93 protein-coding genes, 3 pseudogenes and 1 riboswitch (1 of these 97 running past the window's edge) are annotated in these 115,343 nt (G+C 72.1%); of the genes and pseudogenes, 60 read left to right on the top strand and 36 right to left on the bottom strand.

All coding sequences use genetic code 11. From position 1 onward, the window contains the following. From carB to ACFZDI_RS32110, 9 genes are all read left to right on the top strand, one after another. On the top strand, positions 1-407 hold the end of the coding sequence (carB, locus tag ACFZDI_RS32150) for a carbamoyl-phosphate synthase large subunit (protein ID WP_234845094.1). The gene continues 2,902 nt to the left of window position 1, outside the view; 407 of the gene's 3,309 nt are visible here — the last part of the coding sequence; the start codon falls outside the window, past its left edge; it ends in the stop codon at positions 405-407. A gap of 70 nt (positions 408-477) precedes the next feature. Beyond that, positions 478-1,584 carry a quinone-dependent dihydroorotate dehydrogenase gene (locus ACFZDI_RS32145; protein ID WP_234845095.1) on the top strand — a complete coding sequence of 369 codons (1,107 nt, stop codon included), beginning with the start codon at positions 478-480 and terminating at the stop codon, positions 1,582-1,584. Continuing rightward, positions 1,581-2,426, top strand: coding sequence for an orotidine-5'-phosphate decarboxylase (gene pyrF / locus ACFZDI_RS32140; protein WP_391255416.1), 846 nt, complete (start codon positions 1,581-1,583; stop codon positions 2,424-2,426). Before ACFZDI_RS32145 ends, pyrF begins: the two co-directional genes overlap by 4 nt. Before the next feature lie 277 nt (positions 2,427-2,703). Further along, positions 2,704-3,027, top strand: a complete 324-nt coding sequence (locus tag ACFZDI_RS32135) for an integration host factor (RefSeq protein WP_003977346.1) — start codon at positions 2,704-2,706, stop codon at positions 3,025-3,027. A 58-nt stretch (positions 3,028-3,085) separates the two neighbouring features. After that, positions 3,086-3,679 (top strand): guanylate kinase, encoded by a 594-nt coding sequence (gmk, locus tag ACFZDI_RS32130; RefSeq protein WP_051814725.1) that lies wholly within the window; start codon positions 3,086-3,088, stop codon positions 3,677-3,679. 68 nt (positions 3,680-3,747) lie between these two features. Further along, a complete protein-coding gene (rpoZ, locus tag ACFZDI_RS32125) occupies positions 3,748-4,020 on the top strand; it encodes a DNA-directed RNA polymerase subunit omega (protein ID WP_003988945.1) in 273 nt (90 codons plus the stop codon). A gap of 114 nt (positions 4,021-4,134) precedes the next feature. Further along, positions 4,135-5,337: a bifunctional phosphopantothenoylcysteine decarboxylase/phosphopantothenate--cysteine ligase CoaBC gene (coaBC, locus tag ACFZDI_RS32120; RefSeq protein ID WP_234845097.1), complete on the top strand. Its 1,203-nt coding sequence runs from the start codon at positions 4,135-4,137 to the stop codon at positions 5,335-5,337. 236 nt (positions 5,338-5,573) lie between these two features. Continuing rightward, entirely contained in the window at positions 5,574-6,782 is a 1,209-nt protein-coding gene (gene metK, locus ACFZDI_RS32115; protein ID WP_234845098.1) for a methionine adenosyltransferase, read from the top strand. 361 nt (positions 6,783-7,143) lie between these two features. Then, a complete protein-coding gene (locus tag ACFZDI_RS32110; protein ID WP_391255410.1) occupies positions 7,144-9,315 on the top strand; it encodes a primosomal protein N' in 2,172 nt (723 codons plus the stop codon). Between the two features lie 221 nt (positions 9,316-9,536). Here ACFZDI_RS32110 and ACFZDI_RS32105 read toward each other — a convergent pair whose 3' ends face one another. Continuing rightward, positions 9,537-10,082, bottom strand: coding sequence for a hypothetical protein (locus ACFZDI_RS32105; RefSeq protein ID WP_391255408.1), 546 nt, complete (start codon positions 10,080-10,082; stop codon positions 9,537-9,539). Between the two features lie 324 nt (positions 10,083-10,406). Between ACFZDI_RS32105 and fmt the strand changes: the two genes are divergently transcribed. Together fmt and ACFZDI_RS32095 are read left to right on the top strand one after the other, a co-directional pair. After that, on the top strand, positions 10,407-11,339 hold the full coding sequence (fmt, locus tag ACFZDI_RS32100) for a methionyl-tRNA formyltransferase (RefSeq protein ID WP_234845101.1): 933 nt from the start codon (positions 10,407-10,409) through the stop codon (positions 11,337-11,339). Between the two features lie 387 nt (positions 11,340-11,726). Beyond that, positions 11,727-13,145, top strand: a complete 1,419-nt coding sequence (locus tag ACFZDI_RS32095; RefSeq protein WP_234845102.1) for an RsmB/NOP family class I SAM-dependent RNA methyltransferase — start codon at positions 11,727-11,729, stop codon at positions 13,143-13,145. Here the strand turns inward: ACFZDI_RS32095 and ACFZDI_RS32090 are convergent. Next, a complete protein-coding gene (locus ACFZDI_RS32090) occupies positions 13,126-15,267 on the bottom strand; it encodes an MMPL family transporter (RefSeq protein ID WP_391255404.1) in 2,142 nt (713 codons plus the stop codon). The genes ACFZDI_RS32095 and ACFZDI_RS32090 overlap by 20 nt on opposite strands. Before the next feature lie 131 nt (positions 15,268-15,398). Between ACFZDI_RS32090 and rpe the strand changes: the two genes are divergently transcribed. The 7 genes from rpe to ACFZDI_RS32055 all read left to right on the top strand — a co-directional run bounded on the left by rpe (position 15,399) and on the right by ACFZDI_RS32055 (position 22,857). Then, on the top strand, positions 15,399-16,085 hold the full coding sequence (gene rpe, locus ACFZDI_RS32085) for a ribulose-phosphate 3-epimerase (protein WP_361119396.1): 687 nt from the start codon (positions 15,399-15,401) through the stop codon (positions 16,083-16,085). 78 nt (positions 16,086-16,163) lie between these two features. After that, positions 16,164-17,207, top strand: coding sequence for a sugar-binding transcriptional regulator (locus ACFZDI_RS32080; RefSeq protein WP_234845105.1), 1,044 nt, complete (start codon positions 16,164-16,166; stop codon positions 17,205-17,207). Positions 17,208-17,231: 24 nt separating this feature from the next. Beyond that, positions 17,232-17,585 carry a barstar family protein gene (locus ACFZDI_RS32075; protein WP_234845143.1) on the top strand — a complete coding sequence of 118 codons (354 nt, stop codon included), beginning with the start codon at positions 17,232-17,234 and terminating at the stop codon, positions 17,583-17,585. Between the two features lie 108 nt (positions 17,586-17,693). Beyond that, the gene (locus ACFZDI_RS32070; protein WP_234845106.1) at positions 17,694-19,136 is read left to right on the top strand and encodes a GuaB1 family IMP dehydrogenase-related protein; all 1,443 of its coding nucleotides are present in this window, start codon (positions 17,694-17,696) and stop codon (positions 19,134-19,136) included. 455 nt (positions 19,137-19,591) lie between these two features. Then, on the top strand, positions 19,592-21,061 hold the full coding sequence (locus tag ACFZDI_RS32065) for an amino acid transporter (RefSeq protein ID WP_391255398.1): 1,470 nt from the start codon (positions 19,592-19,594) through the stop codon (positions 21,059-21,061). A 10-nt stretch (positions 21,062-21,071) separates the two neighbouring features. Beyond that, a complete protein-coding gene (locus ACFZDI_RS32060) occupies positions 21,072-21,524 on the top strand; it encodes an Lrp/AsnC family transcriptional regulator (protein ID WP_053668336.1) in 453 nt (150 codons plus the stop codon). A 136-nt stretch (positions 21,525-21,660) separates the two neighbouring features. Further along, complete coding sequence (locus tag ACFZDI_RS32055; RefSeq protein ID WP_391255397.1) at positions 21,661-22,857, top strand: MFS transporter; 1,197 nt, start codon at positions 21,661-21,663, stop codon at positions 22,855-22,857. On the opposite strand, the gene ACFZDI_RS32050 is transcribed toward ACFZDI_RS32055, so the two are convergent. Beyond that, positions 22,826-23,410, bottom strand: coding sequence for a Repetin (locus ACFZDI_RS32050; protein ID WP_234845109.1), 585 nt, complete (start codon positions 23,408-23,410; stop codon positions 22,826-22,828). The genes ACFZDI_RS32055 and ACFZDI_RS32050 overlap by 32 nt on opposite strands. A gap of 318 nt (positions 23,411-23,728) precedes the next feature. On the opposite strand from ACFZDI_RS32050, the gene ACFZDI_RS32045 reads away from it, so the two are divergent. Continuing rightward, a complete protein-coding gene (locus ACFZDI_RS32045) occupies positions 23,729-24,517 on the top strand; it encodes a carbon-nitrogen hydrolase family protein (RefSeq protein ID WP_234845110.1) in 789 nt (262 codons plus the stop codon). Positions 24,518-24,563: 46 nt separating this feature from the next. After that, positions 24,564-26,261, top strand: a complete 1,698-nt coding sequence (locus tag ACFZDI_RS32040) for an NAD(P)/FAD-dependent oxidoreductase (RefSeq protein WP_234845111.1) — start codon at positions 24,564-24,566, stop codon at positions 26,259-26,261. On the opposite strand, the gene ACFZDI_RS32035 is transcribed toward ACFZDI_RS32040, so the two are convergent. Beyond that, positions 26,258-26,974: a DUF5995 family protein gene (locus ACFZDI_RS32035; protein WP_391255393.1), complete on the bottom strand. Its 717-nt coding sequence runs from the start codon at positions 26,972-26,974 to the stop codon at positions 26,258-26,260. The genes ACFZDI_RS32040 and ACFZDI_RS32035 overlap by 4 nt on opposite strands. A gap of 175 nt (positions 26,975-27,149) precedes the next feature. Here ACFZDI_RS32035 and ACFZDI_RS32030 point away from each other — a divergent pair, with 175 nt between their 5' ends. After that, the gene (locus ACFZDI_RS32030; RefSeq protein WP_391255938.1) at positions 27,150-28,295 is read left to right on the top strand and encodes a glycoside hydrolase family 6 protein; all 1,146 of its coding nucleotides are present in this window, start codon (positions 27,150-27,152) and stop codon (positions 28,293-28,295) included. On the opposite strand, the pseudogene ACFZDI_RS32025 reads toward ACFZDI_RS32030, so the two are convergent. Together ACFZDI_RS32025 and ACFZDI_RS32020 are read right to left on the bottom strand one after the other, a co-directional pair. Next, a pseudogene (locus ACFZDI_RS32025) lies at positions 28,259-29,654 on the bottom strand (uracil-xanthine permease family protein). The gene ACFZDI_RS32030 and the pseudogene ACFZDI_RS32025 sit on opposite strands and share 37 nt — an antisense overlap. 86 nt (positions 29,655-29,740) lie before the next feature. Continuing rightward, positions 29,741-30,946: an MFS transporter gene (locus ACFZDI_RS32020; RefSeq protein WP_391255390.1), complete on the bottom strand. Its 1,206-nt coding sequence runs from the start codon at positions 30,944-30,946 to the stop codon at positions 29,741-29,743. A gap of 134 nt (positions 30,947-31,080) precedes the next feature. On the opposite strand from ACFZDI_RS32020, the gene ACFZDI_RS32015 reads away from it, so the two are divergent. The 10 genes from ACFZDI_RS32015 (at position 31,081) to ACFZDI_RS31970 (ending at position 40,218) form a co-directional block, all read left to right on the top strand. Then, positions 31,081-32,310 (top strand): ROK family protein, encoded by a 1,230-nt coding sequence (locus ACFZDI_RS32015; protein ID WP_391255387.1) that lies wholly within the window; start codon positions 31,081-31,083, stop codon positions 32,308-32,310. A 267-nt stretch (positions 32,311-32,577) separates the two neighbouring features. Further along, a riboswitch (FMN riboswitch) is annotated at positions 32,578-32,708 on the top strand. A 144-nt stretch (positions 32,709-32,852) separates the two neighbouring features. Continuing rightward, the gene (locus tag ACFZDI_RS32010) at positions 32,853-33,461 is read left to right on the top strand and encodes a riboflavin synthase (protein WP_391255385.1); all 609 of its coding nucleotides are present in this window, start codon (positions 32,853-32,855) and stop codon (positions 33,459-33,461) included. Beyond that, complete coding sequence (locus ACFZDI_RS32005) at positions 33,458-34,099, top strand: nicotinamide mononucleotide transporter family protein (RefSeq protein WP_234845117.1); 642 nt, start codon at positions 33,458-33,460, stop codon at positions 34,097-34,099. The genes ACFZDI_RS32010 and ACFZDI_RS32005 overlap by 4 nt, the downstream gene beginning before the upstream one ends. Next, complete coding sequence (locus ACFZDI_RS32000) at positions 34,096-35,385, top strand: bifunctional 3,4-dihydroxy-2-butanone-4-phosphate synthase/GTP cyclohydrolase II (RefSeq protein WP_234845118.1); 1,290 nt, start codon at positions 34,096-34,098, stop codon at positions 35,383-35,385. The genes ACFZDI_RS32005 and ACFZDI_RS32000 overlap by 4 nt, the downstream gene beginning before the upstream one ends. Positions 35,386-35,405: 20 nt before the next feature. Continuing rightward, entirely contained in the window at positions 35,406-35,891 is a 486-nt protein-coding gene (gene ribH, locus ACFZDI_RS31995; RefSeq protein ID WP_185009030.1) for a 6,7-dimethyl-8-ribityllumazine synthase, read from the top strand. Between the two features lie 34 nt (positions 35,892-35,925). Beyond that, positions 35,926-36,198 (top strand): phosphoribosyl-ATP diphosphatase, encoded by a 273-nt coding sequence (locus tag ACFZDI_RS31990; RefSeq protein ID WP_019983911.1) that lies wholly within the window; start codon positions 35,926-35,928, stop codon positions 36,196-36,198. Between the two features lie 51 nt (positions 36,199-36,249). Continuing rightward, positions 36,250-37,098, top strand: a complete 849-nt coding sequence (gene hisG / locus ACFZDI_RS31985; RefSeq protein WP_234845119.1) for an ATP phosphoribosyltransferase — start codon at positions 36,250-36,252, stop codon at positions 37,096-37,098. A 14-nt stretch (positions 37,099-37,112) separates the two neighbouring features. Further along, a complete protein-coding gene (locus tag ACFZDI_RS31980; protein ID WP_391255381.1) occupies positions 37,113-37,565 on the top strand; it encodes a PH domain-containing protein in 453 nt (150 codons plus the stop codon). Between the two features lie 245 nt (positions 37,566-37,810). Further along, the gene (locus ACFZDI_RS31975; RefSeq protein WP_234845121.1) at positions 37,811-39,145 is read left to right on the top strand and encodes a hemolysin family protein; all 1,335 of its coding nucleotides are present in this window, start codon (positions 37,811-37,813) and stop codon (positions 39,143-39,145) included. Beyond that, entirely contained in the window at positions 39,142-40,218 is a 1,077-nt protein-coding gene (locus ACFZDI_RS31970) for a CNNM domain-containing protein (protein WP_391255378.1), read from the top strand. The genes ACFZDI_RS31975 and ACFZDI_RS31970 overlap by 4 nt, the downstream gene beginning before the upstream one ends. A gap of 112 nt (positions 40,219-40,330) precedes the next feature. On the opposite strand, the gene ACFZDI_RS31965 is transcribed toward ACFZDI_RS31970, so the two are convergent. Both ACFZDI_RS31965 and ACFZDI_RS31960 read right to left on the bottom strand, forming a co-directional pair. Continuing rightward, positions 40,331-42,190, bottom strand: coding sequence for an AAA family ATPase (locus ACFZDI_RS31965; protein ID WP_234845123.1), 1,860 nt, complete (start codon positions 42,188-42,190; stop codon positions 40,331-40,333). A gap of 429 nt (positions 42,191-42,619) precedes the next feature. Further along, a complete protein-coding gene (locus ACFZDI_RS31960; RefSeq protein WP_391255373.1) occupies positions 42,620-43,276 on the bottom strand; it encodes a uridine kinase in 657 nt (218 codons plus the stop codon). Positions 43,277-43,498: 222 nt separating this feature from the next. On the opposite strand from ACFZDI_RS31960, the gene ACFZDI_RS31955 reads away from it, so the two are divergent. The 3 genes from ACFZDI_RS31955 to ACFZDI_RS31945 all read left to right on the top strand — a co-directional run bounded on the left by ACFZDI_RS31955 (position 43,499) and on the right by ACFZDI_RS31945 (position 45,840). Beyond that, entirely contained in the window at positions 43,499-44,878 is a 1,380-nt protein-coding gene (locus ACFZDI_RS31955; protein WP_391255370.1) for a C39 family peptidase, read from the top strand. 89 nt (positions 44,879-44,967) lie between these two features. Next, the gene (locus tag ACFZDI_RS31950) at positions 44,968-45,108 is read left to right on the top strand and encodes an SCO1431 family membrane protein (RefSeq protein ID WP_234845126.1); all 141 of its coding nucleotides are present in this window, start codon (positions 44,968-44,970) and stop codon (positions 45,106-45,108) included. A gap of 75 nt (positions 45,109-45,183) precedes the next feature. Next, positions 45,184-45,840, top strand: a complete 657-nt coding sequence (locus ACFZDI_RS31945) for a TetR/AcrR family transcriptional regulator (protein WP_234845127.1) — start codon at positions 45,184-45,186, stop codon at positions 45,838-45,840. A gap of 48 nt (positions 45,841-45,888) precedes the next feature. Here the strand turns inward: ACFZDI_RS31945 and ACFZDI_RS31940 are convergent, their stop codons facing one another. Then, positions 45,889-47,154, bottom strand: a complete 1,266-nt coding sequence (locus ACFZDI_RS31940) for a glycosyl hydrolase family 18 protein (RefSeq protein ID WP_391255366.1) — start codon at positions 47,152-47,154, stop codon at positions 45,889-45,891. Positions 47,155-47,486: 332 nt separating this feature from the next. Here ACFZDI_RS31940 and ACFZDI_RS31935 point away from each other — a divergent pair, with 332 nt between their 5' ends. Then, positions 47,487-48,659, top strand: coding sequence for an acyl-CoA dehydrogenase (locus tag ACFZDI_RS31935; protein ID WP_234845129.1), 1,173 nt, complete (start codon positions 47,487-47,489; stop codon positions 48,657-48,659). 464 nt (positions 48,660-49,123) lie between these two features. Here ACFZDI_RS31935 and ACFZDI_RS31930 read toward each other — a convergent pair whose 3' ends face one another. Further along, on the bottom strand, positions 49,124-49,555 hold the full coding sequence (locus tag ACFZDI_RS31930) for a hypothetical protein (RefSeq protein ID WP_234845130.1): 432 nt from the start codon (positions 49,553-49,555) through the stop codon (positions 49,124-49,126). A 268-nt stretch (positions 49,556-49,823) separates the two neighbouring features. On the opposite strand from ACFZDI_RS31930, the gene ACFZDI_RS31925 reads away from it, so the two are divergent. The 4 genes from ACFZDI_RS31925 to fxsA all read left to right on the top strand — a co-directional run bounded on the left by ACFZDI_RS31925 (position 49,824) and on the right by fxsA (position 53,969). Further along, on the top strand, positions 49,824-50,264 hold the full coding sequence (locus ACFZDI_RS31925) for an Lrp/AsnC family transcriptional regulator (protein ID WP_234845131.1): 441 nt from the start codon (positions 49,824-49,826) through the stop codon (positions 50,262-50,264). Between the two features lie 93 nt (positions 50,265-50,357). Then, positions 50,358-51,959 (top strand): amidohydrolase family protein, encoded by a 1,602-nt coding sequence (locus ACFZDI_RS31920; protein ID WP_391255360.1) that lies wholly within the window; start codon positions 50,358-50,360, stop codon positions 51,957-51,959. 536 nt (positions 51,960-52,495) lie between these two features. Next, positions 52,496-53,305: a polyprenol monophosphomannose synthase gene (locus ACFZDI_RS31915; RefSeq protein ID WP_234845133.1), complete on the top strand. Its 810-nt coding sequence runs from the start codon at positions 52,496-52,498 to the stop codon at positions 53,303-53,305. Between the two features lie 88 nt (positions 53,306-53,393). Next, a complete protein-coding gene (gene fxsA / locus ACFZDI_RS31910; protein WP_391255356.1) occupies positions 53,394-53,969 on the top strand; it encodes an FxsA family membrane protein in 576 nt (191 codons plus the stop codon). Positions 53,970-54,082: 113 nt separating this feature from the next. Here fxsA and ACFZDI_RS31905 read toward each other — a convergent pair whose 3' ends face one another. The 4 genes from ACFZDI_RS31905 to ACFZDI_RS31890 form a co-directional block, all read right to left on the bottom strand. Continuing rightward, the gene (locus ACFZDI_RS31905; RefSeq protein ID WP_030247095.1) at positions 54,083-54,457 is read right to left on the bottom strand and encodes an RNA polymerase-binding protein RbpA; all 375 of its coding nucleotides are present in this window, start codon (positions 54,455-54,457) and stop codon (positions 54,083-54,085) included. Between the two features lie 280 nt (positions 54,458-54,737). Then, complete coding sequence (locus tag ACFZDI_RS31900) at positions 54,738-56,084, bottom strand: MFS transporter (protein WP_391255353.1); 1,347 nt, start codon at positions 56,082-56,084, stop codon at positions 54,738-54,740. Between the two features lie 102 nt (positions 56,085-56,186). Then, positions 56,187-56,954: a glycerophosphodiester phosphodiesterase gene (locus ACFZDI_RS31895; RefSeq protein ID WP_234845136.1), complete on the bottom strand. Its 768-nt coding sequence runs from the start codon at positions 56,952-56,954 to the stop codon at positions 56,187-56,189. After that, entirely contained in the window at positions 56,951-57,604 is a 654-nt protein-coding gene (locus tag ACFZDI_RS31890) for a YitT family protein (RefSeq protein WP_234845137.1), read from the bottom strand. The genes ACFZDI_RS31895 and ACFZDI_RS31890 overlap by 4 nt, the downstream gene beginning before the upstream one ends. Positions 57,605-57,705: 101 nt before the next feature. On the opposite strand from ACFZDI_RS31890, the gene ACFZDI_RS31885 reads away from it, so the two are divergent. Further along, a complete protein-coding gene (locus ACFZDI_RS31885) occupies positions 57,706-59,205 on the top strand; it encodes a PLP-dependent aminotransferase family protein (RefSeq protein ID WP_234845138.1) in 1,500 nt (499 codons plus the stop codon). Between the two features lie 61 nt (positions 59,206-59,266). Here the strand turns inward: ACFZDI_RS31885 and ACFZDI_RS31880 are convergent, their stop codons facing one another. Both ACFZDI_RS31880 and ACFZDI_RS31875 read right to left on the bottom strand, forming a co-directional pair. After that, complete coding sequence (locus tag ACFZDI_RS31880; RefSeq protein WP_391255347.1) at positions 59,267-61,186, bottom strand: hypothetical protein; 1,920 nt, start codon at positions 61,184-61,186, stop codon at positions 59,267-59,269. Positions 61,187-61,238: 52 nt separating this feature from the next. Continuing rightward, positions 61,239-61,433 carry a hypothetical protein gene (locus ACFZDI_RS31875; RefSeq protein WP_234845140.1) on the bottom strand — a complete coding sequence of 65 codons (195 nt, stop codon included), beginning with the start codon at positions 61,431-61,433 and terminating at the stop codon, positions 61,239-61,241. 299 nt (positions 61,434-61,732) lie between these two features. Here ACFZDI_RS31875 and ACFZDI_RS31870 point away from each other — a divergent pair, with 299 nt between their 5' ends. The 5 genes and pseudogenes from ACFZDI_RS31870 to ACFZDI_RS31850 all read left to right on the top strand — a co-directional run bounded on the left by ACFZDI_RS31870 (position 61,733) and on the right by ACFZDI_RS31850 (position 67,245). Further along, positions 61,733-62,125 (top strand): ankyrin repeat domain-containing protein, encoded by a 393-nt coding sequence (locus ACFZDI_RS31870; RefSeq protein ID WP_234845141.1) that lies wholly within the window; start codon positions 61,733-61,735, stop codon positions 62,123-62,125. Between the two features lie 300 nt (positions 62,126-62,425). After that, the gene (locus ACFZDI_RS31865) at positions 62,426-63,844 is read left to right on the top strand and encodes a HEAT repeat domain-containing protein (RefSeq protein WP_391255342.1); all 1,419 of its coding nucleotides are present in this window, start codon (positions 62,426-62,428) and stop codon (positions 63,842-63,844) included. Positions 63,845-64,029: 185 nt separating this feature from the next. Then, positions 64,030-65,156: pseudogene (locus ACFZDI_RS31860) on the top strand (glycosyltransferase family 4 protein). Continuing rightward, positions 65,153-66,343, top strand: coding sequence for a glycosyltransferase (locus ACFZDI_RS31855; RefSeq protein WP_391255338.1), 1,191 nt, complete (start codon positions 65,153-65,155; stop codon positions 66,341-66,343). The pseudogene ACFZDI_RS31860 and the gene ACFZDI_RS31855 overlap by 4 nt, the downstream one beginning before the upstream one ends. Next, on the top strand, positions 66,340-67,245 hold the full coding sequence (locus ACFZDI_RS31850; RefSeq protein ID WP_391255335.1) for a GDSL-type esterase/lipase family protein: 906 nt from the start codon (positions 66,340-66,342) through the stop codon (positions 67,243-67,245). Before ACFZDI_RS31855 ends, ACFZDI_RS31850 begins: the two co-directional genes overlap by 4 nt. A gap of 77 nt (positions 67,246-67,322) precedes the next feature. Here ACFZDI_RS31850 and ACFZDI_RS31845 read toward each other — a convergent pair. The 5 genes and pseudogenes from ACFZDI_RS31845 to ACFZDI_RS31825 form a co-directional block, all read right to left on the bottom strand. Next, positions 67,323-68,189 (bottom strand): annotated as a pseudogene (locus tag ACFZDI_RS31845) (biotin-dependent carboxyltransferase family protein); the annotation flags it as partial. Further along, a complete protein-coding gene (locus ACFZDI_RS31840) occupies positions 68,186-68,803 on the bottom strand; it encodes a carboxyltransferase domain-containing protein (protein ID WP_391255333.1) in 618 nt (205 codons plus the stop codon). The pseudogene ACFZDI_RS31845 and the gene ACFZDI_RS31840, both read right to left, overlap by 4 nt. After that, complete coding sequence (locus tag ACFZDI_RS31835; protein WP_391255330.1) at positions 68,800-69,558, bottom strand: 5-oxoprolinase subunit PxpA; 759 nt, start codon at positions 69,556-69,558, stop codon at positions 68,800-68,802. Before ACFZDI_RS31835 ends, ACFZDI_RS31840 begins: the two co-directional genes overlap by 4 nt. 15 nt (positions 69,559-69,573) lie before the next feature. After that, positions 69,574-70,407 (bottom strand): putative hydro-lyase, encoded by an 834-nt coding sequence (locus ACFZDI_RS31830; RefSeq protein ID WP_234848067.1) that lies wholly within the window; start codon positions 70,405-70,407, stop codon positions 69,574-69,576. After that, positions 70,404-71,705 carry an MFS transporter gene (locus ACFZDI_RS31825; RefSeq protein ID WP_391255326.1) on the bottom strand — a complete coding sequence of 434 codons (1,302 nt, stop codon included), beginning with the start codon at positions 71,703-71,705 and terminating at the stop codon, positions 70,404-70,406. The genes ACFZDI_RS31830 and ACFZDI_RS31825 overlap by 4 nt, the downstream gene beginning before the upstream one ends. 183 nt (positions 71,706-71,888) lie before the next feature. Here ACFZDI_RS31825 and ACFZDI_RS31820 point away from each other — a divergent pair, with 183 nt between their 5' ends. From ACFZDI_RS31820 to ACFZDI_RS31805, 4 genes are all read left to right on the top strand, one after another. After that, positions 71,889-72,584, top strand: coding sequence for a GntR family transcriptional regulator (locus tag ACFZDI_RS31820; protein WP_234848069.1), 696 nt, complete (start codon positions 71,889-71,891; stop codon positions 72,582-72,584). Positions 72,585-72,653: 69 nt separating this feature from the next. After that, on the top strand, positions 72,654-74,180 hold the full coding sequence (locus ACFZDI_RS31815) for a hypothetical protein (protein ID WP_234848070.1): 1,527 nt from the start codon (positions 72,654-72,656) through the stop codon (positions 74,178-74,180). A gap of 109 nt (positions 74,181-74,289) precedes the next feature. Next, positions 74,290-75,171, top strand: a complete 882-nt coding sequence (locus ACFZDI_RS31810; protein ID WP_391255321.1) for a hypothetical protein — start codon at positions 74,290-74,292, stop codon at positions 75,169-75,171. A gap of 44 nt (positions 75,172-75,215) precedes the next feature. Then, complete coding sequence (locus tag ACFZDI_RS31805) at positions 75,216-79,856, top strand: hypothetical protein (protein WP_391255318.1); 4,641 nt, start codon at positions 75,216-75,218, stop codon at positions 79,854-79,856. A gap of 51 nt (positions 79,857-79,907) precedes the next feature. Here the strand turns inward: ACFZDI_RS31805 and ACFZDI_RS31800 are convergent, their stop codons facing one another. From ACFZDI_RS31800 to ACFZDI_RS31770, 7 genes are all read right to left on the bottom strand, one after another. Continuing rightward, complete coding sequence (locus ACFZDI_RS31800) at positions 79,908-81,458, bottom strand: GMC family oxidoreductase N-terminal domain-containing protein (protein WP_391255316.1); 1,551 nt, start codon at positions 81,456-81,458, stop codon at positions 79,908-79,910. A 17-nt stretch (positions 81,459-81,475) separates the two neighbouring features. Further along, complete coding sequence (locus ACFZDI_RS31795; RefSeq protein WP_234848074.1) at positions 81,476-83,038, bottom strand: APC family permease; 1,563 nt, start codon at positions 83,036-83,038, stop codon at positions 81,476-81,478. 38 nt (positions 83,039-83,076) lie between these two features. Beyond that, entirely contained in the window at positions 83,077-84,543 is a 1,467-nt protein-coding gene (locus ACFZDI_RS31790; protein WP_391255312.1) for an aldehyde dehydrogenase family protein, read from the bottom strand. Beyond that, complete coding sequence (locus ACFZDI_RS31785; RefSeq protein ID WP_234848076.1) at positions 84,524-85,666, bottom strand: aromatic ring-hydroxylating dioxygenase subunit alpha; 1,143 nt, start codon at positions 85,664-85,666, stop codon at positions 84,524-84,526. The genes ACFZDI_RS31790 and ACFZDI_RS31785 overlap by 20 nt, the downstream gene beginning before the upstream one ends. 34 nt (positions 85,667-85,700) lie before the next feature. Next, complete coding sequence (locus ACFZDI_RS31780) at positions 85,701-88,151, bottom strand: FAD-dependent oxidoreductase (RefSeq protein WP_391255308.1); 2,451 nt, start codon at positions 88,149-88,151, stop codon at positions 85,701-85,703. 107 nt (positions 88,152-88,258) lie between these two features. Continuing rightward, positions 88,259-89,344, bottom strand: coding sequence for an S-(hydroxymethyl)mycothiol dehydrogenase (locus tag ACFZDI_RS31775; RefSeq protein ID WP_391255307.1), 1,086 nt, complete (start codon positions 89,342-89,344; stop codon positions 88,259-88,261). A gap of 224 nt (positions 89,345-89,568) precedes the next feature. Continuing rightward, the gene (locus ACFZDI_RS31770; RefSeq protein WP_234848079.1) at positions 89,569-90,399 is read right to left on the bottom strand and encodes an IclR family transcriptional regulator; all 831 of its coding nucleotides are present in this window, start codon (positions 90,397-90,399) and stop codon (positions 89,569-89,571) included. Between the two features lie 315 nt (positions 90,400-90,714). Here ACFZDI_RS31770 and ACFZDI_RS31765 point away from each other — a divergent pair, with 315 nt between their 5' ends. Together ACFZDI_RS31765 and ACFZDI_RS31760 are read left to right on the top strand one after the other, a co-directional pair. After that, positions 90,715-91,038, top strand: a complete 324-nt coding sequence (locus ACFZDI_RS31765) for a bifunctional 3-phenylpropionate/cinnamic acid dioxygenase ferredoxin subunit (RefSeq protein WP_234848080.1) — start codon at positions 90,715-90,717, stop codon at positions 91,036-91,038. 85 nt (positions 91,039-91,123) lie between these two features. Continuing rightward, positions 91,124-92,311, top strand: a complete 1,188-nt coding sequence (locus ACFZDI_RS31760; RefSeq protein ID WP_391255302.1) for an FAD-dependent oxidoreductase — start codon at positions 91,124-91,126, stop codon at positions 92,309-92,311. A 40-nt stretch (positions 92,312-92,351) separates the two neighbouring features. Here ACFZDI_RS31760 and ACFZDI_RS31755 read toward each other — a convergent pair whose 3' ends face one another. Beyond that, complete coding sequence (locus ACFZDI_RS31755; RefSeq protein WP_391255935.1) at positions 92,352-92,915, bottom strand: hypothetical protein; 564 nt, start codon at positions 92,913-92,915, stop codon at positions 92,352-92,354. Positions 92,916-93,334: 419 nt separating this feature from the next. Between ACFZDI_RS31755 and ACFZDI_RS31750 the strand changes: the two genes are divergently transcribed. The 5 genes from ACFZDI_RS31750 to ACFZDI_RS31730 are packed head-to-tail and all read left to right on the top strand — an operon-like array spanning position 93,335 to position 101,548. Next, on the top strand, positions 93,335-96,406 hold the full coding sequence (locus ACFZDI_RS31750) for a nitrate- and nitrite sensing domain-containing protein (RefSeq protein ID WP_391255299.1): 3,072 nt from the start codon (positions 93,335-93,337) through the stop codon (positions 96,404-96,406). Continuing rightward, on the top strand, positions 96,403-96,837 hold the full coding sequence (locus ACFZDI_RS31745; RefSeq protein ID WP_234848084.1) for a roadblock/LC7 domain-containing protein: 435 nt from the start codon (positions 96,403-96,405) through the stop codon (positions 96,835-96,837). Before ACFZDI_RS31750 ends, ACFZDI_RS31745 begins: the two co-directional genes overlap by 4 nt. Before the next feature lie 9 nt (positions 96,838-96,846). Beyond that, positions 96,847-97,242 carry a DUF742 domain-containing protein gene (locus tag ACFZDI_RS31740; RefSeq protein WP_104778870.1) on the top strand — a complete coding sequence of 132 codons (396 nt, stop codon included), beginning with the start codon at positions 96,847-96,849 and terminating at the stop codon, positions 97,240-97,242. A 24-nt stretch (positions 97,243-97,266) separates the two neighbouring features. Next, complete coding sequence (locus ACFZDI_RS31735) at positions 97,267-100,962, top strand: hydantoinase B/oxoprolinase family protein (protein ID WP_391255295.1); 3,696 nt, start codon at positions 97,267-97,269, stop codon at positions 100,960-100,962. Beyond that, positions 100,943-101,548, top strand: a complete 606-nt coding sequence (locus ACFZDI_RS31730) for an ATP/GTP-binding protein (protein WP_234848086.1) — start codon at positions 100,943-100,945, stop codon at positions 101,546-101,548. Before ACFZDI_RS31735 ends, ACFZDI_RS31730 begins: the two co-directional genes overlap by 20 nt. A gap of 84 nt (positions 101,549-101,632) precedes the next feature. Here the strand turns inward: ACFZDI_RS31730 and glpK are convergent, their stop codons facing one another. From glpK to ACFZDI_RS31710, 4 genes are all read right to left on the bottom strand, one after another. Further along, positions 101,633-103,153, bottom strand: a complete 1,521-nt coding sequence (gene glpK / locus ACFZDI_RS31725; RefSeq protein ID WP_234848087.1) for a glycerol kinase GlpK — start codon at positions 103,151-103,153, stop codon at positions 101,633-101,635. A 19-nt stretch (positions 103,154-103,172) separates the two neighbouring features. Next, positions 103,173-103,967 carry an MIP/aquaporin family protein gene (locus ACFZDI_RS31720; RefSeq protein ID WP_234848088.1) on the bottom strand — a complete coding sequence of 265 codons (795 nt, stop codon included), beginning with the start codon at positions 103,965-103,967 and terminating at the stop codon, positions 103,173-103,175. Between the two features lie 826 nt (positions 103,968-104,793). Then, positions 104,794-104,994: a hypothetical protein gene (locus ACFZDI_RS31715; protein WP_234848091.1), complete on the bottom strand. Its 201-nt coding sequence runs from the start codon at positions 104,992-104,994 to the stop codon at positions 104,794-104,796. Between the two features lie 394 nt (positions 104,995-105,388). Continuing rightward, complete coding sequence (locus tag ACFZDI_RS31710; protein WP_391255289.1) at positions 105,389-105,520, bottom strand: hypothetical protein; 132 nt, start codon at positions 105,518-105,520, stop codon at positions 105,389-105,391. 118 nt (positions 105,521-105,638) lie between these two features. On the opposite strand from ACFZDI_RS31710, the gene ACFZDI_RS31705 reads away from it, so the two are divergent. Continuing rightward, the gene (locus tag ACFZDI_RS31705) at positions 105,639-106,448 is read left to right on the top strand and encodes a M15 family metallopeptidase (protein ID WP_391255287.1); all 810 of its coding nucleotides are present in this window, start codon (positions 105,639-105,641) and stop codon (positions 106,446-106,448) included. 47 nt (positions 106,449-106,495) lie between these two features. Next, a complete protein-coding gene (locus tag ACFZDI_RS31700; RefSeq protein WP_361119503.1) occupies positions 106,496-107,032 on the top strand; it encodes an NUDIX domain-containing protein in 537 nt (178 codons plus the stop codon). 48 nt (positions 107,033-107,080) lie between these two features. Here the strand turns inward: ACFZDI_RS31700 and ACFZDI_RS31695 are convergent, their stop codons facing one another. Beyond that, positions 107,081-109,447, bottom strand: a complete 2,367-nt coding sequence (locus tag ACFZDI_RS31695) for a TIM-barrel domain-containing protein (RefSeq protein WP_391255285.1) — start codon at positions 109,445-109,447, stop codon at positions 107,081-107,083. Positions 109,448-109,658: 211 nt separating this feature from the next. Between ACFZDI_RS31695 and ACFZDI_RS31690 the strand changes: the two genes are divergently transcribed. Together ACFZDI_RS31690 and ACFZDI_RS31685 are read left to right on the top strand one after the other, a co-directional pair. Continuing rightward, entirely contained in the window at positions 109,659-111,626 is a 1,968-nt protein-coding gene (locus tag ACFZDI_RS31690; RefSeq protein ID WP_391255282.1) for an acetoacetate--CoA ligase, read from the top strand. A 153-nt stretch (positions 111,627-111,779) separates the two neighbouring features. Further along, positions 111,780-112,670, top strand: coding sequence for a hypothetical protein (locus ACFZDI_RS31685; RefSeq protein ID WP_391255280.1), 891 nt, complete (start codon positions 111,780-111,782; stop codon positions 112,668-112,670). A gap of 67 nt (positions 112,671-112,737) precedes the next feature. Here the strand turns inward: ACFZDI_RS31685 and ptsP are convergent, their stop codons facing one another. Then, positions 112,738-114,408, bottom strand: coding sequence for a phosphoenolpyruvate--protein phosphotransferase (gene ptsP, locus ACFZDI_RS31680; RefSeq protein WP_234850736.1), 1,671 nt, complete (start codon positions 114,406-114,408; stop codon positions 112,738-112,740). Between the two features lie 80 nt (positions 114,409-114,488). Further along, on the bottom strand, positions 114,489-114,938 hold the full coding sequence (locus ACFZDI_RS31675) for a PTS glucose transporter subunit IIA (protein WP_234850737.1): 450 nt from the start codon (positions 114,936-114,938) through the stop codon (positions 114,489-114,491). Positions 114,939-115,343 lie beyond the last annotated feature (405 nt).

The raw sequence follows: 115,343 nt of genomic DNA, 5'->3' as shown, positions 1-115,343 counted from the left end.
CCAACCGCGACAAGCGCTCGATGATCTTCCCGGCCCGCGAGCTCGTCGCGCACGGCTTCGAGCTGCTCGCCACGTCCGGCACGGCGGAGGTCCTCAAGCGCAACGGCATCAACGCCACCATCGTGCGCAAGCAGTCCGAGGGCACCGGCCCCAACGGCGAGAAGACCATCGTCCAGCTCATCCACGACGGCGAGGTCGACCTCATCGTCAACACCCCGTACGGCACGGGCGGCCGCCTCGACGGCTACGACATCCGTACGGCGGCCGTGGCACGCTCCGTGCCCTGCCTGACGACGGTCCAGGCCCTCGCGGCGGCGGTCCAGGGCATCGACGCCCTCAACCGCGGCGAGGTGAGCGTCCGATCGCTCCAGGAACACGCCGAGCACCTGACCGCGGCCCGCGACTAGCAGCCCCGAGGGGGACACCGGAAACGGTGTCCCCCTCTTCGTGAGGACGCCACGTCCTCGTGAGGACACCATGTACAAGATCTTCTTCCGTCTCGTCTTCAAGCGGCTGGACCCGGAGCAGGCCCACCACATGGCCTTCCGCTGGATCCGCCTGGCCGCCCGCGTGCCCGTGCTGCGCACGTTCCTCGCGGCCGCCCTCGCGCCCCGCTGCAAGGAGCTGCGCACCGAGGCCCTCGGGCTGCGGATGCACGGCCCCTTCGGGCTCGCGGCCGGCTTCGACAAGAACGCCGTCGGCATCGACGGCATGGCCATGCTCGGTTTCGACCATGTCGAGATCGGCACGGTGACCGGTGAGCCCCAGCCCGGCAATCCCAAGCAGCGGCTGTTCCGCCTGGTCGCGGACCGTGCCCTGATCAACCGCATGGGCTTCAACAACGACGGCTCGCTGCGCGTCGCCGCCCGCCTGGCCTCCCGTACGCCGGTCTTCAAGCCGGTCGTCGGCGTCAACATCGGCAAGACCAAGGTCGTCCCCGAGGAGGAGGCCGTCGCGGACTACGTGAAGTCCGCCGAGCGGCTCGCCCCCTACGCCGACTACCTGGTCGTGAACGTCTCCTCGCCGAACACGCCCGGCCTGCGCAACCTCCAGGCCACCGAGGCCCTGCGCCCGCTGCTGAGCGCCGTCCGCGAGGCCGCCGACCGCACGGTCCCCACCCGCCGCGTCCCGCTCCTGGTGAAGATCGCGCCGGACCTCGCCGACGAGGACGTCGACGCCGTCGCCGACCTCGCCGTGGAACTCGGCCTGGACGGCATCATCGCCACCAACACCACCATCGCGCGCGAGGGCCTCGGCCTGAAGTCGGACGCCTCCCTGGTCAAGGAGACCGGCGGCCTGTCCGGAGCGCCCCTGAAGGAGCGGTCCCTGGAGGTCCTGCGCCGCCTCTACGCGCGCGTGGGCGACCGGATCACCCTGGTGGGCGTCGGCGGCATCGAGAACGCCGAGGACGCCTGGCAGCGCATCCTGGCCGGTGCCACGCTGGTCCAGGGCTACAGCGCCTTCATCTACGAGGGGCCCTTCTGGGGCCGCGCGATCCACAAGGGGCTCGCCGCTCGCCTGGCCACCAGCCCCTACGCCACGCTCGCCGACGCGGTGGGCGCCGACGTGAGGAAGACGGCATGAGTGGTCTCGAACCCTTCGGCGTGCGCCTGCGCCGGGCCATGGACGAGCGCGGCCCGCTGTGCGTCGGCATCGACCCGCACGCCTCCCTGCTCGCCGAGTGGGGCCTGAACGACGACGTGGCCGGCCTGGAGCGGTTCAGCCGCACGGTCGTCGAGGCCGTCGCCGACCGGGTCGCCGTGCTCAAGCCGCAGAGCGCGTTCTTCGAGCGCTTCGGTTCGCGCGGCGTCGCCGTCCTGGAGAAGTCGGTCGAGGAGGCCCGGGCGGCCGGCGCGCTGATCGTGATGGACGCCAAGCGCGGCGACATCGGCTCCACCATGGCCGCGTACGCCCAGGCCTTCCTGCACAAGGACGCGCCGCTGTTCTGCGACGCCCTGACGGTCTCCCCGTACCTCGGCTACGGATCGCTCAGCCCGGCCGTCGCGCTGGCCCGGGAGAGCGGCGCCGGACTGTTCGTGCTGGCACTGACCTCGAACCCGGAGGGCGGCGAGGTCCAGCACGCGGTGCGGGCCGACGGCCGGAACGTCGGAGCGACGATGCTGGCGCACCTCGCCGCCGAGAACGCGGGGCAGGAGCCGCTGGGGTCCTTCGGCGCGGTCGTGGGCGCCACCCTCGGTGATCTGTCGACGTACGACCTGGACATCAACGGCCCCCTCCTGGCGCCCGGCATCGGCGCCCAGGGCGCCACGCCGGCCGATCTCCCGGGGGTCTTCGGTGCGGCGGTGCGCAACGTCGTGCCGAACGTCAGCCGCGGGGTGCTACGCCACGGTCCCGACGCGGTCGCTCTGCGTGACGCCGCGGAGCGCTTCGCGGAGGAGATCCGCGCAGCCGTGACGTCCTCGTGAGGCGGTCCAGACCTTCCGGTGAGACCTCCGATGAGTGGTCCGGGGCCGGCTTGAGTCTGAATACATCCTCAAATCCGGGGCAGTATGTCCTAAATGTCCGTTCAGATGAAGGCTGACCAGGACTTTTCCGCTGTTCTCAATGACTCCGGCGGACTTGCCCGCTAGTCTCCGACGAGAGAACGGGCAAGCGTGTGTTGCTCGTGGCTCCCCAGGTGTGGGGCGACTAGGTTCCTCACCGGTCCGTATCCGACAGTTCGACATCCGAGGTGACGTAGGCGTGGCTCTTCCGCCCCTTACCCCTGAACAGCGCGCAGCCGCGCTCGAAAAGGCCGCCGCGGCTCGCCGGGAGCGGGCCGAGGTCAAGAATCGACTCAAGCACTCCGGCGCCTCCCTTCACGAGGTCATCAAGCAGGGCCAGGAGAACGACGTCATCGGCAAGATGAAGGTCTCCGCCCTCCTCGAGTCGCTGCCGGGCGTGGGCAAGGTCCGCGCCAAGCAGATCATGGAACGACTCGGCATCTCCGAGAGCCGCCGCGTGCGTGGCCTCGGTTCCAACCAGATCGCCTCCCTGGAGCGCGAGTTCGGCAGCACCGGCTCCTGAACCGGGCAGTCCGGCCAAGCGCGTCCCAGGCACTCCGCGATTGCTGGATAATCGCTGCATGGCTGCAACACCCCGGGGGACGTCCCCCGTACCCCCGGACGTACGTCCGCGGCTGACCGTGCTCTCCGGCCCCTCCGGGGTCGGCAAGAGCACGGTCGTCGCTCATATGCGCAAGGAACACCCCGAGGTCTGGCTCTCCGTGTCGGCCACGACCCGCAAGCCCCGCCCCGGCGAGCAGCACGGAGTCCACTACTTCTTCGTCTCCGACGACGAGATGGACAAGCTGATCGCCAACGGGGAACTGCTGGAGTGGGCCGAGTTCGCCGGCAACCGCTACGGCACGCCGCGCGCGGCCGTGCAGGAGCGTCTGGAGAACGGCGAGCCCGTCCTCCTCGAGATCGACCTGCAGGGCGCCCGACTGGTCCGCGAGTCGATGCCCGAGGCCCAGCTGGTGTTCCTGGCTCCCCCCTCCTGGGAGGAGCTCGTGCGCAGACTCACGGGGCGGGGCACCGAACCGCCCGAGGTGATCGAGCGCCGGCTCGACGCGGCGAAGATCGAACTCGCGGCGGAGCCGGAGTTCGACACCACCCTGGTCAACACCTCCGTCGAGGACGTGGCGCGCGAGCTGCTAGCCTTGATGGACGTCGTGTGACCATCGCTGATCGTCACGGTCGGCCGATCACCCCGACAGAATCTTTCCCATCCATCGGAAGGTAGAGCGTGTCCTCTTCCATCTCCGCGCCCGAGGGCATCATCAACCCGCCGATCGACGAGCTCCTCGAGGCCACCGACTCGAAGTACAGCCTCGTGATCTACGCGGCCAAGCGTGCCCGCCAGATCAACGCGTACTACTCGCAGCTCGGTGAGGGTCTCCTCGAGTACGTCGGTCCTCTCGTCGACACCCACGTCCACGAGAAGCCGCTCTCGATCGCCCTCCGCGAGATCAACGCGGGGCTCCTGACGTCCGAGGCCGTCGAGGGCCCGGCGCAGTAAGCAGGGTTTACAGCTTCACGCTGACTTGTCCACAGGCCCGGCAGGCCGACTGCCGGGCCTGTGGTGTGTCATGGAGTCGTACGGTGTGCCGGTTGCCGAGGTCCGGGGAGAGACGTGGACAAGCCGAAGGTCGTTCTGGGGGTCAGCGGTGGCATCGCCGCGTACAAGGCCTGTGAGCTGCTGCGGCGGCTGACGGAGTCGGGCCACGACGTGCGCGTGGTGCCCACCGCCTCCGCGCTGCACTTCGTCGGCGCCGCCACTTGGTCCGCGCTCTCCGGCCACCCGGTCTCCACCGAGGTCTGGGACGACGTGCACGAGGTCCCGCACGTGCGCATCGGCCAGCACGCCGACCTGGTCGTCGTCGCCCCCGCCACCGCCGACATGCTCGCCAAGGCGGCCCACGGCCTCGCCGACGACCTCCTCACCAACACGCTGCTCACCGCCCGATGTCCGGTGGTCTTCGCGCCCGCCATGCACACGGAGATGTGGGAGCACCCGGCCACCCAGGAGAACGTGGCGACGCTGCGCCGCCGCGGCGCCCTCGTTATCGAGCCGGCCGTGGGCCGCCTCACGGGCGTCGACACCGGCAAGGGCCGGCTGCCCGACCCGGGCGAGATCTTCGAGGTCTGCCGCCGCGTGCTGGCCAGGGGCGTCACCGAGCCCGACCTCACGGGCCGGCACGTCGTCGTCAGCGCCGGTGGCACCCGCGAGCCCCTGGACCCCGTCCGGTTCCTCGGCAACCGCTCCTCCGGCAAGCAGGGCTACGCCCTCGCCCGCACCGCCGCCGCCCGCGGCGCCCGCGTCACGCTGATCGCGGCCAACAGCACCCTGCCCGCCCCGGCCGGCGTCGACGTCGTCCCGGTCGGCACCGCCGTGCAACTGCGCGAGGCCGTGCTGCGCGCCGCCCCCGACGCCGACGCCGTGGTGATGGCGGCCGCGGTGGCGGACTTCCGCCCCGCGGCGTACGCGGCCGGGAAGATCAAGAAGAAGGACGGGCAGGAGCCGGAGCCGATCACCCTGGTGCGCAATCCGGACGTCCTCGCGGAGATATCCGCGGACCGGGCCCGCGCCGGACAGGTGATCGTCGGCTTCGCCGCCGAGACGGACGACGTCCTCGCCAACGGCCGCGCCAAGCTCAAGCGCAAGGGCTGCGACCTGCTGGTCGTGAACGAGGTGGGCGAGCGCAAGACCTTCGGCTCCGAGGAGAACGAGGCGGTCGTGCTCGGCGCCGACGGCAGCGAGACCGCCGTGGCGCACGGGCCCAAGGAAGCCCTGGCCGAGACCGTCTGGGACCTGGTGGCCGAGCGCCTGCGCTGAGGCCCGAGCGCCCCCGGCCCGCTCGAAAACGGGTCGACCCGGGCGTGGCGCCTCTGGCCAACGTCGCTCGCCATTGGGCAGAATGCCCGTGCCGCAGGTCACAGCACTCCCGAGTGGCGAGACAGGGGGACCGTGGCCGAAGCGTGACCCGTAAACTGTTCCACGGACGGCGCCGGGTGCAGCCCCCGCCGTCCGCCAATGATCAGCCAGCAGCCGCTGCAACCTCAGGGAGCGTTGTGTCCCGTCGCCTTTTCACCTCGGAGTCCGTGACCGAGGGTCACCCCGACAAGATCGCTGACCAGATCAGCGACACCATTCTCGACGCGCTCCTGCGCGAGGACCCGTCCTCGCGGGTCGCCGTCGAGACCCTGATCACGACCGGCCTGGTGCACGTGGCCGGCGAGGTCACGACCAAGACGTACGCGGACATCGCGACGCTGGTCCGGAACAAGATCCTCGAGATCGGCTACGACTCCTCCAAGAAGGGCTTCGACGGCGCGTCCTGCGGCGTGTCCGTGTCCATCGGCGCGCAGTCCCCGGACATCGCCCAGGGCGTGGACACGGCCTACGAGAAGCGCGTCGAGGGCGACGAGGACGAGCTCGACAAGCAGGGCGCCGGCGACCAGGGGCTGATGTTCGGCTACGCGACGGACGAGACGCCCACGCTGATGCCGCTGCCGATCTTCCTGGCCCACCGCCTGTCGAAGCGGCTGTCCGACGTGCGCAAGAACGGCACCATCCCCTACCTGCGCCCGGACGGCAAGACCCAGGTCACCATCGAGTACGACGGTGACAAGGCGGTCCGTCTGGACACCGTCGTGGTCTCCTCGCAGCACGCCTCCGACATCGACCTGGACTCGCTGCTGGCTCCGGACATCAAGGAGTTCGTGGTCGAGCCCGAGCTGAAGGCCCTCCTCGACGACGGCATCAAGCTCGACACGGAGAACTACCGGCTCCTGGTCAACCCCACCGGCCGCTTCGAGATCGGCGGCCCGATGGGTGACGCCGGCCTGACCGGCCGCAAGATCATCATCGACACCTACGGCGGCATGGCCCGCCACGGCGGCGGTGCGTTCTCCGGCAAGGACCCGTCCAAGGTCGACCGCTCCGCGGCGTACGCGATGCGCTGGGTCGCGAAGAACGTGGTCGCCGCGGGTCTCGCCACCCGCTGCGAGGTCCAGGTCGCGTACGCGATCGGCAAGGCCGAGCCGGTGGGTCTGTTCGTCGAGACCTTCGGCACCGCCAAGGTCGACACGGACCGGATCGAGAAGGCGATCGACGAGGTCTTCGACCTCCGCCCGGCCGCCATCATCCGCGACCTCGACCTGCTCCGCCCGATCTACTCCCAGACCGCGGCGTACGGCCACTTCGGCCGCGAGCTCCCCGACTTCACCTGGGAGCGCACGGACCGCGTGGACGCGCTGCGCAAGGCGGCGGGGGTGTAGTTCCCGGTTCCACGGCGTCGTGACGAGGCCCGGCCCCCTTCGGGGAGCCGGGCCTCGTCGTGCCGCCCGGGGTCCCGTTTCCTCCGCACCTGTCGTCTTCCTCCACACCTGTCGTCTCCTCTGAGCGGGCAAAACGGTTCGCGGGCAGCGACGGGCGGTCCCTACGCTGAGCGCGTGCCGGGGCGCCCGGTGCGAAGGCGACGGATACTTCTGGCTCACAGGAGCCTCGCGGGTTCGAATCCCGCCGCCGGCCGGGCCGTGCCCGGCGGCGTGGCCGAGTGGTCCAAGGCGGGTGAACGCCGTCGCCACCGGGGAACTCGGGCGCTGCCGGTTGTCAGTGGCGTTTGGTAAGAATGCAAGCGTGAGCAGCGAGAACGAACAGGCGGGGCGGGGTGCACAGGGTGCTCCGCCCGAGCAGCTCGCGCTCATCCGGGACAGTGTGCGCAAGGCCGCCACGCCCCGGGCCAAGCCGCGGACCTGGCGCGGGGCCGCGCTCGCCAAGGAGCTGCCCGTCGCGCGGGTCCTCGTCGACAAGGGCGTGCTCCACCTAGACCGGTACTTCGACTACGCCGTGCCCGAGGAGCTGGACGCGGACGCCCAGCCGGGGGTGCGGGTGCGGGTCCGGTTCGGGGCCGGGCGGCATCGCGTGCGTGAAGGGCGGCGCGAGGGCGGCGGGCTGATCGACGGGTACCTCGTCGAGCGGCTGCCCGAGTCCGACTACTCCGGGCCGCTGGCCGCCCTGGCCCAGGTCGTGTCGCCCGAGCGGGTGCTCAGCGGGGAACTGCTGGGGCTGGCCCGGGCGGTCGCCGACCGGTACGCCGGCAGTCTCGCCGACGTCCTGCAGCTCGCCGTCCCGCCGCGCAACGCCCGCGCCGAGCAGCGGTCCTCACCCGACCCGCTGCCCCCGCCCCCGGCGCCCCACGCGGGCTCCTGGCAGCGGTACGAGCGGGGTACGGCCTTCCTGGAGTCCCTGGCCGCCGGCGAGGCGCCCCGGGCCGTGTGGAACGCGTTGCCCGGGCCGCAGTGGAGCGAGGAGCTGGCGCGGGCCGTCGCCGCGACGCTGGCCTCCGGGCGCGGGGCGCTCGCCGTCCTGCCCGACGGGCGGGCGGTCGCCCGGGTCGACGCCGCTCTGACCTCCTTGCTGGGGGAGGGGCGGCACGCGGTGCTCACCGCCGACGCCGGCCCCGAGAAGCGGTACGCGCAGTGGCTCGCGGTGCGGCGCGGATCCGTGCGGGCCGTGATCGGGACCAGAGCCGCCATGTTCGCGCCGGTCCAGGACCTCGGTCTGGTCGCCCTCTGGGACGACGGCGACGACAGCCACAGCGAACAGCACGCCCCGCACCCGCACGCCCGCGAGGTGCTCCTGCTGCGCGCCGCCCAGGACAAGTGCGGCTTCCTGCTGGGGAGCTGGGGCTGCACGGTGGAGGCCGCGCAGCTCGTCGAGAGCGGCTGGGCGCGGCCGCTCGTCGCCGGGCGGGAGCAGGTGCGCCAAGCGGCCCCGCTCGTACGGACCGTCGGGGACCAGGACCTCGCCCGGGACGAGGCCGCCCGGGCCGCCCGGCTGCCGACCCTCGCCTGGCAGGCCGTCAGGGACGGTCTGCGGACCGGCCCGGTGCTGGTGCAGGTGCCCCGCAGGGGATACGTGCCGCGCATGGCCTGTGCCGACTGCCGGGCACCCGCGCGCTGCCGGCACTGCTCCGGGCCGCTGGAGGCGCCGGACGGCGGTGCCCTGAACTGCGGGTGGTGCGGGCGCGAGGAGAGCCGCTGGCACTGCCCGGCCTGCGGGTCCTTCCGGCTGCGCGCCTCGGTCGTCGGGGCCCGGCGGACCGCCGAGGAACTGGGCCGGGCCTTCCCCGCCGTCCCCGTGCGCACCTCGGGGCGCGAGCACGTGCTCGACACGGTGCCGGAGGCGCCCGCGCTGGTGGTGAGCACGCCGGGGGCCGAACCGGTCGCCGAGGGCGGGTACGCGGCGGCGCTGCTGCTGGACGGGTGGGCCATGCTCGGGCGGCCCGACCTGCGGGCCGGGGAGGACGCGCTGCGGCGGTGGATCGCGGCCGCGTCCCTCGTGCGGCCCCAGTCGGCCGGGGGCACCGTGGTGGTCGTGGCCGAGCCGACGCTGCGGCCCGTGCAGGCGCTCGTCCGCTGGGATCCCGTCGGGCACGCGGTGCGCGAACTCGCCGAGCGGGCCGAACTGGGCTTTCCGCCGGTGTCGCGGATGGCGGCCGTGTCGGGGCCGCCGGAGGCGCTGGCTGACTTCCTCCGGGCGGCCGAACTGCCGCCCGAGGCGGAGGTGTTGGGGCCGGTGCCGTTGCCCGTGTCTGCCGCCGGGCGACCGCGGCGCACGGGGGCGCCACCGCCCGGGGAGCAATGGGAGAGGGCCCTGCTGCGGGTGCCGCCTGGCAGGGGCGCCGCGCTGGCGGCCGCACTCAAGGCCGCGCAGGCCGCGCGGATGGCCCGGGGGAGCGGCGGGGGAGCCGGTACCGGTGCCGGGGCTGGGGTCTGGGTGCGGATCGACCCGGCCGACATCGGGTGAGCGGACGGCGGAGTGGCCCGTTTCTCCAAGGGTGTCTTCCCGGTCCCGAGGCGTGCCTCGGGAGACTGTCTCCGGCCCCGGGGTGTGCTCATGGCGTCCTGTGCCGTGCTGGGCGACGTCGGGTCGGCCGTCCTGAACGGAGGGGGCCCGTCCGGCCGGATTCCGGCCCGGTACGCGGCTGCCCTCCCGGAGATGTTCCGAGAGGGCGGAGCAGGGGGTCGTCAGCCGTTGCGCGGGCCCGGGAAGGCCGTCGGCCTGGCCTCGTCGCGGAGGGAGGGGCTGCCGGCCGTCGGCTGCGTGGGCATGGAGCGGGCCGCGGGGACCGTCGGCACCGTGGGCAGGCCGGTGGTCACGTTGACCGAGCGGCCGCCCGTCGGCTCCGGCGTGCGCTCCGGCTCGGGCGCGGCCGTCTGGGCCGTGTTCCGGCGGGCGCCGTAACGGCGGTGGACCGCCTGTTTGGTGACCCCGAGTGCGGAACCCACCGCGTCCCACGAGAAGCCGAGTGAGCGGTCGAAGTCCACGGCCGCCGTGACCAGGGTCTCGACGCTGTCCCGCAGCTCCTGGGCGAGACGTACCGTCGGGGCGGGAGCGCGTCCGTAGACGACGAAGCCCGTGGAGGGACCGGAGCGGCGCGGGCGGTAGACGTTGCCCAACTGGGCGGTGAGGGTGCGCAGTGCGTCCACCTGCCGGCGGACCCGCTCGATGTCCCGCACCAGCAAGTGCAGGCTGGCCCGAGCCTGGGCGTCGTGGGTTGCATGGTCGGCCATGAACAAGCCTCTCGAACCGGCGTTGAAAGGAATGGGCCGCGTCGCGGCCCGTTGTGGTCAACTCTGTCTTGACAACGCGGATCCGCTCCGCGGGTCACGGTGTGGGGGCGCGGGAGCGTATGCGTGCGCCCGTTTGCGCCGGGTGTGCGCCTTCCGTCGTCGATCTTTGGTTCTTCGGCCTTCCGCCCGCGTACCGCCCGTGACTGTCCGTCAGGAGACGGGCTCTCCCGTGGGGCCGGGCGCCGTCCGCGGCTTTCCCTCTCCCGGCTCATAGACTTGGGCGTTGCCCGTCACCGTCCCCGCCCGAGAGGCCCCCACCACCCCATGAAGCTCGTCTTCGCCGGTACACCCGAGGTCGCCGTTCCCGCTCTGGACGCTCTGCTCGCCTCCGGGCGGCACGAGGTGGCCGCCGTCGTCACGCGGCCCGACGCCCCGGCCGGGCGGGGACGCCGGCTCGTCGCGTCGCCCGTCGCCGAGCGGGCGGAGGAGGCCGGGATCGAGGTGCTGAAGCCCGCGAAGCCGAAGGACCCCGAGTTCCTGGAGCGGCTGCGGGAGATCGGGCCGGACTGCTGCCCCGTCGTCGCCTACGGCGCGCTGCTGCCCCGGGTGGCCCTCGACATCCCCGCGCACGGCTGGGTCAACCTGCACTTCTCCCTGCTGCCGGCCTGGCGCGGTGCCGCGCCCGTGCAGCACGCCATCATGGCCGGCGACGAGATCACCGGGGCGTCCACCTTCCTGATCGAGGAGGGGCTCGACTCGGGCCCGGTGTACGGGACGGTGACCGAGGAGATCCGGGCGACCGACACCAGCGGGGACCTGCTGACGCGGCTCGCCTTCGCCGGTGCCGGGCTGCTCGTGGCGACCATGGACGGCATCGAGGACGGCACCCTGAAGGCCGTACCGCAGCCGGCCGACGGGATCAGCCTCGCCCCGAAGGTGAACGTCGAGGACGCGCACCTGGACTGGAACGCGCCCGCGCTGCGGGTCGACCGGATGGTGCGGGGCTGCACTCCGGCCCCCGGCGCCTGGACCACGTTCCGCGGTGAGCGGCTCAAGCTCATCCAGGTCGCCCCCGTGCCCGACCGGACGGACCTCGCCCCGGGGCAGATCGCCGCCGGGAAGAACAACGTGTACGCCGGCACCGGCTCGTACGCCGTCGAGCTGCTGTGGGTGCAGGCCCAGGGCAAGAAGCCGATGCGGGCGGCGGACTGGGCCCGCGGCGTACGGATCGGCGAGGGCGAGCAGCTCGGAGGCTGAAGCCATGCAGGACCCTGCACGTGGCCCCACCCGGTCCGGAAGGTGAAGCCGCGCAGGGCCCTGCCCGTGGTCTCGCCCAGTCCGGAAGCCGAAGCCGGGCAGGGCCTGTACGTGATCCAGCCCTGCTCGGAAGCCGTGAAGCCGTGAAGCCGGGCAGGCCAGGCCCCGCACCGGCTACGGCTTCCCCCGGCCTCTCCCTACGGCTTCCCCAGGCCTCTCCCCACGGCTTCCCCAGGCCTCTCCCTGCGGCTGCCCCCAGCCCTCCGCGTAGCCGCTCCCGGACGCACACCACTGCCGTCCCGGACGCCGCCCACTGCCGCTCCCCCCACCCACCCGGCGGCGTAGGCTGGACGGCGCACTTCTTCTCACCCCCGGAGCACCTTTTTCGTGAGCGAACAGCCCCGTCGAGCCCGCACGTCAGGCAAGCCCTACCGCCGGCCCAAGAAGGACCCCGTCCGCATCCTCGCCTTCGAGGCGCTGAGGGCCGTGGACGAGCGGGACGCCTACGCCAACCTCGTCCTGCCCCCGCTGTTGCGCAAGGCGCGGGAGAACGACGACTTCGACGCCCGGGACGCCGCCCTCGCCACCGAGCTGGTGTACGGCACGCTGCGGCGGCAGGGGACGTACGACGCGGTCCTGGCGTCCTGCGTGGACCGGCCGCTCGGGGAGGTCGACCCGCCGGTGCTGGACGTGCTGAGCCTCGGCGCGCACCAGTTGCTCGGCACACGGATCCCGACGCACGCGGCCGTGTCCGCCACCGTCGAGCTCGCCCGGGTCGTGCTCGGCGACGGACGGGCCAAGTTCGTCAACGCGGTGCTGCGCAAGGTCGCGCAGGACGACCTGGACGGCTGGCTGGAGCGGGTCGCGCCCGCGTACGACGAGGATCCCGAGGACCATCTCGCCGTCGTCCACTCGCATCCCCGGTGGGTGGTCTCCGCGCTGTGGGACTCCCTCGGCGGCGGGCGCGACGGCGTCGAGGAGCTGCTGCGCGCCGACAACGAGCGGCCCGAGGTGACGCTCGTGGCACGGCCCGGGCGGGCCACCGCAGAGGAACTGCTCGACGAGGACGCCGCCGTGCCGGGCCGTTGGTCGCCCTATGCCGTGCGGCTGAGCGAGGGCGGCGAGCCGGGCGCCATCGCGGCCGTGCGGGACGGACGCGCGGGCGTGCAGGACGAGGGCAGCCAGCTCGTGGCGATCGCCCTCGCCAACGCACCCCTGGACGGGCCCGACCGGCGCTGGCTGGACGGGTGCGCGGGGCCCGGCGGCAAGGCCGCGCTGCTCGGCGCGCTGGCTGCCGAACGGGGCGCCCTGCTCGTCGCCTCCGAGAAGCAGACCCACCGTGCCGGCCTCGTCGCGAAGGCGCTGGACGGCAACCCCGGGCCGTACCAGGTGATCGCCGCCGACGGGACGCGTCCGGCCTGGCGGCCGGGCAGCTTCGACCGGGTGCTGGTCGACGTGCCCTGCACCGGCCTCGGCGCGCTGCGCCGGCGCCCCGAGGCGCGCTGGCGGCGCCGCCCCGAGGACCTGGAGGGCTTCGCGCCGCTGCAGCGCGGGCTGCTGCGCACCGCCCTGGAGTCGGTGCGGGTCGGCGGTGTCGTGGGCTACGCGACCTGCTCGCCGCACCTCGCCGAGACCCGGGCCGTCGTCGCCGACGTGCTCAAGCAGCACCCGGACACCGACCTCGTCGACGCCCGGCCGCTGCTGCCCGGCGTACCCGACCTGGGCGAGGGGCCCGACGTACAGCTGTGGCCGCATCGGCACGGGACCGACGCGATGTACCTGGCGCTCATTCGCCGGACCGGCTGACCCCCGCTCCCACCGCCGCCCGGTCCGGCGCGCCGCCGTCGTGGCGCGCCAGCCGGTGCGGCCACCACACCTTCGGCCCGACGTCCAGGAACAGCGCCGTCACCAGGACCGAGCGGACGATGAAGGTGTCGATGAGGACGCCGAGGGCGACCGTGAAGCCGATCTCGGCGAAGGCGACCATCGGCAGCGTGCCGAGGGCGGCGAAGGTGCCGGCCAGGACCAGACCGGCGGAGGTGATGACGGCCCCGGTGGCGGCCAGGCCCGTGACCACGCCTTGTCTGGTGCCCTGGCGGGCCGCCTCCTCACGGATGCGGGTGGTCAGGAAGATGTTGTAGTCGATGCCCAGGGCGACCAGGAACACGAAGACGAACAGCGGGAAGTCGGTCGCCTCGCCCGCGTAGTCGAAGACGTACCGGAACGCGAGCGCGCTGATCCCCAGGGCCGCCGTGAACGACAGGATCACCGTCCCGATCAGCAGCAGCGGGGCGATCAGGGCGCGCAGCAGGCCGCACAGGATCAGCAGGACGACCACCAGCACCAGCGGGATGATCAGCAGGTTGTCGTGCGTGGTCGCCTCGTCCATGTCCAGCAGGGCCGCCGTGCCGCCGCCCACCTTGGCGTCGGCGTCCGGCACCGCGTGCACGGCGTCCCGCACCCTCTCGACCGTCTGTTTGGCGGCCTCGCTGTCCGCCGGGGCGGTCATGGTGGCCTCGAAGAGCACCTTCCCCTCGAAGGCCGGTCTGGTGCCGGGCGGCAGACCGAGGGACTGGGGGACCACGCCCGGCGTCCCGGCGACCGCGCGGCCCACCTGCACGGCCTGCGCCTGGTTGCTGACGATGATCAGGGGATCGCCGCTGCCCGCCGGGAAGTAGCGCGCCGACACCTCCTGGCCGGTGATCGAGTCCGGTTTCCCGGTGAACGCGTCCGCGTTGGAGATGCCCTCCGCGCGCAGCTGGATCAGACCCAGCGAACAGACCGCCAGCGCGAGTGCCGTCACCGCCCAGATCATCCGCGGCCGACGGGCGATACGGCGCCCCGTGCGTGCCCACACGCCGCGCTCGGTCGGGTCGGGCGTGCCGTAGCGGGGGACGACCGGCCAGAAGATCCAGCGGCCGAAGATCACCAGCAGGGCCGGGAACAGCGTCATCATCGCCACCAGCGCGACCGCGACACCGATCGCCGCCACCGGGCCCAGGCCGCTCGTGGAGTTCATCTCGGCGGCCAGCAGCACCAGCATGCTCAGCACGACCGTCGCGCCGGAGGCGATCACGGCCGGGCCGGCGCGGTGCAGGGCCAGGGCCATCGCCTCGTGCCGGTCCTCGTGCCGGCGCAGTTCCTCCCGGTAGCGGGCCACCAGCAGCAGGGCGTAGTCCGTCCCGGCTCCGAAGACCAGCACCGTGAGGATGCCGGCGCTCTGGCCGTTGACCGTCAGACCGCCGTGCTCGGCCAGCAGGTAGATCAGCGCCTGCGCGGTGAACAGGGCGCAGACCACCGCGACCAGGGGGACCACCAGGAGCGTCAGGCTGCGGTAGGTGATGAGCAGCATGACGATGACGACCGCCATCGCCGCGAACAGCAGGGTCGAGTCGATGCCCTCGAAGGCCTCGGCGAAGTCCGCGGACGTGCCGCCCGGGCCCGTGATGTGCACGGCCAACCCGTCGTCGCCCGTGCCCACGTCGTCTCGGATGGAGTCCACGGCCGGTGAGATCCGCTCCCAGCCCTCCTCGTCCATCAGGATCGGCACGAAGACCTGCGCCGCCCGCGGGTCGACCTGCCGGTCGAACACCGGGCCCCGCGTCTGCTCCCCGATGATGCCGTGGTCGCTCAGCTGCTTCAGCTGCCGGACGTCCTCGGCGATCTGCGCCCGGTCCTGCGCCGTCAGACCGCTCGCCCGCGCGTAGATCACCACCGCCGGGATCTGCTCCGGCCGGAAGTCCTCGGAGATCTGCAGCACCTGGGTGGACTCCGCGGACCCCGGCAGCCAGGACGCGGCGTCGTTGTCCTGCGCGTCGGTGAGCTTCATGGCGAGCGGCGCGGCGACGACCAGCACGGCCACCCAGAAGACCAGCACGAGCCACTTGGCCCGCCGGCCGCAGACCAGATGCGCGACGCCCTGCTTCATCCCGACCCCCTCGGCGAACACGTCCCGTGAGGGGCGCGGGGAACGGCGCGAGAAGCCGCATGAGCCCCGTAGCCAACAGACCACCTGGGTCCGATGCTCACAACCCCCACGGGGCATGGCAGTCTTAGGTCATGGCCGCGCAGATCAACCCCAGCATCCTGTCCGCAGACTTCGCCCGCCTCGCGGACGAGGCGAAGGCCGTGGAAGGAGCCGACTGGCTCCACGTCGACGTGATGGACAACCATTTCGTCCCGAACCTCACGCTCGGCGTGCCGGTCGTAGAGTCGCTGGCCCGTGCGACGGACACCCCGCTGGACTGCCACCTGATGATCGAGGCCCCCGATCGATGGGCGCCCCAGTACGTGGAAGCGGGGGCCGGTTCCGTCACCTTCCACGTCGAGGCCGCCGCCGCCCCGGTCCGGCTCGCCCGGGAGATCCGGGCCAAGGGCGCCCGCGCCTCCATGGCACTGAAGCCCGCGACCCCCATCGAGCCGTACGAGGACCTGCTCCCCGAGCTCGACATGCTGCTGATCATGACGGTCGAACCGGGCTTCGGGGGACAGGCCTTCCTCGACATCATGCTTCCGAAGATTCGCCGCACCCGCGAGTTGATCAGCAAGCACGGACTGGAGCTCTGGCTGCAGGTCGACGGCGGAGTTTCGGCGTCCACCATCGAGCAGTGCGCGGACGCCGGAGCCGACGTCTTCGTGGCCGGATCGGCGGTCTACGGGGCAAACGACCCGGCAGAGGCGGTACGTGCACTACGCACCCAGGCCGAGGCGGCGACGGCGAAGGCCACCTGGGCCTGCGACCACTGAGCCACAGCAAAGTGAACGGCTCTCATCAGGGCTGATCAACCGCGCCACATCTGCAAGGATGAACGGCGAATCCAGAGTGTGAACAGCAGTGAGGAGAACGCCGTGTCGGGTATGTCGGCGGGCCGGTCAGCCATGCGGATGGGACCCGCTGAGCTGGTGCAGGCGGCGGCCATGGCCCGCCGCTTCTACCTCGAGGGGAAGTCCAAGATCCAGATCGCGGAGGAGTTCGGCGTCAGCCGCTTCAAGGTGGCCCGGGTCCTGGAGACCGCCCTCGAACGGGATCTCGTACGGATCGAGATCCGCGTGCCCGCCGAACTGGACGCCGAGCGCTCGGACGCGCTCCGCGCCCGCTACGGCCTGCGGCACGCCGTCGTGGTCGAGTCCCCGGCCGAAGCCGAGGAGACGCCCGACCCCGAGAACCTGGGAGAGGTGGCCGCCGACCTGCTCGGCGAACTGGTCAACGAAGGAGATGTGCTCGGCCTGGCCTGGGGCCGCTCCACCATCCACATGGCGGCCGCGCTGGACCGGCTGCCCCCGTGCACGGTGGTGCAGCTGACGGGTGTCTACGACGCCGGGACGGCCGAACGCGGCTCGGTCGAGGCCGTACGCCGCGCCGCCCAGGTGTCCGGCGGCGACGCCCACCCCATCTACGCCCCGATGCTGCTGCCCGACGCGGCCACGGCCACGGCGCTGCGCAACCAGACGGGGATCGCCCGGGCCTTCGAGCACTTCGACAAGGTCACCGTCGCCTGCGTCTCCATCGGCTCCTGGGAGCCGGGCATCTCCACGGTGCACGACATGCTCAGCGACGAGGAACGCGCGCACTACGCCTCCCTCGGTGTCGCCGCCGAGATGTCCGCGCACCTCTTCGACGCCGAGGGGCGCCGGGTCGGCCGGGACCTGGGCGAGCGGTGCATCACCGTGAAGGCCGACCAGCTCCGCCGGATCCCCGAGGTTGTCGCGATCGCCGGCGGACAGCGCAAGGGGCCCGCGATCGACGCGGTGCTGCGCTCCGGGCTCGTCACCAGCCTGGTGACGGACACCTCGGCCGCCGACTACCTCATGACGGCCGGACCGACGCCCAAGTCCGCGCTCAACCGGGCCGACCCGGACGGAGTCTGACGCGTGGCCGGCCGCAAGCCCGGGGTGCCGGACGACCCGGCAGGCCGGATCGTCGTCGTGCTGGACCTCGACGGGGTCACGGACAAGGCGGGCCTCATGGACCGCTGCGCCCGTGACCTGGCCCTGCCCGACTGGTTCGGCCGCAACTGGGACGCCCTCGCCGACTGCCTGTCCGACCCCGCCCTCTGGCCCGAGGGGGCCGGGGAGCAGGGGCTGCTCGTCGTCGTCCAGGGCTGGCGGAAGTACGCCGAGGCGCGGCCCGACGAGTGGCAGGTCGCCGAGGAGATCTTCGCCGAGGCGACCGACCGGGGCCCGGGGCTGTTCGTCGCCCTCGGCCTTGGAGAATCCTCCGAGAGGCCCCCTGACCAGCCTGGATGATCCGCTGGGGGTCGATCGGGGCCCCGGCATGGGAGAATGAAGTACGTGCTCTTTCCCCCTGGCCGGCCGGTCCGGGGGTCACCTCTGATCGACTGGGATGTGCAGCACGTGCGTTTCCTCAATGACATCCAGCCCGGGTACGACCTGACGTACGACGACGTCTTCATGGTGCCGAGCCGCTCCTCGGTGGGCTCGCGGCAGGCCGTCGACCTCAGCTCCCCGGACGGCACGGGCACCACCATCCCGCTCGTCGTCGCCAACATGACCGCCATCGCCGGGCGCCGCATGGCCGAGACCGTGGCCCGCCGCGGCGGCCTCGTGGTGATACCCCAGGACATCCCCCTCGACGTGGTCACCGACGTCGTCTCCTGGGTGAAGAACCGGCACCTGGTGCTGGACACCCCGATCATCCTGTCCCCGCACCAGACGGTCGCCGACGCGCTGGCCCTGCTGCCCAAGCGGGCGCACAACGCCGGTGTCGTGGTCGACGGGGACCACAAGCCGGTCGGCGTGGTCACCGACGCCGATCTGTCCGGCGTGGACCGCTTCACCCAGCTCGCCGAGATCATGTCCCGGGACCTGCTGCTCGTCGACGCGGACATGGACCCGGGCGAGGCCTTCGACACCCTCGATCAGGCCAACCGCCGCTACGCCCCGGCGGTCCACCAGGACGGCACGCTCGCCGGCATCCTGACCCGCAAGGGCGCCCTGCGCGCCACGCTCTACACGCCGGCCACCGACGCCCGGGGCCGGCTGCGTATCGCCGCCGCCGTCGGCATCAACGGCGACGTCGCGGGCAAGGCACAGCAGCTGCTGGACGCGGGCGTCGACGCGCTCGTCATCGACACAGCGCACGGCCACCAGGAGTCGATGATCAGCGCCCTGAAGCTGGTGCGCGACCTCGACCCGCAGGTGCCGATCGTCGCGGGCAACGTGGTCGCCGCCGCGGGTGTGCGCGACCTGATCGAGGCCGGCGCGGACATCGTCAAGGTCGGTGTCGGTCCGGGTGCCATGTGCACCACCCGCATGATGACCGGTGTCGGAAGGCCGCAGTTCTCCGCCGTCCTGGAGTGCGCCGCCGAGGCGAGGAAGTACGGCAAGCACGTGTGGGCCGACGGCGGTGTCCGCCACCCGCGCGACGTGGCCATGGCCCTCGCGGCCGGCGCGTCCAACGTGATGGTCGGCTCCTGGTTCGCCGGCACCTACGAGTCCCCGGGCGACCTGCAGCACGACGCCCAGGGCCGCGCCTACAAGGAATCCTTCGGCATGGCCTCCGCCCGGGCCGTGCGCAACCGCACCTCCGAGGAGTCGGCCTACGACCGTGCCCGCAAGGCACTGTTCGAGGAGGGCATCTCCACCTCCCGCATGTTCCTCGACCCGGCCCGCCCGGGCGTCGAGGACCTGATCGACTCGATCATCGCGGGCGTCCGCTCGTCCTGCACCTACGCCGGTGCCGGCTCCCTGGAGGAGTTCACCGAGAAGGCCATCGTCGGCATCCAGAGCGCCGCCGGCTACGCGGAGGGCAAGCCCCTGCACGCCAGCTGGAGCTGACGGCCCGACCGCCCTTGCCGACGGCCCCCGTCGACCCGCCCCGCGGGTCGACGGGGGCCGTCTCCGCGTCCGCGGGGCCCGCGGTCGGGCGCTGGGAGATCGCCGCGTGCAGGAGCGAGGACAGCGAGGCACGGGAGTGCCGCACGCCGTCGCACAGGCCGACGGCAGTCATGCCGCCCGCTTCGCAACGCCGGTCCCCGCGTGTTCCCCGTGAAAGCCCTCTGGCGGGTGCTGATGCAACACTCGACAGCCGCCCCGCAACGAACATCCGCCCTTTCCCCGGTAACGCAATGATCTTGCATGTATGCGCAAGGTTGCTGCATTTCACCAGCAACGCCGATCCTCGTAGGCTGTCGCCTCGTACATGGCGTGGCGGGGACTCCGCTCGGCGGGTCCCTGCTCGAGGGCGCCCGCGGTCCCTGCCGCCCTGACCGGCAGCGAAAAGGAGCCAGCGCGTGCTCGACCAAGGCGCACCACCGCAGAACCCAGGCCCCACGGCGGCCTCCGCACCTCCCGGCCTCGGCGCGCGCCTCATGCGCCGCAAGCCCGTGGAACGCCTGGTCGCGGAAGGTGGCCAGGGTGAGGGTGGGTCCCTGCGCCGCACCCTCGGACTGTGGCAACTGACCATGATCAGCATCGGTGCCACGCTCGGCACCGGCATCTTCGTGGTCCTCGGCGAGGCCGTCCCCAAGGCCGGCCCCGCCGTCACCCTCTCCTTCGTGATCGCCGGTCTCACGGCTCTCTTCTCGGCCCTGTCCTACGCCGAGCTGGCCGGGACCATCCCGGTCTCCGGCTCCTCGTACTCGTATGCATACGCAACGATGGGCGAGCTGATCGCCTGGATATGCGGCTGGTGCCTGGTCCTCGAGTACGGCGTGTCGGTCGCCGCCGTCGCCGTCGGCTGGGGCGAGTACCTGAACGAGCTGCTCGACGGGACCATCGGCGTCACCATCCCGGCCGCCCTGTCCGCCCCGCCCGGCGACGGCGGCGTGTTCAACCTGCCCGCGCTGATCGTCGTCCTGCTCGCGATGGCGTTCCTGCTGGGCGGCGCCCGCGAGTCCGCCCGCGCCAACACCGTGATGGTCGTCGTGAAGATCGCTGCGCTGGTGATGTTCTGCGCCATCGGCGTCCAGGGCTTCCGCTCGGGCAACTACGAGAACTTCATGCCCCTCGGCATGGCCGGCGTCAGCGCCGCCGGTGCCACGCTGTTCTTCTCCTACATCGGCTTCGACGCCGCCTCCACCGCCGGTGAGGAGGCCAAGAACGCCCAGCGCGACCTGCCCCGCGCGATCATGCTGTCGCTGGTCATCGTCACCGCGCTGTACGTCCTCGTCGCGGCCGTCGCGGTCGGCGCCAAGCCCTGGAAGGGCTTCACCGACTCCGAGGCCGCCCTCGCCCAGATCATGCGCGAGGTCACCGGGCAGACCTTCTGGGGCACGCTGCTGGCGTTCTGCGCCGTCATCGCCATCGCGAGCGTGGTGCTGACCGTGCTGTACGGCCAGACCCGCATCCTGTTCGCCATGTCCCGCGACGGTCTGATGCCGAAGGTGTTCGGCCGGGTCCACCCGAAGACCGGCGCGCCCCGCGCCAACACCGTGATCGTGTCGCTGTTCTGCGGTGTGCTGGCTGCCGCGATCCCGCTCGGGGAGCTCGCCGACGCCACCAGCATCGGCACCCTGTTCGCCTTCGCGCTGGTCAACGTGGCCGTCGTCGTGCTGCGCCGGACCAAGCCCGACATGCCGCGCACCTTCCGGGTGCCGCTCTCGCCGGTCCTGCCCGCGCTGGGCTTCGCCTTCTGCGTCTGGATGATGGGCAGCCTGTCGACCGTGACCTGGGTGGTCTTCGGTGTCTGGATGGCCGCCGGTCTCGTGTTCTACTTCGGGTACGGCTACCGCCGCTCCCGACTCGCACCATCCGAGAAGTGATCAACCCACTGTGCTGAACGATCTCGACGAACGCATCGTGCACGCCCTCGCCGAGGACGCCCGCCGCTCCTACGCCGACATCGGCCAACTCGTCGGCCTGTCCGCGCCCGCCGTGAAGCGGCGCGTGGACCGGCTGCGGGCCACCGGAGCCATCACCGGCTTCACCGTCCGCGTGGACCCGGGCGCCCTGGGCTGGGAGACCGAGGGGTTCGTCGAGATCTACTGCCGGGGCAACACCTCCCCGGAGACCATCCAGCGTGGCCTGGAGCGCTACCAGGAGGTCGTGGCCGCGTCCACCGTCACCGGGGACGCGGACGCGATCGCCCAGGTCTTCGCCTCCGACATGCGCCACTTCGAACGGGTCCTGGAACGGATCGCCGGCGAGCCGTTCGTCGAGCGGACCAAGTCCGTGCTCGTGCTCTCGCCGCTGCTGCGGCGCTTTTCGTCGGGGTCGCCCACGTAAGTCCGTGGCCCGCTCCACGCGACACCTCTAGCCTGGGTGTCATGACCTGGCGACATTGATCCACCAGCCGTGCCTCCCGAGGACCGCCTCGGCCGCCGTACCTCCGGCGTCCGATCCGTCCTTCCGGGAAGGCCTCATGACACTCACACCCGCGCGCGTGCCCGCCACCGGTGTCCGCCGCCTGACGCGCACGCTGTACGGCTACGCGTTCCTGGACGACTTCGTCCTGCTCTACCCGGTGTACGCGCTGCTGTTCGCCGACACCGGCATGTCGGTCTGGCAGGTCTCCTCCCTGTTCGCCCTGTGGTCGGTCACCGGTGTGGTGCTCGAAGTGCCCTCCGGCGCCTGGGCCGACGCCATGTCGCGCCGCAGACTGCTGTGGATCGGCCCGCTGCTCACCGCCACCGGCTTCGCGCTGTGGACGGCCCTCCCGTCGTACGCGGCCTTCGCGGTCGGCTTCGTCCTGTGGGGCGCGGGCGGGGCGCTCGGCTCGGGCGCCCTGGAGGCGCTGGTCTACGACGAGCTCGACCGGCTCGGCGCCGCCGACCGGTACGCGCGGGTCATGGGCCGGGCCCGGGCCGCACGCCTGCTGGGCACCGTGGCCGCCACCGGCCTCGCCGGACCCGTCCTCGCGGAGGGCGGCTACCCGGCCGTCGGCGCCGCCGGCATCCTGGCCTGTGTGCTCACCGCGGTCACCGCGACCCGGTTCCCCGAACACCGGACGCGGCCGGAGACCACCGGGGACAGCTGGGCGACGACCCTGCGAGCCGGACTGGCCGAGGTCCGCGGGGACCGCACGGTGCGCGGCGCCCTGCTGCTGGTCCCGGCCGTCGCCGCGGTGTGGGGCGCGCTCGACGAGTACACCCCCCTGCTGGTCCGGGACATCGGCGTCGCCGAGGCGACGGTGCCCTACCTGATCATGCTGATCTGGGCGGGCGTCACCGTCGGCAGCCTCCTGGCCGGGCCGGCCGAACGCCTCGGCACGAGCGGGCTCGCCGCGCTGCTCGCGGGCGGAGCGCTCGCCCTCGCCGTGGGTGCCGCGGCCCGGTCCCTCGCCGGCATCGCCCTGGTGAGCCTCGCCTTCGCGGCGTTCCAGCTGGCCGAGGTGCTCGCCGACGTCCGTCTTCAGCACCGCATCGACGAATCCCGCCGGGCCACCCTCACCTCGGTGGCGAGCCTGGGCACCGAGCTGGCGACGGTCGCCACGTTCGGCGTGTACGCGCTGCTCGGCACCGATCTGGCGCACGGCACCGTCTTCGCGGTACTGGCGATCCCCTATCTGGTGACGGCCCTGGCGCTGGCTAGAGCTCGGGCTGCCACGGCACGACCGTGAAGTCGCCGGTCCCCTTCTCGACCTTCTCGAAGGGGGCGGAACTCACGCACTCGGGCGGCTCGTTCCCCTGACCGGGGCGGCCGGTCGAGGCCCAGCTGTAGCCCAGCCGGTCGTGGCGGCCGAGGTCGTGGACGGTCACACCGACCCGCTTGCCCTCGGCGCCCGGCAGGTCGGATTCGGTGATGACGCCGGAGACGACGGCCACCTTGCCGCCGGTGACCAGGCAGTCGACCTCGACCTTCGCCCGGGCGCCGAAGTCGTCCCGGTAGTGGCTGAACGCGAAGGTGCCGGTCGCCTTCATCGGATCGGCCTTGTCCTTCGCGGCCAGGTGCGCGTCGAAGGAGAACGTGATGTCGTCCCCGGCCGAGCGGTACAGCTTGGCGGTGCCGGTGAGGGCCGCGGCCTCCCGCCGGTGCGGTGCGTCCGACGCGGTCGAGGTGAGGGCGGCGGCCTCCCGCTGCGGGGGCGCGTCCGACGCGGTCGCGGCCGGGGCCGCCCCGGCCGTGAGGAGCAGCGCGGAGCCGAGCACGACGATCTTCGTACGGCGCTTCATTGCGTTCCTTTCCGCAGGTCGTGTGGACAGCCCTCACTCTCCCGGCCCGGCGGGGACAGGACATCGCGCTCGGGGCGGGACTCCGCCTCCGCCGGACGGCGGGGGAGGCCGCGCGGAGCTGCCCTTCGAGGAGGAGCGGGGGTCCAACCCGAGGTGCGCAACGAATCGCCGCCGGGCCCCCTGCGGACGCAATGAACCGTTCACCGGCGCGCAACGGCTCCTTCTTGTCCGCCCTGGTCAGCGGCCCGTACCGTCTACATGGCCCCTCCAACGACCCCGTGGGCCCTCCGACCATCCTTCGCCCGGTGAGGATCACGCATGCGCACCGCCCTGCTCCAGAGCTCCGGCCGCCCCGGCTCCACCGTCGAGAACCTCAAGGTCCTCGACGAGGCTGCCGGCCGGGCCGCCGCCCAGGGCGCCGGGCTGCTGGTCACCTCCGAGCTGTTCCTGACGGGGTACGCCATCGGCGACGAGATCGGCCGGCTCGCCGAGCCCGCCGACGGCGACTGCGCCGACGCCGTCGCCGAGATCGCGACCCGCCACGGCCTGGCGATCGCCTACGGCTACCCCGAGCGGGCCGGCGAGACCGTGTTCAACTCCGTCCAGTTGATCTCCGCCGACGGCAGCCGGCTCGCCAACCACCGCAAGACCCACCTCTTCGGCTGCTTCGAGCACGACCACTTCACCCCCGGCGACCTGCCGGTCGTCCAGGCCGAGATCGACGGCCTCCGGATCGGTCTTTTGATCTGCTACGACGTGGAGTTCCCGGAGAACGTCCGCGCCCACGCCCTGGCCGGCACCGACCTGCTCGTCGTCCCGACCGCGCAGATGCACCCGTTCCAGTTCGTCGCCGAGTCGGTCATCCCGGTCCGGGCCTTCGAGAACCAGATGTACGTCGCGTACGTCAACCGGGTCGGCCCGGAAGGGGAGTTCGAGTTCGTCGGCCTCTCCACCCTCGCCGGGCCGGACGGGGTCGCCCGGACCCGGGCCGGACGCGGTGAGGAACTCGTGCTCGCCGACGTCGACCCGGCCTTCCTCGCCGCGTCGCGCGAGAACAACCCGTATCTGCGGGACCGGCGACCCGGCCTGTACGGCTCGCTCGTCTGACCCCCCTGAACCGCCCGAACGTCTCTGTGCAAGGAGTCCGTACCCCATGACGTCCACCGTGCCCAACGCCGTCGAGCACGCTGACGCGCAGCAGCCGCCGATCACCATGTTCGGCCCGGACTTCCCGTACGCGTACGACGACTTCCTCGCCCACCCGGCGGGCCTCGGGCAGATACCCGCGACCGAGCACGGCACGGAGGTCGCGGTCATCGGCGGCGGCCTGTCCGGCATCGTCGCGGCGTACGAGCTCATGAAGATGGGTCTCAAGCCGGTCGTGTACGAGGCCGACCAGATCGGTGGCCGACTGCGCACGGTGGGCTTCGACGGGTGCGACGACTCCCTCACCGCCGAGATGGGCGCGATGCGCTTCCCGCCGTCCTCCACGGCCCTGCAGCACTACATCGACCTCGTCGGCCTGCAGACCCGGCCGTTCCCCAACCCCCTCGCCGAGACGACCCCGTCGACCGTCGTCGACCTCAAGGGCGAGTCGCACTACGCCGAGACGATCGAGGACCTGCCGCAGGTCTACCGTGACGTCGCCGAGGCCTGGGGCCGTTGCCTGGAGGAGGGCGCCGACTTCTCCGACATGAACCGCGCCCTGCGCGAGCGGGACGTGCCGCGCATCCGCGAGATCTGGTCCAAGCTCGTCGAGAAGCTCGACAACCAGACCTTCTACGGCTTCCTCTGCGACTCCGAGGCGTTCAAGTCGTTCCGCCACCGCGAGATCTTCGGCCAGGTCGGCTTCGGCACCGGCGGCTGGGACACCGACTTCCCGAACTCCATCCTGGAGATCCTGCGCGTCGTCTACACCGAGGCCGACGACCACCACCGGGGCATCGTCGGCGGCTCCCAGCAGCTGCCGCTGCGCCTGTGGGAGCGGGAGCCGCGGAAGATCGTCCACTGGGCCCAGGGGACCTCGCTCGCGACCCTGCACGAGGGCGGCGAGCCCCGCCCGGCCGTGACCCGGCTGCACCGCACCGCCGGCAACCGCATCACCGTGACGGACGCGCACGGCGACATCCGCACCTACCAGGCGGCGATCTTCACCGCCCAGTCCTGGATGCTGCTGTCGAAGATCGCCTGCGACGACTCGCTCTTCCCCATCGACCACTGGACCGCCATCGAGCGCACCCACTACATGGAGTCCTCGAAGCTGTTCGTGCCGGTGGACCGCCCCTTCTGGCTGGACAAGGACGAGGAGACGGGCCGGGACGTCATGTCGATGACGCTCACCGACCGTATGACGCGGGGTACCTACCTGCTCGACGACGGCCCGGACAAGCCCGCCGTCATCTGCCTCTCCTACACCTGGTGCGACGACAGCCTGAAGTGGCTGCCGCTGTCCGCGAACGAGCGGATGGAGGTCATGCTGAAGTCGCTCGGCGAGATCTATCCCAAGGTCGACATCCGCAAGCACATCATCGGCAACCCGGTGACGGTCTCCTGGGAGAACGAGCCCTATTTCATGGGCGCGTTCAAGGCCAACCTGCCCGGTCACTACCGCTACCAGCGGCGCCTTTTCACGCACTTCATGCAGGACCGGCTGCCCGAGGACAAGCGCGGCATCTTCCTCGCCGGCGACGACATCTCCTGGACCGCCGGCTGGGCCGAGGGCGCCATCCAGACCGCCCTCAACGCGGTCTGGGGCGTCATGCACCACCTGGGCGGCACGACCGACCCGACCAACCCGGGCCCCGGCGACGTCTACGACGAGATCGCGCCGGTCGAGCTGCCGGAGGACTAGGGCCGGCGGAACCCGGGCTCCGTCAGGGGTGTGAGCAGCATGCGCCCCGCGAAGCCCACCGCCGTGTCCAGGCGTTCCGTGAAGTCCGCGGCGACATCGGGGAGTTCACGAAGGACCCACAGAGCCCGGGCCGCCGTCCATGCGGCGTCCCGGGCGCGGTCGAGGCTCCAGCAGCCGAGCAGGTGCGTCAGCGGGTCGGCGATCCGCAACAGGTCGGGCCCCGGCATCAGATCGTCGCGGATGCGCTCCTCCAGCGAGACGAGGAGATCGCCCACCATGTCGAACTCGTCCTCCAGATCGACGGGTGCGCAGCCGAGCGTACGGCAGGTGTCCACGACGGCCAGCGCCAGATCGTGCCCGATGTGCGCGTTGATGCCCGCCAGCGCGAACTGCAGGGGCCGTACCCCGGGATGGCGGCGGAACTGGAACAGCGGCCGCCAGCAGGCGGGCGGACGCCCCTCGTCCGCCGCCGTCCCGACGGCCGCGAGGTACCGCTGCGCGAACCGTACGTCCAGCGTGATCGCGGCACGGGCGTCCGCGAACCGGCCGGCGTCGACATGCCGGTCCACCGCCTCCGTCACGGCGAGGTAGACACGGTTGAAGACCGCCACCCCGTCCCCTGGGTGCAGGGCCGCATCGAGGGCGCGCATCCGGGAGATGACGGCGTCCACCGGAGTGTCCACGGCCGGGGGGACTTGTTCGCATCGCGGCATGCGGGCAGAGTCGCAGCTCTAGGCTGACGGGAGTGACGGCAGGCCCGGCGCTTCCCCGAAACGGGGGAACTCCGCCCGCCGCAGGGGGAGGGGGAGCACCACCGTGTCAGGCTCGCGTGCCCAGCGCCTGGCCGCCCGCAGGGCCGGTCGCAGGCGCGCCGCCCGGCGCGGCGCGATGGTCGTGGCGGCCTCCGTCGTGGTCGCGGCCGGCGCCGTCACGGGCGTCGTCTCGGCGTTCGGCGACGGACGGGCCCCGGACGAGGCAGGACCCGCCCGGGTGTCGGCCTCACCCCGCCCGGCGCCCCTGCCCAGGGCGCCGTCGTCGTCAGCGCCGGCCCCCACCGAGTCCGCCTCCCCCTCACCGTCGGCGTCCGCGCGCCCGACAAGGAGCCCGTCGCCCCCCAGGGCCGAGACGAAGCGGGAGCGCACCACCCCCGTGCCCGGACGGCTGTACCGCCACCCCGACTCCCAGGTGCTCGCCTGGGTCCGCTCCCACTCCGCCGACCCGCGGCACGCGGTCATCGCGTCCCGTATCGCCGAGCAGCCGGCGGCCGTCTGGTTCGCCGACCACTCCCCGCAGACCGTCACCGCCCGGGTCGCGGCGGTGACATCGGGCGGGGCCGCGCTCGGCCGGGTGCCCGTCGTCGTGCCGTACGTGATCCCCGGCCGGGACTGCGGCGGCCACTCCCAGGGCGGTGCACCCGACCTGGACGCCTACGACGCCTGGATCGACCGGTTCGCGGCGGGGCTCGGCTCCGGCGAGGTCATCGTCGTCCTGGAGCCGGACTCGGTCGCCCAGACCGAGTGCCTCTCCGCCGGTGACCGCGCGGACCGCTTCGCCTCGCTGGCCCGGGCCGGACGGGTGCTGAAGGCCGCCAACCCCCGGGCCCGGGTGTACTTCGACGCGGGCCACTCGGGCTGGAACGCGCCCGCCCGGCAGGCTGCTTGGCTGCGAGAGGCCGGTGCCGCCTCGCCGGAGTCGTCCGACGGCATCTTCAGCAACGTCTCCAACTTCCACACCACCGCCGACGAGATCGCCTACGACCGGCAAGTCCTCGACGCGCTCGGCGGCCCGGCGGGTCTCGGCGCCGTCATCGACACCAGCCGCAACGGCAACGGCGCCCCGGCCGACGGCGAGTGGTGCGACCCGGCCGGCCGCAAGCTCGGCAGAACCCCCACCCTGAACACCGGCGCGTCACGGATCGACGCCTACCTGTGGGTGAAGCTGCCGGGGGAGTCGGACGGCTGCAAGGGCCGGCCGGGGACGTTCACCGCCTCCTACGCCTACGACCTGGCGTCGTCCGGCGCGGCGTCGTCGTAGGAGGAGGTGCCCTCGTCCAGCAGCGGCGCCTGGGCCTTCAAGTGGGCCGGCGCGAAGGCCCGAAGGGCGTGGTAGCCGGTGATGACGACCACCGTGCCCAGCGCGATGCCGCTCAGCGAGGACGTGTCCGTGAACTTCAGCGACACGTTGCCGACGCCGATGATGATGCCCGCCGGCCGCGGGGACCAGGTTCAGCGGATTGCGCAGATCCACCTCGGCGTTGATCCAGATCTGCGCGCCGAGCAGGCCGATCATGCCGTACAGGATGACGGTGATGCCCCCGAGCACCCCGCCCGGGATCGCCGCCACGACGGCGCCGAACTTCGGGCAGACGCCGAACAGCAGGGCGAAGCAGGCGGCGGCCCAGTAGGCGGCCGTCGAGTACACGCGGGTCGCGGCCATCACGCCGATGTTCTCGGAGTAGGTGGTGTTGGGCGGGCCGCCGACCGCGGTGGACAGCATGGAGCCGGCGCCGTCGGCCGCGATCGCCGTGCCGAGCTTGTCGTCGAGCGAGTCGCCGGTCATCTCGCCGACCGCCTTCACGTGCCCGGCGTTCTCCGCGACCAGCGCGATGACGACCGGCAGGGCGACCAGGATCGCCGACCACTCGAAGGACGGGGCGTGCAGGGTGGGCAGCCCGATCCAGTCGGCCTCGCCCACACCGGAGAGGTCGAGCCGCCAGTGGTCGGTCAGCCTGCCGCTCGCGTCCACGGAGTGGATCTTGCCGAAGACCAGGTCGAAGACCCAGGAGATGCCGTACCCGAAGACCAGCCCCAGGAAGATCGCGATCCGGGACCAGAAGCCCCGCAGGCAGACGACCGCCAGTCCGGTGAACAGCATCACCAGCAGGGCCGTCCACTGGTCCTGCGGCCAGTACGTCGAGGCCGTCACCGGCGCCAGGTTGAAGCCGATCAGCATCACCACCGCGCCGGTCACGATCGGCGGCATGGCGGCGTGGATGATCCGCGCCCCGAACCTCCGCACCGCGAGCCCCACCAGGAACAGCGCGCCCCCGACGACGAACACCGCTCCCGTGACGGTCGCGCTGCTGCCGCCCTGCGCCCGGACGACCGCCGCCACGCCGACGAAGGACAGCGAGCAGCCCAGGTAGCTGGGCACGCTGCCGCGGGTGGCCAGCAGGAACACGATCGTCGCGACGCCCGACATCATGATCGCGAGATTCGGGTCCAGGCCCATCAGGACCGGCGCGACGAACGACGCCCCGAACATCGCCACCACGTGCTGGGCGCCGAGCCCGGCCGTGCGGGGCCAGGAGAGCCGCTCGTCGGGGCGGACCACGGCGCCGGGCGCCGGGATCTTTCCGTCGCCGTGCAGTTTCCAACGGACGCCGAGATCCATGGTGCGGTTTCGCTTTCGTCGTGCGTGCGAGTGTCCGGACCATTGTCGGGGCGCGCTCACCGTGCTGGTGACCTGGGCGGGTGTCCTCAGGACCGCCGGTCGGCGACCACCGTGTCCGGGCGGCCGATCCTCGTCCGCTCGCCGGGGCGCAGTACGCCCGCGAACGCCACCAGGCCGCACGACAGTGCCGTCACCAGGCAGAACGACACCATCAGGCTGGTGGCCTGTGCCAGCATGCCGATCGCGCTCGGCGCGACCAGCCCCGAGGTGTACGTGATGGTCGCGACACCCGCGATGGCCAGGCTCGGGTTGGAGCCGCTGCGGCCCGCCGCGGCGAAGCACAGCGGTACGACGACGGCGATGCCGAGACCCATCAGGGCGAAACCGCTCATGGCCACCGCAGGATGGTCCGCGACGACGATCAGCAGCCCGCCGAGGACGGCGAACACACCGCTCGCCCGCACGGTCCGCACGGCACCGAAGCGGTCCACGACCCGGTCACCGGCGAGCCGGGCGACGGCCATGGTGAGCGTGAAGCCCGTGGTGCACGCCGCCGCGAGACCGGCCGAGGTCTCCAACTGCTCGCGCAGGTACACCGCCGACCAGTCCAGGCTCGCTCCCTCCGCGAACACGGCACAGAACCCGATCGCGCCGATGAGCAGCGCCGAGCGCGGCGGCAGCGCGAAGCGCGGCGGCGGCTCCTCGTCCTCGGCGGGCTGCAGGTCGAGCACCCACTGGCAGGACGCCACACCGACTGCGGTGAGCACCGCGGCGGCCAGGACGTGGTGCAGCCGGGCGTCCGAGCCGAGGTGCGCGGCCAGGGTGCCTGCCGCCGAACCGATCAGAGCGCCCGCGCTCCACATGCCGTGCAGCCCGGACATGATCGACCGGCCGAGGCGGTTCTCGACCTCGACCCCGAGCGCGTTCATCGCCACGTCGGCCATGCCGGCCGTCGCGCCGTACGTGAACAGGGCCAGACAGAGCGTCAGGAGATCGGGGGAGAGGGACGGCAGGACCAGCGACATCGTCCACAGGGCGATCAGTCCGCGCAGTGCGTTCCGGGCGCCGAAGCGGTGGGTGATGCTCCCGGCGAGCGGCATCGCCACGGACGCGCCGAGCGCGGGGAAGGCGAGCGCGATCCCCAACTGGCCCGCGCTCACCCCCGCGTGATCCTGGATCCACGGCACACGGGTCGCGAACGAGCCGGTGACGGCGCCGTGCACGGCGAAGACCGCGGCCACGGCGTACCGGGACCGCTTCACCTCGCGCTGTTCGTCGACCACGTTGCCCATTCTGCGGTCCCCTTCCTGGTCTTTGCCGTGTTCCTGACTGATGCGGGCGTAAACTATCAGGAACCCTGCCTGATAATAAGAGGGCTTTCCGTCGGTCGCGGTCGACGGCTCCGCCGATCTGGGAGGATCCGCGCATGCCCGCATCACCGAGCACCGCCCGGGCCATCAACGACCGGCTCGCCCTGCGGCTGCTCCAGCAGGAAGGCCCGTTGACGGCGGGGCGGTTGAAGCAGCTGACCGGTCTGTCCCGGCCGACCGTCGCCGACCTCGTCGAACGCCTCACCGCCGCCGGACTGATCGCGGTGGTCGGCGAAGCCGGCGAGCAGCGGCGCGGCCCCAACGCGAAGGTGTACGGCATCGTCGCCGACCGGGCCCATCTGGCCGCCCTCGACGTGCGCACCGAGGGCGTCGCCGTGCTCGTCGCGGATCTGGTCGGGCGGGTGCTGGCCGAGGCGTCGGTGCCGATCGGGGGCGAGGCGGGCACGGGCCCCGCGGTGGAGCAGGCGGTCACGCTGGTCGAGCGCGTGGCGAAGGAGGCCGGTGCCGACCGTCTGCACACGGTGGGGATCGGGGCGCCCGGCCTGATCGACCCGGCCAGTGGCGAACTGCGCCACTCCACGGGCCTGCCGGAGTGGCACCGCCGGCTCGTCGCCACCCTCCAGGAGCGGCTGCCCGAGGCCCGGGTCAGTGTCGAGAACGAGACCAACCTCGCGGCGCTGGCCGAACAGCGTGACGGCGCGGCCCGGGACCGGCACACGTTCGTCCTGCTCTGGCTGGGCCACGGCACTGGAGCGGCCGTGGTCCTCGACGGCGCCCTCCGCCGCGGCGCCTCCGGCGGCACCGGCGAGATCGGCTTCCTCCCGGTCCCGGGCACGGCCGCACTGCCGAGCTCGACGGATTGTGAGGGCGGTTTCCACTCCCTGGCCTCCGCGGCGGCGGTCGTGGCTCTGGCTGCGGAGTTCGGGATTCCGGTGGCGGAGTCCGAGGTGGGGGTGGTGCGCGCGGCGGTCGGTGTGGTGCGAGGGGCCGTCGCCCAGGCGGGGCAGCAGCAGGCCGGGTCCCTCGACGGCCCCGCTCCGGCTGTCGCCTTCCTCGACGCCCTGGCCGGCCGTATCGCCGTCGGCGTCGCCTCGGTCGTCGCCGTCCTCGATCCCGGGTGCGTGGTCCTCGGCGGGGAGGTCGGCCGGGCCGGGGGCGTCGAGCTCGCCCGGCGGGTGCGGGACCGGCTGGCCCGGATGACGCCCCTGCCGACGGAGGTGCGCGCCACCACCCTGGGCGGTGGCGCGGTCCTGCGTGGTGCGCTGCTGACGGCCCGCGAGCGCGCTCAGGAGGAGCTGTTCCCGCCGGGGAGCGGACGCGGCTGAGAAGGCCCGACGGCGGGCAAGGGCCGTCGTCACCGCCGCCGGGCCGGTCCGTGGGGGTGAGCCGACCCTGACGATGACCCTAGAAAGGACTAGACCACATCGTCAATAGGTGTGTACCAATGCCGGGGTCACAAGAGGACGGACGGGTGCGGCAGTTGGGGCGCCGGTCGCGCTCGGGAAGGGGGGTGACACGTTCTGTGAGGCAGCCCACACTCTTCGCCTCTTTGAACGTCGATCAGGCGTGGCACACTGGCCCTGTACCAGTAGCAGCGCACTCCGGGGTCGGTGAAAGTCCGAACCGGCGGTTACAGTCCGCGACCCGGTCGCCTCCAGCGGCCGGTTGACCAGGTGAAATTCCTGGACCGACGGTTAAAGTCCGGATGGGAGGCAGTGCGCGGCGAGCGGGCATGCGTGCGCGCCGCCGAGAAGTCCGTCCTCGTGACGGGCTCCGTCCGGCGTCGTCCCCGGTGTCCCTGCTCGTACCTTCTGTCGTCATCGACAGCCCCGGAGTCCGTGCCCGAAGAGGCAGGAGGACCCGGGAAGTGTTCACCGGAATCGTCGAAGAGCTGGGCGAGGTCACCGCCGTCGAGACCCTCGACGACGCCTGTCGCTTCCGCCTGCGAGGACCGGTCGTCACCCAAGGCACCAAGCACGGCGACTCGATCGCCGTGAACGGAGTGTGCCTGACGGTCGTCGAGCACGAGGGCGACGAGTTCACGGCCGACGTCATGGCCGAGACCCTGAACCGCTCCAGCCTCGGTGCCCTGAAGGCCGGCTCCCGCGTCAACCTCGAACGCCCCATGGCCGTCGGCGAACGCCTCGGCGGGCACATCGTGCAGGGCCATGTGGACGGCACCGGCGAGATCCTGGAGCGCAAGCCCTCCGAGAACTGGGAGATCGTCAAGATCTCCCTGCCTGCAGACCTCACCCGGTACGTCGTCGAGAAGGGCTCCATCACCGTCGACGGCATCAGCCTCACCGTCGTCGACGCGGGCCCCGACCACTTCACCGTCAGCCTCATCCCCACCACCCTCGACCTGACCACGCTCGGCCACAAGCAGCCCGGCGACCCGGTCAACCTCGAAGTGGACGTCATCGCCAAGTACGTCGAGCGGATGCTGGGCGACCGCGTGCAGGGGGCCCGCCGGTGAACACGCTGAACTCCGAGGCGTTCGTCCTCTTCGGACAGCACATCCTCTGGTCCGACATGGTCGGCAACCTCTTCGGCCTGGCCGCCCTCGCCCTCGGCTGGCGGCGCTCCATCTGGACCTGGCCCGTGCAGTTCCTGGCCGGACTCATCCTCTTCGGCGCCTTCTTCGGCCACCTCACCGGCAGCGCGGGCAAGCAGGCGGTCGTCATGATCGTCGCCCTGTACGGCTGGTGGCAGTGGCAGCGCGGCAAGGGCCAGGACGAGGACGGCCACATCGCCGTCCGGTTCGCCACCTGGCGCGAGCGCGCGGCCATGGCCGCGGCGGCCGCCGCCGGCACGGTCGCGGTGGCGCTGCTGTTCACGGCGTACCCGACCCTGTCCTGGGACCCCTGGCCGGACGCCTACATCTTCGTCGGCACGATCGTCGCCATGTACGCCCAGGCCCGCGGCATGGTCGAGTTCTGGTTCGCCTGGCTCCTCGTCGACCTCGTCGGCGTCCCCCTCAACTTCGCCAACGGCTACGCCTTCTCCGGCTTCGTCTACGTCATCTACGGCGCGCTCGTCCTGTGGGGCATGCGCGACTGGTGGCTGCGCTCGCGGCAGGCCGCGCGGCCCACCCTGGAAGGAGCGCCGGCATGAGCGCCACCACCGCCCTGTACAGCACCGACGACGTCGAGAACTTCACACTCGACCCCGTCGCACAGGCCATCGCCGACATCGCCGCCGGCCGCCCCGTCGTGGTCGTCGACGACGAGGACCGGGAGAACGAGGGCGACCTCGTCATCGCCGCCGAGAAGGCCACCCCCGAGATCGTCGCCTTCATGATGAGCGAGTGCCGCGGCCTGATCTGCGCCCCCATGGAGGGCGACGAACTGGACCGGCTGAAGCTCCCGCAGATGGTCGACGACAACACCGAGTCGATGAAGACCGCGTTCACGGTCTCCGTCGACGCCTCCGCCGCGCACGGCGTGAGCACCGGCATCTCGGCCTCCGACCGCGCCACCACCCTCCGGCTGCTCGCCGACGGAGTCTCCGAGCCCCACGACTTCGTCCGCCCCGGCCACATCTTCCCGCTGCGCGCCCGGCCCGGCGGCGTCCTCACCCGCAACGGGCACACCGAGGCCGCCGTCGACCTCGCCCGCCTCGCGGGCCTGCGTCCGGCCGGCGCCATCGTCGAGATCGCCGGCGAGGACGGCACGATGCTGCGCCTGCCCGAGCTGATCCCCTTCGCCCGCAAGCACGGCCTGACGATCATCTCCATCGAGGACCTGATCGCCTACCGGCGCAGCAGCGAACCCACCGTCCGCCGCGAGGCCAGGACCCAACTGCCCACCGCCCACGGCACCTTCACGGCCCACGGCTACCGCTCCATCGTCGACGGCGTCGAGCACGTCGCCCTGGTGCACGGCGAGATCGGCGACGGCCAGGACGTCCTCGTCCGTGTCCACTCCGAATGCCTCACCGGCGACGTCTTCGGCTCGGCCCGCTGCGACTGCGGCCCCCAGCTCGACGCCTCCCTCGCCCGCATCCAGGAGGAGGGCCGCGGCGTCGTGGTCTACCTGCGCGGACACGAGGGCCGCGGCATCGGCCTGATGTCCAAGCTGCGCGCCTACGAACTCCAGGAACGCGGCCGCGACACCCTCGACGCCAACCTCGAACTCGGCCTGCCCGCCGACGCCCGCGACTACGCGGCCGGCGCGCAGATCCTCGCCGACCTCGGCGTGCGCGGCGTCCGCCTGCTGACCAACAACCCCGACAAGACCGACGCGCTCGTCCGTCACGGCATCACGGTCAAGGCCCGCGTGCCGATGCCCGTGAACGCCGGCGAGCACAACCTCCGCTACCTGCGCACCAAGCGGGACCGGATGGGCCACGACCTGCCCTGGCTGGACACGACCACCGTGCCGGCCTGCGGCAACCAGTAAGAGAGCACAGAGGGAGCAACGTGAGCGGCAAGGGTGCACCGGAGCTGTCCGTACGCAATGTGGGTGACCTCCGGGTCGCCGTCATCGCGGCACAGTGGCACGAGAAGGTGATGAACGGCCTGGTCGACGGCGCCCTGCGCGCCCTGCACGACCTGGGTATCGACGAGCCGACCCTGCTCAGGGTCCCCGGCAGCTGGGAGCTCCCGGTCGTCGCCAAGGTCCTCGCCGGCCGCGGCTACGACGCGATCGTCGCCCTCGGCGTCGTCATCCGCGGCGGAACCCCCCACTTCGAGTACGTGTGCCAGGGCGTGACCCAGGGCCTCACCCAGGTCTCCGTCGACACCGGCGTCCCCGTCGGCTTCGGCGTGCTGACCTGCGACACCGAGGAACAGGCCCTGGACCGCGCCGGAATCGAAGGCTCCAACGAGGACAAGGGGCACGAGGCGGTGACGGCGGCGGTGGCGACCGCGGCCACCCTCCGCTCAGTATCCGAACCCTGGCGCTGACGAAGGGCACCCGTGGCATAGGCTGAGCGTCACCATGTCCAAGAAGACGTTCGAGGAGCTGTTCACCGAGCTCCAGCACAAGGCCGCCCAGGGCGACCCCGCCACTTCCCGCACCGCAGAACTGGTCGGGAAGGGTGTCCACGCCATCGGCAAGAAGGTCGTCGAAGAGGCCGCCGAGGTGTGGATGGCCGCCGAGTACGAGGGCAAGGAAGCCGCCGCCGAGGAGATCTCGCAGCTGCTGTACCACGTCCAGGTGATGATGGTCGCCCGCGGCATCTCCCTCGACGACGTCTACGCCCACCTGTAAGCCACACCCTGTTCCCCCAGCACCAGACACCACGCGAAGGAAGCCGACCTCATGCTGCGCATCGCCGTCCCCAACAAGGGTTCCCTGTCCGGCCCTGCGGCGGAGATGCTGCATGAGGCCGGCTACCAGCAGCGCCGCGAATCCAAGGAACTGCGGATCGTCGACCCGGTGAACGAGGTCGAGTTCTTCTACCTCCGCCCCCGCGACATCGCGATCTACGTCGCCTCCGGGCAGCTCGACATCGGCCTCACCGGCCGGGACCTGCTCATCGACTCCGGCGCCGAAGCCGAGGAGATCCTCCCGCTCGGCTTCGCCCGCTCCACCTTCCGCTACGCCACCAAGCCCGGCACGATCAGCGGCCTCGCGGACCTGACCGGCAAGACGATCGCCACCTCCTACGAGGGCATCGTCGCGGCCCACCTCGCCGAGCACGGCATCGACGCCTCCGTCGTCCACCTCGACGGCGCCGTCGAGACCGCCGTCCAGCTCGGCGTCGCCCAGGTCATCGCCGACGTCGTCGAGACCGGTACCTCGCTGCGCAACGCGGGCCTGGAGGTCGCCGGCGAGCCGATCATGCAGTCCGAGGCCGTCGTGATCCGCCGCACCGGCGCGGACGCCGACGACCCCAAGGTGCAGCAGTTCCTGCGCCGCCTCCAGGGCGTCCTGGTCGCCCGGACATACGTGATGATGGACTACGACTGCCGCGTGGAGCAGCTGGAGAAGGCCGTCGCCCTCACGCCCGGCCTGGAGTCGCCGACCGTCTCCCCGCTGCACAACGAGGGCTGGGTCGCCGTCCGCGCGATGGTCCCGGCCAAGGAAGCCCAGCGGATCATGGACGACCTGTACGACATCGGCGCCCGGGCCATCCTGACCACGGCCATCCACGCCTGCCGTCTCTGAGGGGCGTATCCGAGATGTCCGATCTGCCCACCTTGCCCGTCACGTTCCGGCCGGGCAGCACCCGCGTGGTGCTGCTCACCGCGGCCGTCGCGATCTTCGTCGTGATCACGGCCGTCGCGATGCTGCTGAAGCTCAGTCCCGGCGAGCGGGCCAGCTTCATCTTCACGGCGCTGCTACTGGACGCCGTGCTGCTCCTGCTGGCGCGTCCCAAGGTCGCCGTCGACGAGGACGGCGTCACTGTCGTCAATCTCACGAACAAGCGCCGGCTGGAGTGGGCGGAGATCCTCCAGGTGACCCTCCGGCCCGGCGACCCCTGGGTGTTCCTCAACCTCAGCGACGGCACCAGCCTGCCTGCTCTGGGCATCCAGCCGGGCCTCGCCAAGCAGCGCGCGATCGCCGACGCCCGCGCCCTGCGGGCCCTCGTCGAGGCCCGTTCCGCGGCGGACCCCGAGGGGCATCGAGGCTGAATCGGGGCATCCTCCGGGTGGCCGCCACTGCCGCACCGGGCCCTGTCTTGATTAATCTGTTGGCGGAGGCGTGACGGATGCGCCTCCGCCTCTGTCGCCCCGACCGGTGCGCAGAGGCCCCTGCTCACCGAGGAGTGACACCCTCCGGCGATGGACGGATCGTCCTGCAGTACCTGCGCCGCCCCCTGCCGACATAGCGCGGACCCCGTGTTCGAGGTCCGCGACCGTGCGGAGGCGGCGGCATCATGACCACCCCCCTGCTGCTCCTCGCAGCCGCGTTCCTGCTGATCCTCGCCAACGGATTCTTCGTGGCGGCCGAATTCGGACTCGTGACGGTCGAACGGCCCGAGGCCGAGAAGGCCGCCGCCGAGGGCGACCGGCGCGCCCACCGTGTCGTGGAATCGCTCAAGGAGCTGTCCTTCCAGCTCTCCGGCACCCAGCTCGGCATCACCATCACCTCCCTCGTCGTCGGCATGCTCGCCGAACCGGCGCTCGCCGGGCTGCTGCACGGCCCGTTCACCTCGGTCGGCATCCCCGAGGGAGCCGTCTCCGGAGTCACGGTCGTGGTCGGCATGCTGCTGGCCTCCGCCGTGCAGATGGTGATCGGCGAGCTCCTGCCCAAGAACTGGGCGGTGTCCCGGCCGCTGCAGGTCGCCCGCTTCGTCGCGGGCCCGCAGCACGTCTTCGCCCGGCTGTTCCGCCCGGTCATCGCCGGTCTCAACGCCGTCGCGAACCGGCTCGTGCGTGCCCTGGGCATCGAGCCCGCCGAGGAGCTGGCCTCCGCCCGCACCCCCGGCGAACTCGTCTCCCTGGCCCGCCACTCGGCTCTGGCCGGCGCCCTGGAGCAGGACACGGCCGACCTGTTCGTCCGCACCTTGTCGCTGGGCGAACTCACCGCGCAGCACGTGATGACGCCGCGCGTGAAGGTCAGCGCCCTGCAGTCCTCCGCCACCGCCGAGGACGTCGTCAACCTGACCCGCGCCACCGGCCTGTCCCGCTTCCCGGTCTACCGGGAGAAGATCGACGAGGTCGTCGGCATGGCCCACCTCAAGGACGCCCTCGCCGTGCCCGTCGGCGACCGGCTGCGCACCCCCGTCGGCCACATCGCCCGCCCGGCGCTGCTCGTCCCCGAGACGCTGCCGGTACGGCCGCTGCTGGCCCGGCTGCGCAGCGAGCAGCCCATCGCGGTCGTCGTCGACGAGTACGGCGGCACCGCCGGTGTCGTCACGCTGGAGGACATCGTCGAGGAGATCGTCGGCGAGGTCCGTGACGAGCACGACGGCCACGACCTGCCCGAGCTGGCCGCCGTGCCGCCGGAGGACGGCAAGCCCGCCTGGGACGTCGACGGCAGCTGCCGCGTCGACGTCCTGCAACGCATAGGCCTCGAGGTGCCCGAGGGCCCCTACGAGACCGTCGCGGGCCTGATCGCCGACCTGCTGGGCCGTATCCCGGCCGTCGGCGACAAGGCGGAGCTGCCCGGCTGGCGCCTTTCGGTGCGCCAGATCGGCCACTACCGCGCGGAACGGGTCCGGCTGGTGCGGACCGCCCCGGTCGTCTCCATGGCGGAGGCCGTCCGATGAGCGTGCTCCAGCTTCTCTTCGCCGCGCTGCTCGTGCTCGCCAACGGGTTCTTCGTCGGCGCCGAGTTCGCGCTCGTCTCCGTACGCCGCAGCCAGATCGAACCGCTCGGCACCGCCCGCTCCCGGCAGGTCCTCTACGGGCTGGAGCGGCTTCCGCAGATGATGGCGGCGGCCCAGTTCGGCATCACCGTCTGCTCGCTGACCCTGGGCGCGGTCGCCGAACCGACCGTCGCGCACCTGCTGGAGCCGGTCTTCGAGTGGATCCACCTGCCGCACGGCATGATCCACCCGCTGACCTACGTCGTCGCCCTCGCCGCCGTGGTCTTCTTCCACCTCGTGATCGGCGAGATGCTTCCGAAGAACCTGGCGATGGCGGCCCCCGAGAAGGTCGCGCTGTGGCTCAGCCCCGGCCTGGTCTGGTTCGCCCGCTTCTGCAGGCCGATCACCGCCGCCCTCGGCGCGGTCTCGCAGGGCATCCTGCGGCTCTTCCACGTCGAGCCCAAGGACGAGGTCGAGGCCGTCTTCACCAGCGAGCAGCTCAACCGGCTGGTGGAGGACGCCGGCCAGGCGGGCCTGCTCGACCCGGAGGAGGCCGAACACCTGGAGGACGCCCTGGAGCTGGGCTCCCGCCCGGTGACGGACGTCCTGCTGAAGCGTGAGTCGCTGGTGACGGTCAGCCCGTCGGTCACCCCCGGGCGTATCGTCGAACTCACGTCCCGCACCGGCTACTCCCGGTTCCCGGTCGCCGCGGACAACGGCGCGTTCATGGGATACCTGCACGTCAAGGACGTCCTCGACCTGGAGGACTCGGACCGGGCCGTGCCGCAGCACCTGTGGCGTCCCATGACGACCCTGCGGTCCGAGCTGCCGCTCGACGACGCGCTGACGGTGATGCGGCGGGCGGCGACGCATCTGGCGCAGGTCGCCGATGCGTCCGGCAAGGTGCTCGGGCTGGTCGCGCTGGAGGACGTGCTGGAGCTGCTGGTGGGGGAGGTGCGGGATCCCGCGCACCGGGAGGTGCGCGAGGTGAAGCTGACCGAGCCGAGGTCCGGTGAAGAGGTGCTGGCGACCTAGCAGCGTGGCTGTGGGGGCTGGTCGCGCGGTTCGCCGCGCCCCTGGGTGGGTGCCCTGCCTGGGGGCGTGGGAGCTGCGCGACCAGCCCCCCACCGGCCCGCGGCCGACGAAGTCACATGGCCGACGGGTCCTGTGGCCCCCGCCCCGACAAGACCTCCCCGTACGCCTGCATCAGATCCGGCAACCGCAGCGTCGCCAGATCGTCCCGCCCCAGCGCCCCGGGATACACGGACAGCCGCAGATCCCGGTACGCGCAGCTCTTCTCGTACAGCGTCCGCAGGAACCGCCCGTTGCCCAGCTCGTCGATCCACCCCTGGTCGACCACGTGCCCGGCGATGGACCGCAGCTCGTCGAGGGCCTCCTCGTCCCACAGGTCGCCGTTCTCGGCCGCCAGCACCTTGCCGATCTCGGTGAGTTCGAGCGGCCGGTACGAGGGGAAGTCGACGCGGGTGGTGAAACGGGACGACAGCCCCGGGTTCGCGGCGAGCAGGCGGTCCATGCCCTCCGGGTAGCCGGCCAGGATCACCACAAGGTGGTCCCGGTTGTCCTCCGCGCGCTTCAGCAGCACCTGAAGGGCCTCGTCGCCGTACGCGTCCCCCTTGCCGTAGCCCGAGTTGGACAGGGAGTAGGCCTCGTCGACGAAGAGGACGCCCCCGAGGGCGGAGTCGATCAGTTCGTTCGCCTTCACGGCCGTCTGACCGAGGTACTCCCCGACCAGATCGGCCCGCTGCGCCTCCACGAGGTGGTCGCCCCCGAGCAGTCCCAGGGCGTAGAAGACCCGGCCCAGGATGCGGGCGACGGTGGTCTTGCCGGTGCCGGAGGGGCCGGAGAAGACGAAGTGGCGTTTCGGCGGCTGGACCGGCAGGCCCTGCCCGGCGCGCAGCCGGGCCATGTTCAGCTGCGCCGACAACGCCTTGACCTGGCGCTTCACCGGTGCCAGCCCCACCATACGTTCCAGCTCGGCGAGCGCCTCCTCCAGTAACGCCGGGTCGGTGGGCCCGGCGGGCAGGGAAGGAGAGGGGCCGCTCCTCTCGCGGAACGGCGGGCCCGCCACCGGCGGCAGGGGAGCGATCGGCGGCTCGGGGTCGGGCAGTCGCAGATCGCGCCCCTCCGGACCGAAGAGCGGGTCCAACGCGTCCGGCCCGTCCACGACGTCCTGGCCCGTGCCGGTGAGCGTGATCGCCGCGAGGCCGGTGGCGTCGTCGTACCCGTCGCCCTCGGCGATCGCGGCGAGCCGGGCGGAGGTGTCCATGAAGGCGGGGTCGACGCGGTGCACCGCCCGGTACAGGGGCAGGGCGGCGGCGCTGCGGCCGGTGCCCTCGTGCGCCCGGGCCAGCCAGTAGCGCAGCTCCTTGCGCTGGGGCTGTTCGCTGCGGCAGCGCATCAGCGCGGCGGAGAGCAGAGGTTCGGCCTGGCCGTACATCTCCAGGCGCACCCGGGCCATACCGCCGAACAGGCCCGCCTCGATGCCGAGCACCGGGTCGTCGAGCAGGGGATCGGTGTGGCGGACCAGTTGCTCCCAGTCCTTGACCAGATAGGCGCGGCAGGAGTGCAGGAAGCGGACCTGGTGGTCGGTGTCCACGGGCGGCAGCCCGGCGAGGGCCCGGTCCAGTTCGGGGACGTGACGGCCGTCCAGCCAGTGGGAGGCGTGCGCGAGCAGCAGATCGCGGGGGCTCTCCAGCACCGGCTGCACCCACCAGCCCAGCCAGTACCAGGAGTTGAGGGCGCGGCGGTAGCGGGTGCGCTGCTCACCGAAACGGTCGCGGTGCCGGAACATCCGCAGCAGCGCGGTCGTGGTGTCGACGCGCAGCGCGTGCAGCCCCAGCCAGCCGTCGGCCATCCCGGAGTCCATCCGCACGGCGGCCCGGAACTCCTCCTCCGCCTGCGGATACGCGCCCATGGTGTAGGCGTCCACGCCTCGCAGCCAGGCGAGGTCGGCCGGGGCCTGTGGGCCCTGCGCGCCGAAGTCCATCACGTCCCCCACAAACCGTGCCCCCGTCGGTATGCCAACGAGCCGTCCCCCGGCCGGCTGCCCTGCTCGAACCGTTGTGCCACGGACCGGAGTTGCACTGTGCCGAAGCAACCGTCCGTAGGTCGCAACGAGGGCATCGTACCCGCGGGGGCGGCGCCCCCGTAGGGTGCCTCACGGGGCGTTCGGGGAGGTGGGAGCGGATGCGGCGGACGCGTGCGCGGTGACACTGGGTGAGCGCTCGGCGCCCGGCGGCGGCCGGGAATCCGGAAGAGGGCAGAACGAAGCCCCCGATCACGGGGGAACAACCGGGGGCTTCGCGTCTGTGGGCGGCTCCGATGCCGCTCATTGAGAACGTAAGACCTGTACGGGGCAGCGGTCAAGCCGAGTTGGAGCACTCCGGCAACTTGTCCCGCAAGGCCTTTCACGAGTTCAGCACACAGCGGGCGGTCCGTCACCGTCCGTGAGGGACTGGTCCGGTCCAACCGTCCCGGCAGGTCCCCCGAGCACCTCGTATCCCTGGTCCCGCTGGCGTACCAGCAGGTCGGCGAACGGCCGCGAGGGGTCGTCGGTGAAGTGCCGGCGCTCCGCCGGGACCCACCTGTCCCAGAACTCCCGCTGCTCCTCTCCGTCCCGTGAGCGGCCCCGCGCCCAGGCATCCTCGCGCGGCAGCTCCATCCACAGCAGCAGGGCCAGGTACGGGCGCAGGGCCCGGCGTCCCGCGCCGACGCCCTCGAGGAGGACAACCGGGGCGGGCGGGAGCGGGCGAGGGGAGCCGAAGCGGCGGGCCCTCCAGTCGTAGGGGGCGTAGTGCGCGGTGCGGCCCCGGGCGAATGGTTCGACGACCTGGTCCAGCAGGCGGCCGGTCCAGTCGAACAACGCGTCGTGGCTCGCGATGTCGTCGAGGCGCAGTACCGGCACACCTCCCAGCGCCGCGGACAACTCGCCGGCGAACGTGCTCTTCCCGGATCCCGCGTGCCCGTCGACCCCGACGAGCCGGACCGGGCCGCAAGAGGGGGCCAGGCGGCGGATGCGGGCGGCCAGATCGCGGACGCCGGGGCCCGGTGCGGGGCGGAAGGACGGATTCATCTCGCTCCGCACTCTAACGAGGGCGTCCGCACCGCGGATGCCGCAGGCCGGCGGGTCCGCCCCGGGTGCCACTGGTCGACGCCAATATTGGTGGGCGCGGCACGCGTCGAAGTGCTGGCAGGACGGGGCGGGCTGTGCTCATATGTGGCGCACGCACGGATACGACCGCCGTGCACGGACCTGGCCCGCACCTGCCCGACTCCGACATCCGGGGGCCCCGCCATGCGCAGAGCCGAACAGCCGTCCCGCAGAACCGTCCTGGCCGCCGCGGTGGCCGCCGCCGTCACCGCGGGCGCGGGCCCGGCGGCAGCCGACCCCGAGGCTCCGACGACGGCCGACACCGCAGACCCCGCCCGGGCCGTCCCGGCCCGCACTGTCGACAACCGGTTCTGGTTCGCGTACGGCGACTGGTCCGGCGGCACGATGAAGGGCACCCGGGCCGTGGCGGGCACCCGCCCGGGCCTGGTGATCGCGAAGGCGGCCGGGACGTTGCGGTACACGGACCCGCACACCGGCACCACCGCCGCCTGGGAGTACGGCACCTGGACGTCCCCCGTCCACCGGCTCGCCGTCCCCGCGACCGAGGCGATCGTCTCCTGGAACGCGCACACACCGGCCGGCACCTGGATCCAGGCCGAGATCAAGGGCACCTACACCGACGGTTCCAGCACGCCCTGGTACGTCATGGGCCGCTGGGCGGCCGGCGACCGGGACATCCGGCGCACCTCGGTCGACGACCAGAGCGACGGCAAGAGCAGCGTCTGGACCGACACCCTCGCGATCGACGACCCGGCAACCGGCCTGCGTCTCGTCTCCTACCGGCTGCGCCTGACCCTCTACCGCAAGCCCGGCACCCAGCTCACCCCCACCGTGTGGCGGCTCGGCGCGATGGGCTCCGACGTGCCCGACCGGTTCACCGTCCCGGCCTCCAGGCCCGGCGTGACGAAGGAACTGGCCGTCCCGCGGTACTCGCAGGAGATCCACAAGGGCCAGTACCCCGAGTACGACAACGGCGGCGAGGCCTGGTGCAGCCCGACGTCCTCCCAGATGATCATCGAGTACTGGGGCGGCCGGCTCACCGACGCGCAGTTGGACTGGGTCGATCCCGCGTACGCCGACCCGCAGGTGTGCCACGCGGCCCGCTTCACCTACGACTACCAGTACGCGGGCTGCGGCAACTGGCCGTTCAACGCCGCCTACGCGGCCACGTTCAAGGACCTGCAGGGCGTCGTCACCCGGCTCGGCTCCCTCACCGACCTGGAGACGCTGATCGCCGCGGGCATCCCGGCCATAACGTCCCAGTCGTTCCTGAAGGAGGAGCTGACCGGCGCGGGGTACGGCACCGCCGGGCACCTGATGACCGTCGTCGGCTTCACCGCCGACGGCGACGTGATCGCCAACGACCCGTTCTCGCCGACCAACGAGGCCGTGCGGCGCGTCTACCGGCGGCGTGAATGGGAGAACATCTGGCTCAGGACCAAGAGGTACAACGCCTCCGGCAAGGTGGTCTCGGGCACCGGAGGCGTCTGCTACCTGTACTTCCCGGCGCGCCCGAGCGCGGCCCAGCGCAAGGCACTGGCGGCGGTGGGCGTCCGCGTGTGACCGGCCTTACGGCCGTGCTGCCGCCTCGACTGGCAAGGTGGACGGACCCCGGGGGGAGTCCGTCCGCACCAGCGACCCAGTGAGCAGCCATGACCGCACAGTCAGCCACCGTCCTCCGCGCCCGCACCGGCGGCCCCCGTGACGACGGCCCGAAGATCGTCGAACACGTCCTGGGCTGGACCCTCGTCGTGGTCGTCGCGATGCTCGTGACCCGGCTCGGGCTGCTGTGACCTGACCCACGGCCCTGGGGTGAGGCCTGCCATACTGCGGAGGTCCCACCCCGCCCGTTGAGACCAGGGTCGAAATTGAATATCAGCCCCCAGCCTGCCGCGCGCCCCAGAGCCCGCGGCACCGAGCGCTCGATGGCGCGCCGTGCCGAACTCATCGCCATCGGGCGGAGGTTGTTCGCCGACACGTCCTACGACGCGCTGTCGATGGACGACATCGCCCGGCAGGCGCACGTCGCCAAGGGGTTGATCTACTACTACTTCCAGTCCAAGCGCGGCTACTACCTGGCCATCGTCCAGGACTCGGTCGCCGAGCTGCTGGCCCTCGCGGCGAGCGGTCTGGAACTGCCCCCGGTCGACCGGGTCCAGCGCACCATCGACAGTTATCTGCGCTACGCCGAGCACAACCACGCCGCATACCGCACGATCGTGAGCGGTGGCGTCGGCTTCGACACCGAGGTGCACGCCATCCGCGACGGGGTGCGCGAGGCCGTCGTGACCACCATCGCCGAGGGCGCGTACGGCCGTGCCGACATCACCCCGCTGGCGCGGATGGGCCTGCTGTCCTGGGTGTGCGGCGTCGAGGGCGCCACACTCGAATGGATCGACCGTCCCGAGCTGGCCCGGGACACCATGTGCGAGTTGCTGGTGAAGACCCTCGGCGGTGCCCTGCGCGCGATCGAGGAACTCGACCCCGCCCACCAGGCGCCGCAGCCCGCGCGCCGGGGTCTGTGAGCGAGGGGCGAAGGGCCGTCGCGGGCCCTCCGCCCCGATGGCCGTCTGCTACCTGATCGCCTTGATGAGCTCGCCGTTCGCCGTGTCGCCGCTCAGCTCCCAGAAGAACGTGCCGCCCAGGCCCTGCCGGTTCTTGTAGTCCATCTTGGTGCCGATGGTCGCCGGGGTGTCGTAGCTCCACCAGTTGGCACCGCACTTGGCGTACGCCGTGCCGGCCACCGTCCCCGTCGCCGGGCACTTGGTCTTGAGCACCTTGTAGTCCTCGATGCCCTGCTCGTAGGTGCCCGCCGCGGGGCCGGTCGCGGTGCCACCCGGTGCCGCCTGGGTGACGCCGGTCCAGCCACGGCCGTAGAAGCCGATGCCGAGCAGCAGCTTCGAGGCGGGGATGCCGAGGCCCTTGAGCTTGGCGATGGTCGCCGAGCTGTGGTTGTCCGCCTTGGGAATGCCGGCGTACGAGGTCAGCGGCGAGTGCGGGGCCGTGGGTCCGGCGGCGTCCCAGGCGCCGAAGAAGTCGTAGGTCATCGGGTTGTACCAGTCGACGTACGGGGCGGCGCCCGCGTAGTCCGCCGCGTCGATCTTGCCGCCGGGGGTGGCGTCGGCGGTGATCGCCGCGGTGACGAGGTTCCGCGAGCCGAACTTGGCCCGCAGCGCCTGCATCAGGTTCCGGAAGGCCGCCTTGCCGCTGGTGTCGCAGGTGGCGCCGCAGGCGTTCGGGTACTCCCAGTCGATGTCGATGCCGTCGAAGACGTCGGCCCACTTGGAGTTCTCGACGAGGTCGTAGCAGGACTGGGCGAAGGCGGCCGGGTTCCTGGCGGCCTCGCCGAAGCCGCCGGACCAGGTCCAGCCGCCGAAGGACCACAGGACCTTGAGGTTCGGGTGCTTCTGCTTCAGCTTGCGCAGCTGGTTGAAGTTGCCGCGCAGCGGCTGGTCCCAGGTGTCGGCCTTGCCGTCGACGGACTCGGCGGCGGTGTAGGCCCGGTCGGTGGCGGCGTAGCCGTCGCCCATGGCGCACTTGCCGCCGGTGACGTTGCCGAAGGCGTAGTTGATGTGGGTGAGCCTGCCGCCCGACCCGGACGTCTCGATGTTCTTGACGTAGTACTTGCGGTCGTAGGTGCCCCATTCGGTGAAGTAGCCGATGACCTTGGATCCGGCTGCCTCGGCCCGGGGAGCGGCCTTCGATGCTGCGGCGGCCTCCTGAGCCGAGGTCGCCGCGGTGGCGGAGGTGCCCGCCCCGGCCAGCAGGCCGGCGCCGAGGGCGGCGCAACAGGCCGCGGACAGGAGGGTCCGGAAGCGGGAACGGTGGGGGGTGTGCATCCGATGTCTCCTCGTGGGGAGAGGGGAACGCGCGCCGATTGGCATGAACGCGGTGAATCGGTGGAGCGAAACAGTAGGAGGACTAGACCAGTTGGGTCAATGGTGCGGACCAATTTCCCCGCCCCGGACGCACTCGGCCCTTTCTTGAAGTAAGCGGTCGTTAACTGGTGACGGGATGCCTCCGATCGGGCATACTCACAGCGCACAGCCGCTGGTCAGCAGCTTCCGAGACCCGGGACTGCAAGCATCGGCCAGGCACCAGAACGACCCGGCGGCGTCGCCCCCACCCATGGGCCCGTCCGCCAGTGCCCGACAGGGAGGAGAGCGTCGCCATGCCCGACCGCGCCCCGCAGCCGGTGGACCGACAACTGCCCACGGAGGAGGCCCGGGACCTGATCTCGCTCGTGCGTGACATCGCGCAGCAGGAGATCATCCCGAAGGCCGCCGAGGAGGAGGACGCCGGCCGCTTCCCGCGTGAGCTGTTCACACTGCTCTCCCGCTCCGGACTGCTCGGCCTGCCGTACGACTCCGAGTACGGGGGCGGCGACCAGCCCTACGAGGTCTATCTGCAGGTCCTGGAGGAGCTCGCCGCGGCCCGCCTCACCGTCGGCCTCGGGGTCAGCGTGCACTCCCTGGCGTCCTACGCCCTCGCCGCCTACGGCACCAAGGAGCAGCAGATCGAGCACCTGCCGGCGATGCTCGGCGGCGGCCTGCTCGGCGCCTACTGCCTCTCCGAGCCGCACTCCGGATCGGACGCCGCGGCCCTGCGCACCAAGGCCGTGCGTGACGGCGACGACTGGGTGATCACCGGCACGAAGGCCTGGATCACCCACGGCGGGATCGCCGACTTCTACACGGTCATGGCCCGCACCGGCGAGGAGGGGCCGCGTGGGATCACGGCCTTCCTGGTGCCGGGTGACGCGGAGGGCGTGAGCGCCGCGGTGCCCGAGAAGAAGATGGGCATGAAAGGCTCGCCCACCGCGCAGGTCCACTTCGACGGCGTCCGCGTCGGGGACGACCGCCGCATCGGCGAGGAGGGGCAGGGCTTCGCGATCGCCCTGTCCTCGCTCGACTCGGGGCGGCTCGGCATCTCGGCGTGCGCGATCGGCGTGGCGCAGGCCGCGCTCGACGAGGCGGTGTCCTACGCGTCCGAGAGGCGCCAGTTCGGCAAGCCGATCGCCGACTTCCAGGGGCTGCGCTTCATGCTCGCCGACATGGCCACCCAGATCGAGGCGGGCCGTGCGCTCTATCTCTCGGCGGCGCGGCTGAAGGACGCCGGCCGGCCGTTCGCGAAGCAGGCCGCCATGGCCAAGCTGCACTGCACCGACACGGCGATGCGGGTAACCACCGACGCCGTGCAGATCCTCGGCGGCTACGGCTACACCGCCGACTTCCCGGCCGAGCGCTACATGCGCGAGGCCAAGGTGCTGCAGATCGTGGAGGGCACCAACCAGATCCAGCGGATGGTCATCGCCCGCCATCTCGCTGGTCCAGAGGCACGCTGAACTGGTCGAGGCCCCGCCAGGGGGCCGCGAGCCGCATCCACTCCGGGTCGTGCCGGCCCGGGAGGGTGCGGCCGCCTTCGGCCCACGTGCGCATCAAGTCGCGGTAGATCGGCGGGTCCTGGTAGCGGGGCGGAGCGGGCCGAACCGATTCTGCGGGCGGCGGGACGTAGAGGAGGCGCTGACGCCCTGTCGCTGAGGAGATGGGGGTCATACCAGGGCAACGCGGCGAAGCCCGGACAGGTCACCGGAAGGTGGAATCGGGCGTTCGTTCAATGCCGCACGCGTGCCGGCCGTCCGGCGCCGCGCACCCGCGTGCGCGCCTGCATGTGTATGGCGCCGCGTGCCCGGTGTTCCGTCCGGTGCCGCGCGTCCGTTCCGGGCGCACCGAACCGCACCACGGCGTCCTGCCGGCCGTGGTGCGGTTCGGCTGCGGAAGTGGAGCGAGCGGGCGAGGAGGCCCGCGCTCAGGCCGCCTGGCGGCGCATGACGGGGACCCTGAGGGGGCGCGAGCCCGGGCCGCCGACGTGCGAGAAGGGCTGGGTCCGCCAGTCGAGCCCCTGAGGGAGCGTCAACAGCAGTGCGGTGTCCTGCTCCTGGGGTTCCACGGACTCGTCCGCGGGGCGGGCGTCCGTGGCCCTGCGGCCGGTACCGGCGCAGACCGTCAGTCCGAAGGGGTTCCACGGCGAGGCACACAGCGCGTGCTCCGGCAGAACCTCCTCGTCCGCCAGCAGGGCGATGGGCTGCGCGCAGTCCGGGCAGACGACCCGGAACATCTCGAACGTGTCGTAGGCGTCGAGTTCGTCGTCGTAGGCGTCGCGTTCGACGCCCTCCGGCTCGGGCTCGACGACGAGCTGCCGCTTGGGTGCGGTGCGACCAGGGCGCTTAAGACTCTGCATTGGGTTCTCCCCCTCGGGCTGGGCCGTATCAGGCACTGCGGCCTCGACCACAGCAAGCACTTCCCGTCCCCCCTGGGCGGTAATCACGAAGCCATTACGGAGCCTGTTCGAGCCATGTGGCGTTCGTCACACGCCCCGCGCGGATGTCCACTGCGGTGTGTTTGTCCCCCGGACGGCTGACGGTCGTCCTCCGGCACATCACGAACCGGGCATGAGCCGGGCTGCTCAGGTATCCGAGGAGATCAACGGCACTGTAGGTTCTTGCGCCATGGAGGAGCTGGACCGACAGATCGTGCAGCTGCTCGTCAAGGACGGGCGGACGAGCTACACCGACCTGGGCAAGGCCACGGGGTTGTCCACGTCGGCCGTGCATCAGCGGGTGCGGCGGCTGGAGCAGCGGGGCGTCATCCGGGGCTACGCCGCCGTCGTCGACCCGGAGGCCGTCGGGCTGCCGATGACGGCGTTCATCTCCGTGAAACCGTTCGACCCCAGCGCACCGGACGACATCGCGGACCGGCTGGCCGGCGTGCCGGAGATCGAGGCGTGCCACAGCGTCGCGGGCGACGAGAACTACATCCTGAAGGTGCGGGTGGCGACGCCGCACGAGCTGGAGGAGCTGCTGGCACGGGTGCGGTCGCTGGCCGGGGTGTCGACCCGGACGACGGTGGTGCTGTCCACGCCGTACGAGGCGCGCCCGCCGCGGATCTGACCGTCGGTTGCGGGGTGCGGGTCGTGCGTTGTCCGCGCAGGTCCCGCGTCCCTGATGCGGGCATCGCCCCTCGCCCCTGTGAGACTGTGCTCCATGAGTGAGTCCACCGCCCCGCCCAAGACCGTTCTTCTCCGCCGCGGAGAGGTCCACAGCCCTGCCGACCCCTTCGCCACCGCGATGGTCGTGGAGCGCGGGCAGGTGGCCTGGGTGGGGTCCGAGGGGGCCGCCGACGCCTTCGCGGACGGGGTCGACGAGGTGGTCGACCTGGACGGGGCACTGGTCACCCCGGCGTTCACCGATGCGCATGTGCACACCACCGCGACGGGTCTCGCCCTGACCGGTCTCGATCTGTCCCGCGCCCCCTCCCTGGAAGCCGCCCTCGCCCTCGTACGCGACTTCGCCGCCGCCCGCCCGGACGACCGCGTCCTGCTCGGGCACGGCTGGGACACGGCCCGCTGGCCCGAAGGCCGGCCCCCGACGCGGGCCGAGCTCGACGCCGCCGCCGGACACCGGCCCCTCTACCTCAGCCGGATCGACGTCCACTCGGCGGTCGTGAGCACCGCCCTGCTCGATCTGGTGCCGGACCTCGCCCGGGTGGACGGACCGCTCACCGCCGACGCCCACCACGCCCTGCGGGCCGCCGCGTTCGCGGCCGTGACGCCCCGGCAGCGCACCGAGGCGCAGCGCGCCGCGCTGGCGCACGCCGCGTCGCTCGGCATCGGCACGGTCCACGAGTGCGCCGGGCCGGAGATCTCCTCCGAGGACGACTTCACCGGCCTGCTGCGCCTCGCGCGGGAGGAGCCCGGGCCGCGGGTCGTCGGCTACTGGGCCGAGCAGGACGTCGCCAAGGCGAGGGAACTGGGCGCGGCCGGCGCCGCGGGAGACCTGTTCGTCGACGGCGCCCTCGGCTCGCACACCGCCTGTCTGCACCAGCCGTACGCCGACGCCGGGCACACCGGAATCGCCTACCTGGACGCCGACGCGGTCGCGGCGCACGTCGTGGCCTGCACCGAGTCGGGCCTGCAAGCCGGATTCCACGCCATCGGCGACGCGGCCGTGGACGCCGTGGTGGAGGGTGTGCGCGCCGCCGCCGAGAAGGTCGGGCTCTCCAGGGTCCGGGCCGCCCGGCACCGCGTCGAACACGCCGAGATGCTCACTCCGGAGAGTGTCGCCGCCTTCGCCGAGCTCGGCCTCACGGCGTCGGTGCAGCCCGCGTTCGACGCCCTGTGGGGCGGCGAGGAGGGCATGTACGCACAGCGCCTGGGAGCGGAGCGGGCACGCGGTCTGAACCCCTTCGCGGCCCTGCTGCGCGCCGGGGTCCCGCTCGCCTTCGGCTCCGACAGCCCCGTGACCCCGCTCGACCCGTGGGGCACGGTCCGGGCCGCCGCCTTCCACCGCACGCCGGAGCACCGCGTCTCCGTGCGCGCCGCGTTCACGGCGCACACGCGCGGCGGCTGGCGGGCCGTGGGCCGTGACGACGCGGGCGTTCTGGTCCCCGGCGCCCCCGCCGACTACGCCGTCTGGCGCACCGGCGAACTCGTCGTCCAGGCCCCCGACGACCGCGTCGCCCGCTGGTCGACGGACCCCCGCTCCGGCACCCCGGGTCTGCCCGACCTCACTCCGGGCCATGACCTGCCCGTCTGTCTGCGCACCGTGGTGGGCGGACGCACGGTCTCCGTAGGGCCGGGCGAGTGATCTACGGGGGTGGCGCGCACTAAGTCGTGCGCCGCGCCGCCGTCGCGCGACCTGCGCATCCTCGGCCCTGACCAGGGCTTTGGCGCAAGACCCGCAGGTCGAACGGCTGTTGACAGGCGGCCGCACGAGGCCGGTAGGTTCGGCCGAGTCCACCACCGGACGCCCGACCGGAGAACGTCCGAGCACTCGCCGCGGCGCCGCCGGGTCAGGGACGGTGTGCCGCACCGGGGCACCGTCACTGGGAGCCAGGCTCAGGCCGGTGCAGCGCCGAGGGACGCTTCCGGCCGGTCGGGGAGGTGTGACCCGGGTGGGGCCCGCGCGCTCAGTAGACAACGGCTTTCGGTCGATCCGCAGCCAGCGGATCCCAGGTCGGCCCGAAGGGCGCCGGGCCCCCATCCGCCGCACGTCCGCACCCGGGGCGCACTCCTGCCTCCCCCGTCTTTCGGATTCGACACCACGATTCGAACGTCCTGTCACGTCATCGCAGGCGGGGCCCACTATGGTGGACCCCTGCGTATGAACATGAAGGGGCAGCAGTGAACGACGGCGACGGAACCCTCGCGGGAGAAGCCCAGGTGAGGAAGTTCGGCCCGCTCGGCACGGCCTTGGTGATCATCCCGACCTACAACGAGGCGGAGAACATCAAGAGCATCGTCGGCCGGGTACGCAAGGCCGTCCCCGAGGCGCACGTGCTCGTGGCCGACGACAACAGCCCGGACGGCACGGGCAAGCTGGCCGACGAGCTGGCCGTCGAGGACGACCAGGTCCACGTGCTGCACCGCAAGGGCAAGGAAGGCCTGGGCGCCGCCTACCTCGCGGGCTTCCGCTGGGGCTTGGAGCGCGACTACGGCGTGCTGATCGAGATGGACGCCGACGGCTCCCACCAGCCCGAGGAACTGCCCCGTCTGCTCACCGCCCTCAAGAGCGCCGACCTGGTGCTGGGATCGCGCTGGGTGCCGGGCGGCCGGGTGGTGAACTGGCCGAAGTCCCGCGAGGTGATCTCCCGGGGCGGCAGCCTCTACAGCCGGCTGGCGCTCGACCTGCCGCTGCGCGACATCACCGGCGGCTACCGTGCCTTCCGCCGCGAGACCCTGGAGGGGCTCGGCCTCGACGAGGTCGCCTCCCAGGGGTACTGCTTCCAGGTCGACCTGGCCCGCCGTGCGGTCAAGGCCGGCTACCAGGTGATCGAGGTGCCCATCACGTTCGTCGAGCGTGAACTGGGCGACTCCAAGATGAGCCGCGACATCCTCGTCGAGGCGCTGTGGCGCGTCACCGCGTGGGGCGTGGGGGAGCGGGTCGGCAAGGTCACGGGACGCGGACGCGGGGGCACGTCCCCGAAGGCGTGAACGCGCGCCGTTCCCGGAGCGGCCGTGCACAGAAACAGCTGATGGCGGCCTTATCCCGCGCTGAGCCGACGCCAGGCACACTGGGTGCATGACGACTGGCGCTCAGACCCCGCTTCCCCCTGCCCGGCCCAAGCGCTCCCGGCTGCGTACGTTCCTGCCGCTGGGTGTCGCCGCGTGGCTCGTGCTGGAGATCTGGCTGCTCACGCTGCTCGCGGGGGCGACCAGCGGGCTGGTGGTCCTCCTCGTGCTGCTGGCGGGTCTCGTCCTCGGCGCGGTCGTCATCAAGCGGGCCGGGCGGAGGGCTTTCCGCAAGCTCTCCGAGGCGCTGCAACAGCAGCAGAGCGGGGTGATGCCGGAAGCGGCCCGGCCGAACAGCGAGGGCAACGGCCTGATGATGCTGGGCGGCCTGCTGCTGATGATCCCCGGTCTCGCGTCGGACGCGGTGGGCCTGCTCCTGCTGCTGCCGCCGGTCCAGAAGATCGTGAGCCGCTCGGCGGAGCGCACGTTCGAGCGCAAGCTCCGGGAGGCCGGCGCGGGCTCCTTCGGCGGCGCCTTCCAGCAGGACCGTATGCACCGACCCGACGGCAAGGTCGTGCAGGGCGAGGTCATCAGGGATGAGCCGGGTGACGCCCCGCAGCGACCGCGCCCGCCGCTGACGCACTGAGCCGCCCGCCGTCCGCCGTTCTCCCGGAAGCACCGAAGACCGCGGGCGCCGTACTTCTCGTACGGCGCCCGCGGTCTTGTGATGCGCTGTTGTTCGGGCCAGGCCCTGGGGGACTAGGCCGACTTGCGGCTGTCACGGGGATGAACAGCGATGTTCATCGCGCCGGAACGCAGCACCGCCAGGCGCTCCTCGAGGACCTCTTCGAGCTCCTCACGGGTGCGCCGCTCCATCAGCATGTCCCAATGCGTACGCGCGGGCTTGCCCTTCTTCTCTTCAGGGACATCGCCGTCCACGAGGAGTGCCTGGGCCCCACAGACCTTGCACTCCCACTCCGGCGGGATCTCCGCCTCGACCGAGAAGGGCATCTCGAACCGGTGCCCCTTCTCGCATGCGTACTCCACGGCCTGGCGCGGGGCCAGGTCGATGCCGCGGTCCGTCTCGTAGCTGGTCACCACGAGGCGCGTGCCGCGAAGAGCTCGCTCACTCATGAATCGTGCCTCCCGGGCTTGTCGCCCACAGGACAGGTGTCGCTGTCGTCGTCATCCGGTCAACGTCCGGTCGGCGGTAAAGATTCCCGTTCCGAGTCCCGTTCCGGGTCATGCGTCGCCGTCGTAGCCGCCCTTGTTGTACCCACCAGCGCCCGGTTTGTCACATCTGATAACAGATCTAACCCAGCGTTTCGGCATCTTTGACGCGCAGTAACGGTACGCCTGGCAGGCCAAACGCGTACACTACAGCCCTTTCGCTCCGAGTGCTAAATCCTGTGTGCTAGATCCTGTCAGGAACCGGATTCCCCGCCTCGTCGATCGCACGCCGCACCGGAACCCGGGCGAGCAGGGCGAATCCCACGACGAAGAACGCCACCAGCGAGACGATCGCGTCCCGGTAGCTCCCCGTCAGCTGGTAGGTCACGCCGAACAGCAGCGGCCCCAGCCAGCTCATCCCGCGGTCGCTCATCTCGTACGCCGAGAAGTATTCGGCCTCCTTGCCCGGCGGGACGAGATGGGAGAACAGCGACCTGGACAGTGCCTGGCTGCCGCCGAGGACCAGGCCGATCCCGGCGGCCAGGGCGAAGAACCACACCGGTGCCCCGGCCGGCAGGAAGTACCCGGCCGCCAGCGTCGCCGTCCAGGCGACCAGCGACCCGAGGATCGTGCGCTTGGCCCCGTACGTCCGGGCCAGCCGCCCCATGGCCAGCGCGCCCGCCACCGCCAGCACCTGCACCAGCAGGACGGCGCCGATGAGGGTGGACTGGCCCAGGCCCAGCTCCTCGGAGCCGTAGACCGAGGCCTGGGAGATCACCGTCTGGATGCCGTCGTTGTAGACGAGGTACGCGAGCAGGAAGGCCAGCGTCAGCGGATGGCGGCGCATGTCGCGGACGGTCGCCGCCAGCTGCCGGAAGCCCGGCAGGGCCGCCTCCCGGCCGGCGGTCCGGCGGTCCTGAAGCCGCCGCAGCGGGACGACGGCGAACGCGCCCCACCACAGGCCGGCCGACGCGAGGCAGATGCGCACCGCCGCGCTCTCGGACAGGCCGAAGCGGTCGTGCCCGGTGTAGAGGACCAGGTTCGCCACGAGGACCAGCGCACCCGCCGCGTAGCCGAAGGCCCAGCCGCGCGAGGAGACCGCGTCCCGCTGCTCGGGCGGCGCGATCTGCGGCAGATACGAGTTGTAGAGCATCATCGCCACGGACTGCGCCGCGTTGGCGACGACCAGCAGGGCCCCGCCCAGCAGATAGCGGTCGCCGTCCAGGAAGAACATGGCCGCCGTGGCCGTGGCGCCGGTGTAGGCGGCGGCCGCGAGGAGGGGCTTCTTGCGGCCGGTGCGGTCGGCGGCGGCGCCCACCAGGGGCATCACCAGCACGGCCACGATCACCGACAGGGACACCGAGTAGGCGAAGAAGGAGCCGGCGCGCACCGGGATGCCCAGGGGGTGGACGTACCCGTCCGGGTCCGCGGCCGACTTGGCGACCGAGGTCAGATAGGGGCCCAGGAACACGGTGAGCACGCTCGTCGAGTAGACGGAGCAGGCCCAGTCGTAGAAGTACCAGCCGCGCTGTTCGCGTCTCAGCTCCGCGGACCCGTCGGCCGGTGGTGTCCGCACGGTGTCGTTGCCCACCCGTGCCCTCGCTTCCCCGTGAACGCGCGGAGGCGACGTGCCCGGGGGCTGGGAGGCTTCGGGTGGATCTCCGTGGCGTCGCGGAGATCCGTCGAAAGCCCCCTAGATCCAGACCCCGCGGTCCTCCATGACCTTGCGCAGTGTGTCGATGTGATCGGTCATGATGCCATCCGCGCCCAGGTCGAGGAGCCGGTGCATGGTCTCGGCGTCGTTGACCGTCCACACGTGCACCTGGAGTCCGCGCGCGTGGGCGGCGTGCAGGAAGCGCCGGTCCACCACCTGGATGCCGGACTGGATCTCCGGGACCTGCGCGGCCACCGCGGAGCGGCGCACCGCCGCCGGCAGCCCCCATGAGCGCAGCCGCAGGTTGAGCACGCCCCGCGTGCCGTACGACGTGGCCAGGCGCGGGCCCGCCAGCCGCTGGGCGCGCACCACCCGCGCCTCGGAGAACGACCCGAGGCAGATCCGGTCCCAGGAGTCCGTCCGCCCGACCAGGTCCAGGAAGGGAAGCAGGGCCGCCTCCGCCTTGACGTCCACGTTCCAGCGCGCGTCGGGGAAGGTCTCCAGGAGTTCCTCGAAGAGGGGGAGCGGCTCCGCCCCGGCCACGCGCGCCTGCCGTACCTCATGCCACGGCAGGTCGGCGATCCGGCCCGCGCCGTCCGTCACCCGGTCCAGCGTCGCGTCGTGGAATGCGACGAGCCTGCCGTCCCGGGTGGTGTGGACGTCGGTCTCGATGTACCGGTAACCCGCCTCGACGGCCCGCCGGAACTGCCGGGTCGTGTTCTCCAGGCCGTCCGCGGCCCCGCCCCGGTGGGCGAAGGCGATCGGGCCGGGATGGTCGAGGTAGGGATGGCGTATCCGGGGGGTCACAGACGCAGTATCGCCCCTCGGGGTTGACCGGCGGCAACGGTCCTGCTGCCGCCGGATGCCGCGGGGACGGCGAACAGGCGCAGGAAGAACTGGGCGAGCGGGCCGATCGCCAGGGCGTACAGCAGGGTGCCGATCCCGACGGTGCCGCCGAGGGCGAAGCCCGTCGCCACGACCGTGAACTCGATGCCCGTGCGCACCAGGCGGATCGAGACGCCCGTGAGCTGGTTCAGCCCCGTCATGATGCCGTCGCGCGGGCCCGGTCCGAAGCGGGCCGCGATGTACAGGCCGGTCGCCGCCCCGTTCAGGACGATCCCCGACAGCATCAGCGTGACGCGCGGAACCAGGCCGTGCGCGTCGGGTACCAGGGCCAGCGTCGCGTCCATCGCCATGCCGATGACCAGCACGTTGGAGACCGTGCCCAGGCCCGGCCGCTGCCGCAGCGGGATCCAGGCGAGCAGCACCACGGCGCCCACCAGGGTCAGGACGACGCCGATCGACAGACCCGTCAGCTCGGCGAGACCCTGGTGGAGCACGTTCCACGGCTCCAGACCGAGCCCCGACCGGACCAGCAGTGCCGAGCTCGCGCCGTACAGCGCGAGACCGGCGTAGAGCTGGACGAGTCGCCGGGCGAGACCCTCCCGCGTGGACATGATGGCGCCCCCCTGTGGTGGTAGTGGACTGATGCATGACACCCTGTGGCTTGGATGGAGAGGCCATCCATGGCCAATCCGGGGAAGGTGGACTGATTTCGATGGCGGAATGGACCTCGGCCGTGGGTGCGGCACAGCTCGCACGGCTCCTCAGCTCCCAGCAGGACCGCCCGGCGGGCCCCGGCACGCGCCGTCCGCCGGCCTACCGCGCGCTCGCCGACGGCATCCGCCTGCTGGTGCTCGAGGGGCGCGTCCCGGTGGCGGCCCGGCTGCCCGCCGAGCGCGAACTCGCCCTCTCCCTGTCCGTCAGCCGTACGACCGTCGCCGCCGCGTACGAAACGCTGCGCAGCGAGGGTTTCCTGGAGTCCCGGCGCGGGGCGGGGAGCTGGACCGCGGTCCCGGCCGGTAACCCGCTGCCCGCTCGCGGTCTCGAGCCCCTGCCGCCGGAGGCCCTCGGCTCCCTGATCGACCTCGGCTGCGCGGCACTCCCCGCCCCCGAGCCCTGGCTCACCCGGGCCGTCCAGGGCGCTCTGGAGGAACTGCCGCCCTACGCGCACACGCACGGCGACTATCCCGCCGGGCTGCCCGCGCTGCGGGCGATGATCGCCGAGCGCTACACCGCCCGCGGGATCCCGACCATGCCCGAGCAGATCATGGTGACGACCGGAGCGATGGGCGCCATCGACGCCATCTGCCACCTGTTCGCCGGGCGCGGGGAGCGCATCGCCGTCGAGTCGCCCTCGTACGCCAACATCCTCCAGTTGATGCGGGAGGCCGGGGCGCGGCTGGTGCCCGTCGCCATGGCCGAGGGGCTCTCGGGGTGGGACATGGACCGCTGGCGGCAGGTCCTGCGGGACGCCGCTCCGCGCATCGCCTACGTCGTCGCCGACTTCCACAACCCGACCGGGGCGCTCGCGGACGAGGACCAGCGCCGGCGGCTGGTGGACGCGGCGCGGTCCGCGGGCACGGTGCTGATCGCCGACGAGACGATGAGCGAGCTGTGGCTCGACCCCGAGGTGCGGATGCCGCGGCCGGTGTGCGCGTTCGACCCGGCCGGATCGACGGTGATCACGGTGGGGTCGGCGAGCAAGGCCTTCTGGGCCGGGATGCGGATCGGGTGGGTGCGGGCCGCTCCGGACGTCATCCGCAGCCTGGTCGCCGCCCGCGCGTATGCCGATCTCGGCACGCCGGTGCTGGAGCAGTTGGCGGTGCACTGGCTGTTCGGGACCGGGGGCTGGGAACAGGCCGTGGAGGTACGCCGGGAGCAGGCGCGGGCGAACCGGGACGAGCTGGTGGCCGCGGTGCGGCGGGAACTGCCCACGTGGGAATTCGAGGTGCCCCGGGGCGGGCTGACGCTGTGGGTGCGGACCGGGGGTCTGTCCGGGTCGCGGCTGGCCGAGGCCGGGGAGCGCGTGGGGGTGCGAGTGCCGTCCGGGCCGCGGTTCGGGGTCGACGGGGCGTTCGAGGGGTACGTACGGCTGCCGTTCACCGTGGGCGGGGCGGTGGCCGAGGAGGCTGCCGTACGGCTGGCCGCGGCGGCGGGACTCGTGGAGAGCGGCGCGGTGGGGAGCGCGGAGGCGCCGCGTACGTTCGTGGCGTAGGGCGCGGGTCCGTGGCGGTGCGGCCGAGGGCTGTGTGCCCCCGGCGGCACGGAGGCCGCTGCTACGTCTCCTTGGTCAGGGCGGGCACCTGATCCGACCCGGGTTCCTCGGCCGGGGCGGCCACTTGGTCCGGCACAGGTTCCTTTGGCGGGGCGGCCACTTGGTCCGGCACGGGCTCGTTGGGCGGGGCGGCGACGGGTTCCGGCAGGGGGTCCCTGGGCGGGGCGGCCACCGGTTCCGGCAGGGGTTCCTTGGGCAGGGCGGCCACGGCTACCTGGTCCGGCACAGGCTCTTTGGTCAGGACCTGCACCGGCGTAGGCAGCGGTTCCTCGGTCCGGGCCTGCTCCGCCCCGGTCGTCCGCGGCTCCGCCGGCATCGGCTCCGGTTCCGCTTCCGTCGGTGCCGGGTCCGCCTCGCCCCCCGGCCAGTCCTGCTCCTGCTCCTGCTCCGGGATCGTCTCCCCGTCCGCCGGGTCCGTGCGTGGCGGGAGGAGGGCCAGGACCGCCTCGCAGAGGGCGTCGGGAGTGGCGTCGTCGTAGGGGTTCGGCGTGGCCGGGACCTGGAGGCGGTGGACCGGGCCCGTGCCCAGACGGGCGTAGCCGCGGCCCGGCGGGAGCTCGTCGATCAAGGTGGTGGGCGGGGGCGTGCCCAGGACCGATGCGAGCTGGTCGGCCGTGGCCGGGCCGAGGACCACGCGGGCGCGGGTGTGCTGGCGCACCGGATCGCTGAGGGCGTCCACGTTGTCCAGCTGGTCGGCCACGACCACCGTCACGTTCGCGGGGCGGCCGTGCCGAAGGGGGACCTGGAGAAGGGACTGCGGATCCTTGCGGCCGTCCGCGGCGGCCAGGTGGGTGAAGGCCGTCGGGCGGTCGAGGAGGATCCACAGCGGGCGCTTGGTGTCGGCGGGCGGCGGGTCGCCCGCCTGGTGGGCGTGGTTGGCGGCGATCAGGCGGCGCTCGGTCTCGGTCGCGGCCCACTCCAGACTGGCCGTGACCCCGGCCAGCCCGGCCTCGACCGCCAGGACGCCGTCCCGGCCGGTCAGGCAGGCGTACTCGCCGGTGCCGCCGCCGTCGACGATCACCACATCGCCGTGTTGCAGGGCCTGCAGGGCGATGGACCGCAGCAGGGTGGAGGTGCCGCTGCCCGGCTGGCCGAGCGCGAGCAGGTGCGGCTCGGTGGAGCGCAGGCCCGTGCGCCAGACGACCGGCGGCACGTCCCGCCGCTGCTCCCCGTGGGTGACGGGGAGCGTGCGCTGGACCCGGGTGGGGTCGGTGAAGCCCAGGACCGTCTCGCCGGGGGTGGTGACGAAACGCTGGGCGGCGATGTCGACGGGGAGCGGCAGGAGCACACCGACCGTCAACTGGTTGCCCTCCTCGTCCCACGTGAAGTGGTATTCGCGGCCCCGGCCCGACTTGGCCGCGAGGAGGTGCTCGATCCGGGCGCGGGACTCGGCCTCGCCGTCGGTGAAGTACGCCGGGTAGCGCACCACCAGCTGCGCGATCCGGCCGCCGCCGTCGAAGGCGTAGGTGGGGAAGGCCTTGTCCCACGCGCCGCCGTGGGAGTACAGCGGCTCGGGGTCCTCGGCGGCGGAGAAGTACGGCACGAGCGCCTCGTACAGCGACTTCAGCCGCTGGGTCTGCGACTCGTCGGGCCCGTCCGGCGCCGCCGCGGAGCGCTCGCGTCCCTTCCAGGCCGCCGCCGCCATCAGGGTGATGGCGGCGAGCAGCGGTCCGTACGGCACCAGCGCCACGACCAGGACGACGGAGGCCGCCAGGAACAGCAGCGCCCCCCGTCGCTCCTTGGGGGTCTCGGTCCACTTGCGGCGCCCGGCCGCTGCCAGCCGGTGCAGACCCCGCGTGATCGTGATCAGCGGGTGGAGGACGTCGGTGGCGCTGTCGGCGGCCGTCCGGGCCAGCTCCCGGCTCCGGGCGAGCTGCGCGCTGCCGTTGCTCAGAATGCGGGGGAGGGGGCGCCGGGCCACTACTGCCTCCAGTGAGTGCGTACGGGCGGGATGCGTACGGGCAACGGGGGCGTCAGAACTTGATCCCGCCGAGCAGGCTCGCCAGGCTCTCGCCGCCCGCCTTGATGCTCGGGGCGAGGGCCGTACTGGCCAGGTAGAAGCCGAACAGCATGGCGACCACGGCATGCGACGCCTTCAGCCCGTCCTTGCGGAAGAAGATGAAGACGACGATGCCGAGCAGGACCACACCTGAGATGGAGAGGATCATTTGGGTTCTCCTGGTTCACGGGGACAGTCACCATGAGTACTTCCAGGCTCACAGGATGTATCCATACGATAAAAGGTGCAACTGGGTGAAATTCGTACTATTTCCCCCGAGCGGCGGAGTGGCCCCGGGTCCGGCCGAGCCGGCGTGCTGCGCTTGTCCGGGTCTGTGCTGATCTTTACCTCGGGCACATCGGGTCATGTGCCGCGCGAGCCAGTACCCTGGCGATTCACTCGTACGGCTGCGCCCCACGCAGGCGTACGCACCGGAAGGCGATGCGTAGTGGAGAGGCGGTCCGCCCGATGACCGAAGTCCCCGACCCCGAGGTCGTGGAGCTGGCGACCAAGATCTTCGATCTGGCCCGGCGGGGACAGACCGAGCCGCTCGTGGCGTATGTCGACGCGGGCGTTCCGGCCAACCTCACCAACGACCGCGGCGACTCGCTCGTGATGCTCGCCGCCTACCACGGCCACTCCGACGCGGTGCGTGCGCTGCTGGAGCGCGGCGCCGAGGCCGACCGTGTGAACGACCGAGGCCAGACCCCGCTCGCCGGGGCCGTCTTCAAGGGCGAGCCGGACGTGATCAAGGCCCTCCTGGAGGGCGGCGCCGACCCGTCCGCGGGCACGCCCTCGGCGCTCGACACCGCCCGGATGTTCGGCCGCACGGAACTGCTCGAACTGTTCGGCGAGCACTGAGCCGACCGGTCTGACCTGGAACGACAACGAAAACGGGGGAGGCGGTAAAGGGCCGCCGAAATTTCGGTCGCGGCAGACGGAAGTGCCGAGTCATCATGACGACGTGGTTCACGGACGTGATGGTTGGGCAGGTTTTGCCGCACCGCGCGGGCCGTGACGCGGTCCGCAAGGGCCACCGACGAGAGGCAGAGGAAGATGGTCTACAGCAAGCAGGAAACGGCGGGCGCTCCGACGTGTTGTCACGCGGCCAGGTAGTACACGTCCCCGGTTGCGTCGACGCTTGATGTGAGGCTGTTTCCCATGTTCGATCCGGTCATAGCGCCCAGCGGTACGCTGCTCGGCCTGCTCCAGCGGGGCCGCGGCGACGGCACACTGCACGCGCTCACCGCCCCGCGCCCCGAGGCGCTGGCGGCGTTGAACCACTGTGTGCTGCGCGATCCCCGCCACGACTGGCAGGTGGAGAACCGCTCCCTCTACTACGCCCGCCTCTACCTCGACCTGAACGGCGAGCTGGACGAGGTCGAGGCCCATCTCTTCTGCGCCGAGGACGTGCTCGACGGCGACGAGTCCCGCACCGGGCTCGCCCTCGCCGTCCTCGGGCACCTCGCCTCCTACGGCAGGCGGGACGCGCTCGAGCTGTTGCGCAGGTACGCCGCCCACGGCTCCAACTGGGCCTGGGCCCTCGACGAACTCGCCCTCAGGGACGACGACGCGGGACTGCGCGCCCTGGCCGCTCCCGTCCTCGCCCGGTTCCCGGCCGACCCGGAGGGCGATGCCGAGCTGGCCGCCACCGTCCGGGACGCCTTCGAGCCCCGTCCGTGGCGGCTGTGGGCGGAGGATCCGCGCGAATCCGTCGCCGCACGCGTGCGGGCCGCTCACGAGACGGGCTGCTTCGACCGCTGGCAGCGGCAGATGCGGCCCTCCGGCCCCCGCCCGGGCTGGAGCGTGCAAGCCGTCTTCGCGTGGGCACAGCAGGGCATCGAGCGCGGAGCCGCCCTCCATGTGCCGGCCGCCCGCTGCCTCAGCGCCGTGGCGGGGCCCGAGGACCGGGCCGAGATCGTCCAGGCGGCGAAGGACGGCACCGACGGAGCACGGTGCACGGCTCTGCGGTACCTCGCCGACGGCAACGATCCCGAGGCCCTCGACCTGATCGAGGGCGCCGTGGCCACTGGCTCGACCCTCGTCGTGGACGCGGCCGTCGACGCCTTCGAGCGGATGCGCTCCCTGGCAGCCGTGGACCGGGCGCGCGGCTGGGCCCGGCGCCCGGATCCGCTGGGCGCCGCCGCCGGACGCGTGCTCGCCTGCCGGGGCGGGGTCCAGGACCGAGACCTGGTCCTCGCGGCGCTACGGGAGGCCGTACGGGGCGAAGGTCCTGACGCGCCGACCCTGTGGACCCTCGTGGACGGCACCGGCCGGCTGGGGATCGTCTGCGCCGCACCCGTGCTGCGCCACATCTACCGCGAGACCGCCTCCTCCCATCTGCGCGGCCGGGCCGCCCGGGCCCTCGCCGCCACCGACCCCTCCTTCGCCACCGGCTTCGCCGTCGAGTGCCTGTGGGACTGCGAGGAGACCACCCGGGAGATCGCCGCCCGGCACGCCGAGACCGGAGACATCCGCGTCGTCGAGCGACTGCGCCGGCTCGCCTCCGACCCGGCCGAGGAGGCCGAGGTACAGACGGCCGTACGCAGCCGGATAGGTCCCGAGGAGACCGCTGTGTGACCCCCCTCCCGCAAGGAGGCCGGGGCGGAATCGCGCCTCCAGGGTGAACTGGGGGTGACCCGCGGGTCAGGAGGGCATGGACACCCCCTGACCTGCACGGGTGCGCATCGGACGCTCATGGGACGTTCCTCGTCCGGAAAGATCCACGTTGACGCGGCCACGTCCGGCACGGCGACAACACCGGTATGCGCGTCGTCATCGTGACCGAATCCTTTCCCCCCGACGTGAACGGCGTGGCCCACTGCGCGCTCCAGACCGCCCGGCATCTCGTCGCGCGCGGCCACGCCCCCGTCGTCGTCGCCCCGGCCCCCGCACCCGGGCACAAGCCCGACACCGGTGCGCCGTGCCCCGTCGTCCACGTCCCGTCCCTCCCGCTCCCCGGCTACCCCCAGGTCCGCGTCGCCCTCCCCAGCCGCCGCCTGGCCGCCACCCTCGTCGAGCACCGTGCCGACGTGGTCCACCTCGCCAGCCCCTTCGTCCTCGGCGTGCGCGGCATGGCCGCCGCCGCCCGCCTCGGCCTCCCCGCCGTCGCCGTCTACCAGACCGACCTGGCCGGCTACGCCCGCACCTACATGGGCGCCGGAGAGGCCGCCGCGTGGCGCCGCATCCGCTCCGTCCACGGCGCCGCCGACCTCACCCTCGCCCCGTCCAGCGCGGCCCTGCGCGACCTGGAGACCCATGGAGTGCCCCGGGTCGAGCTGTGGCCGCGGGGCGTGGACACCGAACGTTTCCGGCCGGACCGGCGCGACGAGGCACTGCGCCGCGAACTCGCCCCGAACGGCGAGCTGATCGTCGGCTACGTCGGCCGGCTCGCCCCCGAGAAGCAGGTCGAACTCCTCGCCGGTGTCCGCGGTCTGGAGGGCGTCCGGGTCGTGATCGTCGGCGACGGCCCCAGCCGGCCCGGCCTGGAACAGGCCCTGCCCGGCGCCGTCTTCCTCGGTCGGCGCACCGGTGACGACCTCGCCCGGATCTTCGCCTCCTTCGACGTCTTCGCGCACACGGGCCCCTTCGAGACCTTCTGCCAGACGGTCCAGGAGGCCATGGCCAGCGGCCTGCCGGTGGTGGCGCCCGCCGCGGGCGGACCGCTGATCTGGTCGCCCACGGGCACACCGGGCTGCTCGTACCGCCGCGCGACGCGACCGCCGTCCGGGACGCGATACGGTCCCTGGCCGCCGATCCCGGACTGCGGGCGGCCTTCGGCGCCGCCGGACGGGCCACCGTCGAGGGCCGCACCTGGGCGGCCGTCGGCGACCGGCTCATCGGGCACTACACGAAGGTGCTCGCGGGTCGCCGGACGGCGGTGGCGGCATGAGAGGCTCCCGCCCCGGCAGCGGCCGCCAGGCGCTCCGGATCGTCCGGCTCGCCAACTTCGTCGCCCCCTCGTCCGGCGGCCTGCGCACCGCGCTGCGCGAACTCGGCAAGGGCTTCAAGGCCGCCGGACACGAACCCGTCCTCGTCGTCCCCGGCGAGCGCAGGAGCGACCACGAGACCGAGCAGGGGAGGGTGATCACCCTCCCCGGGCCGCTGCTGCCCGGCACCGGCGGTTACCGCGTCCTCGCCGACAAGCGGCGGGTGGCCCGGCTCCTGGAGGAGCTCGCGCCGGACCGGCTGGAGGTGTCCGACCGCACGACCCTGAGGTGGACCGGCAGGTGGGCGCGGCGCGCCCGGGTCCCGTCCGTGATGGTCTCCCACGAGACGGCCGACGGAGTGCTGCGCACCTGGGGCGTGCCCGAGGGAGCCGCCCGGCGCGCCGCCGACGCCCTCAACGTCCGTACGGCCCACACCTACTCGCGCGTGGTGTGCACCACCGAGTTCGCCGAGCGGGAGTTCGTGCGGATCGGGGCCCGCAACGTCGTCCGGGCCCCGCTCGGCGTCGACCTGGCGCAGCGGCACCCGGCGCTGTACGACCCGCAGTTGCGCGCCCGGCACGCGCGGGGGGACGAGACGCTGCTCGTGATGTGCTCGCGGCTGTCCGTGGAGAAGCGGCCCGGCACGGCGCTGGACGCCCTGGAGACGCTGTGGCGGCGGGGGCGGCGGGCCGTGCTGGTGGTGGCCGGGGACGGTCCGCTGCGCTTGCGGCTCGAACAGCGGGCGCGCGCGAGCGGTCTGCCGGTCACCTTCCTCGGGCACGTCTGCGACCGCGGACTGCTCGGCGCGCTCCAGGCGTCCGCCGACGTGGCCCTCGCGCCGGGGCCCGCCGAGACGTTCGGGCTCGCCGCGCTGGAGGCCATGGCCTGCGGCACACCCGTCGTGGCGAGTGCGTCGTCCGCGCTGTCGGAGGTGATCGGCTCCGCCGGGGCCGTCGCCGCGGACCACGGGGAGGCCTTCGCGGACGCTGTGGACCGTTTGCTGGAGCACCTGGAGGCGGACCGGCGCGAGGCGGCACGGGCGCGTGCGGAGTGCTTCGGCTGGGACGCGGCGGTCGACGCGTTCCTCACCGCGCACGACGCGGCCGTCCCGGTGCGTCCGGCCCGGCCGTTGCCCGGGAGTGTGGCATGAGACCCCGTCGGTGGGAGGGGTCTTCGCGGCACGAGGGGGCCTCGCGGGGCGAGGCGCCGCTGCGGTTCGTGGCCCTCGGGGACTCGCTCACCGAGGGCGTGGGGGATCCCGTCGGCGCCGGGGCGTGGCGCGGCTGGGCCGCGCTGCTCGCGGACGGGCTCGCCGACGAGCCGGTCGCCTTCACCAACCTCGCGGTGAGCGGCTCGCAGACCAGGGACGTGCTGGAGCGGCAGCTGCCCGCCGCGCTGGAGGTGCGGCCCGACCTCGTGTCCGTCGTCGTGGGCGTCAACGACACCCTGCGCTGCACCTTCGACATACGCGCCGTGGCCGCCCGGCTCGACCGGGTGTACGCGGCCTGCACCGGGCAGGGGGCGGTCCTGCTCACCGCCTGCCTGCCCGACCCGGGCACGATGCTCGGTCTGCCGGGCGCCCTCGCGCACCCGCTGGCCCGGCGGCAACGGGCCGTGAACACGGTGGTGCACGCCCTGTCCGAGCGGTACGAGGCTCTGCACCTGCACGCGTGCGAGGGCGACTGGACCACCGACCGTGCCATGTGGAGCGCGGACCGGCTGCACCCCGCCGAACGCGGGCACCGGCAACTCGCCCTGCGCTTCCACGCGCTGCTCGCCGAGCGCGGCCTCGCCACGGGGCCCGCGCCCGCGCCCGAGCCCGAGTTCCCCGTCCCGACGACCTCGGCGAGCCTGTGGTGGCTGGCCACGGCCGGCACCGGCTGGGTGGCGCGCCGCTGCACCGATCTGCTGCCCCAGCTCCTGACCCTGGCCGCCGACGAACTCCGGCACCGCGCCCGGGGCACGAGCGCCCGGCTCGACCTGAGGGCCTCGGCCGCGGTGTCCGCCGCGCTGGCGGCCCTGTCGGTGCCGGGCCAGGCGGACGCGGCCTAAGTGTATCGATCACGAGGGTTGTGGACACCGGCCGGGCTCGGGGCCCGCCGTCCGGCCAGGTGCGGACGCGCGGCCCAGCGGCGGCGGACGGCCACGAAACGGAGCGGTGTGCCGGGGACCGCCTGGGCGGCGGCCGGGAGGTCGGCGGCGCGGACCACGGCGATCACCGGGTAGCCCCCGGTGGTCGGATGGTCGGCGAGGAACACCACCGGCCTGCCGTCCGGCGGGACCTGCACGGCGCCCAGCACCATGCCCTCGCTGGGCAGTTCACCCGGCCGGGCCCGGTCCAGGGCGGGGCCCTCCGTGCGCAGCCCGATGCGGTTGCTCGCGGAGGACACCGAGAACGCCCGGGAGACGAAGGTGCGTACGGCCCCCGGGGTGAACCAGCCGTCCCGCGGGCCGAGTGTCACCCGGAGGACCAGCTCGGCCGGTGGCGCCGGCTGCGGGACGACGTCCACGCGCGCGTGCCCGCCCGTCGGCCGGCCCAGGGGCAGCACCGTGCCGTCCGTGAGCGGGGGCGGGCCGAGCCCCGACAGCAGGTCCGTGGACCGGCTGCCGAGCACCGGCTCCACCGCGACGCCGCCTGCGAGCCCCACGTAGGCGCGCACGCCCGACACCGCGGGACCGACGTCCAGCAGCGCCCCCGCGGGCACCCGAACCGGCGCACCCCAGGCGGCGGGCCGTCCGTCCACCGTGACCCGGCAGGGCGCGCCCGCGACCGCCACGGTGACGGGGGAACGGGGCCTGAGGGAGCAGCCGTCGAGGGTCGTCTCCAGCACGGCCGCCCCGGGTGGGTTGCCGACGAGCCGGTTGACGAGGTCCGCGGCGGGCCGGTCCAGCGCCCCGGAGCGGGGCACGCCGAGATGGGCATGGCCGGGGCGGCCCGCGTCCTGCACGGTCGTGAGGGCCCCGGCCCGGACGACGGCGAGCGCGCGGTCCGTCATGACCCCGCCTCGGGGACGAACCGCACGCGCGTGCCCGGCGACAGCAACGCGGCGGGTACGCGCGCGTCGTCCCACAGCACCACGTCCGTCGTGCCGATCAGCTGCCAGCCGCCCGGCGACGAGCGCGGGTACACGCCGGTGTACGTGCCCGCCAGGGCGACCGACCCCGCGGGGACGGCCGTGCGGGGCGTCGCCCGGCGCGGGACGTCGTAGCGGGAGGGGAGTCCGGTGAGGTAGCCGAAGCCGGGGGCGAAGCCGCAGAAGGCGACCCGGAACTCGGTGGCGCCGTGGATGCGGGCGACCTCCAGTTCCGGCACGCCCCAGTGGCCGGCGACGTCGGCCAGGTCCGGGCCGTCGTAGCGCACCGGGATCTCCACGACCTCCCCCGCGCGCGGGGGAGCGGGCGGCAGGTGGGCGGCGGTCAGTTCGGCGGCCAGCCGGGCGGGGGCGTCGAGGCCGTCGAGGAGGACCGTGCGGGCCGCCGGCACGATCTCGCGGGCCGTGAGCGATCCTTCCGCGCGGCGCCGCAGCAGCTCCGCGTGCAGGGCCTGGGCCTCGTCGTCCGAGGAGACCTCGACGAGCAAGGCGTCCTCGCCGACGGGCAGCACGTTCATGCGAAGGCCTCCACCCGGACCCCCGAGGCCTCCAGCCGCTCGCGCACCCGGCGCGCCAGCTCCACCGCGCCCGGGGTGTCGCCGTGCAGGCACAGCGAACGCGCGCGGACCTCGACGCGCGTCCCCGAGCGGGAGACGACCTCGCCGGAACGGGCCAGGCGCAGGGAGCGGTCCACGACGGCGTCCGGGTCGGTGACGACGGCGCCCTCCAGGGTGCGCGGCACCAGGATGCCCTCGTCGGTGTACGCCCGGTCCGCGAACGCCTCGGTGACGACCGGCAGCCCGGCCTTCCCGGCCAGCTCCAGCAGGCGCGAGCCGGGCAGTCCGAGCACGGGCAGCGCGGTGTCCGCGAGGAGCACGCCGTCGACGACCGCGGCGGCCTGCTCCTCGTCGCGCACGACCCGGTTGTAGAGCGCGCCGTGCGGTTTGACGTAGGCGACGCGGGCGCCCGCCGCGCGCGCGAAGACCTCCAACGCGCCGATCTGGTAGGCGACTTCCGCCGCCAGCTCGGCGGGCGGCACGTCCATGGCGCGCCGCCCGAACCCGGCCAGGTCCCGGTAGGAGACCTGGGCGCCGATCCGGACCCCGCGCTCGGCCGCCAGCTCGCACACCCGGCGCATGGTGGCGGCGTCCCCGGCGTGGAAGCCGCACGCCACGTTGGCGCTGGTGACGACGGACAGCAGTCGTTCGTCGTCGGTGAGCCGCCAGCGGCCGAAGCCCTCGCCGAGGTCGGCGTTCAGGTCGATCGAGGTCATGTGCGGTGTCTCCTGTCAGGCCACGCGGTACTGCTCGTCGCGGGCGTCGGTGAGGAACATCTGCCCCGGGGCGTGCGTGAGGGCGAAGGGCGGACGCGACGCCGTCACGGCCGCCTGCGGGGTCACCCCGCAGGCCCAGAAGACCGGGATGTCGTCCGGCTCGGTGTCCACCGGGTCCCCGAAGTCGGGGCGGCCGAGCTCGTCGATGCCGAGGCCCGCGGGGTCACCGCAGTGCACGGGGCTGCCGTGCACCGCCGGCAGCAGACTGCTCTCCCGGATCGCCGCCGCCAGATGCCGGGGCGGCACCGGCCGCATGGACACCACCAGCGGCCCGTGCAGCCGCCCCGCCGGCCGGCACTGGCGGCTCGTCACGTACATCGGGACGTTGCGGCCCTGTTCGACGTGGCGGATCGGCACGCCCGCCTCGCCGAGTGCCCATTCGAAGGTGAAGCTGCACCCGATGAGGAACGACACCAGGTCGTCCCGCCAGTACGCGCGCACGTCCGTCGGCTCGTCCACCAGCTCGCCGTCCCGCCACACCCGGTAGCGTGGCAGGTCGGTGCGCAGGTCCGCGCCGCCGGCCAGCACGGTGCTCCAGGAGCCCGCGTCCGTGACGTCCAGGACCGGGCAGGGCTTGGGATTGCGCTGGCAGAACAGCAGCATGTCGTAGGCCCAGTCGGCGGGGACCGAGATCAGGTTGGCCTGCGTGTGGCCCGCCGCGACCCCGGCCGTGGGGCCCGTCAGGCCGTCCCGGAAGCGGGCCCGGGCGGTTGCGGGGCTCCACGCGTGTGCCTGCTCGTCGACCAGGACGACGGGACGGTCCTCGGTCCCGGTGCTCGTGGGGTTCACGCGAGCTCCTTCCCGCGCGTCTCCGGCAGCCCGAGCAGTGCCAGCGCCGCGATGCCGTAGCCGATCGCTCCGAAGACGAGCGCGCCGCCGACGCCCCAACTGTCGGCCAGGAACCCGACCGTCGTCGGGAACACGGCACCGACCGCGCGACCGGTGTTGTACGTGAAGCCCTGCCCCGTCCCGCGCACCGCCGTCGGGTACAGCTCGCTCAGGTAGGACCCGAAGCCGCTGAAGATCGCCGACATGCAGAACCCGAGCGGGAATCCGAGCACCAGGAGAAGGGTGTTGGCCCCGCTCGGGATGTTCGCGTAGGCCAGGATGCACAGCGCCGACAGCAGGGCGAAGAGCCAGATGTTGCGCCGCCGGCCCAGCTTGTCGGTGAGGTAGCCGCCGGTCAGGTAGCCGATGAAGGCGCCCGAGATGAGGAACGTCAGATAGCCGCCGGTGCCGACGACCGACAGGTCGCGCTCGGACTTCAGATACGTCGGCACCCAGGTGGCCAGCGTGTAGTAGCCGCCCTGGACACCGGTCGAGAGCAGTCCCGCGAAGAGGGTGATCCGCAGCAGGCCGGGCTTGAAGATCGCCGTGAACGAGCCCTTGTCGGAACTCTGTTCACGCGCCGCGGCTGCCTCGGGGGCGTCGTGCACACTGCGCCGCAGCCAGATGACGAGCAGTGCGGGCAGCGCCCCGGTCCAGAACATGATGCGCCAGGCCAGGTCGTCGCCGGCGACGGAGAAGACCAGGGTGTAGACGATCACCGCCAGGCCCCATCCGACGGCCCAGGAGCTCTGGATCGCGCCCAGCGTGCGCCCCCGGTTCTTCGCACTCGCGTACTCGGCGACCAGGATCGCGCCGACCGCCCACTCGCCGCCGAAGCCGAGGCCCTGGAGCGCGCGGAAGACCAGCAGCGTTTCGTAGTTGGGCGCGAAACCGCAGGCGACGGTGAACACCGCGTAGGTGATCACCGTGACCATCAGGGCCCGCACCCGGCCGACGCGGTCCGCGAGGACGCCCGCGAGGGCGCCGCCGACCGCGGAGACCACCAGTGTGACCGTGGTGAACAGACCGGTCTGACCGCTGTTCAGACCGAAGTAGGCGGACAGCGCGACCATGCTGAGCGGCAGCGTGAAGTAGTCGTACGAGTCCAGGGCATAGCCGCCGAAGGCACCGGCGAAGGCGCGGCGGCCGCGCGGGCCGAGGGCGCGCAGCCAGCCGAACGCCCCGTCGTCCTGGGTGCGTTCGATGGTCGCGGGGTGTGTGTCGTCGGTCAGGGCCTCACGGGGAGGGGTCGTGCTCATGGGCACCTCGCAAAGGGAGGACGGAGGGTGCTTCGGAGTGAGCCGTGCCGTACGGAGGCGGTCGGGACCGTGGTGGGAAACGGCCCGCCGCCGCGACGCTGTGCGTAGCACCGTAGAGGATTGTTCAACGATCCCTCAATACCCATGTTGGTTTGTTCTTGTGATCTGCGCTTGAATTCCGGCATGGCAGAGCAGCTGAAGGACCTCGCCGACGACCGGGCCCTCCTCGGGCGCACCAGCACCGCGGAACGGGTCTCGGACATCCTCAGGAGCCGGATCGCCGAGGGCTACTTCCCGCCCGGCACCCGCCTGTCGGAGGACAGCATCGGCGGCGCGCTCGGCGTCTCGCGCAACACGCTGCGCGAGGCGTTCCGCCTGCTCACGCACGAGCGCCTGCTCGTCCACGAACTGAACCGGGGCGTCTTCGTCCGGGTCCTGACCGTGGAGGACGTCGAGGACATCTACCGCACCCGGCGGCTCGTCGAGTGCGCCGTCGTCCGGGGCCTCGGCGAGCCCCCGTACGGCCTGGAGGGGCTCGCCGGGGCGGTCGCGCAGGGGCGGGCGGCGGCCCGGGAAGGTGACTGGAAAGCGGTGGGTACCGCGAACATCCACTTCCACCGGGAGCTGGTCGCCCTCGCCGCGAGCGAGCGCACCGCCGAGCTGATGCGCAGCGTCTTCGCCGAACTGCGGCTGGCCTTCCACGTGGTGGACGAACCAGAGCGACTGCACGAACCGTACATCGCACGAAATGTCGCAATTCTGGAGGCGCTTCAGGGTGGCGACCGCGAGAAGGCCGAGCGCCTGCTCGCCGGATACCTCGACGACTCCCTGGAGCGCGTGGTCGAGGTGTACCGGCGGCGGGTCGGCGAGGACGGCTGAGGGCCCCGGCCCGAGGGGCGCACCGCGTCGTTTGGGCGGTTGTCAGACCCAGGACCTAGTCTGTGCACCGTGACTTCGCCTGCATCGACGGACAGCGTTCCGCCCCAGCTCAGCGCGGGGCCGCGCCCCGCGCCGGGGCCGGCCGCCGACGAGGGCCTGGCGCGGCGCCTGCGCGCGCTCGCCTGCACCGCGCCGCTGCACGACCTGGACGCGCGCAAGGCCAACCTGGCCGGCGAGTACTCGGTGTACGGCATGGCGGAGGTGGCCCTCTCGGCCATCGACCTGGTCACCCTGAACATGGACTTCGACACGGGCGCGGACCACGACCAGATCGTCGCCCGCCTCATCCCGCGCATCGCCGCCCAGGCGCCGCAGCGCCCCGCCGCCGAGCACGAACGCGTCGCCCGCTGGGTCCTGGAGAACCTGATCAACGTCGGCAGCGTCGACCGCGGCTTCCGCGCGGTCTACGGCACGTTCGCCGCGGACGGCACCTATGTGCGCCGTGACTACGACTTCAAGCTGCTCGAGGAGGTCCCCGGCCCCGGCGGCACGGTCTACCTCCGCACCACGGACGAGGCGGTCAACGTCCTCGTCGGCGCCCTCGACACGGACGTCACCAGCGCGCAGATCGCCGCCGAGGTCAAGCTGGAGGTGCTGATCAGCCGCGGCCGGCTCGCCGACGCCCAGCTCGCCGCCGAACAGGCCCGCTACCGCACCGTGCAGTACTCGGAAACCCTGCGCCGCGCCCTGGACGCGACCCGGCGCAACGTGCGCGCGGTGGACTGGCTCTCCGCCGTGCCCGACATGATCGCCGAGGCCCTGGAGCACGTGGCCGACCGCTACCGCCACGAGAACGCGATCCTCACCAACATCCGCAAGGCGCGCGACGAGTCCGAGGACCCCGAGCACAAGCGCCGCACCGCCGAGCTCGTCGACATCGTCAAGGACTGCATCCGCCGGCACACCCAGCTGCAGTCCCGGCTGCTGGAAGCCGGACCGCTGTTCCGCGCCGAGCAGGACCGTCAGGCCTTCGCCACCCCGATGACGACCTCGGGGACAGACCTCTACGGGCACCTCCTCTCGCCCGTCCTGCCGCTGCCGCTGGAGCAGGCCGTCCGCGTCACCGACGCCTTCTTCGGCCGCGGCACCGGGCTGCGCACACCGGTGTCCGTCCGGGTCGGCGACCTGGTCGACATACTGCTGACACCGCCGGTGGAGCGCGAGCACCTGGGCGCGGAGATGCCCGAGCCCGACCTGATCGCCACGCCGGACGACAGCCGGTTCAGCGAGGAGCAGCTGGCGGCCGCGCAGGAGCTGCTCGACCTGCCGGCGGACGCGCCGCGCCGCTTGTCGGGGCTGCTGGCGCAGGCCCGGCGGCAGGACCCGGAGCTGCCGTACCTGGTGGCTCTGCTGGCGGTGCACGCCGCCAGCCCGCCGGTGGGCACGGCCTACCGGCAGGGCGAGCAGAAGCTGCTGTTCGCCGTGGACGACGGGACCGAGCTCGACGACCCGGAGTTCGGCGGGGCCGACCTCATCGTCGGGACGGCACTGCTGGACGCGGCGGGGATGGCGGCGGACAGGACGGAGGCCGCGTGATGCCTCCCCCGGTGGCCGGCCGCGGCGCCGTCGTGGCCGGTCGCACAGTTCCCCGCGCCCCTGAGGGCGTGGCCCGCCCTCTCATCTACAAGGTCAAGGAGTTCACGTCGTGAGCGAGCACGTCGAGTGGGGCGACGCGGAGAGCCCGGCCCCGGCGGCCACCACCGCCGTCACTCCCGCCGACGCCGCCGACGCGGCTCGGCTCGTGTCGTTCGGGCTGCAGCCCAAACTGCAGCCCGCCCGCGACCAGGAGTACGCGGATCTGCTCCGCAGGTACCGCGAGGACCCGCCGTTCGCGCGGCTCGCGGACGCCGTGGCGACCGGGCTCGGCCTGATCGTGCTGGAGGTCTCCCCGCGCGCGGGCATGGCCGTGACCGCCGCAGAGGACTCGGTCTTCGCCGTCCGCATGGGCGACTACGCGCGTCGTACGTCCGCCGACGGCGCCGACCGGTTCCTGCACGGGCTCGCCCATCTCGCCGTCGCCGCCATGGCGTTCCCCCGCCCCGAGGACCTCGCCGACGACGGCTACATCGGCCGGGTCACGGTCAACGGCGTCGACGCCTTCGTCCGCCAGGCCTGCCGCCGGCTGGAGGAACGCGCCGAGGAGCAGGGCGAGAACACCGACCCGGCCACCGACGCCCCCGGCCTCGAGGCCGCCTGGCGGATCTGGGTGCGGCGCAGCGCGACCGGCGCCACCAAGGACGCCCGCCGCCTGGCCGGTTCGACCACCGGCATCGTCGCCAAGGCCGCCGCGTTCCTCACCGAGTCCGGCTTCCTCCAGCGCACCGGCGACGACCACGGCGGCACGTACCGCACCACCGCGCGCTACCAACTCCAGGTCCGCGACATGGCCGGCAGCGCCGCCCTGGCCGAACTGCTGGAGCTGGGCGTCGTCCCGGTCACCGACGGCACGCCGACGCTGCTGCCCGCCGAGGAGAGCGACGACCTGGAACTGGTCGCCGACGCCGGGCTGCCCTTCCACTCCTCCTGAACCCCCCACTTCCTTCACTTCACGAAGACTTACGAGAGTCCGCCATGTACGAGCTGTCCCGGGTCCGCCTCTACTCGATCGGTCCCGCCGGTGCGCGCTACGCCGACACCGTGCTTGACCTGCGGGGCGTGGGCGAGGTCGTGCCCGACCCCGCGCCCACGCAGGCGGAGTTCTTCGAGGAGGAGCCGGTCGGCCCGCCGCGCCGGCCCGCGCCCGCTGGCGTGCTCTTCCTGGAGAACGGCGGCGGCAAGTCGGTGCTGCTCAAGCTGATCTTCTCCGTGATGCTGCCGGGCCACCGCAACACCCTCGGCGGCGCCAGCTCCGGCGTGCTGCGCAAGTTCCTGCTCGCCGACGACTGCGGACACGTCGCCCTGGAGTGGCAGCACGTGCTGACCGGCGAGTGCGTCGTCGTCGGCAAGGTCAGCGAGTGGCGCGGACGACAGGTCTCCAATGATCCGCGGAAGTTCGCCGAGGCCTGGTACTCCTTCCGGCCCGGCCCCGGACTGAGCCTCGACAACCTCCCCGTGGCCGAGGCCACCGCGGTACGGGCCCCGGCCGAGGGCCAGTCCCGTGCCCGTGGGCGGCGCCGCACCATGAAGGGCTTCCGCGACGCCCTCACGGAGGCGGGCAAGACCTACCCGCACCTGGAGGTCCACTGGGAGGAGATCCACGACCGCTGGATCGAGCACCTCGGCGACCTCGGCCTCGACCCCGAACTCTTCCGCTATCAGCGCGAGATGAACGCCGACGAGGGCGAGGCGGCCGGTCTCTTCGCCGTCAAGAAGGACGCCGACTTCACCGACCTGCTGCTGCGTGCCGTCACCGACACCCGGGACACCGACGGGCTCGCCGACCTGGTCAGCGGCTTCGGCAACAAGCTGGGCCGGCGCGCCGAGCTGATCGCCGAACGCGACTTCACCGCCGGGTCCGTCGACCTCCTCGGGCGGATCGTCGAGGCCGCCGACACCCGCTCACGCGCGCGGGACATCCACGCCGTGGCCGAACGCCGTACCCGGACTCTGGCGCGCCGGCTGTCCGCGCGCGGCGTGCAGGAGCGGGTCCGGGCCGCCGACCTCGCCCAGCGGGTCACCGCCGCCGCGTACGCCGTCACCCACGCCGAGGCGGCCCGCGAGCGCAGCGCGCTGATCTCCGCCGAACTCGCCTACCGGCACGCCTCGCTCGCGCTCGCCGGAGCCGAGAAGTCCGCCGCCGCGCAGAAGCGAGAACTCGCCGACGCCCGCACCCTGTACGCGGCGTGGCAGGCCGCCGAGGCCGTACTGCGCCACCGCGCCGCCTCCGACCGCGTCACCCGCGTGTCCGCCGCCATCCAGGAGGCCGAGCGCGACGCCGCCCCTGCCCTGGCCGCCCGCTCCAAGGCCGCCGTCGACCTCGTACGGGCCCTGCACGCGGCCGCGGAGAAGGCCGAGAGCCACGCCAACGAGGAGGAGGAGCGCTCCGCCGCCCTCCAGGAGGTCAGCGACGCGGCCTACCGGGACTCCACCGCCGCCGCCACCCAGGCCCAGCGCGCCCGCAGCGAGATCGGCCACCTCAGGCAGCGCCTCGCCGAGGTCGAGCAGGAGACCGCCGAAGCGGTCCGCGCCGGCTGGCTCGACGACACCGCGCCCGACGCCGACCCGGCCCGCGCGGCCCTGGCCGCCAGCGACGCCGAGAAGACCGCCGTCGCCGCCTGGGACGCGGCCCGCGAGGCGTCCCGCCGCGCCACGGAACAGGCCCGGGAAGCCGCTTCCGCCGAGTCCCGCGCGGAACTGACCGCGGCCCGCGCCGCCGACGCGGCCACCGCGGCGGAGCGGTCGTACGAGGCCGAGCGCCGTACCGCCGAGGCGCTGGCGGGGGAGGAGCGGCTGGCCGAACTGCTCAGCCTGACCCCTCAGGCCCGCCCGGGCATCCCGCAGCCCCGCCACGACACGGACAGTGAGGCCACCGCGCAGCCGGCCGCCGGCGAGCAGGGGCTCACCGCCGAAGAACTCGACCGTTTCGCCGACGAACTGCGCGACCTGCTCGACGCCGCCGTCTCCTCCGCCGAACGGCAGCTGTTCGATCTGCGCACGGCAGCCGCGGACGACTCCCGCATTCTCGGCGCCCTCGGCGACGGCGGACTACTGCCGCCCGGCCCGGACGTGCTGGCCACGGTCGAGTTCCTCGGCGAGCACGGCATTCCCGCGCTGCCCGGCTGGCGCTATCTCGCCCAGGCCGTCGACCCGGCCGACCACGCGCGCGTGCTCGCCGCCCGGCCCGAGCTCGTCGACGGCGTGATCATCACCGACCCGGACTCCCACGCCCGCGCCCGGGAGGCCCTCGGCGACGCGGCGCTGCTGCCCCGCTCCGCCGTGGCGGTCGGCACCGCCGCCGCCCTGCTCGCCCCGACACCGGCCCCGGACACCGACAACGGCGACGTGTTCCTCGTCCCGCCGAACCCGGCCATGCACGACGAGCACGCCGCCGACGAGGAGCGGCAGGCGCTGCGCGCCCGGGCCGGCGAGCGGGACGAGGAGATCCGCACCCTCGCCGCCCGGCTCGGCAAGGACCGCGAACTGGCCGCCCGGCTCGCCTCCTGGCGCACCGGCTGCCCCGCAGGCCGGCTGACGGAACTGGCCCGCACGGCCCACGACACCCGCGACTTCGCCGAGGAGTCGGAGGCCGAACTGGCCGAGGCCCGGACCGCCCGGGCCGAGGCCGACGAGGTCGCCGCCGAGGCCGCGCGCGTCCGGGACGAACGGCAGGAGGCCGCGCAGAAGGCCCGCCGCTCCGCCGACGCCCTCGCCGGGCTCGCCTTCCGGCTGCGCGAGCGGGCCGGCTGGCAGGTGAAACTGCGCGAACTGGCCGACGAGGCCGCCGAGTCCGAGGCGAGTGCCCAGGCCTGCCTGGAGCGGGCCCGGGCCGCCGACGAAGACCGGCGCGCCGCCCAGCGCGCCGCGGACGACACCCGCCGCACCGCCCGTGCCCTGCGCGCCGAGCGCTCCGAGATCGCGGGCGCCCCCGACGACGTACCCGAGGACGAGGAGCAGACGCCCAAGGCCTCCCTGCCCGCGCTGCGCGAGGCCTACCGGGCTGCCTCCCAGGTGTACGAGAAGGTCGGCGTAGGCGCCGACCTGCGCGCCGAGCAGGCCCGCGCGGAGAGCGACGAGAGCGCGGCCCGCGCGGAACTGGACCGGCTGAGCAACAAGGTCCGCACCCGCGCGGAGCAGCTCCTCGAATCACCCGACGGCTCCGACGGCCCCAGCCGCCAGGCCGCCGCCGCCCGCGCCGAGGAGCTGGTGCAGCTCCTGGAGACGCGGATGTCGACCGCGAGCGAGCAGCTCGGACGGCTGCGCGGCGAGGCCGAACGTCTCGCCCCCGCCGACGACGGCGAGACCCACACCGATCTCCCAGAGGACCTCCAGCCGCGCGACACCGAACACGCGCAGACCCTGCTGCGCACGGCCACCGCCGAACTCGCCTCCCACACCGAGGCGCTGGACCGGGCACGCGAGGCCCACGCCGAACTGCTCGACGCCCACCGCGCCGCCGAGGACGCGGCGAGCGGCTTCGACGAGATCGCCGCCATGCTCCGCGACCTGCTGCGCGAGCACGCCCCGGACGAGGAGCACGACGAGCCCGAGCCCTATGCCGGCAGCCCGGAAGAGGCCCGCCAGGCGGCCGCCGAGGCCCGTCGCTCCCTGCGCGGCTGCGCCGCCGACCTGTCCGCCGCCGAGGCCGCCGTCCGCGAGGCGAGCGACATCCTCGTCCGGCACGCCAACTCCACGCGCTACGAGCAGGTCCGCACCCCGGCCCGGCAGCAGATCCGTGAACTGCCCGCCTCCGCACTGCCCGAGCACGCCCAGAAGTGGGCGGACGCCTTCGCACCCCGCCTGCGTGTCCTCACCGACGAACTGGAGCAGCTGGAGCGCAACCGCGACTCGATCGTGGACCGCCTGCGCGGCCTGGTCGAGTCGGCCCTGGCCACCCTGCGCTCCGCCCAGCGCCTCTCCCGCCTCCCGGAGGGCCTCGGCGAGTGGTCGGGGCAGGAGTTCCTCCGCATCCGTTTCGAGGAGCCCGACCAGGCCACGCTCACCGAGCGGCTGGGCGAGGTCATCGACGAGGCGACCCGCGCCGCCGTCAAGAAGAACTCCGACCTGCGCCGCGACGGCATGTCCCTGCTGCTGCGGGGTGTCGCCGCCGCGCTCCAGCCCAAGGGCGTCGCCGTCGAGATCCTCAAGCCGGACGCGGTGCTGCGCGCCGAGCGGGTCCCCGTCGGGCAGATGGGTGACGTCTTCTCCGGCGGGCAGCTCCTCACGGCAGCCATCGCCCTGTACTGCACGATGGCCGCCCTGCGGTCGAACGACCGGGGCCGCGACAAGCACCGGCACGCCGGCACGCTGTTCCTCGACAACCCCATCGGCCGCGCCAACGCCACGTACCTGCTGGAGCTCCAGCGGGCGGTGTCGGACGCTCTCGGTGTGCAGCTCCTGTACACCACGGGCCTGTTCGACACCACCGCGCTGGCCGAGTTCCCCCTGGTCATCCGCATGCGCAACGACGCCGACCTGAGGGCGGGCCTGAAGTACATCAGCGTCGAGGAACACCTCCGCCCGGGCCTGCCGCAGCAGCCCGAGGCGGGAGAGGCGGTCCACAGCGAGATCACGGCGACCAGGATGTACAAACGCCCGGCGTCCACAACGCCCTAGGGGCGCGGGGAACTGCGCGACCGCCCACGACGGTCGCGCAGCCGCCCACGGTCAGGCGTCCTCCCGCAGGAGATCCGCGCACTTCTCGCCGATCATCATGGTCGTGATGCACGGATTCACGGTGACCAGGTCCGGCATCACCGACCCGTCGGCCACCCGCAGCCCCTCGACTCCCTTGACCCGCAACCGCGCGTCCAGGGGGGCCGACGGATCATCGTCCGCACCCATCTTCACCGTGCAGGACGGGTGGTAGACGGTGTTGTGCGTCGTGTGGATGTAGTCGAGCAGTTCGTCGTCCGTCCGCACGTCCGGCCCGGGTGCCAGCTCGGCCCCGGCCCACCCGCTGAGCGCCGGCTGCTCGACGATCCGCCGGGCCAGTCTCAGCCCGTACGTCATGACGCGCACGTCGTGCTCGTGCGTGAAGTACCGCGGATCGACCTTCGGCTTGTCGCGGTAGTCCCGCGTCCGCAGCCGCACCGTCCCGCGCGATCTCGCCCGTGTCACGTTGGGGGTGAGGCAGAACGCGTTCTCGGAGGTGGGGTAGCCGTGCCGGGCGGTGTTCATGTCGAACGGCACGGACCCGTAGTGGAACATCAGGTCCGGCCGGTCGAGCCCCGGCTCGGTGTCGTAGAAGATGCCCGCCTCCCACCACTGGCTGGACGTGGTGGGCATGGGCTGCCGGGCCTCCCACATGATCACGCCCTCGGGATGGTCCTGGAGGTTCTCCCCGACGCCGGGCGCGTCCACGACGACGTCGACACCGACGTCGCGCAGATGCCCCGCCGGACCGATGCCCGACAGCATCAGCAGCTTCGGTGAGTCGATCGCCCCGCAGGACACGATCACCTCGCGCCGGGCCCGTACCGTCCGGGTGTGGATCAGATCCGGGTCGAGGTACTCGGCGCCCACACAGCGCCGCCCGTCGAGCAGCAGCTTCTTGGCGCGTACGCCCGTGCGTACCTCCAGGTTGGGCCGCTTGCCGAGGACCGGGTGCAGATAGGCGACCGAGGACGACTGGCGGATGTTGTTCTCGTCGGAGTTGATCTGGAACCAGTTGGCTCCCCGGACCACCGTGCGGCCGGTGTTGAAGGCGACGGTCGGGATGCCCGCCTGCGCGCACGCCTCAAGCAGAGCGGTGCCGCACGGATCGTCGCTCTTGAGCGTGCGCAGCTTCACCGGGCCGGTACGGCCGTGGTGGTCGCCGGGGGCGTCGTTGTTCTCCAGCCGGCGGTACAGCGGGAACACGTCGGCGGCGCCCCAGCCCGTACAGCCCTGTGCCGCCCAGTCGTCGAGGTCCTCGGCGGGGGCCCAGAAGGCGATGCAGGAGTTGTGCGAGGAGCAGCCGCCGAGCACCTTCGCCCGGGCGTGCCGCATGAAGCTGTTGCCGCTGGCCTGCGGCTCGACCGGGTAGTCCCAGTCGTAGCCGGACTCCAGCAGGCCCATCCAGCGCTCCAGCCGCAGGACGTCGTCGTCACCGACGTCGCTCGGGCCGGCCTCCAGCACGCACACCGTGACGGAGGGGTCCTCGGAGAGCCGGGCCGCCACCACGTTGCCCGCGGTGCCGCCGCCGACGACGACGTAGTCGAACTCATGCGTACTCATGGGTTCTCCCTCGGTCTTCAGTCGGCCGCCGGGGCGGCGACGGGAGCGGTGGCCGGGGCCTCGGAACGGTGCTCGGCGAGTACTCCCGTGCGGTGCCGCTGCACGAACCAGTAGTAGGCGAAGCCGCCGCCCGCGATGACGGCGACGAACAGCACCGCGCCCCAGCGCAGGTACCAGTGGTAGGGAGCAGCGGCGTTGTAGACCGCGGCCCGCGGCCAGATCAGGTTGAGCGTCATGGCCGCGCCCCACAGGACCGCCAGGATGTTGACCGGCAGGCCCCAGCGGCCCAGCGAGAACCGGCCCTCGCCCGCGGGCTGCCACTTCCCACGCAGCCGCGCGACCAGCAGCGGCACCGTGACCCCCAGGTAGGCGAGGTAGATCATGATGATGCCGATGCTGGTGACGACGGTGAAGATCTGCGGCTGGCGGATGTTGACCACCAGGATCGCCAGCGCCAGAACCCCGATGATCACGGTCGGCAGGACCGGCGTCTGGAACCGGGGGTGGCACCTGGCCAGCTTCGGGGACGCCGGCAGGTTGTTGTCGCGGGCCATCGCGAACGCCAGCCGGACCGCCGCCGTGTGCACGGCCAGGGCGCACACGGTCACCGCGATCAGTACGCACCACAGCATCGCCTTGCCGGCCGTCGGGCCGAGCACGTCCAGCACGATGTACTGCAGGCCGTCCGTGGACAGCTTGTCGCCCTTCAGGCTGGACACGCTCATCAGCGCGAGGAGCAGGACCAGGCCGCCCAGGACGAACGAGGCCACGATCGCCCGGATGATGGCGCGCGGCGCGTTCCGGGTCGGGTCCAGGGACTCCTCACCGAGCGAGGCGGCCGTGTCGAAGCCGTACATGACGTACGCCGAGGCCAGCGAGGCCACCAGGAAGGCGCCCAGGTAGCCGTTGCCGTAGCCCGCACCGGTGCCGTGCGTCTCCATCACGACCTGCGGACCGCGCGTGATGTGGACCGCGAACAGGATGATCAGTACGACGGTGGCGATCAACTCGATGAACACGCCCGCCGTGTTGATCCGTGCCATCAACTTGACGCCGAAGGCGTTCACGAGGGTCGTGAACAGGATCAACACCGCGGCCAGGATGACCGCGTTGGTCGCCACGTCGTACGTACCGGTGCCGTCCCCCACGAACTGGAAGAACGACGAGATCTGCGGCAGCGTCAGCTGGTAGGCCAGCGCGACGGCCGATATGGACACGATCGAGGCGATCAGCATCATCCAGCCGGCGAGCCAGCCCAGATGCGGATTGCCTATCTTCTTCGACCAGTTGTAGACGGAACCCGCGACGGGATAGCGGGCGGCGAGCTCCGCGAAGCAGAGGGCGACCATGAACTGGCCGACGAAGACCATCGGCCACGACCACCAGTAGGCCGGGCCGCCGCTGCCGTAGCCGAAGTAGAACAACTGGAAGGTGCCGGTGAGGATCGAGATGTAGCTGATCCCCGCGGCGAAGGTGTGGAAGTTGCCGAGCGTGCGTTTCAGCTCGGGTCTGTAGCCGAACTCGGTGAGTTCGGCGTCGTCCCGGCCGTGTGGGTCGGTCGACTCTGCGGTTGCTTTCATGGGCGCTTCCTCAAGGGTGTGTCGCAGGGTTGGTTCGATCAGTCGAACCAACCCTGGGGGGTGGGGCGGGTGTTGCGCCAGATGTGTTTCGTCTCGCGATACTCGGCGAGTCCCGCGGGCCCGAGTTCGCGTCCGAATCCGGACTGTTTGAAACCACCCCACTCCGCCTGCGGGACGTAGGGGTGGTAGTCGTTGATCCAGACCGTGCCGAGCCGCAACCGGGCCGCGACGCGGGCCGCGCGGGCCTCGTCGCTCGTCCACACCGCGCCGGCGAGGCCGTAGACCGTGTCGTTGGCGAGGCGCACCGCCTCGTCCTCGCTGCTGAACCGCTCGACGGTGAGGACGGGACCGAAGGACTCCTCCCGGACCACCGACATCCCCGAGGCGCACTCGTCCAGCACGGTGGGCAGGTAGTAGAAACCGTCGGCCAGGTCCTGCCGGTCCGGGCGGGCGCCGCCGCAGCGCAGCACCGCGCCCTCCGCCAGACCCCGCGTCACGTACGCCTCGACCTTGGCCCGGTGCGCCGCCGAGATCAGCGGCCCGGTCCGCGCCCGCTCGTCGAACGGCCCGCCCAGCCGGATCTCCCGCGCACGGCGTACGACCTCGTCGACGAACCGGTCGTGCAGACCGTCCTCCACGAGCAGGCGCGCGCCGGCCGAGCAGACCTGGCCCGAGTGCAGGAACACGGCGGTCAGCGCCATGTCGACGGCCGTCTCGAAGTCGGCGTCGGCGAAGACGACGTTCGGGTTCTTGCCGCCGAGTTCGAGGGCCACCTTCTTCACCGTGCCGGCGGCGGTGGCCATCAGCCGGCGGCCGGTCTCCAGGCCGCCGGTGAACGAGACCAGGTCGACGTCCGGATGCTCGGCCAGCGGGGCGCCCGCCGCCGGTCCCGCGCCCAGGACCAGATTGCCGGCGCCCGGCGGAAGACCGGCCTCCGCCAGCAGCCGCACCAGGTGGATCGCGGTGTGCGGGGTCAGTTCGCTCGGCTTGAGCACGAAGGTGTTGCCCGCCGCGAGGGCCGGGGCGACCTTCCACGCCGTCTGCAGGAGCGGGTAGTTCCAAGGGGTGATCAGCCCGCAGACGCCCACCGGCTCGTGGACCACCCGGCTGTCCACGTCGTCCCGGCCGGTGTCGACGACCCGGCCGTGCTCGCTCGCGACCAGCCGCCCGAAGTAGCGGAAGCACTGCGCGACGTCGTCGATGTCGTACCCGCTCTCCACCAGCCGCTTGCCCGTGTCCAGGGACTCCGCGCGGGCGAGCGCGTCCTTGTCCCGCTCCAGGAACCCGGCGACGCGCAGCAGCAGATCGCCCCGCTCGTGCGCCGGGGTCCGCGGCCACGGGCCCTCGTCGAAGGCCCGGCGGGCCGCGGCGATCGCCTCCGCCGTGTCCTTGCCGCCGGCCTCGTCCACGACCCCGGCCGGGGAGCCGTCGGCCGGGCAGCGGATCTCACGGGTGCGCCCGTCGACCGCGCTCCGCCACTCACCGTCAATGAACAGGTCCGGCATGTGCGCCTCCCAGCCGCTCGACGAGCCATTCGTGGAAGATCTGGATGTGGTGCTCGGTGGGGACCAGGACCCCGCCGTCGCGGTACGCCCGGGAGGCCATCGCCGGCTGAGTCCGCTCACAGGCCGCGAAATCCTGGAGGTTGACCCGGTGGAAGAGCTCCACGGACTTCGACACGTCCGCCCCGGACTCCACCACCTCCGGCGCGTACAGCCAGTCGCACTCGACGACCGTGCGGTCCTCGGCGAGCGGGAACATGCGGTGCAGGATGACGTGGTCCGGGACGAGGTTGACGAAGACGGTCGGCTTGACCGTGATGGCGTAGTACCGGCGGTCCTGGTCGGCGCTCACCTCGGGCAGCCTGCCGAAGCCCTCGCTGCCGTCGACCGTGAAGCCCTTGACCTCGTCGCCGAACTCCGCCCCGTGGCCCACGTAGTACTGGGCGGCGTAGCCGTCGGCGAACTCCGGCAGCACCTCGGTCAGTTCGGGGTGGATCGTCGCACAGTGGTAGCACTCCATGAAGTTCTCGACGATCAGTTTCCAGTTCGCCTTCACGTCATAGGTGATGCGTTTGCCGAGCGCGAGGTTCTCCGTGCCGTAATGTTCGATTGCGGCGACGTCGCCGAGCCGTTCGACGGCCGCGTGCACGACCGTCTCCTCGAAGGAGGGCGGCTCGTCGGCCAGGCACACCCAGGCATAGCCCAGCCACTCGCGCAGGGCGACGTTGATCAACCCGTACGCGACACGGTCCACGTCCGGCATCTTGATCAAGTTGGGTGCGGCGATCAACTTGCCGTCGAGGTCGTACGTCCACGCGTGGTACGGGCACTGGAGCGTGCGGCGGATCTCGCCCGACTCCTGCGTGCACAGCCGGGCGCCACGGTGCCGGCAGACATTGAGGAAGGCGCGCAGGTCGCCCTTGCGGGTGCGCGTGAGGATGACGTTCTCGCGGCCCACCTGGACGGTGCGGAAGGCGCCCGGGCGGTCGAGGTCGGCGCTGCGGACGGCGCAGAACCACATCCTCTCGAAGACGCGTTCCTGCTCCTGCCGGAAGACGTCCGGGTCGGTGTAGTAGCGCCCGGGGAGGGTGGCGATCAGGCTGGGGGTGATCGGGGTGGTCGTCACGTGCGTGCTCCTCTGAGAGGCCAAGGCAGGTCCCCTAGCGGCGGATGCGCGTCATCTTCGGGTCGAACAGCGGCTCGTCGGCGACGGTCGCCGGGACCTTCTCGCCGAGGTACTCGATGTGCACGCCCGTGCCCGTGGGCAGTCCGGCGGGCAGCCAGGCGTACGCGACGCAGCGGCCGAGCGTGTAGCCGTACGACGCGCTGGTGACGTAGCCGGCCGGGGCGCCGTCGACGTAGACCGGTTCCTTGCCCAGGACGACGGCGGCGGGGTCGTCGAGCAGCAGGGGCGTGAGGCGACGGGTGGCCTCGCTCTTGCGGGCGAGTGCCGCCTTGCCGACGAAGTCGTGCCGGTCCATGCGGACCGCGAAGCCGACACCGGCCTCGAACGGGTCGTGCTCGTCGGTCATGTCGACGCCCCAGGCGCGGTAACCCTTCTCCAGACGGAGGGAGTTGAACGCCGAGCGGCCCGCCGCGACCACGCCGAGCTCCCGCCCCGCCTCCCACAGCGTGTCCCAGAGCCGCAGCCCCAGGTCGGCGGTGGTGTACAGCTCCCAGCCGAGCTCGCCGACGTAGCTCAGCCGCATGGCCGTCACCGGGACGTGCCCGATGTACGTCTCCTTGGCGCGGAAGTAGCCGAACGCCTCGTGGGAGAAGTCGTCGGGGGTGAGCGGCTGGACGAGGTCGCGGGCGAGCGGGCCCCAGACGCCGACACAGCACGTGCCGGAGGTGACGTCCCGGATGTGGACGTCGGCGGGCGCGTACCGCAGCAGCCGGTCGAGGTCGGCGGGGGAGTTGGCACCCACCTGGAAACGGTCGGGCGCGAGGCGGGCCACGGTGAGGTCGGAGCGGATGCCGCCCGACTCGTCGAGGAGGAGGGTGTAGGTCACCGCGCCGGGCTTCTTGCGGAGGTTGTTGCTGGTCATCCGGTCGAGGAAGTCCATGGCTCCGGGGCCGGTGACCTCCAGGCGGCGCAGGGGCGTCATGTCGTAGAGGGCGACGCCCTCGCGGGTCGCCTTCGCCTCGGCCGCCGCGATGGGCGACCAGTGCCGGGCCGACCATGCGTCGCGCTCGGGGAGCGGTCCGAGGGCGTCGACGAGCGGGGCGTTCGCCTCGTACCAGTGCGGGCGCTCCCAGCCGCCGCCCTCCAGGAAGTACGCGCCGAGCTGCTGCTGGCGTGCGTGGAAGGGGCTGACGCGCAGCGGCCTCGGGTGCTCCATGGGCTGCAGCGGGTGGATGACGTCGTACACCTCGACGAACTGCTGCGCACCGCGTTCGAGGACGTACGACGGTGAGCGCTGCGCCTCCTCGAACCGCGTGAGGTCGCACTCGTGCAGGTCGATCGACGGCCGCCCGTCCACCATCCACTCGGCGACCGCCTTGGCGACACCGGCGGAGTGCGTGACCCAGACGGCTTCGGCCAGCCAGAAGCCGCGCAGCCGCCGGGACTCGCCGAGGACCGGCATGCCGTCCGGGGTGAAGGAGAAGACGCCGTTGAAGCCGGCCTCGATCTCAGCGTCGCGCAGGGCGGGCATGAGCCGCCGGCAGTCGTCCCAGCCGGGGGCCCAGTCCTCCTCCGTGAAGGGGTACGAGGACGGCATGTCCATGTTCCGGGCGCGGGCCTCGTCGTACGGCAGGACCGCGAACGGGTCGACGGGCAGGGGGCGGTGGGCGTAGGAGCCGATGCCGAGGCGGTCGGTGTGCTCGCGGAAGTACAGATCGCGGTCCTGGAAGCGGAGGATCGGCTTCGAGGCCTCCTCGGTGGCACCGCCGAGCTCGGGGAGCGGCCCGGTCCTGGCGTACTGGTGGGCCAGCGGCTGCAGCGGCACGTCGACTCCTGCCATGCGGCCGATGACCGGCCCCCAGAACCCGGCCGCCGAGACGACGTGGTCGGCCGGGAAGCTGCCCCGGTCGGTGACGACGGCGGTGACCCGGCCCTCCGACTGCTCGATGCCGGTGACCGTGTGCCGGTCCAGGAAGCGGGCGCCCCGGGCGGTGGCCCGGGTGATCTGGGCGCGGCAGGCGAGCAGGGCCCGGGCGAGGCCGTCGTCCGGGGTGTGGAAGCCGCCGAGGACCACGGACTCGTCGAGCAGCGGCCACAGTTCCTTGCAGCGGGCCGCGCTGACGATCTCGCCGCGCACACCCCAGGAGGCGGCGTAGCCGGCCCTGCGGTGCAGCTCCGCGAGGCGCTCCGGGGTGGTGGCCAGCTCCAGACCGCCGACCTGGTGGAAGCAGGAGACGCCGTCGACGTCGAGCGAGCCGAACTTCTCGACGGTGTAGCGGGCGAGGGCGGTGAGGGTCTTCGACGGGTTGGTCTGGAAGACGAGGCCGGGTGCGTGCGAGGTGGAGCCGCCCGGGGCCGCCAGGGGCCCCTGTTCGAGGACGGTGACGTCGGTCCAGCCGCGGGCGGTCAGTTCGTCGGCGAGGGAGCAGCCGACGATTCCGGCACCGATGACGACCACGCGGGGGTTCTCGGGTGTGCTGGACATGCCCCTCCTTGCCGGGACGGTGGAACGCGTTGGGAGTGGGGCGTTGGTGCTTTTCGGGTATGACGGTCCCCGGGGCAGGTGAAGGGCCCCTGGCGCGGGACGTGTGCTCAGAGCACGACCACCGAGCGCAGCACCTCGCCCCGGTGCATCTTGGTGAACGCCTCCTCCACCTGGTCCAGCGCGATGGTCTCGCTGACGAACGCGTTCAGGTCCAGCAACCCGTACAGGTACTGATCGATGAGGAACGGGAAGTCACGGCTCGGCAGACAGTCCCCGTACCAGGACGACTTGATCGCGCCGCCCCGCGAGAACACGTCGATCAGCGGCAGTTCGACCGTCATCTCCGGGGACGGCACGCCGACCTGGACCAGCAGACCGGCGTGGTCGCGCATGTAGAAGGCCTGCCGGAAGGTCTCGGGGCGGCCCACCGCGTCGATCGCGATGTCGACGCCGAAGCCGCCGGTGAGCTCCCGCACCGCCTCGACGGGGTCCGTCCCCCGCGAGTTGACGGTGTGTGTGGCGCCGAACTTCTCCGCCTGGTCGAGCTTCCTGTCGTCGATGTCCACGGCGATGACCTTCATGGCGCCGTTGAGGCAGGCGCCCGCGATCGCCGCGTTGCCCACCCCGCCACAGCCGATCACGGCGACCGAGTCACCCCGGCCGACGTTGCCGGTGTTGACCGCCGCGCCGTATCCGGCCATCACACCGCAGCCGATGAGCCCGGCTGCCTCCGGGCGCGCCGCCGGGTCGATCTTCACCGCTTGGCCGGCCGCGACCAGCGTCTTCTCGGCGAACGCGCCGATGCCGAGGGCGTTGGAGAGCGGCGTGCCGTCCGGGAGGGTCATGGGCTGAGCCGCGTTGCGGGAGTCGAAGCAGTACCAGGGGCGGCCGCGGCGACAGGAACGGCAGGTGCCGCAGGGGGCGCGCCAGGCCAGCACCACGTAGTCGCCGGGTTCGAGGTCGGTCACGCCTTCGCCGACCGCCTCGATCGTGCCCGCCGCCTCATGGCCCAGCAGGAACGGGAACTCGTCGTTGATCGCGCCTTCGCAGTAGTGCAGATCCGTGTGGCAGACGCCGCACGCCTGCACGCCGACCAGGACCTCGCCCGGCCCCGGATCGGGAACCACGATCGTCCGCACCTCGACGGGTGCGCCCTTTTCGACAGCGACTACGGCACGGACCTCGTGTGGCACGACAAGCTCCTCTGCTGTTGCGCAATGCACGATGGGTTGCGCGATGGGGAACATAGTGGGAACGCCATCGAGGAGCCGTCAAGGGGTTCGGCCCATGGTTCGAGTCAACCCTGGGAAAACGGAACGGGCCGGGCGAAACCCGCCGGACACACAACAGCGCGGGACCAGGCACTTCGCCTGATCCCGCGCTGTGCTCCGGCTGCCGACGACCGCCCGGCGCTACGTCAGAAGCCGTAGCCCATACGCCGGGACAGCTCGACCGCGGCCGCCTCCGTCCGCTTGGCCAGCTCGGGCAGCCGCTCCTCGGTCAGCCGGTACACGGGCCCGGAGACGCTGAGCGAGGCGATGACCTTGCCGTCGTGCGCCCGTACCGGAGACGCCGCTGCCGCCAGCCCGATCTCCAGCTCCTCCACCGTGATCGCGTAACCCTGCTGCACCACCGCGTCCAACTCTCCGCGCAGCATGGACGCGACGGTGGCGGTGCGTTCGGTGAAACGGTGCAGCGGGCGCGCGAGCAGGCCTTCGCGCAGGGTCGGGGGGAGGTGGGCGAGCAGGACCTTCCCGCTGGCGGTGGCGTGCAGCGGGGTGCGCCGGCCGAGCCAGTTCTGCGCCGTGACCGACGCGGTGCCGCGGGCCTGCATGATGTTGACCGCCGCGTCGTCGTCCAGCACCGCGATGTTGACGGTCTCGCCCAGCTCGTCGGCGAGTTCCCGGCAGATCGGGACGCCCTCCTGGGAAACGTCCAGCCGCACTGCCGCCGCCCCCGCGAGGCGCAGTACGCCGGCGCCCAGGTAGTACTTGCCGCGGTCCTTCGCCTGGGCCACCAGGCCGCGGTTCTCCAGAACGCCGAGCAGCCGGAACGCCGTGGACTTGTGCACGTCCAGCTCGTCGGCGATCTCGGTCACCCCCGCCTCGCCGTGCCGGGCGAGGATCTCCAGCACACTCACGGCGCGGTCCACCGACTGGACGGCACTCGCCGCGCCTCTGCCGCTCGCCTTGGCTCCGCTCTCCCTACGGTTCTCCTCCTGGCCGGACTGTTTCTGCGTGCGGGTCATGGCTGAACTCTCACCACCTGTCGGCCCGGTTTGGGCCGCATCTGCGGGAACCCCTTGACGCGACGGTCGCCCCGCCCGGATTCTGTTGCGTATAGCGCTTGCTCCTGCGCCATGTGAAACATCATGTTACTCAAGAGTCCGGATCCCGGTAGGGGACGAGCTCCCGGCAGGGGGTCCCGTCCTCGGGGTGGGACCGATGACGTGCACCAACACCTTCCCGTGCCCGGACCCGCCCAGGTCCCGGCACTCCCAGCGACTGCCTACAGTCTGGCCGAACTGGTCCGGACCATGCGTCCAGGACCGAGAGGGGGGCCCGTGATTCCCGTCTGCCGCCTCGAAGACCTCCCCAAGGGGGAGTCCTTCCGCGTCGAGACGACCCCGCCCGTCGCCGTGTTCCACACCGACGACGGCGATCTCTACGCCATCGACGACACCTGCACCCACCAGGACGCCTCCCTCTCCGAGGGCTGGCTGGAGGGCTGTCTCGTCGAATGCCCGCTGCACGCGGCCTCGTTCGACCTGCGCACCGGCGAGCCGACCTGTCTTCCGGCCCGCCGCCCCGTCCGCACCCACCGCGTCACCGTCGACGACGGCTTCATCCACCTCCACCTCGTGGCGGAAGAGGGGACAGCGGCGTGAACGCACAGCGCACGGGAACCCCCGGCACTCGTACGGGGACGGGTGCGTGTGGCGGCGGTGCCGACGCCGCGAGGAGGCGCTCCGCATGCGAACCGTGACCATCGTCGGCGCCTCGCTCTCCGGTCTCTACGCCGCCCGGGAACTGCGCGCCCAGGGCTACGACGGACGTCTCGTGATCGTCGGCGACGAACCTCACGCCCCGTACGACCGGCCTCCCCTCTCCAAGGACTTCCTCACCGGCCGCGCCGACGAGACCCACCTCGCCCTCACCGACGCCGAGGAGACCGCGGAACTCGGCGCCGAGTGGATCCTCGGCGTCCGTGCCCGTGCGCTGGACGCCCGCGGCCGGACCGTGCTGCTGGACGACGGCCGCGCCCTCTCCACCGACGGCGTCGTCATCGCCACCGGCGCCTCGGCCCGCCGCCTGCCCGGCGACACCCTGGACGGCGTGCACACGCTGCGTACCCTCGACGACGCCCGCGCCCTGCGCGAGGAACTCACCCCGGGCCCGCGCCGCGTCGTGGTCATCGGTGGCGGCTTCATCGGCGCCGAAACCGCGTCGTCATGCTCCTCCCTCGGCCACTCGGTGACCGTCGTCGAGGCCGCCCCGCTCCCGCTCGTGCCCCAGCTGGGTGCCGAGATGGCCGCCGTGTGCGCCGCGTTGCACCGCCGCGCCGGCGTGGAGCTGGTCACCGGAACGGGCGTGGCCGGACTCCGGGGCACCGCCCGCGTCACGGGAGTAGACCTCACCGACGGCCGCAGCCTTCCCGCGGACGTCGTGATCGTCGGTATCGGTGCCGTCCCCAACACCGCCTGGCTCGTCGGCTCTGCCCTGGCCCTGCGGGACGGCGTCGTGTGCGACGACGGCTGCGTCACCTCACTGCCGCAGGTCGTCGCAGTCGGCGACGTGGCCGGCGTCGGCGGCCACCGCGCCGAGCACTGGACGTCCGCCACCCAGCAGCCGAGAGTCGCCGTGACCAACCTGCTCGCCGGACGCACCGCCGAGACCGCCCTGGCGGTGCCCTACTTCTGGTCCGACCAGTACGGAGCCCGCATCCAGTTCGCCGGCCGGCGCCGCGACGGCGACGCCGTCCGCCTCGCCGAAGGCGAACTGTCCGACGGCGCACCGGCCGAGGGCGGCTTCCTGGCCCGGTACGAGCGGGACGGCCGTACGACCGCCGTACTCGCCGTGGACCGCCCGCGTCCGTTCATGCGGGCCAGACGCGAACTCGCCCGGGGTGCGGAAGAGGGGCAGACCCAGTCGGTCCCGTAATGAGCGGATAGACCGGGGCGGAGCCTGCGGCCTCCCTGCCTCAGGAGTGGGACAACTGCCCTGCCCCGCCCCGCCGGCGTATCCGCCCGTGTGCGCGCTCGGCGGCACGCTCCTGCCGCCGGGTCCGCCGCCGCTCCCGGCGCAGGGCCCGCGCGGTACTGCTCGGCACGGACACCACGCCGTGGCGCTGGTTCCAGACCTGGCGGGTCACCCACACGTCGAGCGCCCCCCACGTGGCCGCGATCGTGCTGACCACGCTGCTGATCACCATGGGGAACGCAAGCCAGGAGCCGGCCATCGCGCACAGGAAGGCCACCATGGCCTGGATCAGGGTCACGGCTATGAGGAGAACCGCCCGCACGGCCGCCGTCCGCACCGGATCCGGCAAGCGCCGGCGCCGCGCGGGCTCCTCGACCCACAGAGGCCGGTGGTACCGCTGCTCCCGAGCACCGCGACCCGCCTCGTGATCCGGAAACCCGCTCTCCTGTCCCGAGGGCTCCGCCCCAGCCTCTCGGATGCCGCGTTCGGCCGCTCCGAGGCCCCGATGCCCCGTCAGCCGCGCCCCATCCGCCCTGGGCGCACTGCGCCGTTCCGCCGTGCCCATCACCGTGTCACTCCCCACCGCCAGCAGACCGCTCGCTCGCATCCGAAGACCCGTGCTCCCCAGTGGCTGCCCGGCTTGCGCTGTTTTACGCCGCCCAGGTGCGCAACGCGGCTCCTGTGGCCGATTCCGCCCCCGTTTCCCGGAGAGAAGGACGAACGGCCGTTCACGAAGATTCCCGGGAACCGAAAAATTTCAGCCAACCGCCCGGACAGCGTTCGGGTGTGGGGCCGCGCCGCCACCACCGAATACGGGCAGACAACTCCCGCAATGCCCGGACAACTCACCATGCCCCGTGGCTGGCACGGAAGTTCAGCTTCCGGACCGGTCTTCGAGTTCCCTGTGCGTCGGTAGTAGGCTCGCGCCGTTTGTTGACGCACATGTGTACCCCCGGTAGCGGGGGGCCCGAGCAGGGGGAGGCCATGCGCTTTCGCGGAAAGTCCATCCGCCGGAAGATCGTGGCGCTGCTTCTCGTGCCGCTGGTGTCCCTGACCGCGATCTGGACCTTCGCCACCGTGCTCACGGGACGCGAGGCGGCCGACCTGTTCAACGTGTCGTCCGTGGTGGAGAAGATCGGCTACCCCATCGAGGACACCGTCCGCGTCCTCCAGGAGGAACGCCGCCAGACCCTCGTCTACCTCGCCGACCCCCGTGCCTCCGACGGCCTCGCCGCTCTCCGCCGCAGCCGTACCGCCACCGACGAGGCCATCGGCGGCATCCGCGACAACGCCCGCAACCCCGACGTGCGGGACGCGATGGGCGCGGACACCGACGAGCGGCTCACCGCCGTCCTGGACGGCTTCGACGGCATCGAGTCGCTGCGCCGCAGCGTCGAGGACGGCACCGTCAACCGCACCCAGGCCCTCGACCTCTACAACCGGCTCGTCGACCCCTGCTATGTCCTCCTCGCGAACCTGCACGTCGTCGACAACATCGAACTGGACAAGCAGTACCGCGCGCTGGTCAATCTCGCCCGGGCCCGCGAACTGCTCTCCCGCGAGGACGCCCTCCTCGGCTCCGCCCTGATCGTCGGCAGGATCTCCCACTCCGAGGAGCGGGACATCTCCGACCTGGTGGCGCAGCGCACCCTGATGTACGACGTCAACCTGCCGCTGCTGCCCGTGGCCGAGCGCGACCGGTACCAGAGCTTCTGGAAGAACGCCTCCTCCGCCCCCTTGCGCGTGGCCGAGGAAGCAGCCGTCTCCTCCGGCGCCGGCACCCCCCGCGGCGTCTCCGCCAAGAGCTGGGACAGCGCCGCCGGGAACGTGCTCGACGAGCTCGGCACACTCAACGACCAGGCCAACGACCGTTACCAGGACCGCGTCCACCCCGTCGCCGTCGGCGTCATCGCCAAGGCCGTCATCGCCGGGGCCCTCGGCCTGATCGCGCTCCTGCTCTCCCTCTTCCTCTCCGTACGCGTCGGCCGCACCCTGATCCGCGACCTTCGGCAACTGCGCCTGGAAGCCCACGAGGCATCCGGAGTGCGCCTGCCCAGCGTCATGCGCCGCCTCTCCGCGGGCGAACAGGTCGACGTCGAGACCGAGGTCCCGCGCCTCGAATACGACAAGAACGAGATGGGCGAGGTCGGCCAGGCCCTCAACACCCTGCAGCGCGCGGCCGTCGAAGCCGCCGTCAAGCAGGCCGAGTTGCGCGCCGGCGTCTCCGAGGTCTTCGTCAACCTCGCGCGCCGCAGCCAGGTCCTCCTCCACAAGCAGCTCACCCTCCTCGACGCCATGGAGCGCCGGACCGAGGACACCGAGGAACTCGCCGACCTGTTCCGCCTCGACCACCTGACCACGCGTATGCGCCGGCACGCCGAGGGCCTCGTGATCCTCTCCGGCGCCGCACCCTCCCGTCAGTGGCGCAGACCCGTCCAGCTCATGGACGTCGTACGCGCCGCCGTCGCAGAGGTCGAGGACTACGAGCGCATCGAGGTCCGCCGCCTTCCCCGCAACGCCATCACCGGCCCGGCCGTCGCCGACCTCACACATCTCGTGGCCGAACTCCTGGAGAACGCGACGGTCTTCTCGCCACCGCACACCGCCGTCCAGGTCCTGGGCGAGCGGGTCGCCAACGGCTTCACCCTGGAGATCCACGACCGTGGCCTCGGCATGGCCGCGGAGGCACTCCTGGACGCCAACCTCCGGCTCGCCGAGACACCGGAGTTCGAACTGTCCGACACCGACCGGCTCGGCCTGTTCGTGGTCAGCCGGCTCGCCCAGCGCCAGAACGTCAGGGTCTCCCTCCAGCCCTCCCCGTACGGCGGCACCACCGCCGTGGTCTTCATCCCCGACACGCTGCTCACCGACGACGTCCCGGACACCAACGGCATCGGATTCCGTCTCGACCGCCCCCAGCTCGCCTCGGAGAAGGAACCACAGGACGGCCGCCGCGCCGCGCTGTCCCACGCGCCCGCGCAGCACCCCGGTCTGCCCGCCTCCCTGCTGGACGGCCCGGTCGAGCTGGAGGCCCCCGTCGACCTCGACACCATCGGGGACTTCCCGGGCGCCATCGAGGACGAGGACAGCGAACACGGCGGCCTGTTCCGCCCCCGCCACTCCCTCACCCGCGACACGGACGAACCCGCAGGCCGCCGCACCGATGCGCGCAGGCAGCCCGCCGACGCCCGCACCGACGGTGACGCCGAGCCGAGCGACCCGGTCGCCCTGCCCCGCCGCCACACCCCCAAGCTGGTCAGCTCCCACGGACGCCCGGTGACCGAGCAGCGCCCCCGCCGGGGGAGGACGGACGAGGAGACCACCTCTGCCGTCGGCCGAACGGACAGGAGCCCCACCTCCGCACTCCCGTCACGGCGCCGGGGCGAGGGGCCCACGCCCGGCCGGGACAGTGGCCGGTCAGGGCCGGAACCCGCGTCCGCCCTCCCGGCCAGGCGCCGCACCGAGAGCCCCTCGACCGGTAGCCGTCGGGGCGACGCCCTGCCGGAGGCACCGCCACCGCTGCCCGCCCGCCGCCGCGGGACGGACCCGGCCCGCCGTGGCATCGGAGCCGTCGGCCGCCACCAGGACCAGCAGGATCCCACGGAGTCCCCCGCGCCCTCCGGCGACGTCGGTGACCGGTCGGAGCCGTCCGCCCTGCCGAGGCGGACCCGCCGCGCGGAGATCGCCTCCAGCGGCCCGGCCCGGCCGGACCACCCCGCCGACTCCGCCTCGGCGACCACCGGCGGCGCCTCGAACCAGGAGACCGGCTCCGGCGACGCGCCCAGGGGAACCGGCTCCGCGGCACAACCCGCTTCCGGCACCGCGCCGCTGCCCCGGCGCGTCCGGCAGGCCAACCTCGCCCCGCAGCTGAAGCGGAGCTTCGTGCCGTCCGGCGAGGACACGGCCGAGCCCGTCGAGCGCGACGCCGAGGAAGTACGCAGCCGCATGGCATCGCTCCAGCGTGGCTGGCAGCGCGGCCGTGAGGAGAACGCCGCGGGCGATGCCGCCCACACCGGCGCAGCACCACAAGGAACGACAGAGGGGGACGGTCGATGACCGCACCGAAGGCGACCGGCCACACCGCGACCAACAAGGGGGAGCTGAACTGGCTCCTCGACGAGCTCGTGGACCGCGTCGCGAGCATCCGCAAGGCTCTCGTGCTCTCCGGCGACGGTTTGCCGACGGGCGTGTCCAAGGACCTGACCAGGGAGGACAGCGAGCACCTCGCTGCCGTCGCCTCCGGCTTCCACAGCCTCGCCAAGGGCGTGGGACGCCACTTCGAGGCCGGCAACGTCCGCCAGACGGTCGTCGAGCTCGACGACGCCTTCCTGTTCGTGACGGCGGCCGGCGACGGCAGTTGCCTCGCCGTCCTCTCCGACGCCGACTCGGACGTCGGCCAGGTCGCCTACGAGATGACGCTCCTGGTGAAGCGGGTGGGTGCGCATCTGGCCGCCGCACCGCGCACCGATCTGCCCGCAGGCGGGTAGTGGGATGACATGAGCGCTGACGGTCAGGGAAGAAGCCACTGGTTCGACGACGAGGCCGGACCGGTCGTCCGCCCGTACGCCATGACCCGGGGCCGCACCAGCAGCCAGGGCCAGCACCGCCTGGACCTGATCGCGGTCGTGGTCGCGGAACCGCAGGCGGACGATCCGGAAGCGGACCACATGCTCTCCCCGGAGCACGTGGACATCGTCGAACTGTGCCGCGACATCCCGCAGTCGGTCGCCGAACTCGCAGCGGAACTCGACCTGCCGATCGGAGTGGTACGGGTCCTCGTCGGAGATCTCGTGGACGCGGAATTCGTCCATGTGAACCGGCCCGTACCCCCTGCCGAGCTGCCGGACGAGAGTATTCTGCGCGACGTGATCAACGGCCTCCGGGCGCTGTGAGCAGCGCGGAAGCGGGGTATTGACGTGACTGGCTGGCAGTTCTGGGTGGACCGAGGCGGCACCTTCACCGACATCGTCGCCCGGCGCCCGGACGGCCGGCTGCTCACGCACAAGCTGCTCTCGGACAACCCGGCACGCTACGCCGACGCCGCAGTCGAGGGCGTCCGCACCCTGCTGGCCGGCTCGGGCGACCCCGTCGACAGCGTGCGCATGGGGACCACCGTCGCCACCAACGCTCTCCTGGAGCGCACGGGGGAGCGCACCCTCCTGCTCATCACCCGGGGCTTCCGCGACGCCCTGCGCATCGCCTACCAGAACCGCCCGAGCATCTTCGCCCGCCGCATCGACCTGCCCGAGCTGCTGTACCAGCGGGTCGTGGAGATCGACGAGCGCATCGCCGCCGACGGCACCGTCCTGCGCGCCCCCGACCTGGACGCCCTCGCCGGGCCCCTGCGGGAGGCGTACGACGACGGGATCCGCGCCGTCGCCGTGGTATGCATGCACAGCCACCTCCACCCGGCCCACGAACAGGCCGTCGGAGAGCTCGCCGCCCGCATCGGCTTCCCGCAGATCTCGCTCTCCAGCGAGACGAGCCCGCTGATGAAGCTCGTGCCCCGCGGGGACACCGCCGTCGTCGACGCCTACCTCTCGCCCGTGCTGCGCCGCTACGTCCGCCACGTCGCCGACGAGCTCGAAGGCGTACGGCTGATGTTCATGCAGTCCAACGGGGGCCTCACCGAGGCCGGGACGTTCCGTGGGAAGGACGCCATCCTGTCCGGGCCGGCCGGCGGCATCGTCGGCATGGCCCGCATGTCCCAGCTCGCCGGATTCGACCGGGTCATCGGCTTCGACATGGGCGGCACCTCCACCGACGTCTCCCACTTCGCCGGCGCCTACGAGCGGGTCTTCACCAGCAAGATCGCCGGCGTCCGGCTGCGCGCCCCCATGCTCGACATCCACACCGTCGCCGCCGGCGGCGGGTCGGTCCTGCACTTCGACGGATCCCGCTACCGCGTAGGGCCGGACTCGGCGGGCGCGGAGCCGGGGCCCGCCTGCTACCGCGGCGGCGGACCGCTCGCCGTCACCGACGCCAACGTCATGCTCGGCCGCATCCAGCCCGCCCACTTCCCGCACGTGTTCGGCCCGAAGGGCGACGAGCCCCTCGACGACGCACTCGTCCGCGACCGCTTCACCGCTCTCGCCCGCGAGATCGGCGAGCGGACCGGCGACGACCGCACGCCGGAACAGGTCGCGGAGGGCTACCTGCAGATCGCCGTCGCCAACATCGCCTCCGCCGTGAAGCGGATCTCCGTGCAGAAGGGTCACGACGTCACCCGCTACGCCCTCACCACGTTCGGCGGCGCGGGCGGCCAGCACGCCTGCATGGTCGCGGACTCCCTCGGCATCCGCACCGTCCTCGTGCCCCCCATGGCCGGAGTCCTGTCCGCCCTCGGCATCGGCCTCGCCGACACCACCGCCATGCGCGAGCAGTCCGTCGAAGCCCCCCTCGAACCCGCCTCGATGCCCGGCATCCACCAGACCGCCGAGGACCTGGAAGCGGCGGCCCGCGCCGAACTCCTCGCCGAGGACGTCCCCGAGGAGCACATCGAGATCACCCGCCGCGCGGAGCTGCGCTACGACGGCACCGACACCACCCTCACCGTCGAGCTGACCGAGCCCGCCACGATGCGGCGCGCCTTCGAAGAACGTCATCGTGCCACGTACTCCTTCACGCTCGACCGCCCGATCGTCGTCGAAGCCCTCTCCGTCGAAGCCACCGGCATCACCACACCCCCCGATCTGTCCGCTCTCGCTCCCTACGCAGCCGCCACCGGCGCAACGCCCCCAAGCGGCTCCCAGGGCTCCGCAGCGCCCCCGACCGTCCGCCTCCACACCGGCGGCACCTGGCGCGACGTGCCCCTCCACCGCCGCGAGGAACTTCCGCCCGGCGACCCCGTCACCGGCCCGGCGATCATCACCGAAGCCGGCTCCACGACCGTCGTCGACGACGGCTGGCGGGCCGCGGCGACCGACGACGGGCATCTGGTCATGGAACGCGCCGCGATTACGCAGAGTTCCGAAGTCGACACGAAAGTCGACCCCGTTCTGCTGGAGGTCTTCAACAACCTCTTCATGTCGATCGCCGAGCAGATGGGCGCCCGCCTCGAATCCACCGCCCAGTCCGTCAACATCAAGGAACGCCTGGACTTCTCCTGCGCCCTGTTCGACCCGGACGGAAACCTGGTGGCCAACGCCCCGCACATCCCCGTCCACCTGGGCTCCATGGGCACCAGCGTCAAGGAGGTCATCCGCCGGCGCGGCTCCCGCATGCGCCCGGGCGACACCTACGCCGTCAACGACCCGTATCACGGCGGCACCCACCTGCCGGACGTCACCGTGATCACACCGGTCTTCGGCACCACACCGGCACAAGACACGGAGAGTGACAGGCGGGAGGGTGCGGAGCGGGCTCCGGAGATCCTCTTCTATGTCGCCTCCCGTGGCCACCACGCCGAGATCGGCGGCATCGCCCCCGGCTCCATGCCCGCCGGCAGCCGCACCATCGAGGAGGAAGGTGTCCTCTTCGACAACTGGCTGCTCGCCGAGAACGGCCGCTTCCGTGAGGCGGAGACCCTCCGCCTCCTCACCGAGGCGCCCCACCCCTCACGCAATCCGCGGACCAACCTCGCCGACCTGCGCGCCCAGATCGCCGCCAACCGGAAGGGCGTCGACGAGGTCGGCCGCATGATCGACGACTACGGCCTCGACGTGGTCCAGGCCTACATGAGGCACGTGCAGGACAACGCCGAAGAAGCAGTACGGCGCGTCATCGACGCCCTCGACGACGGCGAGTACACCTATGAGACCGACTCGGGGGCCGTCATCCGTGTCGCCGTGCGCGTGGACCGCGGACGCCGGGCCGCGACCATCGACTTCACCGGTACGTCCGCGCAGCTGCCGACCAACTTCAACGCGCCCTTCTCGGTCGTCAACGCGGCCGTCCTGTACGTCTTCCGCACCCTCGTCGCCGACGACATCCCCCTCAACGACGGCTGTCTGCGCCCCGTGCGCATCGTCGTCCCGCCCGGTTCCCTGCTCGCGCCCGAGCCGCCCGCCGCCGTCGTCGCGGGCAACGTGGAGACCTCCCAGGCCGTCACCGGCGCCCTCTACGCGGCGCTCGGCGTGCAGGCCGAGGGCTCAGGGACCATGAACAACGTCACCTTCGGCAACGAACGCCACCAGTACTACGAAACCGTCGCCTCCGGCTCCGGCGCGGGTGACGGCTTCCCCGGAGCACCCGTCGTCCAGACCCACATGACCAACTCCCGCCTCACCGACCCCGAGGTCCTGGAGTGGCGACTGCCGGTGCGCCTCGAGGAGTTCGCCGTCCGGCGCGGCAGCGGCGGCGCCGGACGGTGGCGCGGCGGGGACGGCGCCGTACGCCGGATCCGCTTCCTGGAACCCATGACCGTCTCCACCCTGTCCCAGCACCGCCGAGTCGCCCCGTACGGCATGGCGGGCGGCGAGCCGGGCGCGCTCGGCGCCAACCGGGTGGAGCACACCGACGGCACGGTGACCGAACTGGGAGGCAGCGACTCCGCGGACCTCGTCACCGGCGACGTACTCGTCATCGAAACCCCGGGCGGCGGAGGCTACGGCCCACCCTCGCCCGACCCCCATCAAGCAGGAGAAGAGATCGATGATCTTCGGGCGTTCTGAGCGCGGCAAGCCTCCGGTCGAGCCCGTCACGCTCAAGATCCTCGTGGCGGGCGGCTTCGGCGTGGGCAAGACCACGCTCGTCGGCGCGGTCAGCGAGATCAGGCCGCTGCGTACCGAGGAGCTGCTCACCGAGGCCGGCCGCCCGGTCGACGACACCAGCGGTGTGGAAGGCAAGCACACGACGACCGTGGCCATGGACTTCGGCCGGATCACCCTCCGCGAGGACCTGGTGCTGTACCTCTTCGGTACGCCCGGGCAGGAGCGGTTCTGGTTCATGTGGGACGAACTCTCCGAAGGCGCGCTCGGTGCCGTCGTACTCGCCGACACCCGCCGCCTGGAGGACTGTTTCGCCGCCGTCGATTACTTCGAACGGCGCTCCATCCCCTTCCTCGTCGGCGTCAACTGCTTCGAGGGCGCTCCCCGTTACCCCGTCGACGACGTCCGCCGGGCCCTCGACCTGGACGAGGGCGTGCCGCTCATGATGTGCGACGCCCGCGACCGCGAATCGGTCAAGGAAGCACTCATCGGTGTCGTCCAGCACGCCATGGCGTACGCGGCGGACCGCCGTGAGGCCGTCACCGGCTGACGTCCCCGGGGCGACCGGCGCGGCCCGTACCCCCACCGACCGGGGTACGGGCCGCAGCCGGAAACGCGCTCCACGCGCGCGGGGTCAGCTGTCGTCGTCCTCCTCCCAGCCGAAGCTCTTCTCCACGGCCTTGCGCCAGTTGTGGTACTCGCGGTCCCGTACCGACGCCTCCATGTTCGGCGTCCACTCGACGTCCTTCTGCCAGTGCGCCTTGAGCTCGTCCAGGTCGTTCCACACTCCGGTGGCCAGACCGGCCGCGTACGCGGCGCCCAGACAGGTCGTCTCGGAGACCTTCGGCCGCACCACCGGCACGTCGAGCACGTCCGACTGGTGCTGCATGAGCAGGTTGTTCTTCGTCATGCCGCCGTCGACCTTCAGGGTGGTGATGTGCACCCCGGAGTCCTGGTACATGGCGTCCACGACCTCACGGGTCTGCCAGCTGGTCGCCTCCAGCACCGCGCGCGCGAGGTGCGCCTTCGTGACGTACCGGGTCAGGCCGGTGATCACGCCGCGCGCGTCGGAGCGCCAGTACGGGGCGAACAGGCCCGAGAACGCCGGAACGATGTACGCGCCGCCGTTGTCCTCCACGCTCGCCGCGAGAGGCTCGATCTCGTCCGCCGTCCGGATGATGCCGAGCTGGTCCCGGAACCACTGGACCAGCGCGCCCGTGATGGCGATCGCGCCCTCCAGGCAGTAGACCGGCGCCTCATTGCCGATCTTGTAACCCATGGTCGTCAGCAGTCCGCTCTTCGACGGCACCGGGCGGTCGCCCGTGTTGAGCAGCAGGAAGCTGCCCGTGCCGTAGGTGTTCTTGGCGGTGCCCACGTCGTAGCAGGCCTGCCCGAACACGGCCGCCTGCTGATCGCCCAGCGCGGAGGCCACGGGCACGCCGGCGAGCTGGCCGACGGCGGTGCCGTACACCTCCGAGGAGGAGCGGATCTCGGGCAGCATGGCCTCGGGGATGTTCATCGCCGACAGGATCGAGGGGTCCCACTCGAGGGTCTGCAGGTTCATCAGCATGGTGCGGCCGGCGTTGGTCACATCGGTGACGTGCTGCCCGCCGTCCGTGCCGCCGGTGAGGTTCCAGATCAGCCAGGAGTCCATGGTGCCGAAGGCGATCTCGCCGCGTTCGGCACGGGCCCGCAGGTCCGGCACGTTGTCGAGCAGCCAGGCCGCCTTGGGCCCCGAGAAGTAGGTGGCCAGCGGCAGACCCGTCTGCTCGCGGAAACGATCCTGCCCGTCCGTGCCGCCCAGCTGGTTGCACAGCGCGGCCGTCCGCGTGTCCTGCCACACGACGGCGTTGTGCACCGGCTTGCCCGTCGCCCGGTCCCACAGCAGGGTCGTCTCGCGCTGGTTGGTGATGCCCATCGCGCTCAGCTGGTCGGCTCGCAGACCCGCTTTGGCGATCGCGCCCGCGACCACCGCCTGTACCTTCGACCAGATCTCGGTGGCGTCGTGCTCCACCCAGCCGGGCTTCGGGAAGATCTGGCGGTGCTCGCGCTGGTCCACGGCGACGATCGCGCCGTCCTGGTCGAAGACGATGCAGCGGCTCGACGTGGTGCCCTGGTCGATGGCTGCGACGTACTTCGCGGAGTTGTCCGTCATGGCTACCCCTTCGGCTGGTTCAGAAGGCTGCGTTGTAGATGACGCCACCCAGCAGGCCGCCGATCAGTGGTCCGACCACGGGGATCCACGAGTAGCCCCAGTCGGACGTTCCCTTGTTCGGGATCGGCAGGATGGAGTGGATGATGCGCGGGCCGAGGTCACGTGCCGGGTTGATGGCGTACCCGGTGGGCCCACCCAGGGACAGGCCGATACCGACGACCAGGAGGGACACCAGCAGGATCGCGATGCCGGACCCGTAGATGCCGCCACCGCCGGGGATCAGGCCGATTCCGACGCCCTCGACGTGCCTGTCCTGACCGACCAGGGCCAGGATGGGCAACACCAGGGCGATGGTGGCGAGGATCTCCGTCATCAGGTTGGCGATCGGGTTCCGGATCTCGGGGATGGTGGAGAAGATCCCGAGCGTCGGGACCGGCTCGTCCACCGTGCCCTCCGTGGTGCCCGTCTTCCGCACGTTCGCCGCGAACTGTGCGTAGTACACGAGGTAGCACAGGACGGCCCCGATCATGGCGCCGGTGATCTGGCCCAGGAGGTACACCCAGACCTTGCTCCACACACCGGTGTCGACGGCGAGGCCGAAGGTGACGGCCGGGTTGATGACCCCTCCGGAGAGGGGAGCGGCGGTGTACGCGCCGGCCAGGACGCCGAAGCCCCAGCCGAAGGTGATCACGATCCATCCGGAGGCCCGGGCTTTCGAGAATCTGAGGGTGACGGCGGCACACACGCCGGCACCGAACAGGATCAGGATCGCCGTGCCGATCAGTTCGCCGAAGAAGATGTCTCCGTTAGTCATGGCTGCTCCTCAGCCTGGCCCGGGACGATCCGCCCCGGTCCTCACCTGCAGGGTGCGTTTCCCGTGGCTACTTCAGCCGAAGGCAGGGAGATCCCGCGCCCCGCCCGGCATCCGTGACGAGCGTGCCGTCGCAGCCGGATCGCCCGTGGGGGAAAGGCCTTGGCGCAGACGCGCTTTCGCGCCGCTGTGCCGGAATGCGCCGACTATGTACGGCGATGTCGACTGACACCGGAAGTGTTCACCGGCACCCCAAGGGCGTCAAGATAGCCGACCGCAACGGTTGGCGTCGGACGGTCACCGGGCTCGCGCCGGGCCGACGGGCCTGTTTGCTCGGCCACGGCGGCGCCCGGTCGGGTCAATGTTCAGATCTGGTCGGACCCGCGCGGGCCCGCCGCGCGAGGCGTGAACGATGGTGTCCGGCCTGCGCCGAGCCCCGCCGGGGGGCCGGAGCCCAGCCGTGCCTGACTCCTCGCCTGCTAGTGTCCAGCATCCACCTGACCTGGCGGTTTCTCAACCGCAGGAGATCGGCGGGGCCGTGCGCGCCGCGGATACGCGCTGCCACAGGCCCACCCCGGCCCCACAGCCCCCCGGGTTCGGCGGCGGGCCGGTCGGCGTACAGCGCGTGCCCGTAGTAGCGCCCTGGCAAAGCTCGTCTGCGTCAAATGCCCTCCAGCTGTGAGCGCCGCCGCTCACCGGCCCTTCGTCTCCGGGCATGCACGCATGCATGTCCAGCCCACGACCGCGCCGGTCGGCCTTCTGGTCACAGCAGCGGCGACATCGATCACCAGGTCGTACGGGGCCGTGCCGTCGGCGCGTTGCAGTGCGGTCAGCGGGAGTCCGGTCCCGGGACACGGACGCCGGCGGCGCGCAGCTTGGTCTCGACGAGGGCGGTCAGCCGGGCCGAGGCCGGCGCCTGCTCCGCGGCGTGTTGGGAGATCGGCTTGTACCGGGTCGCGGCCTGGGTGCGGGCTTGCAGACCAGTGACGATTCTCAGCTGTGCGGGATTGGCGAGGTAGTGATCGGCCATGGCGGTGGCGAGAAGCCCTCGGGGACCAGAGCCCTGGCCAGCACCCATCCCTCCCGGGCGGCGGCCACCTCGTCGGTGGTGAAGCCGAGGCCGGACATACGGCACGCCCGCCCCGGCAAGTGTCCGGACCTGCACGAGTCGCAACAACTGGACCGATCCGTACCTGTGGTAGCCAGAACTGTCACGTTCTGGCTCCTCGACCAGGCCCAGCTCGTGTGATGCCGCACCGTCTTGATCGTGACGCCGGCGAAGGCCGTCGCCTGGCCGATCGTGATTCCGTTCCTCATCTGCCTTATCCGCCTCATGCTCGGGGCCGGCCGCGGACGCGAACACCGCGACGGAACAAGGGCGCGCCGCGCCGAACGCGGTGAACCGGCGCGGCCCTGATACGCGTTCATACCGTGGGCAGAGCCGGATCGGCCTTCCCGTCGCAGAACACCTCGTTGACGAGCCGCTGTGTGGCCTTCTGAAAGGGCACGGCCCGCGACAGCGCGGCGTTGTCAACCTCAGCTGTGGTCCAGGCCATGGTCGCTGCCTCAAGCGAACGTGACGCCCTCCGGCAGTAGTTACAGACGTCGGCCGCCGGTCACCACGTCGCATGGGGCCCTTCCCCCGGCGTCCGCACTCCTGATAGACGCAGGTACATGACACGACTCAGCGCCATGGCACGTGCTCTGATCACCGCGGCCGCCGTCCTGCTGGCATCGACCGCCCTCACCCCGACCGCCCACGCCGACACCGAACCCAAGTCACCGAAGGACTTCGTGGCCCTGAGAAGCGTGGATCCGACGATCCTTCAGGAGATGCGCTACGTCACCCCGCACAACTTCGTGGGCGAGCGCATCGACGGCTACCGGCAACCCCTCTGCATCCTCACCCGCCCCGCCGCCGAAGCCCTCCACCAGGCCCAGCACACACTCCTGCGCAAGGGCTACACCCTCAAGGTGTACGACTGTTACCGGCCCCAACGCGCGGTGGACCACTTCGTCCGCTGGGCCGAGGACCTCGACGACCAGGCGATGAAGGGCGAGTTCTACCCGAACGTCGACAAGACGCGACTCTTCGCCGACGGCTACATCGCGGCGAAATCCGGCCACAGCCGCGGCTCGACCCTGGACGTCACCCTCGTCAGGCTCCCGGCGAAGCCGACCCGGCCCTACCGCCCGGGAGAGCCCCTGGTGCCGTGCTTCGCACCCCAGGGCGAGCGGTTCCCGGACAACTCGGTCGACATGGGGACCGGCTTCGACTGCTTCGACACTCTCTCGCACACCCTCGACCCCCGTATCCAGGGCCACCAGCGTGCCAACCGGCTGCTGCTCAAGAGCACGCTGGAAGGCCTCGGCTTCGTCAATCTGGCGGAGGAGTGGTGGCACTACACCTTCAAGCCGGAGGCCTATCCGGACACGTACTTCGACTTCCCCGTGTCCCGGACATCGCTCACCGGCGCCCACTGAGCAGCCTGCCCACGGCGCCCTCTCCGTGATCGGCTACAGTCCGCCGCGTGGCCGAATCTCAGCACTCCGCTTCCGACTCCGTGCCGAACTCACACTGTTCGAGCTGCGGCGCGCCCTACGGAGAGGGCATCACCGGCTGGCCCCGCACCTGTCAGGTGTGCGGGGCCGTGGCCTACCGCAACCCGCTGCCGGTCGCAGTGGCCCTGCAGCCCGTGTACGACACCAAGGGCACCGCCCTGGTCGTCATCACCCGTACCATCGCTCCCGCGCGCGGGGGCATCGCACTGCCCGGCGGCTACATCGACGACCGGGAGGACTGGCGGCAGGCCGTCATACGCGAACTCCGCGAGGAAACCGGCATCGACGCGGCCGGCCGTGACGTCCGGCTCGCCGACGCGATGAGCTCACCGGACGGGCACCTGCTGCTGTTCGGACTCCTCCCGGAACGCCCCGCCGAGGGTCTGCCCCCCTCGACCGCCACGGACGAGACGGCTGGCTGGACCCTCCTGCGCAGGCCCGAGGAACTGGCCTTCCCCCTGCACACCCTGGCCGCACGCGCATGGTTCGAGGGCCGCTACATCTGAGCTCGTCCCTCCGGCCCGCGGAGCAGATCCCTCCCTGGCCGGATCAGCTCACGGCTCCCGGACCCCTCGAACGCGCACCGGGTAGGACGGCACGCCCCCGCCGTCCTCACCCTCCCGCTCGACGACCACCCGGGAGCCCCTCCACCGAGCGGTGTAGCGCTCGATCTCCGGCTCGTCCCACCCCTCGCCCCCGTCCGGCACGACCAGCCCGCCCCCGGTCCGTCCCCGGGCGGGCGCCCACACCTCCAGCTCCAGCCCCCCGTCCTCCCCACGTACCGGAAGCACGGCACCCGCGCGCGCGAACACCGGGATCCGCGACAGGGGCGCGTCGACCAGCACCTGCCCGGGCCCCTCGTACGCCTGCCCCGTCGCGACGTCGTACCAGCGCCCCCGCGGCAGTCGCACGGCACGGCGGACGGCGCCCGGCTCCAGGACCGGCGCCACCAGCAGGCCGTCACCCAGGAGGAAGGCGTCCTCACAGTCACGCAGCATCCGATCCTCGGGCGCACCCCACCACACGGGCCGCACATAGGGCGCTCCGGTCCGTCGCGCCAGATGCGCCAGCGTCACGAAGTACGGCAGCAACCGCCGGCGTTCGACGAGCGCCGCGCGCGCGTGCCGTACCACCTCGCCACCGAACTCCCAGGGCTCCCTGCGTCCCGCCCGCAGGCTCGCGTGCGTACGGAACAGCGGCAGATACGCGCCCAGCTGGAACCAGCGCAGATACAGCTCCGGTGACGGATCCCCGTCGAACCCCCCGATGTCCGGCCCCGAGTACGGGACACCACACAGCCCGAGCCCCATCACCAGCGCCAAGGACGCCCGCAGCCCCGGCCAGCCGGTGGCCACGTCCCCCGACCACGTCCCTCCGTAGCGCTGCATCCCGGCCCACCCGGAACGGGAGAACAGAAACGGCCGCTCCCCGGGCGCGAGCCCGCGCACTCCCTCGAAGCCCGCCCTGGCCATGCACAGCGCGTACACATTGTGCGCCTCACGATGATCACCACCGCGGCCCTCCAGGGAGTGCCGGGCCGAGCGCGGCAGCGTCGACTCACCGAAGGCGGTGAACGACGTGGGCTCGTTCATGTCGTGCCAGAAGCCCGAGATGCCCTGGGCGAGCCGCTCCTCGTACAGACCGCCCCACCACTCCCGCACGCGCGCGTGCGTGAAGTCCGGCCAGACCACCTCCCCGGGCCACAGGACACCCTCCACCACCTCCCCGGAGGCGTCCCGCACGAACGCGTCCTCCGCCACCCCGGCGTCGAACACCGCGCCGCCCGGCAGGGCCTTCACCGCCGGGCCGACGACCGACACCAGCCGGACGCCGTCCCTCCTGAGTTCCTCGGCCAGGACCGGCAGCTTGGGAAAGCGGTCATGGTCGACGGTGAACACCTGATGCGCGTCGAGGTGGTCGATGTCCAGGTGCACGGCATCCAACGGCAGACCGTGCTCCATGTAGCCCGCGACGATCCGCCGGACCTCCTGCTCGCTGCCGAACCCCCACCGCGCATGATGGTGCCCGAGCGCCCACGCGGGCGGCAGCGCCGGCGCCCCGGTGAGTGACGCCCAGGCGAGCAGCACACGTGCGGGAGTGCCCACCATCACCCAGCAGCGCAGCGGACCTCCGTCCATCCGCAGCTCGCTCGTCCCGACCCGGTCGTGCCCGGACCCCGCCCCCTCCTCGCCCTCCCGCAGCGTCACCGTGCCGTCCCACGCGTTGTCGTGGAACACCAGATGCGTACCGCCGTCGGACACCACCACCTGCACCGGCATCGTGATGTACAGCGGGTCGGTCCCCGGCACGAACGCGCGACCGGGATCGGTGTTCCACAGCCGGTAGGTCCCGTCCGGCAGCCGAGGACCCGAGCTGCGCCCCCCGAGCCCGAAGAACCGGGCGTCCGCGCCCACCTCCGACCGCTGCATCCACCGCGCAGGGCCGCCGCCGACCGGCTCCCACCACCGCGGCGGCAGATCACGCCGCAGGGTCACACCACCCGGAGTCCGTACCTCCACCGCGCCGTGCCGCGAGACCACCACCGTCACCCGCTCGGCCACCACACGCCAGCCGCCGTCCTTGTCCGGCTCCAGGACCGCCCGCGGATCCGGCTCCGGACAACGGCCGGCCAGCGCGTAGGACGGCTCCGGCCCCGCCCCGTCCCACCCCCAGAACACGGCCCCGTTCACCGCGACCAGAATCCGCAGCTCCGACCGGCTGAACCGGACCACACCACCCCCTGGCTGCGGCTCCACGTCCGCCACGGGCCCGGGCACCCGCGCACGCTCGGCCCCCCGCGCCGGCAGCCCGGTGGCGTCGGCCCGGCGCCTGCGCCACGCTGCTCGTACGGTACGCACACCCTGCGCCGCCCCCACCGAAGCCAACGCTTTCATCGAACGCACCAGGTCACGACCGTTCATGCTGCTCACCCTGCCACTGACGGCCCAACGCGGACGTGTCGTTCAACTGCCGTTCACCCGTGCCAGGACCACATCTTCACGACACGGACTATGTGGGGCGCACCCTGGTGCCGAAGTCGATCACATGGCATTGTCCGTGCCAGCCGCTCACGCGCACACCCCAGCCCGTGCGCGGAGGACGCACACGACGCGCACAGTCCGGGAGCCGACCATGTCGACCGTCAGTCACCAGCCGCTCTGGCAGCCCGACCCCGAGCGCATCGCCCGCGCACGGATCACCAGGTTCCAGGCCTGGGCCGCCGAGCACCACGGCGCCCCCGCCGAGGGCGGTTACGCGGCCCTGCACCGCTGGTCCGTCGACGAGCTGGACGCCTTCTGGAAAGCCGTCACCGAGTGGTTCGACGTCCGCTTCTCGCACCCCTACGCACGCGTGCTCGGCGACCGCTCGATGCCGGGCGCCGAGTGGTTCCCCGGAGCGACCCTGAACTACGCCGAACATGCCCTGCGCGCGGCCGCCACCCGCGCCGACGAACCGGCCCTCCTGCACGTCGACGAGGCCCATGAACCGCGGCCCGTCACCTGGTCCGAGCTGCGCCGCCAGGTCGGCTCACTGGCAGCCGAACTGCGCGCCCTCGGCGTACGCCCCGGCGACCGCGTCAGCGGCTTCCTACCGAACGTCCCGCAGGCGGTGGTCGCGCTCCTCGCCACCGCGGCGGTCGGCGGCGTCTGGACCTCCTGCGCACCCGACTTCGGCGCCCGCAGCGTCCTCGACCGCTTCCAGCAGGTCGAACCCGTCGTGCTCTTCACGGTCGACGGCTACCGCTACGGCGGCAAGGAACACGACCGGCGCGAGGTGGTCGCCGAACTGCGCCGGGAGCTGCCCACCCTGCGCGCCGTGATCCATATCCCGCTCCTCGGCACCGAGCCGCCCGAAGGCGCCCTGGAGTGGTCGGCACTCACCTCCGCCGACGCCGACCCCGTCTTCGAGCAGGTGCCCTTCGACCACCCCCTGTGGGTGCTCTACTCCTCCGGCACGACCGGCCTGCCCAAGGCCATCGTCCAGTCCCAGGGCGGCATCCTCGTCGAGCACCTCAAGCAACTCGGCCTGCACTGCGACCTCGGCCCCGAAGACCGCTTCTTCTGGTACACCTCGACCGGCTGGATGATGTGGAACTTCCTCGTCTCCGGCCTGCTCACGGGCACCACGATCGTCCTCTACGACGGCAGCCCCGGCTATCCCGACACCGGCGCACAGTGGCGGATCGCCGAACGCACGAAGGCCACCCTCTACGGCACCTCCGCCGCGTACGTCATGGCCTGCCGCAAGGCCGACGTACACCCGTCCCTGGACTTCGACCTCTCCTCCGTGCAGTGCGTCGCCACCACCGGCTCGCCCCTGCCCCCCGACGGATTCCGCTGGCTCCACGACGAGGTCCGCGACGACCTGTGGATCGCCTCCGTCAGCGGCGGCACCGACGTGTGCTCCTGCTTCGCCGGAGCCGTACCGACCCTCCCGGTCCACGTCGGCGAACTCCAGGCCCCCTGCCTCGGCACCGACCTGCAGTCCTGGGACCCCAGCGGCAGCGCCCTCGTCGACGAGGTCGGCGAACTCGTGGTCACCAACCCCATGCCGTCGATGCCGATCCACTTCTGGAACGACCCCGACGGCAGCCGCTACCACGACAGCTACTTCGACACCTACCCCGGCGTGTGGCGGCACGGCGACTGGATCACCCTCACGTCCCGCGGATCCGTCGTCATCCACGGCCGTTCCGACTCCACGCTCAACCGCCAGGGCGTCCGCATGGGATCCGCCGACATCTACGAAGCCGTCGAACGCCTCCCCGAGATCAAGGAGTCCCTCGTCATCGGCATCGAGCAGCCCGACGGCGGCTACTGGATGCCCCTCTTCGTGCACCTGGTCCCGGGAGCCGTCCTCGACGAGGCCCTGCTGAAGCGCATCAAGCAGACGATCCGCGAGCAGCTGTCCCCGCGCCACGTCCCCGACGAGATCATCGAAGTACCGGGCGTCCCGCACACCCTCACCGGCAAGCGCATCGAGGTCCCCGTCAAACGCCTCCTCCAAGGCACCCCCCTGGAGAAGGCGGTCAATCCAGGCTCCATCGACGACCTCGGCCTGCTGAACTTCTACGAGGAACTGGCCCGCAAACGCGCCTGACGCCGCCCGCCCCTCTGAGCGCAGGTCACAGCACACCCGCTGTGACCTGCGCTCTCCGTCATCGATGCCTCGAACGATCACCAACTCGACCCTCACTGTCAGTGGCGGCCGTTACTTTGAGTGAGCATTGATCGACCGTGCACAGGGGGAACGATGACGCACACCGACCACCGGACCATGCGACGCGTCTTGCACCGCGAAATGACCGGCACCATCGGCCTGCTGGCCGACGAGCACGACTTCCGGGCCATGCGGCGCTACCGCAGCTTCACCTTCCACGATCACGCGACCTACCTGAAACAGGTGGAGGCCCTCCTCAGGACCAGGGCCCTGCAAGGCAGCCACACCACCGTGGCCCTCTTCGACCCCGAGGAGTACGCGGACTTCTGCACCCGCAAGGACCTGGACCCCGACACACCGTCGAGCCGATCCCGCTTCACCGCCCAGATCGCGACGACCGGCCCGACCCTGCCCTACGACGGCCGCCCGCTGGCCGACCTACTCCCCGCCCTCGTGGACGAGGCCGTCCGGCATGCCACCTGGGAGTACGCCAGCACCCTCCTCGCCCGCCTGGGCGCCTGCACCACCTGCGGTGAGGACATCGGACGCGCCGCCTTCACCCGAGCCGCGGAACTCCTCGTCCGCATCCTCGACACCGCACCACCCGGCCACCGCCACCTGGTCTGCAGTGTCACCGGCTCACCCGAAACCCTCGTCGCCGCCCTCCACATCACCGACGACGGAGCCGGCCTGGAACTGGACGAGACCGAAGCTCTCGAATTCACCACCGTCCTGGCCCTCGGCCTGGCGACCGAGGGCCCCGGAGGACTAGTCATCCGCGCCACCGCCCCCGGCACACCCGACCGCGTCTACGGCTGGCGCGTGCGCGCCTACGCACTCGAACCCCTCACCGCGGGAGAGGTCTTCGACGCCTACTGCACCGACGTCGAATCCGGCGACCTGATCGCCCCCGAATCCAACGTCGACTACTGCGCACCACCCGATCTGGGAGAGGAGGACGGGACTCAAGGGCACCGGCACTGAACGCGCGAGGGGCGCCCCACCTCAGTGGAGCGCCCCTCCCGGAAAACGGCCGACGGCCCGGCCAGGCCTACTCGCCCGACAACACCGCCTGCGCCGCACTGCGCGCTTCCTCGGCGCTGTCCGTCGCCCGCGCCGCAGCAGCGGCCCGCTCGCACTGCGCCAGCGTGTACTTCGCCAGCGTCGCCCGGACGTAGGGAATCGACGCGGCACCCATCGAGAGAGAGGTGACACCCAGACCGGTCAGCACACACGCGAGCAGCGGGTCGGACGCGGCCTCACCACAGACGCCACAGCTCTTGCCCTCGGCCTTGGCCGCCTCGGCGGACAGCTCCACCAGGTCGAGCAGGGCGGGCTGCCAGGGATCCTGCAAACGGGACACCGCACCCACCTGACGGTCGGCGGCGAACGTGTACTGGGCGAGATCGTTCGTGCCCAGCGACAGGAACTCGACCTCCTGCAGGATCGAGCGAGCCCGCAGCGCGGCGGACGGGATCTCCACCATCGCGCCGAACTTGGCCCGCAGCCCGGCCTCACGGCAGGCGTCCGCGAAAGCCCGGGCATCCGTACGGTCCGCCACCATCGGCGCCATGACCTCGAGGTAGACCGGCAGCCCCTCCGCCGCCTTCGCGAGCGCGGTCAGCTGGGTGCGCAGCACCTCCGGGTGGTCGAGCAGCGTCCGCAGACCCCGCACACCGAGCGCGGGGTTCGGCTCGTCGGACGGCGTGAGGAAGTCGAGCGGCTTGTCCGCACCCGCGTCCAGCACCCGCACCACGACACGCCCCTCGGGGAACGCCTCGAGCACCTGCCGGTACGCGGCGACCTGCTTCTCCTCGGAGGGCGCCTGCTTGCTGTCGTCCAGGAAGAGGAACTCGGTACGGAAGAGACCGACCCCCTCGGCACCGGCCTCGACGGCGGCCGCCACATCGGCAGGGCCGCCGATGTTCGCGAGCAGCGGCACCTTGTGACCGTCCGCCGTGGCGCCGGGCCCGGTCGAGGCCGCCAGCGCCGCCTTCCGCTCGGCAGCCGCCGCTTCGAGCTGCGCCTTCTTCTCGTCGCTGGGCTCCACGAAGATCTCTCCCGTGCTGCCGTCGACGGCGATCATCGTGCCCTCGGCGAGCTCACCGGCACCCGGCAGCGCCACCACGGCCGGTACCCCGAGCGCCCGGGCCAGAATCGCGCTGTGACTGGTCGGCCCGCCCTCCTCGGTGACGAAGCCGAGCACCAGAGTCGGATCGAGCAGCGCCGTGTCGGCCGGCGCGAGGTCGCGGGCGACCAGGACGTACGGCTCGTCGCTGTCGGGCACGCCCGGCATGGGCACGCCCAGCAGCCGGGCGACGATACGGTTCCGCACGTCGTCGAGGTCGGCCACGCGACCGGCGAGGTACTCACCGGCGCCCGCCAGCAGCTCGCGGTAAGAGGCGAACGCGTCGTACACCCCGCGCTCCGCCGTGCTGCCGACGGCGATCCGCCGCTCCACATCGGCCATCAGCTCGGGGTCCTGGGCCATCATGGCCTGCGCCTCGAGCACCGCCTGGGCTTCACCGCCGGCCAGGTTGCCCCGCGCCATCAGGTCCGCCGCCACCGCCTCGACGGCCTTGCGGGCGCGCCCCTGCTCACGCTCCGCTTCCTCCGCCGGTATCTGCTTCGCGGGCGGCTCGAGCACCGCCGTTCCCATGTGCCGAACCTCGCCGATGGCCACACCGTGGCTCACGCCGACGCCTCGCAGCGTTGTCTCCATCTGACCCGTCTCCGATAGAGCGGCGGCCCCCGCCGCCGCGGTGGTTGTCGTACTCGCCGTCTCACAGGACGGCACAGGAGTCACTTCCAGAGGAAGAGACTGTCGCCGGCCTTCACATCGCCGTTGTCGCGAAGATCGGAGAGAGCTTCGGCCGTGGCCTCCAGTGCCACGACCGGGCAGATGGCGGACTTGCCGGCGGCCTCGACGGCAGCCGGGTTCCAGCGGACGACACCCTGGCCGCGCCGGACGGTGTCGCCCTTGTTCACGAGCAGCTCGAAACCCTCGCCGTTGAGCTGCACGGTGTCGATACCGAGGTGGGTGAGCACGCCGTGTCCGTGTTCGTCGACGACGACGAACGCGTGCGGGTGCAGGGAGACGATGACGCCGTCCACGGGAGAGACGGCCTCGGAGGGCTCACGTACGGGGTCGATCGCTGTGCCCGGGCCGACCATGGCCCCGGAGAAGACCGGATCCGGCACTGCAGCCAGTCCGATGGCGCGTCCTGCCAGCGGGGACGTCACGGTGGTCATGGGAAGCCTCCCAGGGGTGGAGATCGATATGGCCGTCCCTGTGGCACCGGGCGGCACACTGTTCAGCAGCGTATGTCACCTGAAGTGCCGGTTCCGCTGAGCACTCCGAAGTGGTCTAGACCATACCCCATGGCGATTTGCACCCGCTCCAAGCCCGCGTGTACAGTCGTACTCCTGCTTGGGGCTGAGCGACGCACTCGCGTGCCGGCCGGGCAGCAACCAACTTGTCAGATCCTATCTCTGGGTCGCCTTCTGCATGCCTGCAGGACGGTGGTCGGAGGGCCGGAAAAACACTGATAGAGTTTGGAACACCGAAGGGAAGCGCCCGGAGGAAAGCCCGAGAGGGTGAGTACAAAGGAAGCGACCGTTCCTTGAGAACTCAACAGCGTGCCAAAAGTCAACGCC

The organism is Streptomyces sp. NPDC007907 (assembly GCF_042959365.1).
Lineage (GTDB): Bacteria > Actinomycetota > Actinomycetes > Streptomycetales > Streptomycetaceae > Streptomyces > Streptomyces indiaensis.
Note: the sequence above shows the minus strand (reverse complement) of the source record. Positions and strands in the feature narration are given on the sequence as shown.

Excerpts from the sequence above, each read along its gene's own strand:
- ACFZDI_RS31940 (WP_391255366.1), bottom strand. The coding sequence starts at position 47,154 with ATGCACACCCCCCACCGTTCCCGCTTCCGGACCCTCCTGTCCGCGGCC.
- ACFZDI_RS31675 (WP_234850737.1), bottom strand. The coding sequence starts at position 114,938 with ATGACCACCGTGACGTCCCCGCTGGCAGGACGCGCCATCGGACTGGCT.
- ACFZDI_RS31685 (WP_391255280.1), top strand. The coding sequence starts at position 111,780 with ATGACGCACACCGACCACCGGACCATGCGACGCGTCTTGCACCGCGAA.
- ACFZDI_RS31865 (WP_391255342.1), top strand. The coding sequence starts at position 62,426 with ATGTTCGATCCGGTCATAGCGCCCAGCGGTACGCTGCTCGGCCTGCTC.
- fmt (WP_234845101.1), top strand. The coding sequence starts at position 10,407 with ATGAAGCTCGTCTTCGCCGGTACACCCGAGGTCGCCGTTCCCGCTCTG.
- ACFZDI_RS31745 (WP_234848084.1), top strand. The coding sequence starts at position 96,403 with ATGACCGCACCGAAGGCGACCGGCCACACCGCGACCAACAAGGGGGAG.
- ACFZDI_RS31950 (WP_234845126.1), top strand. The coding sequence starts at position 44,968 with ATGACCGCACAGTCAGCCACCGTCCTCCGCGCCCGCACCGGCGGCCCC.
- ACFZDI_RS31690 (WP_391255282.1), top strand. The coding sequence starts at position 109,659 with ATGTCGACCGTCAGTCACCAGCCGCTCTGGCAGCCCGACCCCGAGCGC.
- ACFZDI_RS31740 (WP_104778870.1), top strand. The coding sequence starts at position 96,847 with ATGAGCGCTGACGGTCAGGGAAGAAGCCACTGGTTCGACGACGAGGCC.
- ptsP (WP_234850736.1), bottom strand. The coding sequence starts at position 114,408 with ATGGAGACAACGCTGCGAGGCGTCGGCGTGAGCCACGGTGTGGCCATC.
- ACFZDI_RS31850 (WP_391255335.1), top strand. The coding sequence starts at position 66,340 with ATGAGACCCCGTCGGTGGGAGGGGTCTTCGCGGCACGAGGGGGCCTCG.
- ACFZDI_RS32050 (WP_234845109.1), bottom strand. The coding sequence starts at position 23,410 with ATGAAGCGCCGTACGAAGATCGTCGTGCTCGGCTCCGCGCTGCTCCTC.
- ACFZDI_RS31955 (WP_391255370.1), top strand. The coding sequence starts at position 43,499 with ATGCGCAGAGCCGAACAGCCGTCCCGCAGAACCGTCCTGGCCGCCGCG.
- ACFZDI_RS32090 (WP_391255404.1), bottom strand. The coding sequence starts at position 15,267 with ATGAAGCAGGGCGTCGCGCATCTGGTCTGCGGCCGGCGGGCCAAGTGG.
- ACFZDI_RS31790 (WP_391255312.1), bottom strand. The coding sequence starts at position 84,543 with ATGCCGGACCTGTTCATTGACGGTGAGTGGCGGAGCGCGGTCGACGGG.
- ACFZDI_RS31705 (WP_391255287.1), top strand. The coding sequence starts at position 105,639 with ATGACACGACTCAGCGCCATGGCACGTGCTCTGATCACCGCGGCCGCC.
- ACFZDI_RS31920 (WP_391255360.1), top strand. The coding sequence starts at position 50,358 with ATGAGTGAGTCCACCGCCCCGCCCAAGACCGTTCTTCTCCGCCGCGGA.
- ACFZDI_RS31820 (WP_234848069.1), top strand. The coding sequence starts at position 71,889 with ATGGCAGAGCAGCTGAAGGACCTCGCCGACGACCGGGCCCTCCTCGGG.
- ACFZDI_RS32045 (WP_234845110.1), top strand. The coding sequence starts at position 23,729 with ATGCGCACCGCCCTGCTCCAGAGCTCCGGCCGCCCCGGCTCCACCGTC.
- ACFZDI_RS31710 (WP_391255289.1), bottom strand. The coding sequence starts at position 105,520 with ATGGCCTGGACCACAGCTGAGGTTGACAACGCCGCGCTGTCGCGGGCC.
- ACFZDI_RS31870 (WP_234845141.1), top strand. The coding sequence starts at position 61,733 with ATGACCGAAGTCCCCGACCCCGAGGTCGTGGAGCTGGCGACCAAGATC.
- ACFZDI_RS32015 (WP_391255387.1), top strand. The coding sequence starts at position 31,081 with ATGCCCGCATCACCGAGCACCGCCCGGGCCATCAACGACCGGCTCGCC.
- ACFZDI_RS31905 (WP_030247095.1), bottom strand. The coding sequence starts at position 54,457 with ATGAGTGAGCGAGCTCTTCGCGGCACGCGCCTCGTGGTGACCAGCTAC.
- ACFZDI_RS31805 (WP_391255318.1), top strand. The coding sequence starts at position 75,216 with ATGTACGAGCTGTCCCGGGTCCGCCTCTACTCGATCGGTCCCGCCGGT.
- ACFZDI_RS31800 (WP_391255316.1), bottom strand. The coding sequence starts at position 81,458 with ATGAGTACGCATGAGTTCGACTACGTCGTCGTCGGCGGCGGCACCGCG.
- ACFZDI_RS32145 (WP_234845095.1), top strand. The coding sequence starts at position 478 with ATGTACAAGATCTTCTTCCGTCTCGTCTTCAAGCGGCTGGACCCGGAG.
- ACFZDI_RS31750 (WP_391255299.1), top strand. The coding sequence starts at position 93,335 with ATGCGCTTTCGCGGAAAGTCCATCCGCCGGAAGATCGTGGCGCTGCTT.
- ACFZDI_RS31875 (WP_234845140.1), bottom strand. The coding sequence starts at position 61,433 with ATGATCCTCTCCATCTCAGGTGTGGTCCTGCTCGGCATCGTCGTCTTC.
- ACFZDI_RS32040 (WP_234845111.1), top strand. The coding sequence starts at position 24,564 with ATGACGTCCACCGTGCCCAACGCCGTCGAGCACGCTGACGCGCAGCAG.
- ACFZDI_RS31770 (WP_234848079.1), bottom strand. The coding sequence starts at position 90,399 with ATGACCCGCACGCAGAAACAGTCCGGCCAGGAGGAGAACCGTAGGGAG.
- ACFZDI_RS32030 (WP_391255938.1), top strand. The coding sequence starts at position 27,150 with ATGGTCGTGGCGGCCTCCGTCGTGGTCGCGGCCGGCGCCGTCACGGGC.
- ACFZDI_RS31840 (WP_391255333.1), bottom strand. The coding sequence starts at position 68,803 with ATGAACGTGCTGCCCGTCGGCGAGGACGCCTTGCTCGTCGAGGTCTCC.
- ACFZDI_RS31980 (WP_391255381.1), top strand. The coding sequence starts at position 37,113 with ATGTCCGATCTGCCCACCTTGCCCGTCACGTTCCGGCCGGGCAGCACC.
- ACFZDI_RS31855 (WP_391255338.1), top strand. The coding sequence starts at position 65,153 with ATGAGAGGCTCCCGCCCCGGCAGCGGCCGCCAGGCGCTCCGGATCGTC.
- ACFZDI_RS31755 (WP_391255935.1), bottom strand. The coding sequence starts at position 92,915 with ATGGGCACGGCGGAACGGCGCAGTGCGCCCAGGGCGGATGGGGCGCGG.
- ACFZDI_RS31760 (WP_391255302.1), top strand. The coding sequence starts at position 91,124 with ATGCGAACCGTGACCATCGTCGGCGCCTCGCTCTCCGGTCTCTACGCC.
- hisG (WP_234845119.1), top strand. The coding sequence starts at position 36,250 with ATGCTGCGCATCGCCGTCCCCAACAAGGGTTCCCTGTCCGGCCCTGCG.
- ACFZDI_RS31730 (WP_234848086.1), top strand. The coding sequence starts at position 100,943 with ATGATCTTCGGGCGTTCTGAGCGCGGCAAGCCTCCGGTCGAGCCCGTC.
- ACFZDI_RS31890 (WP_234845137.1), bottom strand. The coding sequence starts at position 57,604 with ATGTCCACGCGGGAGGGTCTCGCCCGGCGACTCGTCCAGCTCTACGCC.
- ACFZDI_RS31715 (WP_234848091.1), bottom strand. The coding sequence starts at position 104,994 with ATGGCCGATCACTACCTCGCCAATCCCGCACAGCTGAGAATCGTCACT.
- ACFZDI_RS31835 (WP_391255330.1), bottom strand. The coding sequence starts at position 69,558 with ATGACCTCGATCGACCTGAACGCCGACCTCGGCGAGGGCTTCGGCCGC.
- ACFZDI_RS31885 (WP_234845138.1), top strand. The coding sequence starts at position 57,706 with ATGGCGGAATGGACCTCGGCCGTGGGTGCGGCACAGCTCGCACGGCTC.
- ACFZDI_RS32105 (WP_391255408.1), bottom strand. The coding sequence starts at position 10,082 with ATGGCCGACCATGCAACCCACGACGCCCAGGCTCGGGCCAGCCTGCAC.
- ACFZDI_RS31970 (WP_391255378.1), top strand. The coding sequence starts at position 39,142 with ATGAGCGTGCTCCAGCTTCTCTTCGCCGCGCTGCTCGTGCTCGCCAAC.
- ACFZDI_RS31925 (WP_234845131.1), top strand. The coding sequence starts at position 49,824 with ATGGAGGAGCTGGACCGACAGATCGTGCAGCTGCTCGTCAAGGACGGG.
- ACFZDI_RS31825 (WP_391255326.1), bottom strand. The coding sequence starts at position 71,705 with ATGAGCACGACCCCTCCCCGTGAGGCCCTGACCGACGACACACACCCC.
- ACFZDI_RS31695 (WP_391255285.1), bottom strand. The coding sequence starts at position 109,447 with ATGAACGGTCGTGACCTGGTGCGTTCGATGAAAGCGTTGGCTTCGGTG.
- ACFZDI_RS31795 (WP_234848074.1), bottom strand. The coding sequence starts at position 83,038 with ATGAAAGCAACCGCAGAGTCGACCGACCCACACGGCCGGGACGACGCC.
- pyrF (WP_391255416.1), top strand. The coding sequence starts at position 1,581 with ATGAGTGGTCTCGAACCCTTCGGCGTGCGCCTGCGCCGGGCCATGGAC.
- ACFZDI_RS32035 (WP_391255393.1), bottom strand. The coding sequence starts at position 26,974 with ATGCCGCGATGCGAACAAGTCCCCCCGGCCGTGGACACTCCGGTGGAC.
- ACFZDI_RS31930 (WP_234845130.1), bottom strand. The coding sequence starts at position 49,555 with ATGCAGAGTCTTAAGCGCCCTGGTCGCACCGCACCCAAGCGGCAGCTC.
- ACFZDI_RS31780 (WP_391255308.1), bottom strand. The coding sequence starts at position 88,151 with ATGTCCAGCACACCCGAGAACCCCCGCGTGGTCGTCATCGGTGCCGGA.
- ACFZDI_RS31975 (WP_234845121.1), top strand. The coding sequence starts at position 37,811 with ATGACCACCCCCCTGCTGCTCCTCGCAGCCGCGTTCCTGCTGATCCTC.
- rpe (WP_361119396.1), top strand. The coding sequence starts at position 15,399 with ATGGCCGCGCAGATCAACCCCAGCATCCTGTCCGCAGACTTCGCCCGC.
- ACFZDI_RS31720 (WP_234848088.1), bottom strand. The coding sequence starts at position 103,967 with ATGACTAACGGAGACATCTTCTTCGGCGAACTGATCGGCACGGCGATC.
- fxsA (WP_391255356.1), top strand. The coding sequence starts at position 53,394 with ATGACGACTGGCGCTCAGACCCCGCTTCCCCCTGCCCGGCCCAAGCGC.
- ACFZDI_RS31990 (WP_019983911.1), top strand. The coding sequence starts at position 35,926 with ATGTCCAAGAAGACGTTCGAGGAGCTGTTCACCGAGCTCCAGCACAAG.
- ACFZDI_RS31960 (WP_391255373.1), bottom strand. The coding sequence starts at position 43,276 with ATGAATCCGTCCTTCCGCCCCGCACCGGGCCCCGGCGTCCGCGATCTG.
- gmk (WP_051814725.1), top strand. The coding sequence starts at position 3,086 with ATGGCTGCAACACCCCGGGGGACGTCCCCCGTACCCCCGGACGTACGT.
- ACFZDI_RS32055 (WP_391255397.1), top strand. The coding sequence starts at position 21,661 with ATGACACTCACACCCGCGCGCGTGCCCGCCACCGGTGTCCGCCGCCTG.
- ACFZDI_RS32000 (WP_234845118.1), top strand. The coding sequence starts at position 34,096 with ATGAGCGCCACCACCGCCCTGTACAGCACCGACGACGTCGAGAACTTC.
- ACFZDI_RS32020 (WP_391255390.1), bottom strand. The coding sequence starts at position 30,946 with ATGGGCAACGTGGTCGACGAACAGCGCGAGGTGAAGCGGTCCCGGTAC.
- glpK (WP_234848087.1), bottom strand. The coding sequence starts at position 103,153 with ATGACGGACAACTCCGCGAAGTACGTCGCAGCCATCGACCAGGGCACC.
- ACFZDI_RS31965 (WP_234845123.1), bottom strand. The coding sequence starts at position 42,190 with ATGGACTTCGGCGCGCAGGGCCCACAGGCCCCGGCCGACCTCGCCTGG.
- ACFZDI_RS31935 (WP_234845129.1), top strand. The coding sequence starts at position 47,487 with ATGCCCGACCGCGCCCCGCAGCCGGTGGACCGACAACTGCCCACGGAG.